Genomic DNA, 115,343 nt, shown 5'->3' on the forward strand with positions numbered 1-115,343 from the left:
TCATTATATATATCCTCCGTCTATGGGACAGTAAACGGACAAAATTTAGATTTCTATTAATAGTTTCTCAAACTCTTGGGCGTTTATTGTCCGTGTTGTTTAAAATTTTTCCGTTTCGTTTTTACATAACACCGCTATTATATTGAGAAGTTTTGCGATGTAAACTTAGCCACGAATTTTTTTCGATTCTTATTTAAGAATCACCCCAAATGTATTACAATACATAAAATGGAATGAATTAGGAGTTAAATTAAAAATGAAAAGACAAAATGTTCATTCAGCAATAGGAGCACTGACGACTCTATTTTATGTACATCAAGACACAGAAATGGGGAGAAATACGAATGAAAAAGAAAAAACCACCATTGAAAAATATATACAAAAAAACGCTCGCTATGGAGTTGATAAAAATGGGACACGATTTACATCATACAATGCGTAGATTCCAAGTATATGCTCTAGTAGAAACACCTGAATTGATAAGAGACATGATTGCCATAGTTGAGCGTGATGAAAGATTGTATCAAGAAAGACACGGAAAATGAAAGAACATCGGATTCAACGAGAAGAATGGTTAAAGGATATGAAGTGAAAAGGTAGTCGGTAAGCACTACTTCCTTTTTTTATTTTCTTGGAGGAATTTATAACCATTTGTCGAATAGAGGTAGGGTTGGAGGTGATAAAATGATTGAGAATGAGATCAAAAGTTTTCTTCATATAGAAACAGTAGAACAAACTAGTAGTATGGTTGTCACATACTATTGGGAAATAAAATTAGCATACGTTGATAAAGTAGGTTTTTATGGGTATGCTTACACAACATTCAATAGAGCAGAAATAAAATGGAGTCACCTTGATACATTTTCGGAAGATTCGGCTATTGAATTGATGGTAAATAAATGTAAAAAAGAATCTAAATAAAACGTCCTTCGTGGCGTTTTTTATTTTATTTGAAGGAGTTTACCATTATTTGTCGAAATCAAGAATGTAATCATATGGAGTTCAAAAAAGATATTATTAATGATGATTAGTCTCATGGGCGAATGAGACTAAATGAGGTGAAAATGATGACGGAAAATGAGATATTAATACATTTAATACGACAAACAGGATATTTGACGAAATATTACATTCCCTATCTTTATTTAGGAAGACAACCAGAGCTTGCAAAAAAATTAAGAGAATTAAATTACACATATGATGATGATGGGAATGAAGAATTTACTGACAAAGGAAAAGAATTGTTGGGGAGCTTTTATCAAGATAATGAAGAGCGAATCATTGAAAAGTTAAGATCATTTAAGAGTCGATATACAGGGTATTTTTCATTTAGTTATTTTTGTGAATCACTCGGTTACCAATCCGATTGTGAAGTTGAATATTTGCTAGAAAAGTTGAAAGAAAGGAAGAAACTTAACTATCGTTGGAGGGAAAATATCGAAGATATAGATGAAGAAGAAATGATTAAGATTTTAACAATTGTATAATACGTTTCAAACTGTTTCTATAATGAAAAATATTAGTATAAAGGACTTGACAATATGAAACGAAATATGGAACTTGTACGTGATATATTGATTCAAATTGAAGAAGATAAATCAAAAGGTGGATTCAGTTTTGTCGCTGAAGAAGGTGGAAAATTTTCAAATGATGAAATCGAATACCATTTGGAATTAATGATTAACGCAGGTTTGATTGATGGGAACGTAATTCATACATTTGATGGAGCCATTATTGATATAACGAGTTTAACATGGCAAGGACATGATTTTTTAGATGCTGCTAGAAGTGATAAAGTATGGGAAAAAGCGGAAGAAACAGCAGAATCTAAGGGACTGGATTTAAGTAGTTTACCATTAGAAATTGTAAAAGATTTGTTAGTTGAATCAGCAAAAGCGCTAATCGGATTTTAAGAACACTCCTACGGGGGTGTTTTTTCATTTCCATAAAATGTATTGAATATTAATATTCAAAAAGATAGGTATCTAGTTCAACGCTAGATACCTATTTTTCTTATACATATGAAGAAACTCGTTTCAAAAAAGTTTTTTAAAAAAAATTTCATTTTTTGGTTTACATCAGAAAACTTTACACTACAATAGCCGTGTAAAGAAAAACGAACGCTAAACGATACATTACTATGAAAGAAAAAATAAAAATGAGAAAAGTCTATTTGGCTGCCTTACATTTTTTACTACATCAATATAATAGTTGTGTGATAGACGAAATCACAAAAAATAAAACAAAAAATGAAATGGAGATAGGTTAATATGAAAAACTTAGAAGTGATGGAAGCAAAATTGGAAAGAAAATATGAAGGACAAATGAAAGCATTTAAGGAAATGGCATTTTTCTTAGAACTTGAAAAAATGGACTATCTGGTGAGCGCTTATCGCAATACTTCTTTATATGTCGATACAAATGATGATATTACATTCAACATTTGGGTTGAAAATGGGCAATATGTTCTTGAAACAGAATTTTACAGAAGTGGATTGCGTGACGAAAATGGGCGACATATCGGTTTGGTCTTCCTCGATAAAATTAAGCGTGTGGGAGCAAAAACAATCGTGAATAACATGATTCGTATTTGCAATAACATTGATGAATTGGTGCTTGCAAAGTTGGAACAGAAAGAAATGTGGAAGCGTGAACGTGAACAAAGTGCTGAACGATACAGACAAAAAATTCGTGAAGAAGTGATTGCGGAATTACAAAAAGAAGCCAAAGAACCTGCTAAAAAGCGTACACGAAAACCCATTAAAAAGACTGAAAAAAAAGAAAAGTTACCTATGATTCCTGAAGCACCACCAATACCAATGATTGATATTGCACATGAAGATGCACCTGATTTCTAAAATACATGACCACCGACCTTAGCGGGTTGGTAGATACTATGAAAATAAAATTATATGAAACCAAAAGGAGAAATAACAATGGAAAAATTAACAAAGAAAACACAAAAATTAACACAAAAACGAGTGGACGAGCTTTCAGATGTGCTTGATGTATTAATGGGGCGTGAAGGTTTAAATTTTGAAGGTGTTGCGTTCGGAAAAGGATTGCAGTTAATCATGCACAAAAAGTTTGGGAGAATCAACGTATTATTACTTGCAAAAAACAATGGACTTTATGATATGGACGTATTATTTTCTATGGATGCGGTTGAAGAGCATGTTCCTTTAGTACATGAGCATGACAGTTCGGATATTGAATCAATTGTTGCAAAAATCAAACAGGTAATTCAAACGGTAGAAGATATAGAAAAATCAGTTGCTTAATATAAATCATGACCGTTGACTCCATGGGTTGACGGTCAATAAAAAACAAATTATAAAATGAAATGGAGAAGATCGAAATGGAAAAATTATCACCAATCGTTGAAACATATAAAACCCCAGAACATTGGATTTTAGAAAAAAAAGAAGAAATGGTGCTACACATCCCAAATGTAAAATACGCTAAACAAAATGATTTGTTGGAAACATCAAGCAAAATGTCGATTGAAATAATGATTAACAATATGAATTTGTGTGGTTTTGAAATTGTTTCTACAGGAGCAATTTTAGGTGTACGGTCTAAAATTACAACAAAATGTTGTAACGTTGACTGCAATGATACATGCGAAAAAACATATCATGTGTATATTACAAATGAAACGTTGCCATTGTGCCAATCGTGCGCCCGATTCAAAAGGAGTATAAACCAAAGTAAAGACAGCAAACGATTGATTGTAGCCATTAGGGGCTCTAAAAAAATTGAATTTCATTCTATTGCTGATGTTGGAAGAAAATTTAATATGACAGATCAAAATGTTTACAATTATTTAAGAAAATGTAATACACATAGCTCTGGATATCATTTTAAATACGTTGATTGATTTAAATATATCAAACGGACGAGTATTGGATTTTAATGTATTCATGATAAATAACATTAAAATGAATTTAAAATACGATACAGCCGAATCTGAACGGTCAAATTTCGGAGGAATAGAAATGAATAAAAAGAAACATCCATTATATCAAACATGGAAGAATATGAAGGATAGATGTTATTGCAAAACAAACGGAAATTACAAATATTATGGTGCTAAAGGTGTTACGGTTAATAAACCTTGGCATGATTTTGATAACTTCGTTTATGACATTGATAACCGAATGCTCAATGGGCATTTATTATATAGCTCTGATTATCATTTAGATAAAGATTTAAAAGGCGGAAAAATGTATTCACTTCAAAATTGTGTTGTTATTTCCAAAGATGAAAATTGGAAAATGGCATATCGAAAACAACAAAAACGGATTGTTGCAATGAATGAACATAAAGAAATCATGTTCCAATCCATCTCCGAGGCAAGTCGACACTTGAGCATTCCACGGAATACGATCCAATATTATTTAAAAAACAGTAAGCGACACCCTGCTGGTTATCAATTTAAATATTGTTGTTAAAATCCCTTGTAGGGTGTCAATCAAATATGTATAATTGTGTTAATAGAGTTATCGGAAAAGTAGAGTTATCAACAATTATACATATAATGATACCCCACATTCACTGTCACACCTTGACAGGGTGGAGGTCGCTGGTTCGAGGCCAGTCGGGATCATATGCCCCCTTGATAGTCAAGGGGGGGTCTGTTGCGCTTACTTTTCGGCATTTCTTCATTATAAATAAAAATTGAATAGATAAAACAGAGCAATATCGATATACAAATACTGTAATTATAATAAATCCATCTTCACCTGTATACAAAAGCACACTTTTCTTTGCAGCTATTACAGTCTATTTATTATTTATAAAGCCAATATAATAGAAGTTGTTTTTATTTCTAGATTAAAAAAGCACGATTTAGCGAAAATTTAACAATAAATATGAATTATTATATACATTACTTTGTTTCAAGATAAATAATTCTTAATAAAGCTCAATTAAATCTGTTCCACCTTCAAATAAGTATGAAAAGTGCGATTAATCTAATACCTTTTTAATTTATCTGTTCTGATTGATAATTTATCAGCTAGCTTATCAATATAATTTGATTGAAGCATTTCCAACTGTAATACTCGAACCATCCCTCTATAAATTACCTCTTTTTTTAAAACTTATATTTGGCTGTTTTAATTCATTAAACTGTATACTCATATTCCATGGTTTATATGTTTTAAACCCCTTTTTAAATCGTTTCCTTTCAGTTTTTATGTAAGGGTTTTCTTCCATGAGTAAATTAAAATTCTTATCTGTTAGTCCATTCTCCTCGTATACCACAAACTCTTTTATAGTCGAATATGATCTCAACTGATTTCCAGAAGTTTCGAAAACTTTAGGGTAAACTTGTTTAAAAAAGTTCCTCATTAGAATACCTTCAGTAACGTTAATTTCGTTTCTATTGATTGTTTCACCTAAAAAAGGCGAAATTACAATGATTCTCTTAATTTGGTCTATGTCACTTACATTCAAGTTTAAATATTTACACAAATCCAAGAGATTGTCTGCTTGTGTATAAAAATCAGAAATACGTTCCATTTGATTGAGTGCTTCATCAATTTTAAATCTCAGTTTATAGTATTCATACGAATTAATTATATGGGAGAAATTTTTTATTTCACACAGATACAAGGTTTTTCCCATATGAAATACTCCATCAAGTTCGTATTTATCATCAGTATCCTTAATGTTAGTAAGAAATCTTAAATTAGTATTTTTCTCTACTAGATTCCTCAATTTTTTTTCATAACCATAACCCTTTTCACTTAAGATAGATTTTTTAGACATTAGTCTCATTATTGAGCTAGTTATATTTAATGTAAACGTTATTTGAGGAATTATAGCATATCTATTTTCATCTATTTGAATAAGAGGAGTTTCAAAAATGCTCTCAGATTCCTTAGAGAACGTAATTAATCTAATTAATTCACTAATTTTCCCCCTAGATATTCCTTTTGAATCTAAAAGATTATAGATTTCATTATAATGACACACTTTTATATTACGTTCAAATGAGTCATTTCTTAATTCCATGTTTCTCTCAAAAGACACTTTATGCTGGAATGCTAGTTCTTTTAAACTAAAATAAGTCTGACATAAATCTTCTAAACTTATCCCGATAGTATTATCCACAATTTGTGTAGGATTTTCTATGTTTAAAAAATGTTTAATAAATTCAAGATCATTATCATAGTTCAAGTATAGATCTTTTAAAAGCGCTCTTGTTGTAGAAAACCCTTTTGAGTAACTTTCTATGGCTTGCCTGGACATCTTAGCTTCTAATGTGGTTAAGTATCTGTTTTTTGCAATATCAACTTTCATTTTATCATCTGATATTCTAATTTTTATTTTTTTCTTATCTCTAAAAATCTTCGTGCCAGCAAATTGCCAATCGTCTATCAAATTACCAAGTTGAAAATCGATAGCAGCATTAGCAAGTATTGTCTCCATATGATTATCTATACTTTCATAGTAATCAAAATTACTGGTTATCCTCGATTTCTTTTTAAAAAGAACATACCATAATACCTTCGAATAAGCCTCTATCCCTATTTCATATACGCCTGAAGTAAAGACCGAACTCTGGGATATTACGCTATTGGCCATTCTTTGCCCCATAACAAGTAGATTGGCAAGTAAATGTTTACTCTGAAAAAAAGAATAGTTCATCACATCATTCATTGACTGAATATTTTTGTCAATCAACTCTTGAAATAACTTGATTTCATTTTCTAAGTTTAATATCTTTTCAATCTCAGAATCACTTAATAGTCCTTTCAATTCATCCAATATCTCTTCTAGATATTTCCTATACTTATTTTTTCCGTACTTATTCAAACAAATTCCCGATACTTTTATGTAATCAATTGTATTGTCTAACCCTTCATTTTGAAACATGAATAGCACATCACATTTGAATTTTTTGTTATTTATAGACTTATGTATTTCATCTAAATTATAATATTTTCTCATACACTCCACCTTATTTAAATGCTAATTTTTTGCTACTACATATTTGAATTATAAAACACCTCATCAGCTTCTGAATGTTTCTCCAATTTTCATTTTATTCACTTCAATTAATTAGCCCTTATTCTCACCGATACACTCACTTTATGAATTATGGTATAGAATTTAGCAACCCTATTTCAAAAAGATTCAATATAAATACCAAAATAAAAACCAACACCTTCAAGATTGCTGGCCTATCTCTTATTCATATTCGAAACACTAATAACAATTGCTCCAAGCACATAATGCCCCGCTACCATCCACATACTCCGATCAAAAATCATAAGCGATAACCAAAGCGATATATTAATAGCAGCAAATAATACATATAAAATGAAGTCTCTCTTTTGTAGTGCTTCTCTATTCCTCAAAATATAAATAGCGCCGATTGGTGGAAGGATGAAGCAAAGGAAAAAAACAAACATTTTTCTTAATGACCATGGATATGAAGTTACTGTTTGCATATAGATCTCCTTTTTATTTTATAGTACCTTTAACATCGGTCTTACTACTCTATACTCGTCACTATAAAGCTCCTTTATGATTAAGGGTGAGTGAGGATTCCCCTCTTCTTCTATCATTGTGAATACTTCTGTTTTTTCGCTTAATACGTTGGATTCACTATTTTTAATAGGTTTTTCACTTGTTTCAATTTTCTTTGTTATTTCTCCTAGCCTTTGTCCCACTTCTTCTGCTTTAGCCGGTTCATTTGTTATGTAGTATTCTTGCCCCTCCCATACTAACATAGGTGGCACTTGTTCTCGTTTGTTACATATTATATAAGTAATACTAGCTATAAGTAGTAGGCATGTTAATAAAAAGAAGATAGTTTTTTTATTCATATACTCTTCTCCCTATCTATCATTTTATTAAATTATATAATATCCATTATATACAGTAAATGGATTTAGTAGGAATTTTCGGATTTTACAAAAAAAGAGAAAAACCTTACTGCTGTAAGGTTCCATTTTTATATTCTATAGTGACCGATTTATTAAAACGATCATGACGATAATCGCTATAAACATAACAACTAAACAGCCGATCATTTTATAAAAGCCTCGTTTCGTTAACGTCCCACCTTGCACGTCTTTCCGAATAAATAAGAATACGGCTAAAAATAATACAAGCCCAATGCCAAAAGCATACATCATTTGCATATGTTAATCTTCCTTTCTCTCTTCCATCTTAATATCTTTTTGCCAAAACAACAAACGAGATAAAGACGGTACTCATCGTGAGTGCCATAAGTATGTTCAGTAGTTCAACTGCAGATAGTGTAATAACATTTAAGTTTAAGCCAATAGAGAAAAAAAGATAATACGCTGTTAATGCAAAAAAGCTGAAGAACATGCCTTTATAACGAATTAATTTCATCCGCTCGTCTTTTTCTTTAAATTGCGGATGTAAGTAGCTTAAGCAAAAGCACATGATCATCATCGCAAGCACTGTATAAGTTGGAGTTGGTGGTGCAGAATGCGTCATTATTCCTGTTAGGATCATAAATCCACTCATAAATAGAAAGATAATCCCCATAATTACGAAGTACTTTTGTGAATAGTTCATCTTTATTCCTCCCCTTCTTTTCCTTCATAAATAAATACATGTTCTATCGTCGTCTGAAATGTTTTCGCGATTTCAAATGCTAACGGAAGTGACGGATCGTATTTTCCTTTTTCAATTGAAATGATGGTTTGTCTGGAAACGCCAAGTTTCTCAGCCAATTTTTCTTGAGATAGTCCAAATTTTTTTCGGTATTCGACCATTTTATTTTCCAAGGAAATTTCTCCCTCCTCCCTTATACCAAGTATATACGTAAAGGAAACTTTACGTCAAGTTTCCTTTACATTCATTTTAATTATTATTCACGCTATTTATATAGAAGAAACTTTTTCAATTTCAGCACGTCTATTTTGTAATGAAACATGGAACAATGTAAATAATTGTTACTATATCTCCACCTCTCTTTTTTAAAAATTTAATATCTCCATATTTGTTTTATCCTTTTAAAATATTTCATTTATCCCTTTATTCCACGAAATACGTTATTGGTTTTACGCTGTTTTTCGTCATATTTATAGAAACTAACTGTTTATGAAGCATTTTTTATGTTTAGCAACTTTTTTTGTAGAAATCCTTCACTTTCCTTTCAATATTTAACACTATCTAAATAAAGTTTACGATAAATTCATAATTTTTTATTTTTTATACTATATTCCGTTATATTGTTGTATAATATCAATGAAAGCGCTTATTATTTCAATATACATAATTCGAACTTATTTTTATCGAAACATTCTAACTATTATACTTATATTTACATGCAACAATTTTAGTTATTTGTATAGGTATACCAAATATATCCACCCTATTTTTCTGTAAAATTACTTTATAACATGAAAGATTAACTTGGGTGATAAGTTATTGTGAATGTTTTTTTACAAAACAGATAAGTAATAGTGTTTGGTATTATGTAAATTATTGTAATAACATAAGAGTAAAGAAAAACATTTACATTGATTATTGGTTCATCAATTATTGAAAAGAGCAAAATGCACCTTTTTGTATGGAAAAAGGATTATATGCATTGGGAGGTTTAAACAAATGACGAGGAAGAATACAACGACAAACCCTTGGGCCAAGTTCCACGGTCCGAACCTTGGTTATGTTATTGAACAGTATGATCTTTACGTAACTGGAGCAGGTTCTGTTGATCCGGAATTACAAGAGCTTTTTGAAATTTTTGGAGCTCCTTCGTTTCAAGATGATGTCGTAACAGGGGACAACACAGCAACACATTTTTCTCCTCAAAACACAGGTAACATTGAAAAAATTCTTAAAGTCGTTCAACTTGTTGAACAGATTCGTTCTTTCGGGCATACGTTGGCTCACATCAATCCGATGGAAGATGCTGCAAATGGACAATCTCTTCTTGAGAAAGCAATGAACGAACTGAGCGATGCTGATTTGAAAGCGATTCCAGCAAAAACAGTATGGCAAGATGCACCAGAAGGTATTCACACTGCACTTGATGTAATTCATAGATTAAAAGAAGTGTATACACAAACTTTAGCTTATGAATTTTCTCATATACAAGATAGTGAAGAACGCGCGTGGTTGCATCAAATGGTGGAATCAAATTTATTGCGTCAACCACTATCAAATCAAAAACGAACTGCTCTTTTAAAACGTTTAACAGCTGTTGAAGGTTTCGAGCAATTCTTGCATAAAACATTCGTTGGGCAAAAGCGTTTCTCTATCGAGGGCGTTGATATGCTTGTACCCGTTCTAGATGAAATTGTGCTAGAAGGTGCTAAAAACGGCGTAGAAGATGTCATGATTGGTATGGCTCACCGCGGTCGTCTAAGCGTACTTGCACACGTATTAGAAAAACCATATAGTCACATGTTTGCTGAGTTCAAACATGCAAAAATAGAAGGCGCAGTAGCAAATTCTGGCTGGACTGGCGACGTAAAATACCATTTAGGTAGAGAACAAGTCGTTAGTAACGAGGAAGTTAGCACTCGCGTTACATTAGCAAATAACCCAAGTCACCTTGAGTTCGTTAATCCCGTTGTAGAAGGTTTCGCACGTGCGGCTCAAGAAAATCGTAAAAAATCTGGTCTTCCAGAACAAGATACTTCAAAATCATTCGTAATTTTAGTTCACGGTGATGCTGCATTCCCTGGTCAAGGAATTGTATCTGAGACACTAAACTTAAGCAGATTGAACGCGTATCAAACAGGCGGAACAATTCATGTTATTGCAAACAATGCAGTTGGTTTTACGACTGATAGCTATGATTCTCGTTCTACGAAATATTCAAGTGACCTTGCAAAAGGTTTCGATATCCCGATTGTTCACGTCAATGCTGATGATCCAGAAGCTTGTCTTGCTGCTGCTAATCTTGCAATTCAATATCGCATGTTGTTCAAAAAAGATTTCTTAATCGATTTAATTGGTTACCGCCGCTACGGTCATAACGAAATGGATGACCCAGCAGTTACACAACCACAAGTGTACAAAAAGATTAAAAATCACCCAACTGTAAGAGCAATTTATGCAGATCAATTACAAGCTGCTGGTGTTCTAAATGCAGATGAAATTGAAACAATTACACAGTTTACGCAAGAGCAATTAAAATCTGACTATGCACAAGTACCGCCAGCTGATACGAGCGATGCAACAATTCACGTTAAAGTGCCTGATGTTGTTGCAAAGGGCATTCAGTCAATTGATACTGGTGTTGAGCTTGATTCACTTCGTGCAATTAATGAAGGTCTACTATCTTGGCCAGAAGGCTTTAACGTATATCCGAAAGTGAAGAAAATTCTTGAGCGCCGTAAAGACGCTCTTGAAGAGAACGGTAAAATTGAATGGGCACTTGCTGAGTCATTAGCATTCGCTTCTATTTTACAAGAAGGTACGCCAATTCGTTTAACTGGTCAAGATTCACAACGTGGTACATTCGCGCATCGTCACATCGTATTACACGATACGGATACAAATGAAACATATTCACCATTACATCGCTTACCAAACATCAACGCTTCATTCTCTGTTCATAACAGTCCGTTATCAGAAGCTGCTGTTGTTGGTTACGAGTATGGTTATAACGTATTCGCTCCAGAAACGCTTGTTATGTGGGAAGCGCAATATGGTGACTTCTCAAATACTGCGCAAGCATTATTTGATCAATATGTTTCAGCTGGAAGAGCAAAATGGGGTCAAAAATCTGGTTTAGTTCTTCTATTACCACACGGTTATGAAGGTCAAGGGCCAGAGCACTCTAGTGCACGTCCAGAGCGATTTTTACAGTTAGCTGCTGAGAACAACTGGACAGTTGCAAACTTAACGAGTGCGGCACAATACTTCCATATTTTACGTCGTCAAGCATCTATCTTAGGAACAGAAGCTGTTCGACCATTAGTATTGATGACGCCGAAGAGTTTATTACGTCACCCACTTACGCTTTCAACTGCTAATCAGTTAAGCGAAGGACGTTTCCAACCTGCTTTAGAACAAGAAAACCTTGGTACAAAACCAAACAAAGTAAAACGTCTTGTTTTAAGTACAGGTAAAATGGCGATTGACTTAGCTGCAGAAATTGAGTCTGGTAAACACGAGTACAACTTAGATGAAGTTCATATCGTTCGTATTGAGCAACTGTACCCATTCCCTGCTGAGAAAGTTCAATCTATTATTAAACGCTTTAAAAACTTAGAAGAAATTATTTGGGTTCAAGAAGAACCTCGTAATATGGGCGCATGGCATTACATGGCTCCAATTCTGTTCGAACTAGCTGGAGATAAAGTGAAAACAGGTTACATCGGACGCCCAGATCGCTCTAGCCCATCTGGCGGCGATCCATTCGCTCACAAAGCTGAGCAAGAACTAATTGTTGCACACGCTTTAGATGTGAAGTATAACTTCCGTCAAGATAAACAAGAAATTGAAGTTTACAGCAACTAAAAAGTAACAATGAAGGTTTCTAGCCCGCCCTGGGCAGAATATCTGCCCAAGGCGAGCTAACAAATGGAGATTACCGAAGACAAAAGAAGAAAAAACACACCGTTAGGCAAATAAGGGGAGGACATTTAAAATGATCGAAATTAAAGTACCTGAGCTTGCAGAATCTATTACTGAAGGAACTATCTCACAATGGCTTATCAACGTAGGCGACAAAGTTGAGAAAGGTGGCAGCGTTGTTGAGCTTGAAACTGATAAAGTCAATGTAGAAATCATTGCAGAAGATTCAGGTATTGTATCGAAGTTACTAGGCGAACCTGGGGATACAGTTGAAGTTGGCGCAACTATCGCAATTTTAGATGCAAACGGAGCACCAGTTGCAGTAAGTACGCCTGCACCGGCTGCTGAGCAACCGAAACAAGAAACAACTGAAGCACCAAAAGCTGCGGCACCAAGTGCTGAACAAACTGCAGCTTTACAAGGTTTACCAAATACAAACCGTCCTATCGCATCACCAGCTGCTAGAAAAATGGCTCGTGAATTAGGAATCGACTTAAACGACGTACGTAGCACAGATCCACTTGGACGTGTGAGACCACACGATGTACAAGCTCATGCTGCAGCACCAAAAGAAGCACCAGCTGCTCCAAAAAGTCCAGCTCCTGCTCCAGTTGCAAAAACTGAATTTGAAAAACCAGTTGAGCGCGTGAAAATGTCCCGCCGCCGTCAAACAATTGCAAAACGCCTTGTAGAAGTTCAACAAACATCTGCAATGTTAACAACATTTAACGAAGTTGATATGACTGCAATCATGGAATTACGTAAAGAGCGTAAAGACGCTTTTGAGAAAAAACATGATGTACGTCTTGGTTTCATGTCATTCTTCACAAAAGCAGTTGTTGCAGCATTAAAACAATTCCCATTATTAAATGCTGAAATTCAAGGTGACGAGCTTATCATTAAAAAATTCTATGATATCGGTATTGCAGTAGCAGCTCCAGATGGATTAGTTGTTCCAGTTGTACGCGATGCGAACCAATTAAACTTCGCTGAAATCGAAAGCGAAATTCGTGAATTAGGTAAAAAAGCACGTGACAACAAACTTTCATTAAAAGAACTACAAGGTGGTACATTCACAATTACAAACGGTGGTGTGTTCGGTTCTCTAATGTCAACACCGATCCTAAACAGTCCACAAGTTGGTATTTTAGGAATGCACAAAATCCAAGTACGTCCTGTTGCTATTGATGCAGAACGTATGGAAAACCGTCCAATGATGTACATCGCTTTATCTTACGATCACCGTATCGTTGATGGTAAAGAAGCAGTTAGCTTCCTTGTTGCTGTTAAAGATATGCTTGAAGATCCAAAATCATTATTATTAGAAGGTTGATAGATTAATAATCTATTATATAAAGGCTGTAGAATACATCATTCTACAGCCTTTTTTTCGTTCATACGGGACAAATCGCATGACATAAGCTAATAATGTATGCCTATAACGTAAGGAGGATTAAAATGAGTAACCTTCCAATTCATGCAAAATTGAAAGCAAATAAAGATACCTTCTTCCTTCCCGACTCAAACGGGGGTGTCTATTTTCGAAATAACGCCAGTTCATTTCGTATGGACGGTGATGGAATTTATAATTGGATTGAAAAATTAATGCCGATGTTTAACGGTAATTATTCTTTAGCAGAAATAACGGATGGTCTCCCTCTTCCCTATCAAAATCGTGTACTTGAAATTGGAGAGATTTTATATACAAATGGCTTTGTCCGTGATGTAAGTCAAGACGCACCTCACGAATTAAACAGCGCATTACTTGATAGATACGCTTCGCAAATTGAATTTCTAGAAGCAGATTCTCATTCAGGCGCATTAAAATTCGAAATGTACCGCAAAGCGAATGTCCTTATAATTGGTTCTGGAGATATGCTTACTTCCTTAGTTTCTTCTTTATTAGAATCCGGATTACCTACCTTTCATTACCTTGTGACAGATTATGAAGAAACGAATTACGACCGCATTCATGAGCTAATAGAAATTGCACATGAAGTGGATGATACTGTACTTGTTCAAGAAATAGATACGACAATTGATCGTCCTCTGCATGAAGTGTTCGAGCCTTTCGACTGGATTTTGTACGTTTCTCAAAATGGAGATATTGATGGCCTAAGAGCAGCTCACACGATTTGCAAGGAAGTAGGAAAGAACTTTATACCAGCCGTCTGTTTATCAACACTTGGTATAGCTGGTCCTGTCGTAATGGCTAATCGTGAAGAATGCTGGGAATCCGCATGGCATCGGCTACATGAAACGACTTTACAAAATGAAAATTCATCAGCCGCCTTCTCTCCTATTACATCTGCAATGCTAGCAAATATAATCGTTTTTGAATTATTTAAGCACGTTGCTGATGATTCACATCGAGAAAAGGATCCACAATTCTTTTTATTAAATTATGAAACACTCGAAGGAGCATGGCATCCTTTTATAAAACACCCTCTCGCAACTGATGAAAGTTTTACAATTGATACGATAGAAGACCTTTCTGAACAACTTGAGCATCGGTCTAGCCAACATACTTCAACTGAATTATTCCGTTTTTTCGATTCATTAACTTCTAAAGAAGCTGGTATATTCCATGTATGGGATGAACAAGATTTATATCAATTGCCATTATCACAATGCAATATTCAAGTAGCTACACCGCTATCAGATGGTCCAACTTCCCTCCTGCCTCTTATGACTTGCGCTGGTTTGACTCATAACGAAGCGCGCCGAGAAGCTGGTTTAGTAGGAATTGAAACATACGTAGCAGAAATTATGCACCGCCTTATCCCTGAACATACCGATATCGGTATTGGCGCTGGAGAAACGATGACAGAGGGGGTATACCGAGCACTACAACAACATTTAAATCACAAATTGTATGAACGACAATCACATATGCTAGAAGAAATTACGACGGTCGACTTAACCGAAATTCATGATAAACATTGTAGATTTTATTACGATGCCCTCGCTACAATTCACGAAACACCTAAAATCGCAATGGGTGAAGATATTCTCAGCTTTCCAGTCGTTTGGGTTGGTATACATGATCGATGGTATGGTGCATCTAATATTAATATGACGTTAGCGTTACGAAACGCACTACAACTATCGCTTCTTCATATTCAAAATGAAGAGGCTCCTTACAGAACTAATATTTTGCCTGAATCATCTATTATTTTATATGACACGGATTCTTTTAGAGTGGAAATACAAGCGGAAAAAGAAATTCCAGGTGTGCAATCATTACAGCTTGCCTTGCAACATTTAGAAGAACATCATTTTTATCCATTCGTGTTTGATTTAGCGATTGAATCATTTTTGAAAGAAAACTTAGATGGTGTGTACGGGGTATTAATTGCAAAGGAGGATAGTCTATGACTCAAAATATATTACTTATAGGAGATGGCCTTCTTGCAGACTATGTACATGATCAATTATGCAAACAATATTCCATCATTCGCCAACACACAATTGCAGACGAAATCCCTGAAAATATCGACCTCGCTCTCGTATTACACGACGGCTCTCCTTCTACGATTCATCATGACGCTGAGCTAACTTTCCGGTCAAATCATATTCCGTGGCTACGTGGTTTTACTTCATTTGGTGAAGGGGTTATCGGTCCTTATATTCATCCTCTTGCAGCGGGATGTACTCATTGTGCCGATGGACGACGCTTTATCGCTGGATTTGATCAAAAAGAAATGTGGGAGCTACAACGAAAATATGCGGTAAAAGAAGAAAACGTAACGAGGCGTGATGTACGTGCCACCCAAAATGGCATTCTGCAAATGTGCCATCTTATTTGCGCAGAAACAGAGAAAATATTAACTCATACTCATTCTTCTTTAGAAAATGAACTCATTTTACTAAACTTACAAACACTGCAATGTACGCGGCATTCTTTTCTTCCAGATCCGCTCTGCCCTGTATGTAGCAATTTACCTGATGACACGGCAGATGCAGCAGCGATTTCATTACAACCGAGCTTAAAAACAAATGATGCAACATATCGCTGTCGTTCCATTCATGAACTAAACACATTTTTAACGAGAGATTATTTAGATTACCGCGTCGGTATGTTGAACGGAAAAATGCAACATTCTTTACTACCATTTGCTGACGTTATTATAAACATGCCATTAATGTTTGGAAATGAAGGGGTTGCAGGCCGAACTCTTTCATTTGCAATAAGTGAAGCAACTGCCATTTTAGAAGGTTTAGAACGCTATTGTGGTATGTCACCTCGAGGAAAAAAGACAAATGTGCATGGTAGTTTTCATGATTTAGAGGATTATGCACTAAATCCCCTTACGCTCGGTGTACATACAAATGAACATTATAATCGTGATGGTTTTCCATTTAAACCGTTTGATCCTGACTATGAACAAAACTGGGTATGGGGATATTCATTGTCACAAAACCGGACGATTTTAGTTCCTGAATCAATCGCTTATTATAGCCTCGGTCATCGAGATGCTTACGTATATGAAACATCAAATGGCTGTGCCATTGGTGGTAGCTTAGAAGAAGCAATTTTTCACGGCATTTTAGAAGTTGTAGAGCGTGACGCCTTTTTGCTCACTTGGTATGCTGAATTACCTCTTCCCCGCCTTGATCTTAGTTCAGCAAATGATACAGAATTACAATTAATGATTCAGCGGCTGTACACGATTACCGGTTATGAATTGCATGCTTTTAACGCAACGATGGAACACGGTATCCCGAGCTTATGGGTAATTGCGAAAAATACGCGTGAACATGGAATGAACGTTGTTTGTGCTGGAGGCTCTCATTTGGATCCCGTCCGTGCTTTAAAGAGTGCCATTCACGAAATAGCAGGCATGTTACTCATAACAGACGATGAGCTCGAACAAAAAAGAGAGCACTACGAAAACTGCTTACAAGACCCTTATCTCGTTAGCCAAATGGGAGACCATAGTATGTTGTACGGATTAAAAAAAGCAGAAGAACGTCTTCACTTCCTTTTACGTGACGATGCTCCGGTGCAATCGTTCCAAGAAATGAATGTATTACAATCAGTTGATCTAGATTTAACATCCGATCTTCATCAACTTTTAAACCGTCTAGAGCAAACTGGACTTGAAGTAATCGTTGTAAATCAAACAGTACCTCTTATAGAAAAAAACGGATTACATTGTGTAAAAGTCATTATTCCAGGTATGCTACCGATGACGTTCGGTCACCATCTCACTCGGGTTACAGGACTGGATAGAGTGTATACTGTACCGATGACACTTGGGTATACAAATGAACCTTTAACGAATGAACAATTAAATCCACATCCGCATCCGTTTCCATAGTAAAGGAGGGGATTTTATGCAGCTAGATACTTTTTTACATCATCTCCATTTTTCTATCGATAAAATTATGCCGAATCAGGAAGTGGACTGGGAAGATGCACCGCTTCCTTATAAACTATATCGAAATGTACCTATTATTCCTCTCTCTTTAGAAATCCCATTATCTTTACCTAACTCTTCTACTACACCTACTTTGAATGAGATTGGTCATTACCTTTGGTGCTCATTTGGTTTAACACAGTTATGTCAGCTAAATAGCGAGAAAATTTTATTTCGAAGATCTATCCCTTCAGGCGGCGCTTTATATCCAAATGAATTGTATATATATTTAAAAATTGACGATTATCCAGACGGCATTTACCATTACGACGCCGCGCATCACCGACTTATCTTACTACGCGAAGGAAATTTCGATTCTTACCTTACAGAAGCACTCGGCAATCGTTGTAACTTACAATCTTGTTTTGGTGCTGCATTCGTATCCACCATGTTTTGGAAAAACTTCTTTAAATACAATAACTTTTCATATCGACTTCAAGGATTAGACAGTGGCGTTCTCATCGGACAATTACTTGAATGTGCCAAACAATTCGGTTACACAAATGGCGTATACTTTCAGTTTCTAGACCGGGCAATCAACCATTTACTCGGACTGTCAGAAAGCGAAGAAAGCGTGTATGCTGTCCTTCCTTTCAGTACAGAACCGCAAACAAATTGGTTTCACAATGATTACCGTGAAATTAAAACAGTTACTTCTCATGAGCTATTACAACAAATTCCGCCTTTAGCACATGAACATTTCGTTCGCTCAAAGCATGTAAATGAGTATCCGATGATAACAAAAATAAATGAAGCTTCTATGATCGAATCGACAGCACAGTTCCAAACACTAGCTCATGAAGAGCACTTTCAACATCATGCGCACGCTGTACAACTGCCGAAAGTAGAGCGTTTATCTTATGATTTCTTACAACTTTGCAGAAAACGGTATTCCCCTGATGCTGACTTTATTTTAACGAAATGGGATGCAGCCGAGCTCGCTACTTTACTACAAGAAGCGAGCCTCTCCTTCCCTTACTACAACGACCTTGATGGGCAGTATGTAAATGAAAATGCGCGCGTTTCCTTATATGGATGTTTTTATAACGTAAAAGATATAGAAAACGGCGCTTATTCTTATAATAGTAAAACGCATTCCATACAGCCACTTCGATATGGAGACCTTCGTTATCCCCTACAATCTAGTATGACGATGGATAATGTAAACCTTTTTCAAGTACCGCTTTGCCTACATGTAGTCGGAAAGAAAGATTACTATACAAATGCATTAGGCTACAGAGGATACCGTATTCACCAAATGGAAGCGGGTATACTCGTTCATAAACTCGTTTTCGCCGCGACCGCAATGGGGATGGCTGGGCATCCTTTACTTAGTTTTGATACAAATTCATGTGATCAGTTGTACGGGATAGAGGCTGGGAATGAAACGTCACTTATTCAAATTCCTGTTGGAGCTTATCGGGCGCGGAATTGGTTAAAAGGGGATTTGCGTAATTAGAAGCACGCCGGCTATCGGCGTGCTCTTTTAAAGGACTTAATTTATAAAACGCGAAATAAGTATATATTCTTACATAAAAGGAGAGTTTAACTTGAGCATTTTACAACGATTAATCCAGCAAGCAAAAAATCCGCGCGGGGCAATTGGTTCTTCCATGCTTTGTTTTATGAATGCCGCACATACGAGACTAACAAATTGGTCTTTACAAAAAATACATATACGTGAAGATGCAATTACTTTAGATATTGGTTGTGGCGGTGGTAAAACAATACATACTCTTTCAAAACGAATTCCGTTTGGGAAAATATACGGAATTGACTATTCGGAACAAGCTGTTGAAAACTCAAAAAAAGCCAATATACAGGACGTAAAAACAGGGAAAGTAATCATTCATCAAGCAAGTGTCTCCTCTATTCCTTACAATACAAACTTCTTCAACCTCATTACCGCTTTTCAAACACACTACTTCTGGCCTGATGTGGAACAAGATATAAAAGAAGTATTTCGCGTCCTACAGCCGAACGGATCCTTTTTATTAGTAGCTGAAACTTTCAAAATTCAATATCATATGGAGAAATATAAAACGACTGAAGAATTAATAAACTTATTTTATAAAACAGGATTTAAAAGTGTGAAGTGCTATGAAGAAAAAGGATGCCTTTGTGTAATAGGAACCACGTAAAAAAAGCAGGCCCTTTGAGGTCTGCTTTTTTTACTAGATTAATTTGAAAATGCTCTTTATTTGTCTCGCAAATAACCAGTTTTTCGTACCGTAGTTATCATTTAAACTATCTAAATTGATAGTTTGTCCGTTAGCAAACTTTAATTCTAGCGTTGTATTTTTATCGTTTGTTTTTAAGTTACTATGTGTAATGGCATCATACTTTAATTTTTCAATTTCAACATATTCGTCTTTTTCTTGTCCGATCACGACATGGTCTTGGAAGAAGAAAAAGACTTCTACTTTCTTACCGAAACAAAATACATTTTTCGTATAAATTAATGTCGCATTATCAAGTCCGACGCATACTTCTTTCATCTCTTCAATAACGTGTCCAAAGTCTTCTTCATGTCTTGTGTTTGATTCAGCAATCCATTCTTCGATTGTTTTCATATTAATTGCCATACTGTACCCCCTGGTTCGTTCATTGCTTTGTTTTAAAGTAAATACTATATGACAATATAAGCGATACATACTATGTTTTCAAGGGTGAAAGATATATTCAAAATAAAGTTAAATTTCAAAGTAATATACTAAAAGAATCCATTTCATTATATTTCAAACGTTTGAACGAGACATTCTTCATCATCGATTAACTGTATTTTCTCATCAAATTCAATGTTTAGCTCCCTATATACTTTCTTCCAAAAAGAAACAGCTGGTACATTTTTCACAAGTTCGATAACGAAATATTGTCCTCGTTTCTCTTTTAGCAAACTCTCAATAACTTGTTTACCGATTCCTTTTCCTTTGTACTGATTCAATATGAAAATGTCATTTATACCAAAATCGTTTTCCTTCTTCAAAAATGGACGTTCCAGTAGTAATAAAAATCCTACAATCTCATTATCACTTTTAATAAAATACGGAGTGATTCCATCATTTACCCAAAACATATGTAAATCTTCGTATTCAAAAAATCCATTTGCCCCAATCGTTATATTAGAAGTGAATGTAGAAAGGTCATGAAGATATAGTGCATACAAATTACGTAATATTTCTTTTTCTGATTCTTGAACGGTTTGAAGTGTTACAAACATTTTTAATAATCCCCTTCCCCATATGTAACTATTTCCCAACCCTCTTCATTCGACAAAAATGATGATTACCCTTTAACGAAAAAAATAGCACTAGAAAAAGTGCTATTCCGCTCGTCTTGCCGCTTGCTGAATTGGATCCCAAACGCTGTTATATGGTGGTGCGTAACTTAAGTCGACATCTTCTAAATCGTGAATGCTCATTTTATTGAAAAGTGCCATCGCGATTACATCAATACGTTTATCTACACCTTCTTCTCCAATTACTTGTCCACCTAATAATTGTTTCGTGTCAGAACGATATAGTAATTTTAAGTAAAGTGGTTTCGCATTTGGATAATAGCCCGCCATATTGGTCGAATCTACTTTGACTGTTTTATACGGGATATGTAGTCCTTTTGCTTCTTTTTCATTTAAGCCTGTTCTTGCGAGCGTCAAATTCATAAATTTAATAATGCCTGTACCTAACGTTCCTTTAAAAGCTCTTCGTTTATCTAGCATATTCAGTCCAGCAAGTCGCCCTTGTTTATTTGCAGTTGTTCCAATTGGAATATGATCATGGATTTCTTTTATCACGTGATAATGTGTCGCACAATCACCAGCTGCATATACGTCTTGCACATTCGTTTGCATATATGCATTTACCTCGATTGCCCCTTTATGATTTGTACGTATATTCGTTCCTTCAAGAAAATCAGTATTTGGTTTCACTCCGACAGATACTAAAACAAGATCTGCTTTATACGTTCCTTTATCCGTTTCAATCGCTTCTACTCGTTCATTCCCTTTAAATGCTTTTACATTTTCATTCGTTAAAATTTCAATATGATGTTTATCTGCTTCTTTATGTATATATTCTGCCATATCTGCATCGTAAATTGTACCGATATGATCATTTCTCTCAATCATTCTTACTTTCTTACCTAGTTCGACGAATGTTTCTGCCATTTCCAGCCCAATTGCACCGCCGCCAATAATGGTTACATCTTCAACTTTATTCGTTTCTAGCGTTTTTAATATGCGCTCAGCATCCGGAATTGTTTTTAAAAGGTGAACACCTTGTAAATCTCGGCCTTCCCATTCTGGCATAACAGGACGTACTCCGGTCGCAATTAATAAACGGTCATACGAAAATTCAAAAACATCTTTCGTCTTCGTATGCTCTGCGTATACTATTTTCTTTTCCGTATCTACTTTCGTTACTTCATGTCGTACTTTCGCATCAATTCCGTATTTATCACGAAACGTCTTTACATTACGCGCGATTAACTTTTCCGTTGAAGCGATAGCACCACTAATGACATACGGTAATCCACACTGCGCGTACGAATAAATTTCACCTTTTTCTAACGTCACAACATTTGCATTTTCATCGTTTCTAACAATTTGCATAGCTGCACTCATACCAGCTGCATCTCCGCCAATAATGACATAGTTCACTTTACCACTCCTTCTTTTTTACATACTCTTTACGTTTTCCATATTTTATAGAAATAACACCTACTTCCATTGTAAAGAAAGAGAATTTCATCTTCAAATTTTGTGCACAAACCTATGCCTGAATAGGTAGCCGTCGTGTCTTATAAACACTATGTTTAATATGCTATTACAGTAACAATTGAAAGTAGGTGAAACATACATGTGCGCCGGCCTTCTCGTCCAGCTCCCAGAAGAACCAAGAGAACCAAAACCCGCCCTCCCGCTTGAACAAGAGTTTACCATTAGTACAACTTTATACAGCGCTCGCGCTTGGTTATCTGACAATGACACTTTCCCACAAACTATTTGGAAATCCTCTCGTTTCTCTTCTGCATCACACGCTAATAAGTCCATCTTTCCAGTCGGTACAGTTAAAATTATAAATTTTTCTGATGATACAATAACAGTTACTATATCCTCAGAATCAGATGATACTCTAAAAATAATCGTTCCTCCTCATTCTGAAGCTGCTTTAACGTCTAGTTCTTTATCTGATGTGCAAGCAAGTACATCAGGAGGAGCAAGCAAAGTCACATTCCTCTTTCACATCTTTTTCTCAAGGGATCCTGGTCCAGCTAAATAACTATAGAAAAGGTACAGCTGTGCACTGTACCTTTTTCATATGTTCTATTCTCTTGATTTATTCAGTTCAACATTATAAGATTCAATCTTCAAACTGAGTCCCACACTTTGTACATACATTCATCCACCTTTTCTTTAGAGGCCAGTTATTCCCTGTGTAAAGGTTTGAATTATCGTGCTAATGTAAGACCACAGCACAATGAATGTTGCAATTCCGATTAAAACATTTGCGATAAGAAGTGTATAAATAAGGTCTAATCCGCCGTTATCTAGCTTTACTATAGCGACAATTATACTAATTGACATATACGTTGTGGCCAGCCCTAATAAGATTGGTAAGAAAAAGATTAATAAAAAGCTAAACAGAAAAGAAAGAACTAATATAGCAATAGCTGGCGTCGCTATCGTTCCCCATATACCGAATACTTCAAGAAACGAAAAAGATGATTTCATCATCTTCCCACTGACAAAAATAATAAATCCGACAAATAAAATTAAAATGAGTAAAAATAAAAAGACTGTTATAGAGTCTCCAAAGAAAGAAGGAGTAGATAAATCTGGCGCTAACGTTCTCGTAAGTGCTGCCCCAGCACTCATCATTCTATAAAAAATACATGCCCCTAAAAAACAAATAAGAACAAGACTTACAATTCCATTTTGTACTTCAACCTTGCCACTTTACATAATAGCTGTCGGTGCTTGTAATGCGTGTTTAAAAAACTGAAAATAGCCACTTGCAAACTGCTTCGCTTGCTCTACCGTTTCATTTGGTCGAGTTTCCTTTGCTTTTGCTACACGTGCCTGTTGCTCACCTTCTTCCTGTGCACTACTCGCTACTGCTCCCTCCGTTAACGAATGTCCACAATTCCCGCAAAATTTTGCCTCTGTTGCATTTTCTGTGTGACACGCCGGACATTTCATTCTCTCATCCCTCCTTAACCATATACCGTATAGGGTGTTACAAATTCAATATATGACTTTGGACATAAAACATGACTACAAGAAAAAGATTATGAAATCCTTCTTTCAAAAGAAATATATGTGCTAGCAATCTTGAAAAATAATGCTATTATGAAACAGAACAAATAACATTTTTAACAGATTGGATGAAAGACGATGGAATTGGTAAACTCAATTTTTCAAATACTCCTTACAAGCGTAATCCAATTATTTTCTTTAATTGGCGTTATCATTGTAATTGGATTTCTATTAGGCTATTTAGAATCTCTCACACGAATGTATTGGTCGAGAGCTTTCGGAAGAAAAGGATTCCTTTTAACGGCGTGGATTGGCGTTCCTATTCACGAACTTGGACATGCCATTATGTGTGTACTATTTCGTCATAAAATTGTAGCAACGCAGTTTTTCCCAACAGATACAAGTCAAGGCGCTTTAGGCTACGTACAACATCAATACAATCATAAAAGTGTATATCAACGAATTGGGAACTTCTTTATCGGCATCGGGCCTATTATTTCTGGTATTACCGCACTAATCCTTTTAATGCGCTATTTCGTACCAGATTCATATTTTTTATTTCATACAACTCTCGAAAAAACAATCACTTCTACTTCTATTAATGTAGAAATGGTTCAAAACATGCTCTTGTCGACATTCGTATTATTGAAAAGTTTATTTACAATAAATAATGTATTGAATCCTTCCTTTTGGCTATTTTTATTTATCGCCATTTGTATTTCTGCACATATCGCTTTAAGCAAACCAGATATTAAAGGATCAATAGACGGCATTATCGTCATGTTTATCGTGTTATTTTTATTCAATATAATAGCAGGGCTGTTTCAGTACGATAGTAACCAACTAATTGGCAAAGTGATGAAGTATAATATGTACCTCATTGCGTTTTCTAGCGTGGCACTATTGTTCTCTTGTCTTTCTACACTTGTTAGTTTTGGTTTTTATAAAATAAGAGGAGGGCGTTCTATTTGAACGCCCTCCTCTTATTAGTTATTTCTCTTATAATCACAATGCTCAACCGGCACACGAGCATGTCCCTCTTCATCCGTACACCATGACTGCGATTGGAAGGCAAGAAAAATACCGACCCATTCTTCTTCCTTTTCAAATTGAATAAGTATTCCTCCGTCTTGCCATATACCATTATCACCTTTCCATTTCTCTACATTCCCTTGATTCATGTGAATATCATGTATCCCGTTTCCTGGTTCGAAATGAAAGTAAGAATCAGGTGTATTTTCTTCTGGTCCCCATCTTTCACCAAACGCGTAAATAATTGCTTTTTCTTCTATTGCTCGTTTTATATAACGTTCTATTTTTTCATTTAAATCATTATCCACTCCTGCTTTTTCAGCAGGTAAAGGAATCATTTGTTTCGAATCAAATACATTACCTCTTACGTAGTCTAAAGCTACTTTCGGTTCATTGTTTTTTATTTCTGTAAAACCGAATGGTAATGTCGGTAAAATATGAATCGCCTCTGACTTAATATTGTTACTCGCAAAATATAAAACTTCTGACGGATAACTTTGCGATTTTACGTTAATTGCAATACGATAATCTACTCCTGTCTCGCCCTGTAAATGAACTTGATAATGAGGTGTTTTCCCTTTTCCAATCTTTGATTGTATAACTGTACCTTTTAACACACCGTAGTTTTTTAGGGGCATACATTTCATCTCCTATTCATCTAAAATCGGCAAGGATACCCCCTACTTCAATCGTGTGAAGGGCGATAGCCCAACGATAAGTGGGGGAGGATTTGCCGGCAGATACGGTATGGTACGTTAAAAATCGTAAGATTCTGTACCACATCAAGTATCTGAAACTTCCACCTTGCCTCCTACTTTCTCTACTTAAGTTGTTTGCTTTCACTAAAAATCTGTTACAATTTAATTAGTGAAAGGCGGTGAAAATAATGCCTACAATTACTGCAAAAATACAAATCCATGTTTCCGATAATCAAGCTGAAAGTCTAAAGATAACAACGAACGCTTACCGCAAGGCTTGTAATTGGTTATCAAAACACATATTTGAAACAAAGAACCTTAATCAAGTAAATCTCAATAACTTATATTATTCTGATTTGCGAAATCAATTTAGGTTAAAAAGTCAAATGGCTCAATCTGTGATGAAAACTGTAATTGCTCGTTACAAGTCGGCTAAATCAAATGGACATGAATGGTCTTTGATTGACTTCAAACTTGCAGAATATGATTTAGTCTGGAATCGGGATTATTCACTAACCAAAAACCAATTTAGTGTAAACACGCTTGAAGGTCGCCTAAAACTAAATTATGAGCGTAAGGCTATGAAGAAATACTTCAACAGCACTTGGAAATTTGGTACTGCTAAATTAGTGCATAAGTACAACAAGTGGTTCTTACATATCCCGATGACAAAAGAGTACCAAACATTAGATTTCGCAGATGTAAACAACATCGTTGGTGTTGATTTAGGAATCAACTTCCTTGCAACCACTTATGATAGTCAGGGCAAAACAACCTTCTACAACGGAAATATTGTTAAACATAAGCGTGGTAAATTTAAAGCTACTCGTAAGCAATTACAAACACGACAAACACCATCTTCTCGTAAGAAAATAAAACAAATTGGCTCAAGAGAAAACCGTTATGTAACTGATGTAAACCATCAAATTACAAAGGCACTCGTTGAGGCATACCCTAGAGGTACTATGTTTGTTTTAGAAGACTTAACAGGGGTTCGTTCTGCGACAGAGAAAGTACGAGTGAAAAACCGCTATGTTTCTGTATCTTGGGCTTTCTATCAGTTCCGTCAAATGCTTGAGTATAAAGCTGAATTGAATGGACAAAAGGTAATTGTGGTAGACCCCAAATATACTTCCCAAACTTGCCCTAAGTGCGGAAACATTGAAAAAGCGAATCGTAATAAAAAGCTACACACTTTTAAGTGTAAAAATTGCCAATACCAATCAAATGATGACCGTATTGGTGCGATGAATCTACACCGTAAGGGAATTAAGCATATCAGTGTAGTTACCACAGGAGTATAGCTCTTGTGGTAGGGGCGAAGTCAACCGTCCTTATGCTCCACCATACTAAGGTAGGAGAGCATTGCTCGTTCGTACTACTGGGTAGGAATAAGCGTAGTTGCTCTCTATGAGGGTAGAAGCACTGTCGAACTCCGACAGACGCAAGCCCCCACTTCAAACGACCCGTAAGGGTGTTAAGTGGCGGGTTGTTGACTTAGTAGAAGCTTTTCATGTTTAAAACATTATCCAATTATAAAAAAAATCCTCCTATGTTAGGAGGATTTTTAATTTCTCAACATATACCAGAAAATAACTTCCACTACTATAAGTAATACCGCACCAAAAATCATTAACGTCGTCTTCTTTAATAGTTCATTTTCACGATATGGTATGTTACATAAATACGCCCCTAGCGTAATCCGTGACGGGCAAGCGATCGTCGCTACTGATGATGCGGTGTTTTGAAGTGTTGTGACATATTGCCACGGGAGTGCTACGTTTTGTGCGGTTTGCATTTGTAGTTTTATAAACATTGCATTTGATCCTGCGTTACTACCTGTTAAAAATCCACCAATAGCGCCAATAAACGGCGCAACGAAAACGAAAAAGGTTCCAAATGTATCACCAGCTGTCTTTGCGAGTAATGCATGCATACCAGATGCACCCATTAGTTCTGAAATGGCGATAAACATTGTCGTCGTAATCGCAAAGGGAATCCATTGTTTTATCGTTTGCGAGAGTGATTGTTTAATAATATTTGATGGAATTCGGAAGAAAATGATTGTAAATAAACAAGTCATACCTAGCCAAAAACCTGGCGAATATAGTAGCTCTAGTTTGTAAGAGTATGATTTTAAATCAAGAACCGCATATGATCTAAATACATCATGCAATGCTGGTACGAGACGAGAAAGTAAAATACAAACGGTTAAGAATATATAAGGGCTAATAATTTTTATAATAGATACTTCTCTTTCTGTTGCCGCAGCATGTTCTGACATTAGATTTTGCTCACTTTTTCCTTTTAATTTAATGATAAGAAAGCCAAATGTAATGGTAACGATAGAACTTAATATACCTGCGAGTTCAACACTTACGTATGCGTTAGAAAGATAGATTCCGAGAGAAAATAATAGAAAGAAGCCGATTCCTTCCTTCCACTTTTCAATAACCGCCTGCCAGCCACCAACAACATGTAAAGAAAGAATGACAAAATAAGCAAACATCGGGATACTTAATAGCGCTGTATTTGTACCGAGTGTTGTAAGCGGCATATTGATAAGTTGCGAACCGATAATCGTACCAGTTGCCATTGCCCCCCATGAACTAGCTAGTAAGCCGATAAACGAGAGCAGTACAGCTTGAAACGGTTTATAGCCTAAGGAAAGAAAAATAGGTGCTGCAACCATAAAGCCAATTCCAAATCCACTTACTGATTCAATTAGTGGGCAAATACCAAAACACATAAGAAGCATTTGTAATAAACGATCGTGCGTCACTTCTTCTAGAAAACGTGCTACTTGATCGATGTACCCCATTTTGTTCATGAGGTGAAATAAAAAAATACCGAAAAACAAAACGTACCCAACAATAAAACAAATTAACCATCCTTTAATCGTTGCGTGCACAGTTTCACTTATCCCTAGTTGAAACGTTGGAGAGAGTAAAACGATTCCAACAGACACCACGTAAGCAATTAAAGAAGACCTTAATGACGTTTGTTTAAATAAAAATAAACAAATGAAAATCATCATAATTGGGATAAGTGCCAACAATATGGCCATGTTATCATCTCATTTCGTTTAAAATACAATTTTTAACTATTATATAACAGATGCTATAATTTTCAATTGTTTTTAAAACAGATTCAAAAAAGGAACCAAACGGCTCCTTTTTTAATCACTCCCATTTTCTATTATCCTGAAAAACTGTCTGCTGTCCGACCATTTTATCTAACAGAACAAACACAATATAAGCACATATGACTTGCAATACAACATTTCCAAATTTCATGAATTCAAATGAATGGATCCATCGGAATACTTCATTTAATAATACAATCGAAACGATACTAAATAGTTCTATACTAATCGAAAATATACATATTTCTAAAATAGATTGCTCTTGAATGCGATTTAAGTTAGAAAAGATGAATACATATCCTAAAAATAGAGCCATCAACTCTATTTTCGTCATGCTAATGAGCCAAGCGTATAGTGGTACAGTTAAGAGAAGATATAGTAGTTTACGTCTTAGCATGCTTTCTCCCCCTCTAAATTATATGTATTTTCTGTATATTTTAACATTTATTACACAAAACAAAAAGAAGAGACTTATGCCTCTTCTTTTTGTTTTGTTGCCTGTATGAATTCACATATTTCTTCTCGTTTTTCATTTTCTAACAGCTCAATCACTTTACTTCCAACGACAACTCCGTCACATATTGTAATCATGTCTTCTACATGTTCCTTCGTTGAAATACCGAACCCTGCCACTACCGGTAAATGCGTATGTGATTTTACTTTTTCTAAATAACTATGAATCTCCTCTTTAAAATTTTGACGTACGCCTGTTACGCCCGCTACTGTAACGGCGTAGACGAACCCTTCTGATTCACTCGTAATTTTCTCGATTCGCTCAATTGGGCTTGTAACGGTAACGAGTGGGATTAAAGCGATATTTGCAGTTCGGAGAAGCGGTGCAATAATGTCTTGTTCTTCATACGGTAAATCTGGAACGATAATACCATCCACCCCTGCTTCTATACAATTTTCGATGAATTGTTCTTTTCCGAATGCGAGTACTGGATTTAAATATGTCATAAGTACAAACGGAATTTGTACTTCTTTCCTTACCTCTATTAATGCTTGAAAAATGCCTTTTACTGTTACACCGCTATCTAGTGCTCGTTTCCCTGCCCTTTGAATTGTTGGGCCATCTGCAACTGGATCTGAAAATGGGATACCAATTTCAACGATGCTTGCTCCTGCTTCATCTAGAAAACGAATTCTTTCTTTTAACTTTTCAAGGCCACCATCTCCGCCCATTACGTACGGAATAAATGCTTTCTTACCATTTTCAAATGCTGCTTTAATTTTTTCTACTCCCATCTTTTACACCTCTTCCATATAACGTTTTATACTCTCTACATCTTTATCACCACGGCCAGATAAACAAATGACAAGCCCTTCGTCTTTCTTCATTTGCGGCGCTAATTTTAATGCGTATGCGACAGCATGTGAACTTTCTAACGCCGGGATAATTCCTTCTTTTTTCGTTAATAATTGAAACGCTTCTAACGCTTCATCATCTGTAATGGAATGATAAGAAACGCGGCCAATATCTTTTAGTAAACTATGTTCTGGACCAACCCCCGGGTAATCAAGTCCAGCTGAAATGGAGTGAGCTTCTTGAATTTGTCCTTCTTCATTTTGCAGAAGGTACATCATCGATCCGTGGAGAACGCCAACGCTTCCTTTCGTTAAAGTAGCTGCATGCTGTTCTGTATGAACTCCTTTTCCAGCTGCTTCTACGCCGTAAAGAGCAACTTCTTCATCATGCACGAACGGATAAAACATGCCCATCGCATTACTACCACCACCAATACAAGCAACAACAGCTTCTGGTAACTTTCCTTCTAACGCTTCATATTGTTTTTTCGTTTCTTTCCCAATTACACTTTGGAAATCACGAACAATTTGCGGGAATGGATGCGGTCCAAGAACGGATCCCATAATGTAGTGCGTATCATGCACGTGTGAAACCCAGTAACGAAGCGCCTCGTTTACCGCATCTTTTAATGTACCGCTACCTGCCGCCACACTTTCTACTTTCGCTCCGAGTAATTCCATTCGGAACACATTTAATTTTTGACGTCTTACATCTTCTTCTCCCATAAAAATGACGCATTCTAATCCGAGAAGGGCACATACAGTAGCTGTTGCAACACCGTGTTGTCCAGCCCCTGTTTCAGCGACAACTTTTTTCTTACCCATTCTTACTGCAAGAAGTGCCTGACCAATTGTATTGTTAATTTTATGAGCTCCTGTATGGTTCAAATCTTCACGTTTTAAATAAATTTTTGCACCGCCGCAATACTTCGTCATATTTTCAGCATAATATAGCGGTGTTTCTCTTCCGACGTACGTTTTTAAATAATGATTTAATTCCTTTTGAAATGCTTCATCTTCCATCGCCTCTTTATATGCTTCTTCTAGTTCTAATACAGATTGCATTAACGTTTCTGGAACGTATCGTCCTCCGTATATACCGTAGTGACCTTTTTCATCTGGATATGCGTAATTCATTTGGAACACTCCTTCGTTTTTATAATAAATTGTTTTATTTTCTCTACATCTTTCTTTCCTTCTGTCTCTACTCCGCTGCTCACATCGACCATATATGGCCGAACAGTTCGAATTGCTTCTTCTATATTAAGAGCGTTTAATCCACCAGCTAATATCGTTTTCTCTCGCAACTCTTTTGACATATGCGCGAGTAGTTCCCATGAAAATTTCTTTCCATTTCCTCCATGAAACTTTTCTTTCGGGCTATCAAATAATATATAATCTGTTTCATACTCTTGAGCGTTTTTCATATCACTCTCTGAAGTTACTCCTAGTGACTTTATAGACGGAATATTCAATCTTCTGATTTGATAATTGTCTTCATCCCCATGTAGTTGTACATGCGTTAACCCGCATTCATCTGCAATTTTCTGGATCATTTCTACTGATTCATTTACGAAAACACCGATTTTTAACACGTTGGCTGGAAGCTCCTGAATGATTTCTTTCGCTAGCCCTGGAGTAATTTTTCGCTTACTTTCTGCAAAAACAAATCCGAGTGCATCTGCTCCGTATTCGCAAGCACGTTTTGCTGTTTCCATATCAGTGATGCCGCAAATTTTCACTTTCATATGTTCACCTTACAATCTTCAAAAAAGGTACGAATAGAAGATGATGTCATAAGTGCTTCTCCAACTAATACACCTTTTGCTCCGGCTCGCTTGACGCGGATCATATCTTCTTTTGAATGAATTCCGCTCTCACTAATCCAAAGTAATTTCTCCTCATTTAATCGTTTTCCAAGCTTTTCTGTTTGGCCTAAATCGACTTCGAATGTTTTTAAATTACGGTTGTTAATACCGATAACGTGCGGATTTAATTCGATTGCAATTTCTAGTTCCTCTTCATCATGAATTTCAACAATTGCTTCTAACCCTTTTTCTAGTACGTAACTATACAGCTCTTTTAACTTCTCTTTCGGTAACGCTGCTACAATTAATAAAATAATATCTGCGCCAGCCTCATACGCTCTATCAATTTGAATCTTATCAATTATGAAATCTTTACATAAAAGCGGAATGTTACTTTCTTCTCTCGCCGTTTGTAAATCATAAAACGACCCTTTAAAAAATTGACCGTCTGTTAAAACAGAAACAGCACCCGCGCCGCATTCTTCATATGTTTTCACTTGTTTTCTTACATCAACGTGTAAATTGATATCTCCTTTTGATGGTGATGCTCGCTTTACTTCTGCAATAACAGTAAACTGCTGTAATGATTCTACGAGTGAATGTGTCTTTCTACTTTCTTTTATTGGTGTATATGTTTCATATAATTCCGCAACTTCCTTTTTCTTCTGTTCTACAATTTTATCTAAAATCGTCCCCATTTTAATTCACCCTTTCTAATTTTTCGTTACTTGCTGCAATTAATAAATTTAGTTTCGCTAATGCTTTTCCAGAGTCAATGCTATATGCCGCGAGTTTAATTCCTTCTTCAATCGTTTCCGTTTTTCCATTTGCGAAAAGAGCTAGACCTGCATTGAATAAAACTGTATCGCGATAAACACTCTTTTCTCCGCTCAATACGCCGAGCGTAATCTTTGCATTTTCTTTTGAATTCCCCCCTCTAATTTCTTCATTTTTCACTCTTGAAAAACCATACTTTTCTGGATCAATACTCATTTCTACTATTTCATTATCTTTTAAAAGGACTACGTGATTTTCCCCTTGTAATGACGCTTCATCTAAAAAACCACTTCCGTTTACGACAAGCGCTTGTTTCCGGCCTAACTTTTGTAATACTTGCGCAACTGGTAGTAACATATCTCTTTTATAAATGCCGACAAATTGTGTTTCTAAATTCACCGGATTTGTTAAAGGGCCAATTAAGTTAAAGATTGTCGGCACGTTTAATTCTTTTCTTATTTTCATAATGCGTCTTAATGCTGGGTGCATCGCTGGTGCGAATAAAAATGCGATTCCGACATGCTCTAATAAATAATCAATTTCGTTTGGCGTACTGCTAATATTTACACCGAGTTCTTCTAATAAATCTGCACTTCCTGTTTTACTAGAAACAGCACGGTTACCATGTTTTGCAACCTTTACACCAGCTCCTGCCAGTACAAATGCCGATGTTGTACTAATATTAAACGTTTGGGCACCGTCACCACCTGTCCCGCAATTGTCCATTGCTCCTTGTATATGATTCGAAAACGGTAATGCCTTTTCACGAAGAGCTCGGACGAGACCGTATATTTCTTCTGCAGTTTCACCTTTCGCTTTCAGTAAGACTAAGAAAGCTGCAATTTCACTTTCCAATATGTTTTCATTTAATAAAAGAAGTCCTGCTTTATACATTTCCTCTTCTGTTAAATGTTGCCCCTCCACTAATTTACGAAGATAGTTATTCATACTCTTTCCTCCTCTTTCACTTCGCCTAAAAAGGCACGTATTAACTTTCCGCCTTCTTCTGTCGCAATTGATTCCGGATGAAACTGTAATCCAAAGAGTGGATAATAATTGTGACGAACTGCCATAATTTCTCCATCGTCCATCGCTGTCGCTAGTATGTCAAAACACTGCGGCAAGCTTGTTTGTGCTGCAACAAGAGAATGGTAGCGCATCGCTGTTAGCGGTTGTGTCACATACGAAAAAATTGACGCTCCGTTATGTTTCACACGTGATGTTTTTCCGTGTTTAATGCGCTCTGCTCTTACAATATCTCCTCCAAATGCTGATATAATTGCTTGATGACCAAGACAAATACCTAATATGGGAACGTTCTTATAAAAATGACGAATCACTTCCATACAAATTCCAGCATCCTCTGGTTTTCCTGGTCCTGGTGAAAGCACAATTCCTTTCGGCTTCATTTCTTCTAATTGTTCTATCGTTATTTGATCATTTCTTACGACAACAATTTCTTCTTCGTATTCGCCTAGTAGTTGATACAAGTTATATGTGAATGAATCATAATTATCGATAAGTACAATCATTTCATTACCTCCAAGAGCGCTCTCGCTTTATTTAATGTTTCTTCATATTCAGCTACTGGATCTGAATCGTAAACGATGCCCGCTCCTGCCTGAACGTATGCTTTTTCATCCTTTACGACCATCGTTCGAATGGCAAGCGCCATATCAAGATTCCCTGAAAAACTAACGTATCCAACTGCACCGGCGTACACATTTCTTTTTTCATTCTCTAGCTCATTTATAATTTCCATCGCTCTAATTTTCGGAGCACCTGATACCGTCCCCGCCGGTAAGCAATGCGCTAATGCATCAAATCCGCTCATTTGTTTTCGCAATGTTCCGTAAACTTCAGATACAATGTGCATAACGTGAGAATATTTTTCTACTTTCATATATTTATCTATCGTAACTGAGCCGATTTCACTCACTCTACCAATATCATTTCGCCCAAGATCTACAAGCATCATATGCTCTGCTCGCTCTTTCTCATTTTCTAACAGCTCTTTTTCAATTTCCGTATCTTCCTGCTTTGTCTTTCCTCTCGGCCTCGTACCAGCAATTGGATTTGTCATCACTTTATCCTCTCTTACCGATAGCAAACTTTCTGGCGAAGAACCGAGTACAACATAATCTTGAAAATCGATATAAAACATATATGGTGATGGATTGGCAATTCGTAGTTTTCGGTATAACGCGAATGGATCACCAATACATTCACTTTGTAAACGCTGGGATAATACGACTTGGAATATGTCCCCGGCTCGAATGTGTTCTTTCGCCGTTTCTACCATTACGCAAAATTCTTTTTCCGTTATAGAAGAAGTGAATGATAATGTTGATCTTATTTCAGTTACTTCCGCTTCTTCTCCCTGTAGCACTTCCTCTTTGTATACTCGCAGCCTTTCGTATACTTCTTCATAATCTGCTGCATCATCTTCCCTGCATACATATACAAACGACAACTTTTGGCGTAAGTGGTCATACACGATAAACTCACGGTACAGTAAAAGGTGTACCTCTGGAATATTCAATGGATCGTGTAAATTTGCTCCAATGTTTTCATATTGCCGAATAACGTCATAGCCAATATAACCAACTGCTCCTCCGCAAAACGGAAATGGACTGTCTACTTGAGCTGACGCGATTTCTTCTTCTAACACTTCTAGTACGTTACCTTGCAACTTTTCTGCCCGGCCGTAAATCGTTCGTTCCACTTCCGTACCGATACTTTTCACTTCCCCATACGGATTACACCCTAAGTAGGAATAGCGTCCTTTATCTTGATGAAGCTGTGAACTTTCTAATAAGAATTTCTTCTTCCCTTTCATACGTCTATATAAAGAAATTGGCGTAATGCTATCTCCTTCTTCTTCAGTGATTACTAAAAATGTCTTTCTCTCTCTTTTTTGTTTTATAAATTCTTCTTTCGTCATCATGTCCTTCACCTCGTCCTGAAAAATAAAAAAGTCCCCTACATATCGAAAATATGTAGAGGACGATAAATATACCGCGGTACCACCTCGTATTGGATGCAAAAGCATCCCGCTTTGTTCAGGTACAAAATATATACCTTATCCTTGTAACGGCGGAACCCGGGTTGCCTACTGAAAATAATTGTTCAGCATACCTCTCGTAAGCCCATTCCGTATATGGCACCGCACCGGGCTCCCACCTATTCCCGGCTCTCTGTAACGTCTCCAATATACGTACTCTTCTTACTTAAACGATTTCATTTATTTAATTTTTTATACACAAAAAGGGAGTACTCATCCTATAGAAAGGACGGGTACTCCCGTGGTGCCACCTTAATTCGTTACGAATGTAACGCACTTTACCGTATCAAAAACAATACGTGTCTCTTGTATCGATGAGATCATGTCGCCAAAGCCTACTTCTTTCGTTTCGGTTTGGAAGCTCCGAAGCCCATTCCACATCAATTCCATACTGATTCGCACCAACCATCAGCTCTCTGACATGTTCATCATGTGTACTCTTCTTCATCAACGCTTGCATTTTTTTAAGTTGCACTCATTATAGACCTTACTTTTTTCATAAGTCAATACTTTTTAAAAAATTTTATTTTTCTCTCCTTTCAATATTATATTGACAAAACAACCTCTTTTTATGTAAATATAATAAATACTCTATTAAAAATAAGGTTTTTTGTATGAATATTATATATTAAAAAAGTAAAATGATGTCAAAAAACGCTTACATTTCTGAAAATTCATATTTCTGTATGGATTTTTCAGAATAATCATGATAGATTATAAATATGCATAACGCATCAAAAGATATGACAAAAGGAAGGGGAACTACATGAGTACGCAGATGTTAACTTTAACTTCTATCTCTATTTACATGCTCGGGATGTTAGTCATTGGCTATTTCGCCTATAAACGAACGTCCAACTTAACAGATTATATGCTTGGCGGGCGTACACTAGGCCCCGCAGTAACAGCATTAAGTGCTGGAGCATCCGATATGAGTGGTTGGCTTTTAATGGGATTACCCGGTGCAATGTTTAGCGTTGGATTAAGTAGTAGTTGGATTGCGATCGGCCTGACATTAGGCGCATACGCAAACTGGCTATATGTCGCTCCTCGCTTACGTACCTACTCTGAAATTGCAAACAACTCTATTACTATCCCAGAATTTTTGGAACACCGTTTCCACGACAAATCCCATATGCTACGCTTAGTATCTGGACTTGTTATTATGATTTTCTTTACTTTTTATGTAGCTTCAGGACTCGTTTCAGGTGCTGTATTATTTGAAAATTCATTTGGTATGAACTACCACGTTGGATTATTCATTGTAGCTGGCGTTGTTGTTGCTTACACATTATTTGGTGGTTTCTTAGCAGTAAGTTGGACAGACTTCGTGCAAGGAATCATTATGGTAATTGCTCTTATTCTTGTTCCTACTGTTACAATTATGAATGTAAATGGACTTGGTCCAGCATTTAGCACAATTAAATCAATTGATCCAACATTATTAGATATTTTTAAAGGTACTTCTGTATTAGGTATTATTTCATTATTCGCATGGGGCCTTGGTTATGTTGGACAACCTCATATTATCGTACGCTTTATGGCAATTTCTTCTGTAAAAGAAATTAAAAGTGCGCGACGAATTGGTATGAGCTGGATGATTTTCTCTGTTGTTGGAGCTATGTTTACTGGTCTTATCGGTATTGCATACTACTCAGACAAAGGATTAAAGCTATCCAATCCAGAGACAATTTTCCTTGAACTGGGGAAAATTTTATTCCACCCGCTTATTACTGGATTTTTATTAGCAGCTATTTTAGCAGCGATTATGAGTACAATTTCATCTCAGTTACTCGTTACTTCTAGTGCTGTAACGGAAGACTTATATCGTACTTTCTTTAAACGTTCTGCTTCTGATAAAGAGCTTGTATTTGTCGGCCGTATGGCTGTTCTTGTTATTGCACTAGTTGGGTGTGCATTAGCGTTTAAACAAAATGATACGATTTTAGCTCTTGTTGGATACGCTTGGGCTGGATTTGGCTCTTCATTCGGACCTGCTATTTTATTAAGCTTATATTGGAAACGTATGACGAAGTGGGGCGCACTTGCTGGTATGATTTCTGGTGCCGCTACTGTTATTATTTGGACGCAATTCAAATTCTTAAAAGAATTCTTATATGAAATGATTCCTGGTTTTACTATTAGTTTACTAGTAATCGTAATTGTTAGTTTACTAACACAATCTTCAAAAGAAGTTGAAGAGCACTTTGAGACTTTTGAAAAGCAACATAGTCATAATCTATAAAGAAAAAGCTCTGCTGTTATCGTATCAGCAGAGTTTTCTTTTTCTCAAAGTTCGACAATCTTCTGCTCGAATTTAACAATTTCTTTATGTTTCATTAAATTAAACGTAACACTACTCCTTTATAGTAGTACTATCAGCACTTATACAGAAAGGGGACTCCAACATGTTAGCAGCTTTCCAGCAACAACAAACACGAAAATTTTCACCTATCACAAATACTTCTGCGTCTTGTTTGAACATACAACCTAATCCACCCAAAATTTCAATTGCTCCTTCTGTTATTCCAGTCATTGGTGTTCATATGGAAAAAAATAAGTTAAAAGTAAGAACGGGACAAAGCACTGGGTTATCAGCTTCTGTTTTGCCCGTGCAAGCAACGAATCAAGAACTTATTTGGACAAATATGAATGCTGATGTTATCACACTGTATCCAAAAGGTGATACAGTAACGATTACTGGAAAAAGTGCAGGTAGAGCAGTCGTAATTGTTACAACTGCTGAAGGAAAATTCAGGGACCTATGTATCATTCATGTACAACCTTATATGACAAACCCAAAGTAAAAGAGTGGCTATGAAGCCACTCTTTTACTTTATTTCAATGTGTAGATTTTTACTTGTAACAAGATTGATAAATTGCTCTTTATCTTTAGGAGAAATAATTTCTGTTTGATGTGTATCGTAAACAATTTCAAGTCGATCAAGTGACAATGCATAGGCTGCTACTGGATTTTTCGTATTTGAAATTTGTTTTATATCTCGTATCAATATGCGCTTTTTCACGAAACCGGATCTAATAGTAATTGTTTCTTCTCCAACAATATATTTTGTTGAAAACCAACTCCACATCAATAAGATAGCTAATGGGATTGTGAAAAACAAAAGAAAATATTCTCTTCCTGCAAATATTGGAGCAAAACACGCTCCAATGACAACGAAAAAAATTGGATATAACCATGCATCTTTTTTTGATAGAAACTCCATTTCCCTCCCCCTTCTACGCCCGTATTTCTATAAAACAAAAAGAGAAGTATCACAACTTCTCTTTTCTCTCTTAACATTATAATTCCTGTGTATAAACAGGCTCGTTTACGACATTTTTTGCTGTTCGTTTTTGTTGCTGCAATAAGAAAACAGATACACCAAACAATACGAGTATGCTACCGATTATTTGCATAGCATTTAATCTTTCCCCAAGTAAGAAGAACGCTAGTATTGACGCTCCAACTGGTTCACCTAAAATACTCATTGAAATTGTTGTTGCATTTACGTAGTTTAATAGCCAGTTATTAATGACGTGCGACACTGTCGGCACGACCGCAAGTAAAAGAAAAATGGTCCAATCCCACTTTGTATAACCTGTAAAAGGCACTTGCAATGTTATATTATAAATCCCCATAAAAATACCTGCGAATGCAAAAACTGTAAAGCTGTAAATCCAGTGTGATACTTTCTTTACTGTCGTTTGGCCGATAAATAAATAACCGACAACTGCTATTACACTTAAAAAAGATAATATATCGCCATAAATTGCTTGTTCACTTAGTCCTAAATCTCCCCAACCAATACACACTACACCTAATATCGCAATTGCCATTGTCGCAATGGCTGAGTATGTTGTTCTTTCTTTAAATAAGAAAAAACCTCCAACTAAAGATACGATCGGCTGAAGTGCTAATATAATCGTCGAACTCGCAACTGTTGTATGCTTTAAAGATTCAAACCATAAAAGAAAATGAAGTGCTAAAAAGAATCCAGACCCAATTAAAAATCCCCAATCTTTTATTTGAATCTTACTAAACTCTTCCCGTTTTTTCAAAACAATAGGCAGCATAAGAAGTACGATAATCCATAATCGATACATACTTAATATGGAAGATGGTGCCGAGGACATCTTTACAAAAACTGCTGCGAATGAAATGGCTATAATGGAAATAGCTAATGGTAGCGCGATTGACCTTTCTTGTTTCAAATTCCGTCTCCCCTCTCACCTGTCAAAAATCCCACTTCATTATATCCGTTTTCTTCCCTAACTTAAATACTAATTTTTTAGATTCTTCGTACCATTATGGTAAAATAGAAACGAAAGCACCTATTAGTGAATATTTCTTTCTTTTTCACTACAAGCGTCGCTCTTACAATCATTACAGTAAATTTTTATTTAGGGGGATCTACATGAATCAAACAATTGGGAGAATTGAAGAGATTTCATTTTATAGTGCATCACTTCAAGAAGATGTTACACTTCTCGTTTACTTACCGGTAAATTACACACCGCTGCACAAACATACAGTGGTCATTGCACAAGATGGAAGAGATTATTTTCAGCTTGGTAAAGCACACCGTGTAATTGAGCGCCTTCGTGAAACTGAAGAAATTGACCGTACAATTATTGTCGGTATTCCATATAAAAATGTACACGATCGTAAAGAAAAATATTTCCCAAACGAAGTAAAAAACGCTGCGTATATTCGTTTCCTTGCTCATGAACTTGCACCATATATCGATGAAAATTATCCAACGTACCAAATGGGAAAAGGTCGTGTGCTAATTGGTGATTCTCTTGGCGGAACAGTTTCCTTTATGACCGCACTTATGTATCCGCATACATTCGGTAAAGTTGTTATGCAATCACCATTTGTGGATGAAACAGTGATGAATTTAGCAAAAGAATTCAAAAATCCGGAGGCGCTAGAACTTTATCACGTCATTGGAACAGAAGAAACAGCTGTAAAGCGCACGGATGGACAAGTATCTGATTTCGTAGGGCCGAACCGTGAGCTTAATACGCTTCTGACAGATAGAAATTTCATTACACATTACGAGGAATTTGAAGGTAATCATACGTGGAAATATTGGCAAACTGATTTACCGAAAGCTTTCTCTCATATGCTATCAATGAAATAATAGAGAGCAGTATTCAGAATAATTTGATATAATAGAGTAAGAGAGGTATTTTCTCAAAATCTAACTAGACTTACAAAGGGAGGAATTGGAACATGAAATTAGGCATTGTAATTTTTCCATCTAAAATGATTCAAGATAAAGCGAACGGATTGCGTAAACGTTATGATCCGCACTACGCATTAGTTCCGCCACATATTACATTGAAAACACCCTTTGAGACGCAAGATGAACAATTAGAATCGATTGTAAACGAGTTACATACAATCGCAAGTAAAACGAACCCTTTCACCCTTCATGTTGGAAAAGTTGGTTCATTCGCACCTGTTAATAATGTTATTTATTTTAAAGTAGAAAAAACACCTGAACTTACTTTCTTAAATGAGGAAATGCATAGCGGATTCTTTACACAAGAACGCGAATACGCTTTTGTACCTCATTTAACAATTGGACAAGGCTTATCAGATGCAGAGCATGCTGATGTACTAGGACGATTACGTATGAAAGATTTCTATTACGAACAACCAATTGACCGCTTCCACCTTCTATATCAATTAGAAAACGGAACATGGACTGTACACGAAACATTCCGCCTTGGAAAGGGGAACAACTAATTTGCATGCACAGATCGTACAAACGGACGAACAACTAAGAGATGCATTCTCTGTACGTAAGCAAGTATTTGTGAAGGAACAGCAAGTTTCTGCCGAAGAAGAGTATGATGAGTTTGAAGAAACTTCCATACACGTTGTTATATATGATAATGATGTTCCCGTTGGTGCTGGACGTTTTCGCACCATTGATGGAATAGGAAAAATGGAACGCATTTGCGTACTAGCTTCCCATCGGAAAAAAGGCATTGGAAAAATTGTTATGGATGCACTTGAAGCATATGCGAAGGAAAACTCGCTACCAAAATTGAAGCTGCATGCTCAAACACATGCCGAAGATTTCTATAAGAAACTTGGATATGTAACGAATTCTGATGTATTTATGGAAGCAAATATTCCTCACATCGTTATGATAAAAGAATTGTAATTTGAAAACAGGAGGTATCCCCTCCTGTTTTTTACATTGCTATTTTCTTTTTCTTCCGCTAAAGTTAAATGTTGATGCTATAGTTTTGAAGGTGAATATATGACACAAGAAAAATTTTCACAAAAATCATTAACGCACGCTGATATTCCACGTGCAACATATCATATTCCAAAAACATCTACCCATTTAATTATGGAAGAAGATGCAGATGCAGCGTATTTTCGCGCTCTCGAACAGCAAAATGTATTTTTAAACGAAAAACAATTAGAAGCCGTACGAACGACAGAAGGACCTGTTCTTACACTGGCTGGTGCCGGAAGCGGGAAAACATCTGTTTTAACGACTCGCGTCGGCTATTTAGTAAATGTAAAACAAGTTCATCCGCGAAATATTTTATTGCTTACATTTACACAAAAAGCGGCTGAAGAAATTCGAAATCGTGTAGCGAATTTACCAGGCATGAATCATGCCGCAAGTAGCTATGTTGTTGCTGGTACGTTCCACTCTGTCTTTTTAAAATTACTTCGTAGTCAAGGATATAATCAGCAAATTTTAGCAAACGAAAAACATAAACAAATTATGATAAAGAAAATTTTAAAAGAATTGCGTTTAAAAGACGATTATGATGCTGAAACGATGCTCGCGATGATTTCACTTGAGAAAAACAAATTAAATCGTCCGAAAGATGTAAAAGCAAAAACACCCGTTGAACAAGAATTTAAAGAAGTATACGAGCGTTTTGAAGAAGTGAAACAACGATATAATTATATTGATTTCGATGACATCTTATTAGAAACATATTATATGTTAGAAAATAACGCTCCTTTGCTTACCCAATTACAACAACGTTTCCACTATATTGAAGTAGATGAGTTCCAAGATACATCGTATGCTCAATATGAAATTGTAAAATTGTTAGCTTCGCCAAGAAATAATTTATTTATCGCAGGTGATGACGATCAAGCTATATACGGTTGGCGAGGGGCAAGTCACCAAATTATTTTATCTTTTCCAAAAGAATTTGATAACACTACGATTATTGCCCTTAATACGAATTATCGATCCAATCCTTTTATCGTCGGACTTGGAAATGAAGTTATCAAACTAAATCAAGAACGGTTTGATAAAGAGCTATATTCTGTTCGTGAAGAAGGTGTACAACCTTTTTATGCAAGACCGGCTACGACTCTTGATGAAGCAAATCAAATTTTGCAGCTCATTCAAGGAAAAGTAGATAGTGGTGAACGAAATTATAAAGATTTTTGTTTGCTGTATCGCACACATTCTGTAAGCCGTTCGTTACTGGATCAGCTTACCATTCATAAAATCCCGTTTATTAAGCACGGTGCGAGTCAGTCATTTTATGAACATTCGTTAATTAAGCCTGTATTGGATCATTTACGACTCGTAATTGAACCGTTTCGATTAGAATCACTTTCAAACATATTGCCAACGATGTATATCGGGCGTGATGATTGTATTTCATTTATTGAACGTGAACAATGGAAATATGGCGAAGGTCGTTTCCCTTCTCTTCTTCATTTCTTATTATTAAATCCGAACTTAAAACCTTTTCAAGTGAAAAAGGTAAATGAGCGTATCGATTTTATTAAATTTATAAAAGAATTAGAACCGAAAAAAGCATTAAAAGAAATTATTCATGGTAAAGGAAAGTATTTAGAGTACTTACAAAGTAACGATCGTTCTTCCTTTACGATGCATAAAGATATACAAGAAGAAATGTTAGAAGAATTAATGGAGTCGGCAAATCGCTTCACCGACATTCCAGCTTATTTACAATTTATTGATGAAGCCATTCAAGGTCAAAAAGAAATGGAAGCATTAAAAACAATGCCGCAAAAAGATGCTGTTTCACTTATGTCTATTCATAACGCAAAAGGCCTTGAATTTCCATGTGTCTTTTTACTCGGAGCGAGCGATGGTATTCTGCCCCATACTTCTTCTTTAAAAGATGCAAATGATCGTGTTACAGAGACTTCTGAAGCTTTAGAAGAAGAACGCCGACTACTTTATGTCGCAATTACACGTGCGAAAGAAGAATTGTACATTTCCTCTCCGCAATTTTTTAGAGGAAAAAAATTAGATATATCTCGCTTTTTGTATACTGTGCGAAAAGATTTACCTGAAAAGACATCCACGAAATAAGGATGTCTTTTTTTATATTGCAATATGTACATCCCTCCTATATAAATTCCCTCTTTTTATCATAAGAATTAACGTAATATCAACCATATCCCACTCATATTGTAATAGTGTATGTCAGAACTCACGAGAAGGAGTGAACATAATGAGCTGCAATTGTAACGAAGATCATCAACATGATTTTGATTTCAACTGTGTATCTAATGTCGTTCGTTTTATACATGAACTACAAGAATGTGCAACGACAACATGCGGATCTGGTTGTGAAGTACCCTTTTTAGGAGCACATAATAGCGCATCAGTAGCAAATACACGTCCTTTTATTTTATACACAAAAGCCGGAACACCATTTGAAGCATTCGCGCCATCTGCAAGCCTTTCTAGCTGCCAATCTCCAATTTTCCGTGTCGAGAGTATAGATGATGATGATTGCGCTGTATTGCGTGTATTAACTGTAGTATTAGGTGATACTTCTCCTGTGCCACCTGGTGACGATCCAATCTGTACGTTTTTGGCTGTACCAAATGCAAGATTAATATCGACCAACACTTGTCTTACTGTTGATTTAAGTTGCTTCTGCGCTATTCAATGCTTACGTGATGTTACGATTTAAAACTAAATAATGAGTTAAGCATGGATTGGGTGGCAGAATTATCTGCCACCCAATCCATGCTTAACGAGTATTATTATGTAAATTTCTTAAAATTGGGAACTTGTCTAGAACATAGAACCTGTCCTTTTCATTAACTGAAAGTAGAAACAGATAAAGGAGTGAAAAACATGTTCTCTTCTGATTGCGAATTTACGAAAATCGATTGTGAGGCGAAACCAGCTAGTACACTACCTGCCTTCGGTTTTGCTTTCAACGCGTCTGCACCTCAGTTCGCTTCATTATTTACACCACTACTATTACCTAGCGTAAGTCCAAACCCAAATATTCCTGTTCCTGTAATAAATGATACAGTAAGTGTCGGAGATGGCATTCGAATTCTACGAGCTGGTATTTATCAAATCAGTTATACATTAACAATTAGTCTTGATAATGTACCTACTGCACCAGAAGCTGGTCGTTTCTTCTTATCATTAGGTACACCGGCTAACATTATTCCTGGATCAGGTACAGCGGTTCGTTCTAACGTTATTGGTACTGGTGAAGTAGACGTATCCAGTGGTGTTATTCTTATTAACTTAAACCCTGGTGACTTAATTCAAATTGTACCAGTCCAGTTAATTGGAACGGTAGACATCCGTGCTGCAGCATTAACAGTTGCACAAATTAGCTAGTAAAAAGCGGTATTTCACCTTTGAAATACCGCTTTTTATGTCTAATAAAAAACACTCACAGTAGCATGAGTGAAGTGACCCCCGAAAACGGGACACCAATCAAAACACCTAAACCACTTGTTCCCTAAATTTTTTAGGGGATAGGTGGTTTAATTTTTCTTGAATTCGCACACAATTGTAGTAATGAATGTATTCTAGCACAATCTTTCGCACAGTTGCGTTGGATACTTTTGTTATCTTTTGTGAATAGAAAGCTTCACTTTTTAAATGACCAAAGAAGCTTTCCATGACGGCATTATCATGGCAATTTCCTCTCCGGGACATGCTGGTGATAATGCCGTTTTCTTTGGCATACGCTTGAAATTCTTTTGCTGTATAAATACTTCCTTGATCTGAGTGAAGAAGGACATCTTTTACTTTTCGCCCTCTCATTGCTTGTTTTAATGTCTTCATCGCTAATGTCAGTGTTTGTGATTCGCTGATGACACAACTAATAATTTCACGATTAAAGGCATCCATAATCGTTGATAAATACAAAGTACGCTCTCCAAATAAGAGATACGTCACATCCGTAAACCATTTTTCATTTGGTCTGGATGCATCGAATTGGCGCTCCAATCGATGAGGGGCTACCATTGGCTCCGCACCATTGATATATTTCTTTTTCTTTCGACGTACTTTTGAAAGAATGTGATTTTGTCTCATGATTCGTAATACTTTTTTATGATTGACACACAGTCCCATTTTACGAAGAGTAGCGGTCACTCTTCGATATCCATACCGGAATTTATGCCTAAGACAAACGTCCTTTATTTTCTCTTCTATACCATCTTTCAAATCTTCCGTTCGTTGTAACCAACGATAAAATGTGGAACGGGGTAATTCTAATACGTTACACAATTCTTTTACCGTTATTTTTGTTTTTACATTTTCCCATAAAGTAACTACAGTTTCTGGTTTCAGCCCCTTTCGATTTCCAGATACTTTCCCCATACAAGTAATTTTGTTTTTAGATGTTTATTTTCTAAACGTAGCTGTTCTAATTCACTGAGCTCTTTTGGTCCTTTTCCATAAGAATATTGTTTTCCTACAGGTTGTTGAAAACGATACGTTTGATCTGTACGATACCATTTCATCCATGTCTTAATTTGGGAAACATTTTTAATTCCGAGTTTCTCCATAATTGTACGATTTGAATAGCCGTCTTTCTTCATTTCAATCACTTTCCACTTTGTTTCTTCTGGGTAATGAACTCTTGTCTTCAAACGAAAAACACCTCCATTGAATTTGCATACTTAGTATGCGAATTCAGGAGGTGTTTTTTTCATGTACCACTATTCGGGTTCACTTCATGAGTGTTTCATTCTTCATAGTGTTTTATTGTATTCTTCTTTTTCCCACAATTGCATCCTTTTTTCTTCACAAATCCTTGTTGTTGCAATTGTTCTTGATATGCCTGTTGTTGTGCATGGTGCTGTTGCTGTATGTTATACCATTGCTGCAGGTCATATGAATTTTGCCTTGGATTATTGCTCACAGCAAACATCTCCTCTACTGTCAATTCTGTCTATTTACTATATGAACAACTCTTTATTTCCGTTCCCTCATTCTTTTAAACTCCGCTTTTTCTCGTATTATGAAAATATATTATTCTCCCATAAAGTATCCTGTAATCGTTTCAATGATTGCTGCTGCTCCTGCAATAGCTAATAACGCAAGTAACGGTTCTGCAACGATAGGGATCCAATTATATAACACTAATAAAAAAGCACTAACCCATACACCTGTACACCAATAACAGCTTAATAATTCGCCAATCCACTTTCTTAATCCTTTACCTTTTACTTTTGTAAAAGTTGATACACTTCCATCCGGCTCCGTAATCTCTAATTCGTCAATAAACGGTCTTCGCAAAAAAGCTGTAATTTTATCATAAACAATTAAACGGGTGAGCCTAAATGCCGCTAACGCGAAAATAAAAAATAAAAGCCAACTTGTAAACAGCATGATTCCACCTTCCCTTATCTTCTTTCGCCTATTTAAAAAAAAAGGTCTTGAGATTGTGACCAAATCTCCTCGACTCCAATATCTTATTAATGTAAATACAAACAAGAAGATAAGGAGTGACATTAATGAGTTGTAACGAAAATAAACACCATAGCTCTTCTCATTGTGTAGTTGACGTTGTAAAATTCATCAATGAACTACAAGATTGTTCTACTACAACGTGTGGGTCTGGTTGTGAAATCCCATTTTTAGGTGCTCACAACACTGCATCAGTAGCAAATACACGCCCTTTTATTTTATACACAAAAGCTGGAACACCATTTGAAGCATTTGCACCATCTGCAAGCCTTTCTAGCTGCCAATCTCCAATTTTCCGTGTGGAAAGTGTAGATGATGATAGCTGTGCTGTACTACGTGTATTAACTGTTGTATTAGGTGACGGTTCTCCTGTACCACCTGGTGATGATCCGATTTGTACGTTTTTAGCTGTACCAAATGCAAGATTAGTATCGACATCTACTTGCATTACTGTTGATTTAAGCTGTTTCTGTGCTATCCAATGCTTACGCGACGTTTCTATCTAATAAGTGAAGTAAACTAAAAAACTATTGGGGTGGTAGAAGATTTCTACCACCTTTACATATTTAAAAGCCGGCCATACTAATCGACTGGATATCATCTATAGACAACTTAATATCTCGCATACTATTTGGCGGCATAATCGCTACAATTCCATTACGATACGATACGATATGATTGATCCAACATATGAGACTGTAGCTGTTTTTATTCTGCACCTTACTTTCGGAATGTAATGAGGGCGATTTAATAAAAAATGAATTTTCTCTTCATTATTCATATCCTTAAATGATTTATTATACGGGACAGTTCTCACTGGTTCTTTCTGTTCTTGTTCCTCTTCTTCTATTTTCTCTTCTACTTGTTGCTCTTCTTGTTCTTCTATTACCTCTTCCACCGCACTACTTACAACATTTTCGTTTCTATTACTTTCCTCTTTTTGATCCTCATTTTCAAAGTTTGTTAAAATAATTCTTTTTATTTTCGGTGCAGCAAGTTCCAAACTTACTTGCGCAATATATAACAACGGTTTTCCAACTGTTGAACTTTTATTTTTATTCTTCACACTCGTCCCTCCCACTTCCATACGTAGCTGAATAAATTGTGTACTATTATAGTTATATTCATCACATGGTAAGAACTTTCGTTAAAAATCGTTCTTTCCAAGAACAAATAAAAAGGACAATCTCAACATGTAGAGATTGTCCTTTAACAGTTCATATTATAATTATCCTAAGATATGATACCCTGAATCAACGTGAATGTTTTCTCCTGTTACGCCGCGTGCTAAATCACTGAATAAGAATACTGCTGTATCCCCAACTTCTTCTGGAGTTGTTGTACGACGAAGTGGTGCGCGCTCCTCAATTTCTCTTAAGATTGAGTTAAAGTCGCCTACACCTTTTGCAGATAACGTACGAATTGGACCTGCAGAAATAGCGTTAACGCGAATGCCATGTTGACCTAAATCGTTCGCTAAATATTTCACGCTCGCTTCTAATGAAGCTTTTGCAACGCCCATAACGTTATAGTTTTTCACAACGCGCTCGCCGCCAAGATATGTTAACGTTAAAATATTTCCGCCTTCTGTCATTACTTTCTTCGCTTCTCTTGCTACAGCTGTTAAGGAGAATGCACTAATATTTTGTGCAAGTAAAAATCCGTCGCGAGAAGTATCTACAAATTCACCTTTTAAGTCGTCACGATTTGCAAAAGCAATACAGTGGGCAACACCGTGAATTATACCAACTTCTTGCTTGATTGTTTCAAAACAAGCGGTAAGCTCTTCATCATTTGTTACATCACAAGGTAATACAAGTGATTCTTGTCCTTCTAATGTATCCGCTAATTCACGAACGTTTCTCTCTAAACGTTCTCCTGCATATGTGAAGATTAATTTTGCACCTGCATTATGCAAAGAGCGAGCAATTCCCCATGCAATACTTCTTTGGTTCGCAACGCCCATAACAACAAATGTTTTCCCTTGTAATAGTTCCATGATATATCCTCCCAGAAATACTTATACTTGTTATTAGTACCTGATACTATAATTATAGTAACATAAAACCTCTTAAAGGCAAACAAAAAAGTCATTAACTTAAAATTGTTAATGACTTTTTGTTTCTATAAAAAAACGCTCTAATCCTTCTTCCCAAGAAGGCATTTGTAAAAAACCATTTAATCGTAGCATGTTATGTTGGAAAATAGAATATTTTGGTCTCGCTGCCGCCGCTCCAAATTCTTCAGTTGAAACCGGTAATACATCCACTTTCATATTTGCATACGAAAATATTTTCTTTGCAAATTCAAACCAAGAACATGATCCTCTATTGGATACGTGATACGTACCGTATAAAGAAGTATGAATGAGCTTATTAATCATTACATTTAAATCCGCCACATACGTAGGAGAACCGATTTGATCCGCTACAACAGATACTTCTTCCCTTTCTTTCCCTAATCGCATCATCGTTTTCACAAAGTTATTTCCATACTTACCATATAACCACGATGTACGAACGATAAAGTATTTATTATGTAACTCTTTGACGAACTGCTCTCCCGCATATTTAGAAGCCCCGTATATATTTATCGGCGCCGGATTATGAAATTCATCGTACCCTTCCGGTCTATCACCTTGAAATACATAATCCGTACTAATATAAACTAACTTCGCCCCCACTAATTGTGAGGCAACTGCTACATTTCGAGCCCCTATTGCATTTATTCTATAAGCAAGATCTCGTTCTTTCTCAGCTTGATCAACCTTCGTATACGCTGCACAATGAATAATGATATGTGGCCTTATTTCTTGTACTACTTGCTGCACTTTGGATATATTTGTGATATCTAGTAACTTTTTATCAAATGGATATATGTCATATTCTTCAGGATTTAACTCTTCTTGTAGTTGCTTTCCCAATTGACCATTTGCTCCTGTTATGATAATCCGTTCTCTCATTTATATGCCCCTTACTTTTTTAATGGTTTCCACCATTCCTCATTCTTCTCATACCATTGCACCGTTTCTTGTAACCCTTGCTCAAACGTATACTTCGGTTCCCAATCAAATTCATTCTTCATTTTCTCTGCATCAATCGCATAACGGCGGTCGTGTCCTAAACGATCTGTCACATATTCAATATCCTTTTCCGTTTTTCCTAAGAGAGTAATAATTTGTTCCACAACATCTATATTTGTTTTTTCATTATTTCCACCTATATTATATACTTCTCCTATACATCCCTTATGCAAAACAACGTCAATCGCACGACAATGATCCGTTACATGTAGCCAATCCCTTACATTTAATCCATCGCCATATAACGGTAATTTTTTTCCTTCGAGCGCATTCGTAACCATTAACGGAATTAATTTTTCAGGATATTGATACGGCCCATAGTTATTGGAACAACGTGTTACGATAACTGGTAATTGATATGTTTTATAATAAGATAAAGCTATCATATCGGCGCTCGCTTTGCTTGAAGAATATGGACTATTTGGAGCTAACGGGGTTTCCTCGGTAAATCGCCCTGTTTTTCCTAAAGAGCCATACACCTCATCCGTTGATACTTGCACGAGTTTAATATGCGGATATTTTTTTACTAATTCTAATAAAGTGACTGTCCCAATTACATTTGTATCATAAAAAGGGATCGGATTTTCAATACTACGGTCCACATGTGATTCAGCTGCGAAATTGACAATGACTTGCACATCACGTTCCTGAATAACATGCTCCAGTAGCTCTCCATTTTGAATTTCCCCTTTTACAAAATAGTAATTCGGGTGATCTTGAATAGACTTTACATTATTTAGGTTTCCACTATATGTTAATGCATCGAAATTAATAATTTTATATGTTTCATAGCTTTGTAACATATAATGCACAAAATTACTTCCAATAAATCCTGCTCCACCTGTTACTAATATATTCATAAACAACTCTCCTACTCAAAAACTATCTTCACATTCCTGAAGTGATGGTAATATTCGATCTTTGTCAGACAAAATAGGACTTGTTACCGGCCACGGAATTGCTAATTCTTTATCACTCCAAAGTACCCCTGAATCATGATCAGCACTATAATACTCATCTACTTTATACATAACAATCGTATGCGGAACAAGTGTACAAAAACCGTGCGCAAATCCTTTTGGTACTAATAATTGCCGATGATTATCTGCACTTAAAATATATCCTCTCCACTGCCTAAATGTTGGGGAATCTTTTCGCAAATCGACGATAACGTCATAGATTGCTCCTTGCATAACTTGAATAAGTTTCGTTTGTGCTTTCGGATTTTTTTGAAAGTGTAATCCCCGAATCGTTCCCGCTTCCGCTGAATATGAAACATTATCCTGTACAAATGAATACGTAATCCCTAATGTTTCTAGCACCTTCTTATTATAACTTTCAGTAAAAAAGCCACGCCCATCTCCAAATAACCTCGGTTCTAACAATTTTGCGTCAGTAAAGTTTGTTTCTATAACTTTCATATTCTCACCTATTCTCCGTTAAACTGTTTACCAAAGTTTATATCCCGCGCTAACGTATTCGCCCTTTGAAGAGAAATGTGAGTTCCTGCATCAGTCCACCAACCGCTCATTTCATTATAAGTAAGTACCCCTCGTTTTAAATACCAATTATTAATATCTGTAATTTCAAGTTCTCCCCTTGCGGAAGGTTTTAATTCTTTTATATAAGAAAAGACTTTCGAATCATACAAATAAATTCCTGTGACTGCATAGGAACTTTTCGGCTCTTTCGGCTTTTCTTCAATTTCAATTATTTTGTCGTTTTGAATATGTGCTACGCCAAATCTCTCCGGATCATCTACAGATTGCAGCAGTACTTTCGCACCCTCTTTTTGATTTGCAAACTCTTCAACATACGGACGAATATCATCAGAAAAGATATTATCTCCTAATATAACTACCATACGATCTTTCCCGACGAAATCTTCACAAAGCCCTAATGCTTGCGCAATTCCGCCAGCCTTATCTTGTACACGATACGTAAAAGACACGCCAAACTCTTGACCACTTCCTAAAAAACTAACAACATCTCCCATATGCTCTTTACCTGTAATAATCATAATATCTGTAATCTCGCACTGTTTTAGCTTATATACCGCATGATAAATCATTGGATAACGTCCAACAGGAAGCAAATGTTTATTCGTTACTTTCGTTATTGGATATAATCTCGACCCAGTTCCACCTGCTAAAATAATTCCTTTCACCCTGCATCTCTCCCTTATAATGGAGATAATATATCTTTGTAATGTTCTACAAACACTTTCCGCTCCTTCTCATATGTATCCGCATCAAACTCATCCCCGTTGTAGTGAATACACCATACATTTGCTTGATTAGGGATACCAATTAAATAACCTGCCTTTTGAAACTCTAAAGACTGCGACACATCATAAAAGTGGAATCCTTGAAATAAGTCTTCACGCCACGGAATATCATATTGCGTGGCCATCAATAAACCATCGATTGCCTGAACTGACAAAAATGGTTGATTCCCATAAAAAACTTGATCTAAATTTAATAATTGATAATTCTGTCTCCTGTACTCAATCACTTTCCCTACTAAATTTTTTCCTTCCCACCATATCCCGTTGCTCGGTAAAAACTGAGCACCAGCTACTCCAATTAAACCTAGTTTTTCGTTATCTTTAAAAAGAGAAATGAGTGTATAAAGCATCTCTCGATTAATAAGATAAGTATCTTGATGTATATAAACCTTATACTTCGCGGGATATGAAAGTGCTCGGTTATATGCACTCGCCATACTTTTCGCATCTCGTATCGGAAAAATTTGTACGACATAACCCGGGGGAACAAAAAGGTTTCTTATTTGTCTTTCGCATTGTTCAAATAGCTCTTCATTATTTATACAAACAACGACTAATATTGTATGATCTTTCATTTTGTAGCCCCTCTATTCGTCTTGATTTACATCTGACATATAGTGCTCTACAAATATCTTTCTATACTTTTCATAGTTGGTCATATCCACATCGATATGATAGTGAATGCACCACGCATCACGCTGTACAGGAACCCCAACTGTATAGCCCGCTTTTCTAAATTCAAACGATTGAGACACATCATAATAGTCAAACCCATCAAACAAGTCTTCCCGCCATGGAATATCGTATTGTGTTGCCATTAATAAACCGTCAATACATTCTACAGGCATAAATGTTTTTGAGTCATGATACGGCTTTTCTTGACTTGCCATATAAAATAAATCATTCATATAACCAATGACTTTTCCAACAACTCCTCTGCCTACATTCCATATTCCATTTGGAGGAACATATTGGGCTCCAACCATACCAATCATTCCAAGATGTTCATGTTCTTGAAACAATTGAAGTAATCCGTATAAAAACCCTACATTTACAATGAAAACATCTTGATGTATATACACTTTATATTTTGCCGGATGCGAAATTGCTTGATTATATCCGCTCGTCATACTTTTCGCATTCCGAATCGGCATAAACTGTATCGTGTATCCTGGAGGAACTGGCAATTGTAATATATGTCGTGCACATTGTGCATACATTTTCCGATCATTTATACACGTAACAAATAATATTGTTTTATCTGCTGCACTCATAATTGTGATTTTTCTGCTTCAATAATGTATTGAAATACAACCGTCTCAGCCATGAAGCCACTTCCAAGACGATATTTTTTACAAATACCATATAATTCCTCAATAAGCGGTTCATACATTTTATGATCAACATATACACGATCTACTTTACTAATTGAATAGCCTGCTTTTAAAAACATTCGTAGCATTTCATTAAATGTAAAGAAACGAATATGTGTTTTATCTAATAAACCATATTCTGTATACGTCCAATTTCCAGCAAGTAAGGGAGCTAATACTGAAATGTGTGAAACATTCGGTATACTAGCCAAAATCACACCATTTTGCTTTATATACGGTTTTACTTTTTCTATTACCGCCCACGGATCAAATAAATGCTCTAATACGTCACCAAATATAACGCAATCAAATTGCTCCTCCTCATACGGCATATCCATTGTTTCTATATCGCCTAAAACAACATGATCTAGTTTTTCTTTTGCTTGTTCTGCCGCCTCTGGGAATGCCTCAATTCCAGATACACGTGTGCCATTTTCTTTTATGGCAGCTCCAAGTGCACCACTCGAACAACCGATATCAAGAACTTCTTTCCATTCCTTTTTTATATGTTTTAATACATTCGGATTCACTGCATTATAATAATGCCCAGACTTTTCTTCATATAAAGAATTTTTTGGAGAATTCATTTTACACACTCCTTATGCAAATTGAATTTGAAATATAAATCTCGTCTAACGTCTATAGATGTAACCAATACTTTACTATATAGCCAATCTATTAGAGTTAGAATACCAATAAGCCATTTCTAAAAAAAGCAACCTATAACGATTTATATTGTTTATCAAAAACACTCCGAAAATATTTGCGGTTATATTCAATTGCAGCATTATTCGGAACATAAGAAGCTGCTAATTCATTGTAATAATAAGCTTTATCTTGCTCACCTAACTTGCTATAACAAATACACATTTGTAAATAAGGAAGCCATGTGTAGCTCGCCGGACTATGAAACGGACTCTCCGTCGCCATTGGTACTTCCGTTGCAAGTTTAAACCAAAATATCGCTTCGTTATACTTTTGTTGTTCCATATATATATATCCTATTCTTGTACAATTCTCTCCTCTTGGAACATCATATCGAAACGACTTCACGCAAGATTCAATTGCCTTTTCCCATGATCCAAGCTTTGCATAGCAATCTCCTAATTTACCACATGCATAAATTTTCTCTTCATACCAACCCTCTTCTTGATTAAGAAATGTTTCATATAGTAAAACTGCATCATCATATTTTTGATTATCCATAGATTCATTCGCATAATAAAACAAATCTCTCGGACTCAATTCTTCCCCAGCTACTACAGCATCTTGAAAAATTTTCAAATTACGATTCGTTACTTTCTTTTCTTTTTTATGCGTAATCGCAACATTACTATTAAAAATCTCACCAAAAATAGCTAAATACTCATGCACCTTTCCAAACCATTGAAATTGTTTTTCACGCTTTACAAGTCGATATCTTCTTGTACAATATAAAGGTTTCCCGTTAGAATCCATTACAAGATGATATGGCATCGAAACGGCATCCACATTAGGATCTAATTCTCTTTTTAATAAGTTCAATGCCTCTTGCGCATCTTCTAATAACACATCATCAGCATCTAACCAGAATATATATTCTTGCGTTGCTTTCGAAAAAGAAAAATTTCTAGCTGCCGCAAAATCATTAATCCATGGAAAGTCATATATGTTAGAAGTATATTGAGCTACAATTTCTTTCGTCCGATCAATGGAACCTGTATCCACTATAATAATTTCATCAACAATTTTTTCTACTGCGTCTAAACATCGACCGATTGTATCTTCCTCATCTCGAACAATCATACATAAACTAATTGTAATTCCTTGCTTGGTCAACATAATCACCCTCTTCCAAATCATTCATATGTTATACATACAATAAACTTTCCACTTTTTTAACTTGCACAAGCAGTTTAAGATTTCTTTTCAATAATTCAAATGTCCGTGTCATTTTCTTCCGGTTTTGCATCTACTATATAATGAACGCTTTATGGAGGTGAATTTATGTCAAATAATAATTATTCAGATGGATTAAATCCCGATGAATCTTTATCAGCTAGTGCATTTGACCCTAATCTTGTAGGACCAACATTACCACCGATACCGCCGTTTACCCTTCCGACTGGGCCGACTGGACCGACTGGACCGACTGGGCCAACTGCACCAACTGGGCCGACTGCACCAACTGGACCGACTGGACCAACTGGACCGACTGGACCAACTGGACCGACTGGGCCGACTGGACCAACTGGACCAACTGGACCAACTGGACCGACTGGGCCGACTGGGCCGACTGGTGCTACTGGTGCTACCGGCGCTACTGGGCCAACTGGTGCTACTGGTGCTACTGGTGCTACTGGTGCTACTGGACCGACTGGGCCAACTGGTGCTACTGGCGCGACTGGACCAACTGGTGCTACTGGTGCTACTGGGCCAACTGGGCCAACTGGACCTTCTGGGTTAGGACTGCCAGCAGGATTGTATGCCTTTAACTCAGCTGCAATTTCTGTAGCTCTTGGAATTAATGATCCAGTACCATTTAATACCGTTGGATCTCAATTTGGTACGGCAATTTCTCAAATGGATGCCGATACTTTCGTAATTAGTGAAACTGGTTTTTATAAAATTACGGTTATTGCTTATACAGCGGCAGTAAGTGTATTAGGAAGTCTTGCAATTCAAGTTAATGGGGTTACTGTGCCGGGAGCGGGCACAAGTTTAATTTCACTTGGAGCTCCTATCGTTATCCAAGCCATTACACAAATTACGACAACACCATCACTCGTTGAAGCAGTTGTTACAGGAATTGGATTATCACTAGCTCTTGGTACAAGTGCATCAATTATTATTGAGAAAATTGCTTAATTTTGTACTTAGCAGTAAGACTGGTATTAGTCTTACTGCTTTTTCATTTGTAAATTCAATCATTAAATCTTTCTTTTCTACATAGTCATAATGTTGTATGACATTCCGCAGGAGGCACTTATATGGAAAATAAATCAGCTGTTCAGCTTTATCTTGAATTATTAAAGAAAACAATTTTATTTGAAATATGGTTAGAATACGAACCATACTTACCTGCTTCGTTACATATATCTAAAGAGCTATCATATGAACCAGTTACTGTTCCGCTTCCTTTATTTCTTAAGCAGTACGTAGAAAATCACAATTTAAAAATCGTTGACCCTAACGTTTCAAAAAGTGAGCGGCAAGGCGGCAAAGATTGGCCAAGAGCAGCACATAGTATGATTGGCCGAAAACGTATGAATCAATTACACGAAGCTATGGAAACTGTTGTCCGTGAAAATATAGAAGGTGATTTTATTGAAACTGGTGTATGGCGCGGAGGATCATGCATTTTTATGAATGGTTTTTTACAAGCAAACAACATTACGGATCGTACTGTGTGGGTTGCCGATTCGTTTGAAGGTCTACCAGCACCTAACTTAGAACAATACCCAAAAGATTACGGTGATTACTTGCACACATTCGATTACTTACGGGTTTCTTTAGAAACAGTGCAAGAGAACTTTAGAAAATATGATTTATTAAATGATCAGGTAAAATTTTTAAAGGGTTGGTTTAAAGATACATTGCCTTCAGCACCGGTAGAAAAAATTGCAATTGCTCGTCTTGATGGTGATATGTATGAATCAACGATGGATAGTCTTGTAAACTTATACGATAAAGTGTCAACAGGTGGCTTTATTATTATTGATGACTACGGATTAGTAACATGCGCAGAAGCTGTAACAGATTTCAGAAATGAAAGAAACTTACAAGCTCCTATTACTAAAATTGATGATTTCGGTATTTATTGGCGGAAAGAATAGAATACAAGTTTATTTTTTTGAGAGGAACTTTATACTACTTATTCATAAGAACCACTCGTGTAAAGTTCCCCTCACTATAACTGATGAACTTATACACAATAGAAATCCCCTACTTTACTATAAGGACGGAGTGAATGTATGAACGAAAACGAGAAAAAATCCACATTAATTCCACCTCCAGAACTCGTTCAATATGTAGGTGGTGACTTTGAAGAAGTTGGAAAAGAGTTTATGCAGTATTTTATTGAAATTGGCAATGTAAAACCAAATGAAACAGTGTTAGATATAGGTTGCGGTATCGGCCGGATGGCGGTTCCATTAATGGATTATTTAAACGATGATGGTACTTATTATGGATTTGACTTATTCACTAAGGGAATTACATGGTGCAAAAATAACATTTCAACACGCCGTAACAATTTCCATTTTGAACATGTCGATATATATAATCAATTCTATAATCCTGATGGAAAAGAAGATGCTTCCCAATACAAGTTTCCATATGAAGATGAATCATTTGATTTTATTTTTTTAACGTCTATATTTACCCACCTCCTTCCGAAAGAATTGGAACATTACTTAAGTGAAATTTCTCGAGTTTTGAAAAAGGATGGGAGATGTTTCATCACTTTCTTTTTAATTAACCCTGAATCTTCCTATTATTTAAATGCAGGTCTAAGTACGTTAGGTTTTTATCATCAAATTGACAATTGTTATGTTCTAAATAAAGAAATTCCGAATTTCGCAGTTGCCTATCTTGAGAAAGATATTCTTACCCTATTAAATAAGTATGGACTAGAAATGCAGACTCCTCCCCATTATGGCTCATGGTGTGGCAGAACTGAGCATACAAGTTATCAAGATATTATTCTTACACAAAAAAATTCTGAAAGGTAGTTGTATATGAATAATATAAAAAATCTGCCGCTCGTTTCCATCCTTATTCCCACCTATAATCGACCACATTATTTTAAAATTGCTCTAGAAAGTGCATTAGCACAAACGTATTCCAATATTGAAATCATTGTAGGAGACGATAGTACAAATAATGAAACAGAAAAATTAATATACCGACATTATTTACATAAGCATAAAAATATAACATACATTCGAAATACCACTACTCTAGGGCAATTTCATAACGCACTTATGCTCTTAAAACAGTCAAATGGAGAGTACATAAATTTCTTAATGGATGATGATATATTTTATAGTGGTAAAATTGAAAAAATGATGTTTTATTTCCAAAAAGACTTAGATCAAAATCTCGCACTTATTACATCTTATCGTACTTGGATTAATGATGATGGAGAAATAATTGAACAACATCCCTCCATGAAAAGGTTATATGATGAAGATACTCTACTAAACGGGAAAGATTTTGGAAACCATATGCTTATATTGGGACAAAACATTATTGGTGAACCTACGACTGTACTCTTTCGAAAACATCTATTAGCAGAACCTTTCGGCACTTTAAATGGTAGAAAATATGGTTGTAGTGTTGATATGGCCTCTTGGATCAGTTTACTGTCAAGAGGTGATGCGATGTATATAACGGAGCCCTTAAGTTCATTCCGCCTTCATACGGGACAGCAAGTACATCACAAATTCCTTGAAGGCTGTGAAGATTTTTCACATCTCGTTTTAACCTCCAAAAAATATGGTTTCTTACAAGATAGCACCCATTATAAATCGAGTCTGTTAAAAGCTTGCGAATGGCACGATGATGCCACGAATTTTTACCGATTATTCCCAGATCTCATTCCAACTTCCGATACACATGCCCGTCTCTCCCATTGTTTAAATATCATTACAAAAGAACTCCGTGCCATATAGTCCATCACACGGTAGGCACTACTCCTTCCGTGTGATGTATGACTTCCCACAAATAGTGGAATAAATGTATGCATAGTCTGCTTGTATATTATTTTTATCATGACATGATCCATATACTTACTAGGCGATAGAAAGGAATACACACATTGAAAGATTCAAATTCTCAATATCAAATAGACTACGTATTGCTATTCATTTTATTTGCCATTGGGATTGTTAGTTGTTTTGCAATTGCAAGTGCACAAGCCTCTTTACCACCATTTTTACAACATGTAAATTTTGTATTAAAGCAAATCCAGTGGTACTTCATTGGATTCATAGCCATTGGTATGATTATGATTATCGATTTCGATCGTTATCAAAAAATTGCTTGGTATTTATATAGCTTTGCATTGGTACTACTTATTGGACTAGAATTTCAAGTACCAGGTGCCGTTACAATTAAAGGTGCGACTGCTTGGTACAGGCTCCCAGGCATCGGAAATTTCCAGCCTTCCGAAATTATGAAATTGTTTTTAATTATTGTCATCGGACGAATTATAGCTAATCATAATGACAAATATTTTTACCGAACAATACACGACGATTTTCTATTACTCGGAAAAATATGCGCAACAAGTTTGCCGCCACTACTACTGATTGCAAAGGAACCTGATTTAGGAAACACGATGGTAATTTCAGCTATGCTCGCAGCAATGATATTAGTTTCTGGTATACGTTGGCGTTTTATTTTCGGGTTAGTTTCCGGTATCTTTGTAGCTGGCTTTACATTAACGTATATTTTTTTCACTCATACAAAATTCTTTAAAGCACACATTTTACAAGAATATCAATTAAATCGCTTCTACGGCTGGTTAGCGCCATACAAATATGATGCGCAAGGCTATCAATTAAGACAAGCTTTCTTAGCTACCGGATCAGGAGAAATGCAAGGAAAAGGTTGGGAAAATGGACAAGTATACTTTCCAGAACCACATACAGATTTTATTTTCACGAATGTCGCTGAGCAATTCGGATTTTTAGGCGCAAGCGTCATTATTGCACTTTTTTTCCTACTTATTTTCCGCATGATTCATATCGCTATAGAAAGTAATGACCCTTTCGGTAGTTACATCTGCGCTGGTACAATCGGCATGTTTACTTTTCAAGTATTTCAAAATATCGGGATGACAATCGGATTACTACCTATTACAGGCATCACACTACCCCTTATGAGCTACGGAGGAAGCTCCTTACTCACATACATGATAGCGATTGGATTTGTTTTGAACGTCCGCTCAAGAACGAAAATCTTTATGTTCAACTGAAGCACAAAAACGGTATATTTTTATCTCTATCCTTTTTTAGATATACTAATGAAAAATATGATGGAGGTTTACATATGAAATATGACATTATAGGGGATATTCATGGATGCTTCCAAGAGTTTCAAGATTTAACGAAAAAACTCGGATATAACTGGAATAGTGACTTGCCGATTCACCCTGATCAACGCAAGCTTGCTTTTGTTGGCGATATCACAGATCGCGGTCCTCATTCATTACGTATGATTGAAATTGTATGGGAGCTTGTCATAAATAAAAAAGTAGCGTATTACGCTCCGGGAAATCACTGCAATAAACTATACCGATTTTTCCTTGGACGTAATGTGACAATCGCTCATGGACTCGAAACAACTGTTGCCGAATATGAAGCACTGCCTTCTCATCAACAAAACATGATAAAAGAAAAATTCATCACACTTTACGAGCAATCCCCTTTATATCATGTACTCGATGAAAAAAGGTTAATTGTGTGTCACGCCGGCATTCGGCAAGATTACATAGGAAGACAAGATAAAAAAGTACAAACCTTTGTATTATACGGCGATATTACAGGAGAAAAACATGCTGACGGCTCTCCTGTCCGTCGCGACTGGGCGAAGGAGTATAAAGGAACAGCTTGGGTTGTATATGGACATACACCCGTAAAAGAACCTCGCTTTGTAAATCATACAGTCAATATTGACACTGGTGCTGTATTTGGTGGCAAACTAACTGGACTACGTTATCCTGAAATGGAGACTGTTTCCGTTCCTTCCTCCCTGCCTTTTGTCCCTGAGAAATTCCGCCCAATTTCATAACCCATATGTAAGGATTACCGTATCATTTAGGCGTCTCTCATATAAAAACTGGGTAAAGTCATTAAAAAAAGATGCAATAAAGTGCATCTTTTTTTAATGACACGGCATATACTGTCGCAGGAGGTGACAGAATGAAGAAAAAATCTTCTAAACAAAAAAGAAAATGCCCGCCTTTTTATCTGCCCATGTACGGAATTAACAACTGGTGCAGCATTCGAGCTGCAGCTGTAGAAGAACTGGAAGAACAAGAGGCTTCCACAAAAAACAAAGATAGACCAAAATATGTCTCATTACAGAATGCTGTAATGAGCCGCATAATTGATAATAGAAAAGCAAAGATGCAGCAAAAAAATAAACCTCTCTCTACTCATATTGAACAGATTGTGCCTTCTGAGCAAGTAGAGAAGAATACAGAAGAAAACAGCCCTGTAGCAATAAATAAAAAAGCGGAAGCAGAAATTCCAGCTGCTATTATAAATCAAGTGAAAAAAATTAAAGAAGCATTAGTACCATCAAGTGATATACAAACAGAAAAAACGATTATCATTCAGACCCCTACATCTGAAAATACAAAAGTAAAAAAAGATGGGCGGTATGCATATGCAGAGGGTCTTCACTCTCATGCAGAGGGTACAGCTTCACATGCAGAAGGACTTCTGACACATGCAAAAGGTTCTTTCTCACATGCAGAAGGATCAAAAACGAAAGCAACTGGACATAGTTCCCATAGTGAAGGAAGTGAAACGACAGCATGTGGCTCCTATTCTCATGCAGAAGGTAAACATACAATCGCTTTAGGCGAAGCAGCTCATGCAGAAGGAACCGCGACTATCGCTAACGGATTTTCTTCTCATGCGGAAGGTAATCATACATCAACAGCTCATTTTGCAGGTAGCCATATTATGGGACGATTCGGTACAGCAGATGAATCCTATTCTTGGTTTATTGCAAACGGCACAAATGAAACCGATCATAATATCGGTGCAAAGTGGCTTGCTCATAATGGAGAAATGTACATTGATGGCGCTTCTTACAATGCAAGCGGAACAGATTTTGCACAAATGTTTGAAACAGTAGACAATACTTTTATTGATGTAGGTTATTTCGTTACATTTAGTAGCGAAGAAAAAATTCGAATCGCTACTTCAAACGATTCATTCATCTTAGGAATATCTAGCGCCACCCCCGCTCTTATAGGAAATAGCGGTGCTTTAAGTTGGCAAAAACGCTATAAAACAGATAGCTTCGGAAAACGTCAATATGTACGTACGGAATCGCAAGACATACAACCTCTTTTAAATACAGAATGGGATCCAGCTTGCAAATATATAGCAAGAAAAGACCGTAACGAGTGGCTTCCTGTTGGATTAATTGGACAAATGTTAGTACGTGATGACGGCACTTGCGAAACGCATGGATATTGTCGTCCAAATAATGATGGCATTGCTACAAAATCTGAAAGTGGCTTTTTCGTTATAAAGCGCACGGGTGAAAACCAAATTTTAATATTATTCCGCTAAGAAAAAAGGGAACAAAATTCTTCGTGACATAAGAATTTTGTTCCCTTTTTAAGTATGTCTTAATACCGCTTGCATATCGCTTGGAATCGGTGTAGTGAAAGACATTTCTTTCTCTAAAATAGGATGATAAAACGTCAAGGATATACTGTGAAGCGCTTGTCGCTTCATTTCATCTCTTTTTCCACCATATAAATTATCGCCAAGTAGCGGATGTCCTATGTGCGCCATATGTACACGAATTTGATGCGTTCTCCCTGTATCGAGCTCAAGCGATACGTGCGTCTTATGATTGACGCTATCGATCACTCTAAAATGAGTAACGGCTCTTTGCCCATCCTCACAAACGGTTCGCTCAATAATGCTATCCGATTTTCGTCCAATCGGTGCGTCAATCGTTCCTTCTCTTTCTACCATCTCACCGTGAACGATCGCTTCATACGTTCTTTTCACAGCTTTTTGTTGATGCTGTTTCGATAAAAGATGATGTACGAAACGATTTTTTGCAATAAGCATAAGCCCTGAAGTATCACGATCTAACCTCGTTACGATGTGCACCGTACTTGCAAGATATTGCTTATCATAATGAGATAAAAGTGCATTTGCAACACTTCCAGCCGGATGTTCTCTAGACGGAATCGTTGACATGTTCGCCTCTTTGTTTATGACAAGAACTGCATCATCTTCGTATACAATACATAAAGGGATATCTTCTGCAATCATCCCTTCACTTCTTTCCTCCACTGGAAAAAAGACACGTAATTCTTCACCAGCTTGCAACTGATGGCGAACGCTCGCATGTTGACCATTTACTTCAATAGCTCCGCCGTGAAACTTTATATCCGTTAATGCGGCTTTGGAGATCCCTTTTGTTTTTAAAAATTCTCTAACCAAAGTTCCTTCCTCAGCCGAGTCTATATCCCATTTCAATGTAAATCTGTTCAAATATATAAACCCTTTCTATTTATCTGCAACAAACGAGTCACGAACTCGTTTCCAGAACGGAAATGGTCGGAAACGAACAAATCGTACTTTCTCGTTTGCCACGCGATACTGAATTGATTTCACATCTTGATGAACCATCGTTAAATGGTCCACCGTAATTTGTAAGTTCATTCCTGCAGTCGGCTTCAGCACGCATGTATGATGTTTCGGCAATACGAGCGGCGAACCTACCGTACGAAACACACGGTTATTAATAGATGCCATTTCCGCAATTTGAATCGCTTCAATAGAAGGGTGAATAATTGCTCCGCCAAGCGCCTTATTATACGCAGTACTTCCCGAAGGAGTAGAAATACAAAGGCCATCCCCGCGGAACGTTTCAAAGTACTCTCCGCGTATTTCCACTTCTGTTACTAATGTACCTTCTGCACTTTTCACAGTCGCTTCATTCATCGCTAAATACTGTGACTCTTTACTCCCATTCACATAGCGAATAATCACTTCTAAAAGCGGATATTCCACCACTTGGAATGGTGTTTTAGCAATTGCAATTACTAATTTCTCTACTTCTGTCGGTAACCAATCTGCATAGAAACCTAAATGCCCTGTATGTACACCAACAAATGCTGTTTCATCCAATCGATTATAATAACGATGAAACGCATATAAAAGCGTTCCATCTCCCCCAACAGAAATTACAATATCGGGTTCCTGTTCATCCATTATAAATCCAAAATCTAGCAAGTATTCTTTCATCGTGCTTGCCAGTGCATCTGATGATTGATCTCCCTTTGACATAATTGTAAATTTCATCGCCCAACACCCTTTAGTTTATGATTCGGAATCTTTCGTTTCTTGCTTTCTTGAAAAAGCTTTCTGCGCTTCTTGAATTTCAAGACGGATAGAAGACATTTCTTCATCTAATAAAAATGCTGCTTCCGCTGCACGTTGCAAGCGTATTTTAATATCTTCAGGAAAACGCCCACTATATTTATAATTTAAAGAATGCTCAATTGTTGCCCAAAAGTTCATTGCTAGCGTACGTATTTGGATTTCTACCAATACTTTTTGTTCACCTTGAATCGTTTGAACGGGGTAACTAATGACAACATGATAAGAACGATAACCGCTATCTTTCTTCTGCGTGACGTAATCACGTTCTTCCACGATTTCAAAGTCATTTCGTTTTCTAAGATATTCTACAACAGGCTTAATCTCATCAACAAATTGACACATCATTCGAAGGCCCGCGATGTCTTGCATATCTTCTCTTAGCCTGTCTAACGGTACATTTCTCTTCTCCGCTTTATCAATAATACTTGCAACCGACTTTACCCTTCCTGTTACAAACTCAATTGGAGAATGCTCTGTTAACATTGCAAATTGAGTACGCATTCCTTTTAGTTTCACTTTCAGCTCTGCCACCGCTTGGTGGTAAGGTGCTAAAAACTCTTCCCAATTTCGATTCATTTCAACCACCACCAAAATCAATCCATTTGCTTATAGAAATACTTTTTCTACAGCAGTTACTAGTTCTTCTCCGTAATTTGCATTACCTTCAATATTTTCAACTAAATATTCTACTTCTTCTTTTAAACCTTCTAATTCCATTTCAATGTCATTCACGCGAACAAACATAACCACGTCGTTATTCATCGCTTCATGCATTGCTTCCCAGCATGTATGCGGAATGCTTACATAAATGAAAGATGATTCGTTTTCTAAGATATATAAAAATGATAAATTATCTGAGTCTACAAGTACGTGATTACGCGCACTTAACTCCTTTACCTCTATTTCACTATTTTCCGCACAAAAAATAAGAGCATTCTCTCTCTTTTCTACGCTCTTAACTTGGATTTTATTTTGCATGCTCTAACTCCTCCATCTCAACTTCCTGTCTTACTTAACAGTATTATTGTATCATAACATGGACGCAAACAAATAAAACATTGAACCAAATTTGTGAAAAAGCGATAATGTGTAAAGAATTATTTTTCAAAAGGAGCGCGCATACAATGACACAAGAAATTGAAATTGAATTTAAAAATATTGTTACAGAAGAAGAATTCAATACATTATGTAAATCATTCTCTATTGAAGGATTTACGAAACAGGTGAATCACTACTTTGAAACACCGAGCTTCTCATTAAAAGAAGCTGGCTCTGCACTTCGTATTCGTCATAAAGGAGCAACTTATACATTAACATTGAAACAACCTGCAGAGGTTGGTTTATTAGAAACACATCAAGTCGTAACAGAAGAAGAAGCAAGAATGATGATGGCGACAAACGTAATCATTCCAGGGGCTGTAACGGATCAACTACACAAATTACAAATCCCTGTTTCTGCTTTAACTTATATGGGTAGTTTAACAACTGAAAGAGCCGAAACACTATTTGAAGGCGGAACGCTTGTCTTTGATCATAGTTTCTATTACAATCACGATGATTATGAAATTGAATTTGAAGTGCAAGATGAAGAAGCAGGCAAAGCTTCATTTATTCATTTGTTAAAGCAACACGACATACCAATCCGTCATACAAATAATAAAGTAAAACGCTTTTTCCTTGCCAAACAAAACAAAGCACGCTAAAGTGAAAATTCCACTAGTGAATACGTTCTACTAGTGGATACATCTCACTTTTTGAAAAAGAAAAGATTCTTTTACATCTGTAGAATAAGCAAAGAACGTTATGAAGGCTGTTTATTTGCCCTCCCTAACATTCCATTGCTACAATAGATATACATTTCATGGAAAAAGGAGTTTAAAAGGATGAGCAAGCAACCGATGACACCATTTGAAGCAATTGGCGGTGAACAATGCATTGCAATATTAGTAGACACATTTTATTCCTATGTCAGTAAACACCCTGACCTATCTCCCATCTTCCCGGATGATTTAACAGAAACAGCTAGGAAGCAGAAACAATTTTTAACACAATATTTAGGTGGTCCTAATTTGTACACTGAAGAACATGGTCATCCTATGTTAAGAGCACGCCATCTCCCGTTTGAGATTACTCCAAAACGAGCAGAGGCTTGGCTATCGTGCATGGAGCAAGCAATGGATGACACAGGAGTGCACGGTCATATAAGAGAGTTCGTTTTTGAACGTTTAGCATTAACTGCTCAGCATATGGTTAATACTCCAAACGAAACAGGTGAAATATAATGGATAAACAGGAAGCAAAGCATATCAATATGCCATCTCCTTCCGCATGTGAGCATAAGTCTGTAGAAGCATATTTATTTATTGATCCACTTTGTAAAGATTGCTGGGAAATTGAGCCCTTTATTATTAAACTATGGCTTGAGTACGGGAAATACTTCTCTATTCGTCATATCGTAACAGGAAAAGTGGACGGAACGAACGCTTCCTCACACAAATGGAATAAACCTGCTAATATTCGATTTGTGTGGGAAAAGACAACAAGTTTACAAGGTTTTTCATGTGATGGAAAGGTACATATGCAAGAAGCATCGTCAACACCATATTTAGTTTCGATGGCAATTAAAGCAGCGGAGTTGCAGGGCCGAAAAGCAGGTTCGAAGTTTTTGCGAAAACTCCAAGAATACATTTTCCTTGAAAATGTATCAAATCCTGACTGCGAATTATTACTTGCATGCGCAAAAGATAGCAATATTGATGTAGAAGAATTTAAAAAAGACCTATATTCCGCTAGCGCAAAAAAGGCTTTCCAATGTGACTTAAAATTCACAAATGAAATGCATATTACAGAAATACCTTCTCTCGTATTCTTTCATGCAAATTCAGATGAAGAAGGTATTAAAATCGCTGGAACGTATTCCTACGACGTCTACGTACAATTATTGAAAGAACTTGTAAAATGTGAAATCGAGCCAGAGCCATTACCACCTTTAGAAGTATTACTGGAAGCGACACAATTTATCTCTTCAAAAGAAGTAGCATTTATATATGACTGCTCGAAGCAAGAAATTGAACGTGAACTAAAAAAATTACAACTGAAACGAAAAGTACAAATGATTGACGTAAAATGTGAGCGTTATTGGAAATGGATAGCAAAAGAAAAAGACCTGATGTAAACACCAGGTCTTTTTCTTTACGGCTTATAAAAATATTAAAGGGGATGGGAGAAATTTTCACGTTCAAACAAAGGGGTATATGTTTGTATGTGAATTCGTTCACGCTTATTATATTACAAGATTCGACGTCAGATGACAACCCCTTTTGTCGAATTTCACACTTTTGTCACATTCTAAACGTTTTCATTTTTGAATAAGCTATAAAAAAGCTATTTTGGAGGTGTTTTGTATGAAAAAAACGTATATTTTACTTATCCTTCTAGCTATCATTGTTTCTTTTTTCTTGTACATCCTCTCCCTACTACAAGCTTTTCCTAAAATGATTGCCTTTCCTCTTTTATTCGGAGTCATTGTCATCGCTCTCTCTTATTTCAACCATAAAAAACGATTTAAAGGGTTTTAATGAACTGTAAAACTGCCTTCTAGTTTAGAAAAGAGAAGACAATTCGATTTATTTTCTCGACAAATATCGACAAAATGACATCAAGAAAAAGACGAGGCAAATTCCTCGTCTTTTCTATTACTTCTCTTCAAATAATAATGCTTCTAATTCATTTAATTTCTCTTCAAATACTTGCAATGCTTCTTTTACCGGTTCTGGAGATGCCATATCTACTCCAGCTTTTTTCAGCACTTCAATTGGATAATCTGAGCTTCCTGCTTTTAAGAACTCATTAATGTAACGTTCTACTGCTGGTTGCCCTTCTTCTAAAATTTGTTTAGATAGAGCCGTTGCTGCACTAAATCCTGTTGCGTATTGGTATACGTAATAGTTGTAGTAGAAGTGCGGAATACGAGACCACTCTAAACCAATTTCTTCATCAATTACTAAAGCATCACCGAAATATTTCTTATTTAAATCATAGTAGATCTCCGTTAGCATGTCTGGTGTTACCGCATGTCCCTCTTGTACTTTCTTATGAATAATATGCTCAAACTCTGCGAACATCGTTTGACGGAATACAGTACCACGGAATCCTTCTAAATAATGATTTAATAAGTATAGACGCTCTTTCTTATCTTCTGTCGTTTTTAATAAATAATCGTTTAGAAGCGCTTCATTACAAGTTGATGCTACTTCCGCAACGAAGATTGAATAATCCCCGTATACGTGCGGCTGCGTTTTTCTTGTGTAGTAACTATGGACAGAATGGCCAAATTCATGAGCAAGTGTAAATAAATTATTTACATTATCATGCCAGTTCATTAAAATATAAGGATTTGTTCCATATGCACCAGATGAATATGCTCCGCTTCGTTTTCCTTTATTCTCATACACATCTACCCAGCGATTTTCATATGCTTCTTTCAAAATATCAACATACTCATCACCCAGTACATGTAAAGACTTTAATAACATGTCTTGCGCTTCTTCATACTTCACATTCATTTTCACTTCTGGTACAAGTGGTGTATATAAATCATACATATGAAGCTCATCAAGCCCTAGTGCACGCTTACGAATATCAATGTAACGATGTAGCAAGTGTAAATTATCATTTACAGATTGAACAAGTTGATCATACACCGCTTCAGGAATATTATTATTACTTAATGCTGCTTGACGTGCAGAGTCATATTTACGAACACGTGCATTGAAATTATTACGCTTTACAGCTCCGCTTAACGTACTTGCAAATGTGTTCTTATATTTTCCGTACGTTTCATATACAGCTTTGAATGCATCTTCACGCACACGACGATCATCACTTTCTAAAAACTGAATGTAACGGCCATGTGTAATTTCTACTTCTTCTCCATCCTCACCTTTAATAGATGGGAATTTCAAATCCGCATTATTCAACATACCAAATGTATTACTTGATGCACTCATTACTTCAGATGCTTCTGCTAATAAAGCCTCTTCCGCTTCAGATAATACGTGAGGGCGTTGACGCGTAATTTCTTCTAACGCATGTTCATATACACTTAATTCTCTATTTTCTTTCAAGAATGTTTGCAATGTATCTTCTGAAATCGATAAAATTTCAGGCACAATATATGCTGTGCTACTAGATACTTGTGAATATAAATTTGTTGCACGGTCATTTAACGCTTGATACACAGAGTTTGTTGTATCTTGATCGTAACGCATATGTGCATATGTATATAGCTTACCTAATCGCATTGAAATTTCATCTTCATATTGCAATGCTTCAAGTAAATTGTTCGCAGAGTCACCAAGTTTCCCTTTAAATTCAGTTAACTTCGGTAATAGCTCTTTAATAGCTTGGAATTCTTGTTCCCATTCTGCATCTGTTTGGAAAATATCTTCTAATCGCCACGTACTTGATTCTTCAATCTCGTTACGATCCGGTAATGTTTTTGCTGTGTTTTGTTCAGACATGCTTTAAGCCCTCCTTTAAATATCTCTACTTACATACAATTCGATTTTTCTTATGTAATTCCTTCACGATCAGTCTTTATTATATCCGCTTTTCCTTCTCTCATGTTGTACTTTGCCTCAAATAAAGATAAGGCATACGCTAAACTACTTTCATCATATTTCATAACTTCCTCCTCTGTTTTTACCATAACTATCCCCCGTATTTTCTGGTACTTATAAGTCCCTACTTTACGTAATACACCTGTATAGCATAAAAATGTCATATACTCAGTAACTGCTACTTTCCATATATGCTGTGAAAAGTACGGGAGCATACGCCTTTTCGTATACTTTTTTATATAACTCCACACGTATGGAAGGGAAATATAATCCCCTACCGCAAGCTCGCCTATACACTTCATATATAAAAAAGCTTGCCATATAAATGGATTTGTTTGAAAAGCAAATGAGGACGGAAGCGGCACACCAATTTCAGAAGGGAAATTTGCTGGGGTACATTTACAGTGATATAAGAGGCGTAATAGTGATTTATGATTATAATTCCAAATAGGCAAAGCATTTTTTCGAAAATAGTCCTTTCGCTTCTTCCATTCTCGTTCTAATATCTCCTTTTGAAAAGGAACAGAAGAAAAGAGCATTTCAAAAGTAGTCGTTTCAATTGGTAAGTATATAATATGTGAGAAAGAGACGCTTGTAGAAAACGAAGTGAGAAACGCGCATTTCATAAATGATTTTTGTTTCGAACAGAAGAAAATAAGAAGTGGTTGAGGATAAGATTGTAAGGAGAAAGCCATAAGGGAGGAAAATTTCACCCAATAGGCAGAGTGCTTTTTCAATTGATTTCCACCAATAATCCAAATGACCTGTATACCAGCTCGCCAATACGAATAGGTTCGTTTGTACAGCTGTTCTATAGAGAGATTCGCGCACTGGTATTCAATCGAAACTTTTCTCCCTGCTCTCTCTATGAAAATATCTGGTCGCTGCTGAATCTCTGGTAAATAATGCTCTATATCTACATGAAAGTTTTGACGTTTGAACCATTTATATAACAATTCTTTACCGTGCCTATGATACATAGATTCTGCTTCATAAAAGGCTAAACATGAATCTTCTTTCTTATGAGCAAAATGCCACTTTTTTTGTTTTCCTAATCTCATTAGTACTTTTTTCCCACAAGCTATGCAAAAGAAGCTTTCCCTTTTCCGCATACGATGTAAAATCTCTTCATCATGATGATAGAGTAGATGAATTTTCTCTCCGTTTTCTCTTTTGGCAATAAACATCGGAATCACACCCTTTCAGCTCCTTATATTCTACAATTTATTACAAATTCCTTTTAAAAAAGAGATGTCCCAATTTCGGACATCTCTTTTTATAATAATGGCGATAATAACCGATACGTTGATTCAACAATTCTTCTATGCAGACGCCTTTTATGAAAACGATCGACGTGAATTTCACTGGATTCTTCTAAATCGTCTTTAAAATCTTGAACAAGTTTTCGAATGCTATCTGTATCATATAAAAAGGCATTTACTTCAAAGTTCAAATGAAAACTTCTCATATCCATATTTGCTGTCCCAATTGAAGCTAAATCAGAATCGACAATGACAACTTTACTATGAAGAAAACCTTTTTCGTATTCATATATCTTTACCCCTGCATCTAAAAGCTCTGGGAAGTATGACCTTGATGCATAAAAGACAGTGCGCTTATCAGGCTTACTCGGCATTAACAAACGAACATCGATACCAGCAAGTGCCGCTACTTTTAATGCGGACAAAATATCATCATCCGGGATGAAATACGGCGTTGCAATCCAAATGGATTTCCGCGCAGAAGCAATCATGGCAAAATATAAATGTTTAATTGTTTCCCATTTATTATCCGGTCCACCTGCAACGAGCTGCACGCCTCCCCAATGCTCCCCCTCAACTGCTTTCGCTTGTAAATATTCAGGGGCTAGCACAGCCTCACCAGTCATATAAAACCAATCTTGAAGGAAAATAAGCTGCAAACTTTGCACAGCTTCACCACGTAAATATAAATGTGTGTCTCGCCAAAAGCCGAAGTACTTATCCTTCCCTAAATATTCATCACCAATATTTAATCCACCTACAAATCCTTCATTTCCATCAATAATAACGATTTTTCGGTGGTTTCGATAATTAATCTTATCGTTTAAAATCGGAAAGCGTACAGGGAAGAACGGAATCATTTCGACACCTGCGTCGTTTAATTCTTCAATATATGATTTTGATAATTTAAAACTTCCAACCGCATCATATAAAAAACGAACGACTACGCCTTCTTTTGATTTTTGTATTAAAATATCTTTAATTTCTGTTCCAAGCTTATCATCACGCACAATGTAATATTCCATATGAATGTGATGTTTCGCTCGTTTTAATCCATCTAAAATAGCCTGAAACGTTTCATCTCCATTTGTTAATGTTCTCGTTTCAGTTTGAAATGAAATATTTAAAGCGCCTAAGCGATCCGCTAAACGAAATAACAGCTCTTGATGCTTATGATTGCGCAAAATCCGTTCTTCGTAATCTTCATGCCCCTTATATTGTAAAAACGCTTGTTCATCGAGCAACGCCTTCTTTTGGAACATTCTCTTCCTCCGAAAGTTCTGTCCGAATAATAAATAAGCGAAAAATCCAAATACCGGAAAAATCCCTAACACAATGAGCCATGTAAGTGTTTTTGACGGATGACGGTTCTCTAAGAAAATAACGCAGCCAATTAAAAATGCAGATACCGTAAATAAAATACTAATAATACCTAAAATCGAAACATCTTTTATCCCAATTACATCCGAATAAAACGCTACATCAATAAACATACGTAATGACACAAATAATGCAAACAATAGTAACACAAAAAAAATCAACTTTAACGTATTTTTCATCTCTTACCTCCTTACTAAGAAAGCTTTCCTATTCTTCATATAAAAAGCCGATTTCATACTACAGAAATCGGCCTACGTTTTAGCAGGAAAATTATTGCGAATTGTTTCAAGCGCATGCTCTTTCACAATTTGTTTCCCATACTCACTTACACGATGAATTGTTAAAGTTGATTCTTCCCCGTATTCTAAAACAATGCTTAAAATGCGATCAATTTCTTCTTCATCATGTAGCACTTCATCGAATTCCACATATACATAATAGCGGTCCTCAAATGAATACAGCTCATCTTTTATATCTTCAAAGATAAGACGGTGGCTTAATGAAATGACATCTTCAAAATCATTAAACTTAATTAAAAAGCCAAACGTACCATCTTCGTTAAAGTTTGTACCTGCTTGTTCTTCTACCTCTTCCACTACTTCTTGCTGGAATAATGATTCAATACCTTCATCTAGAGGAATGTCTATAATTTTATCTACACCTATTGGTAGTTCTAGCTTTTGTCCATCCTTTGAAAGTTCTGCTTTCGTTACAAGTACTTCAATCCCTTTATCGACTGCTTGCACTTGAATCCATAACGGCCCATCAATAAAGAAATCGTCATGATCACGAGCTTCGTCCATCATTTCCCAAAAGAGCTCTTCGCTTCTTTCGCGGTCATACCAAATTTCCTCACGATTAAAGCCTCTGTCCTCTATATCAATGTACGTAATAAAAAATTTCATCGTATGATCATTAATTCTTTCAATATCCAAAATACAACTCTCCCTTCCTGCTTAGAATTGTTATGAAGGGATTCCCCACTCATATGACAAATCAATAGATTCTTGTACTCTCATTTTATGATAAGATTCTCCAGAATGGAAATAAAATCGATTTATTTTACAAAAATAGTTATATACCTATCTTCATTCAATGGTATACACAAATATATCATTGTGGCGATTACTCACTTATAAAAAATTTGGACATACATTTCCATCTTCCCCCGTACACTGTAATAAAGTGAAACTTTTATTAGAGAAGATGCTTTAGTCCTTTTCACCACATACATATAGTTCGCTTATTAAAACATCATAAATGGAGGCAGACGAATGGACTTAGAGTTTTTAACATCTGTACTAATGATTGTCGGTATCGATGTTGTATTAGGTGGTGACAACGCAATTGTCATCGCACTAGCTAGCCGAAATTTACCTGAATCGAAACGAAATAAAGCTATTTTGATCGGTACTCTTTTAGCAATCGTACTAAGAATTATCCTTACTATACTAGCTGTCTATTTGCTCGACATTCCATTTCTGCAACTTATCGGGGGCATTTTACTTACATTCATTGCAGTAAATTTACTAACTGATAATAGCAACGATCTTTCTTCTATTCAAGGAAAAACAACTTTATTTCAAGCTGTGCGTACAATTGTATTCGCGGACCTTGTTATGGGATTTGACAACGTTATCGCCATTGCAGGGGCAGCTCACGGAAGATTTTTACTCGTAATAATCGGTTTACTCATTTCTATCCCGATTATTATTTGGGGCAGCAAACTCATTTTAATACTTATGGAACGCTTTCCATTCCTCATTTATTGCGGGGCAGCAATTCTCGCTTATACAGCAGGAAAAATGGTCACACATGAAGACAGACTGGCAACCTTTTTTCATAACAACCCAAGTTTCACTGCAGGCATTCCTTACTTATTTATTTTCACCATCTTATGCATCGGTTTTATCGTTCAACGAGTTCGATTACGAAATGTGAAACATTAAAAAAAACCTTCTACTATATAATAGGTAGAAGGTTTTCATATTATTATAATTAATTTACAAGACGCTGTGCTTCACGTAATTGGAACGTTCTTACTGTACGTGGTAAGAAACGGCGGATTTCGTCTTCATTGTAACCTACTTGAAGGCGTTTCTCGTCAATCATAATTGGACGACGTAAAATCCCTGGATAGTCACGAATCATCTTATATAAATCTTGAAGTGGTAAAGACTCTAAGTTTACATTTAATTCTTGGAAAACTTTCGAACGAGTAGAAATAATCTCATCCGTTCCGCTTTCTGTCATGCGTAAAATCTCTTTAATTTCCTCAATCGTTAACGGATCTGAGAAAATATTACGTTCTGTATAAGGAATATGATTTTCCTCTAGCCATAATTTCGCCTTTCTACAAGACGTACAGCTTGGAGAACTATATAATGTTACCATACAAAGCTCACTCTCCTTAAAGAGTACAAATTCTGTACTAATTACAGTTTAAATTTCTTAATTCAGCAATTTTTCGCGATACCTTGTCTTAAAACAAAGTGCAAAAATTGCTTTTCATGTAAGCAACAACTTTTAGTAAACAACAATTACTTTTAATAAGTAACTTCTATAATCATTATACAATAGATTTTGCAAGAAATATACAGTAAATTTCCTTCTAATTGAGAAAACTCTTCCGTGTATTTCACTGCTATGTAACATAATTACACTTACTTCATCTGTTCTTTAACAATAATCTTCAACCCTCTTAACGCTTGCTTTTCATAGATTTTTCATATGATTTATAGTTATTTCCTCATAATCTTTTCTATAAAAAGGAGAACGTTTTCTTACCTTTTTTTGATAAATCAATTAAGAAATGTAAGACTATATAAGTGAGAATTAAAGGAACGTTTGTTCTTATTTTAACAAACATTCTCGTTCATGTCTATACGATTTCTAAAATAAATCAAATATTTTTCTGACATTTCTTTCTTTTTCATCTTTTATCTCATACAATAAAAATACAGACAGGCAAAGGGGGAATTTGCAAATGATTGCTTTTTTTATTGATTTTGTCACTGTTGCTGCCCTCATCATCGGAATAACAGCATTGATTGGTGTCATTACAAATAGCATTGGTGAAAAACTCTTTGGCGGAAAAGAAAAGATGAAGTTTGTTAATAAAAGTTTGGATGTACAATCCGGCTGGAACGAGGTTGGCGGGAAAGGTATTTATAAGAAACGTACGTATTAAAAAAAGCAGGCAATTACCTGCTTTTTTCTTATTTCTCTACTGACGCCCATTTAAAGCTTAAATCGCCGCCATATTTATGGTTGTACATATTTTTAATGGAATCTCTTTGTAAGTATGCTCTACCACGTTGATATACCGGTACAATCGCAGCGTCATCAAGTAACATTTTCTCTGCTTCTAGTAAGCTTTTCCAACGAGCATTTACATCGCTTCCATCTTTTTTCGCTTTCATGATGATCTCATCATATTTCGGATTAGAATATTTCATTTTATTTTGTGATCCATCAGTTACAAACATATCAAGATATGTAATTGGATCTGGGAAGTCTGCACTCCATCCAGAGAATGACATGACGAAATCGCCCGCATCTTCCAATTTTAGTTTTTGCGCGAATGGTTGTTGTTTAATTTTCACTGTTAAACCTGGTAAATTCTTTTCTAACTCACCTTTTAAATATTCCCCTGTTTTCTTCGATAATTCAACATCTTCGTTTAATAACTCTAATTCGATTTCATTTTTACCAAGCTCTTTTTTACCAGCTTCCCAATATTTCTTCGCTTCTTTCACGTTTGGTTTTACAATATCTCCATTTACAGCACGGAAGTCCTTTTTATCCGGTCCTTTAATGAAGTTATCAGGAATTAATCCTGTTGCTGGCTTAGAACCGTTATTTAATAATGTATCAACGAACGGTTTACGTTCAAAAGCAAGTGAAATTGCTTTACGAATATTTTTATTTGCTAACGCTGGATCTTTTTGATTTAAACGAAGGAAGAATACAGATGTATCTTCTACTGTTTGGAAATCTGGTTTTCCTTTATATTTATCGATGAACTCCGCTAATAACGTCGCTCGATCGACTGCGTTTGTTTCATATAAATTAATTGGTGTAGACGTATCTTTAACAATATTAAAGTTTACTTCCTCAATCTTCACTTCTTTATTATCCCAATATGACGCGCTCTTTGTCATTTTAAAGCTACGTTCATGTTGCCAATCACTTAATGTAAATGGTCCGTTATAAAGTGTTGTATTCGCTTCTAAACCAAACTTCGTACCTTGCTCTTTCACAAACTTTTCATTCACAGGATAGAAGATTGGATATACCATTAAATCTACAAGATATGGAATGGAATTATCTAATTCCACTTCTAATGTATAATCATCAATCGCCTTTACCCCTAATTGGTCTGGACTCATCTCTTTTTTATTAATTTTCTCTGCATTTTTTATATCATACATAATGTACGCTGATTTCGCAGCTGTATCTGGATTAATCGCTCTTTGCCATGCGTATACGAAATCTTTCGCTGTCACAGGCTCACCATTTGACCATTTTGCGTCTTCACGTAATGTAAATGTATATTTTTTACCGTCTTCTGACTTTTTGAATTCCTTCGCTACACCAGGAACTAGCTTATCATCTTTTCCTAAACTGTATAAGCCTTCCATCGTATTAGTCATTACTCTTGAAGAAACTGCATCAGCTGATAACGCTGGATCCATCGTTGGAATCTCTTGTGTTTCAATTAAGTTAATAACTTGCTTCGCACCGCTTTTCCCGCTATCTCCTTTTGCGTTCGCTTGCGGTTCATCTTTTTGGTAGCTACATGCCCCTAACATCATGCTCATCGCTACTGTTGATACTACAAAAACTGGCATCTTTTTTTTCATATTTCCACCCTCCACAAAAATGTTAGCCCTTTCATTTTCAAACAAATAGAAATATATATATGTTCCAATAATTCATATTATACACACAAATATATTTTTTGTATATTTATATTTCTATTTTATTAAAATTTTCTGTTAAAAAATAAACCTTTGTAAACGTTTCATATTGCTGATTTTCCTTACTGAAATGTCAGAAATAATTATTTTTATATTTTTTCTAAATTATTAGATAAAAATAAATTTTATATTCTATAATACTTTCTGCATAATTATCCTTCTGTTTTTATCATAAAATAGCGCTCCCTTCATAATAAAGATATGTAGGTTAAAATGAGTGCAAAGGTTAAGAAAGTATGTTACGATACACTTTGCTAAAAATAGATATCGGTAAAGAGGGGACGGACATGACAGCAATTCAGGCAAAAAACGGGCCCACTGAGAAATTAAGTTTATTCTTATTAACATGGCCTATTTTTCTAGAAGTTTTTCTATTTATGTTAATGGGGATCGCTGATACTTTCATGTTAAGTGCATTATCAGACGATGCTGTATCTGGGGTTGGTGCAGCGAATCAATATCTCCATATCGCTATTTTGGTACTAGAAGTCATCGGGAACGGCGCAGCTATCGTCGTATCTCAATACCTCGGTTCCAAACGTTTTATGGAAGCATCTAAAATATCAGCTTTAGCCGTCACATTAAATTTAGTGGTCGGACTCGTTATAAGTGCTGGTTTTCTTTTATTTTCAAAACATATGATGATGGCGATGAACTTACAAGGCGATGTACTTATGTATGCACAGAGCTATTTATCTATCGTCGGAGGAGCTATTTTCCTTCAAGCTATTATTAATTCATTAGCCGCAATTATCCGCGTACATGGCTTCACAAAGCAAGCGATGTTTATTTCACTTGGAATGAATATTATTCATATCGCTGGAAACTACGTACTCATTTTCGGGAAATTTGGTTTTCCAGAGCTTGGTGTACAAGGGGCTGCCATTTCTTCTGCTGCCAGCAGGCTAATCGCGCTTATCGTTTTCTTCTGGTTACTGTACCGCGTTATGGAGTACCGTGTGAAATTACAATACTACTTCACCTTATCAAAAGAATACATCGGAAAAATTTTAAAGATTGGGATTCCATCTGCATTTGAGCAGGTTATGTATCAAGCTTGCCAAATTGTCTTCTTATACTATGCAACATATTTAGGAACGGAATCGTTAGCGGCTAGACAATACGCTACGAACATTTCTATGTTCACTTATTTATTCGCTATTGCAATCGGTATGGGAACTGCAATTATTATTGGGCGCCTCGTTGGCGGTGGTGAAAAAGATGAAGCGTATGAACGTGTATGGAAAAGTGTAAAGTGGGCGATTGGTGTCACTTTATGTATGGTTGCTCTCGTTATTACATTCCGCACACAATTAATGGGACTATTTACAGATAATCCGCACATTATTTCGTTAGGTGCAAGCGTTCTTTTACTAAGTGTACTACTTGAAACAGGACGTACGATGAACATCGTCATCATCAATTCACTTCGTGCAGCTGGTGACGCAAAGTACCCAGTTTTAATCGGCGCATTTTCTATGGTGTTAATGAGTTTACCACTCGGCTACTTTTTTGCCTTCCATTTAGATATGGGGCTCGTTGGTATTTGGCTAGCAATTGCTATTGATGAATGGACACGTGCCATTATTATGTTCTTCCGCTGGAAAAGTAGAGCGTGGGAGCGTTATGCACTTGTTAAACCTGAAGAACAAGAGGAGATTGTTTCTGTTCAGGCGCAGTAGCACTCCTTTAATCGAGATGCAGTCATTTATAAATGAAATTCGCATTGGAGAAAAGCTGTTCCAACAAATTGTTGGAACAGCTTTTTTTAATTATACTTTTCAATTTCTATCTTCAATTCGTCAATATTCTTATTAGAAATCGTATCCGATATTGTATGATCCACTTGATTTTTTAAAATATATGTTTGGTTATCTTGTTTCTTTTTAACACTTAATCTCTCTTCGTCTACATGTAATAAGTTTGACTGTAAATACGCTATATCATTTTCATCAAACATTATAGAAAATGGTTCAATTGCACCAAAGTAATGATTCATATTTTCATCTTTTTTCAAAAATAACATGTATTTCTTCCCAATCTCCGGCTTTATATAAAGAGGGTCTTCATTTACAACCTTACTATTCGAATCATCGATTTCAATTTGTTCTGCGTATCGATAATTAATTTTCATTCTACCTTGTAAAGGGTCTCCTTTTAAAACTTCTTTTACGTTAAAATTGTATAAATGCCCCTCTACATAATTCTCCTGATCTTCTTGACTAATGTCTTGTGGATTACGCGCCATATTCCAAGTTGAATCAAAGCCATCATAATTGCCTATTGCAACTACATCGGCTTCCTTAACCATGTCTTCTAATCTACTTGTGGATGGAAAATCTTTAGTTATTAAAATTATTTTATCTTCGACTTCTTCAAAATAAATACTATATCCCCCTATACCTAAGAAAATTGCGAAAGGGACTGTCAACAAAATGAATTTCAATTTTTTATTCATTATATATCCCCCCTTACTTTCACTTATAAATTGCATTTACACCATTCACATCATCTTTTTGAGGAACATGCATTTTGGTACGATCTCTATCACTATTCATAATAGATGTCCCTGTATTATGATCGAGTCCTAATGCATGTCCTAATTCATGAACAGCCGTACTTTTAGCAACATTTGATTTCGTGATATTTGTATTACCTGCATTAATGTCTCCAGAAAACTTCGTAACAATTTTATTATTTAATTGAACACTCATTCTTCCATAATATGTGGACGAGGATTCATACCACGAATTTAATGTGTGTACCGAAGATCCGTGATAAAAAAATTTGGCATTAGCCGCACTATTTTGCCAAGATGAAATAGCATCCTGCCAACCACTCTTTATTACACTGCTTCCCAATAAACGGTCACCCCATTTAAAACTCTGATTTTTTGTCGATAATTTGTATCCTGTCTTTTCATACGCATGTGACACATTAAAACTACTACCTACTATGAATACTATCCCAATAGCGACGAACATCGAAATAATTTTCTTCAGCAAATTGCTTCCTCCCCATTATTTTTAATAGATACTCGTTCTCTTTCATGATTGTATAAATCTTTTCGTTTACTTTACAAAAACGCTTTTATTTCAAAAACACATCATGATGTATATCTACATATTAGTACTATCTCTTTCACCAATCAAAATAATAAAATCAGCTTTTCCTACTAAAAAACACTTATTTTTTAGTCTCGAAATAGAAATAAACTTATGGAAAATTCTTTTTTATAAGTTTAAATTAAGTAACAACAATTGAGATAAACTAATTTTAAAACCAATCTATCCTGTCATCCCTTCCATCAATAAAAAAGCCATTCTTCTGAACTGCACCTCCAATTGTTAGACACAGTCTAACAATTGGAGGTGCAGTTTTTTGTATGACAAAATTTACGAAGGATTCAAAGGTAACGCTCGTTCAAGGATTTAATCCAAAAATAATTTCTCAAACCGAATATGTAAAACAGATGCATGTTACAAAGGCACAATTTCAATACTGGTTGCGGCTATATTCACGATTCCTTCTTTTACAACGGTTTATCAATGGAAGAAGCAATTTGAAGTAGGTGGCTTAGATGCCCTTGAACCAAAGAAAAAGGGGCGTCCATCCATGAAAAATAAAAACACAAAACGGATAAAGGCAAAATTAAAAGTGAGCCCGGTACAATACCGGGCTCACTTTTATCAAGCTGCCTAATGAAATAACCGTGTCTAACTTTTAGGGGTCACTTCAGGAGAATGGATTTTTTATTATTGATAAATCTCTTTATATTTCTTATACTCCGCTTCAGAACATAATACGAAATGTCCTGGGCGAATTTCACGCATTATCGGTTCTTCACTACCATAATTGTGCTGAGATGGATCGTATACGATACGTTTACGATTGCGCTCATAATCTGGATCTGGAAGTGGAATTGCTGATAATAGTGATTTTGTATATGGATGAATTGGATTTGCATATAACTCATCACTTGTTGTTAATTCAACGATTTGACCACGATACATTACGCCAATGCGGTCACTAATGTATTTTACCATTGATAAATCATGGGCAATGAATAAGTATGTTAATCCTTTTTCTTTTTGTAACTTTTTCAGTAAGTTTACAACTTGTGCCTGAATTGATACGTCAAGTGCTGAGATTGGCTCATCGGCAATGATAAATTCAGGTTCTACAGCAAGTGCACGAGCGATACCGATACGTTGACGTTGTCCACCTGAGAATTCATGCGGGAAACGGTTTGCGTGCTCTTTATTTAAACCAACTGTGTTTAATAATTCATGAACACGGTCCATACGATCTTTTTTGTTTTTCGCTAATCCGTGAATATCAATACCTTCTGCAATAATATCCCCTACTGTCATACGCGGGTTTAATGATGCATATGGATCTTGGAAAATCATTTGCATTTTACGGTTGAATTTCTTCAGTTCTGCGCGTGATTTTTTACCATGTACATTCTCACCATCAAACAATACTTCACCAGCAGTTGCATCATATAAACGAATGATCGTTCTTCCAGTTGTTGATTTACCACAACCTGATTCTCCTACAAGACCAAATGTTTCTCCGCGGTAAATATCAAATGAAATATCATTAACCGCTTTGACAACACCACCACTCACGTCGAAGTGCTGCTTTACATTTTTTACTTCAATTAATTTCTCACGTTGTTTAGTCATGTTGTTCACCTGCTTTCATTTGAAGAATACGTTTTTCAACGACTGCCGGCGGTTTTACTTCTGGAGCTTGCTCATGAAGTAACCAAGTTGCCGCATAGTGTGTATCACTTACTTTAAATAAAGGTGGGTCCATTTCAAAATCAATTTTTAATGCCTGTGGGTTACGTGGTGCAAAAGCATCTCCCTTTGGCGGCTTCAATAAATCTGGAGGCGTTCCAGGGATTGCATATAACTCTTCTTCTGAACCATCTAAACTTGGCATAGATGCGATTAAGCCCCAAGTATATGGATGTTTTGGGTTGTAGAAAATTTCATCTACAGTTCCGATTTCAACAACTTTACCAGCGTACATAACTGCTACGCGGTCCGCAACATTTGCCACTACACCTAAGTCATGCGTAATGAAAATGATTGCTGCTTCTGTTTTTTGCTGAATGTCCTTCATAAGCTCTAAAATTTGCGCCTGAATTGTAACGTCTAGCGCTGTTGTCGGCTCATCCGCAATCAATAATTTCGGGTTACAAGCTAACGCCATCGCAATAACTACACGCTGCCTCATACCACCAGAGAATTGGTGCGGATATTGTTTTAAACGAGCTTCTGGATTTGGAATACCTACAAGGTCGATTAATTCCAACGCAACTTTACGTGCGTCTGCTTTACTCATCCCTTGGTGTTTAATAAGGCCTTCCATAATTTGATTTCCAATTGTCATCGTTGGGTTTAATGATGTCATTGGATCTTGGAAAATCATCGCGATATCTTTACCACGTACTTGCTGCATTTCTTTTTCTGTTAATTTCGTTAAGTCACGACCTTCAAATACGATTTCACCATTTTTAATGCGTCCAGGAGGATTCGGAATTAAACCCATTAACGCTTTAGAAGTAACTGATTTCCCAGAACCAGATTCTCCTACAATCGCTAATGTTTCCCCTTTTTTCAAATCAAAAGTAACGCCGCGTACAGCTTGTACTTCACCTGCATGTGTATCAAAGGAGACTTGTAAATCTTTTACCTCTAACAATGTTTTCATCTTTGCCTCTCCCCTCTTTTACTTACGCATTTTTGGATCTAACGCATCGCGTAATCCGTCTGCCATTAAGTTAAATGCTAAAATTAATATACTGATGACAACCGCAGGAATGAACATCATATGCGGATACGTTTGAATTGATTTATAACCGTCATTTACAAGAGAACCTAGTGATGCGAATGGTGGCTGAATACCTAAACCGATGAAGCTTAAGAACGCCTCACCAAACACCGCTGTTGGAATTGTAAACATTGTCATTACGATAATTGGTCCCATTACGTTCGGGATTAAGTGTTTTACAATTAATTGTGTATTTGTTGCACCTAATGTACGAGATGCTAATACGTATTCTTGGTTTTTTAATTTTAAGATTTGTCCACGAACGATACGCGACATCCCTATCCAACCTGTAATTGCCATTGCGAGTGTAATTGACCATATACCAGATCCCATAATGATTACCATTAAAATAACGATGATTAAGTATGGAATACCGTTAATAATCTCCATAATACGTTGCATAATGTTATCTACTCTACCGCCATAGAATGCTGAAATACCTCCATATGCAACCCCAATTATTAAGTCAATTGCTGCTGCTAAAAGAGCGATATATAATGATACGCGTGTACCTTCCCATGTTCTTGTCCATAAATCGCGTCCAAGATCATCTGTACCAAACCAGAAATACTCTTTAATATCACGTTTTTCATATTGGTCAACACCATATTGATCTGTACCGTCAAATGGTAACCAATGAACATTTTCAATAACTGGAATTTTCGGTGGCAATTTTGCACGTCCTAAATCTTGCTCTTTATACGAGTGCTTACTTACCATCGGTCCGAAGATTGCTAGTAAGATAATAAGCGTTAATAAAACTAAACCGAACATTGCTCCTTTATGTTGGAACAAACGTCTTCTTACATCTTGCCAAAACGTTAAGCTTGGACGGGCAATGACTTCATTATCCACATTATTTTGATTAGCTTGTTGAAATAAGTCTGGAGATAATTTTTGTACATCTTTCATCATTTTTTCCCTCCCGCTAAACGAATACGAGGATCAATAATTCCGTATAAAATATCAACAATGAAAATAACTAAGATGAAGATCGCACTATAGAAAATTGTAGTTCCCATAATAACTGTATAGTCATTCACTGTAATAGATTTAACGAACTGTTCCCCTAGTCCTGGTACAGCATAAATTTGCTCAATAACTAATGTACCTGTAATTAACCCTGCAACCATTGGTCCTAAAATTGTTACAACTGGAATTAACGCGTTACGAAGGGCGTGTTTGATAATGATAACGCCTTGGCTAATTCCTTTCGCTTTCGCTGTTAAAATGTAGTCAGCTTGCATAACTTCAATTAACTCTGCACGAGCGAAACGTGCGATTGTTGCGATAACTGCCATCGATAAAGCGATTGTAGGCATTACTGTAAACTCTGGTCCTTTCCAGAATGCTACTGGGAACCATCCAAGTTTTACCCCTACGAAATATTGTAGTAATGCGGCAAATACGAACGATGGTACCGACATCCCGAGTACGGAAATAATTGTCGCTCCATAATCGACCCACGTATTGTTACGAAGTGCCGCAACGATTCCTAAAATTAAACCGATAAATGTTCCTAATATAATCGCTTGTAAACCAAGTTGTGCTGATGGTCCAATGCGATCCACAATCATGTCTGTTACTGGACGGTTATCATATTGGAATGATACCCCTAAATCACCTTTTGCTAAGTTACCTAAGTAACGTGCGTATTGAACTGGTACTGGATCATTTAAGCCATATTTTTCAAGAATGATTTCTTTTTGTGCCGGTGATAACTTCTCCTGGTTTTTAAGCGGAGAACCCGGAAGTAATTTCATTAAAAAGAAAGTCAGTGTAGTAATTAAAAATAATGTCAAAGCCATGTACACGAAACGTTTTAATACATAACGTCCCATAGTCAAGCACCTCCCCGTTTTTCTCAAAAGCAATAAGATAGTTTTAAATATTCTTACTTTTATTTTTTTAAAATAAGAGTACATGCCCATCATAGGCATATACCCTTATTCATGATGGAAACCATTTTTAGTTTTTGAGTTCAACCCACTTATAGCTAAATTCCCCGCCATATTTATGTTCTAATAGGCCAGTAATAGATTGGCGTTGTAAATATGCTTTTCCAGGTTGATATACTGGAGCAATTGCTGCATCTTCAAGCAGTTGTTTTTCTGCTTGTAATAATGCATCCCAACGAGCTTGTACATCAACTTCTGTTTTTGCTTTTTTAATTAAATCATCATACGCTGGGTTTGCGTAATGTACTTTGTTTTGCGCATTACCTGTCGTATACATTTCAAGGAATGACATTGGATCCATATAATCTGGACTCCATCCCGCATATGACATTGCATAATCTCCACTTGCTTCAAGTTTTAATTTTTGTGCAAATGGTTGCATTTTTGTTGGAACTGTTAAACCTGGTAAGTTCTTTTCAAATTGTCCCTTTAAATACTCTCCGATTTTTTTAGCATCATCAGTATCAAAGTTTAATAGCTCTAACTCTACTTTGTCTACACCAAGTTCTTTTTTACCAGCTTCCCAGTATTTTTGTGCTTCTTTCATATCCTCTTTTATAAGCTTTCCGTTTTCTTCACGGAAGTCTTTTCCATTCGGACCTTTTGCTAAGCCTTTCGGAACAAAACCATATATACCCTCTGAACCATCGTTTAAGATTACTTTTCCGATGTTTTCACGTTCAAAGGACATTGCAATTGCTTTTCGGATATTTTTATTTGCTAAAAATTTATTCTTTTCATTTAAGCGAATAAATTGTGTAGATGGTCTCTTAATCGTTTTAAAGTCAGCATCTGATTTGTATTTATCTACAAACTCTGATGTTAAGACTACACGATCAATTGCTTTCGTTTCATATAAATTTATAGCAGTTGAACGATCCTTAACAATATTGAAGTTTATTTCCTCAAGTTTTACTTCTTTATTTTCCCAATACGTTGGATTCTTCTTAAGCTTGAAACTTTGTTCATGCTTCCATTCATTTAATACGAATGGACCATTATAAAGTGTCGTATTGGATTCTAATCCAAATTTTGCTCCTTGTTCTGTTACAAACTTCTCATTCAAAGGATACAATGTTGGATAGACTGTTAAACTTACAAAATAAGGAACAGGGTTATCTAATTCCACTTCAAGTGTATGATCATCAATTGCCTTTACACCAAGTTCTTCAACTGGTAACTCTTTTTTGTTAACTTTCTCCGCATTTTTAACATCAAATAGTATGTAAGCAAACTTGGCACCCGTGTTTGAATCTACAGCTCTTCGCCAAGAATAAACGAAGTCCTTCGCTGTTACAGGTTCACCATTAGACCATTTCGCATCTTCACGTAACTTAAACACATACTTTTTGCCATCCTCTGATTTCTCATAAGATTTAGCGACACCTGGAACAAGTTTATCATCTTTCCCCAGACGATATAACCCTTCCATTGTGTTATTCATGATGTTAGAAGATGTTGCATCTGTTGATAACGTCGTATCCATAGTTGGGATTTCAGCTGTCTCAGTTAGATTTAACACTTGCTTGTTTGAGGATTTTTCTTTCGCGCCTGCTTTATTATCCTCTTTTTGGTAACTACAAGCTCCTAACATACTGACAGTCAACGTCGATGCAAGTAATAACGGTATCTTTTTCTTCATGTTGTGTTGCCTCCCCTAATTGCACTTCCTGTACCCTCACTTGTAAAAAAGTAGAATTGAAAGAATAATCTCCAAGTTTCTACAATTTTCATTATACATATAATATAACAATTGTGAATATAGTTTTTTGTTTTTTTGTTAAAATTTTTAATAAAATGTTTATATTTTTATTTTTTTGTAAAGGGATACGTTAACATTGCTACCATCATCTTGCAATCAGACCTTTAATTGCGTATAATTTTCAAAAAATTAGTTCTAGTACATATTATAGCTTTTATAGTATAATAATTCTAGTAATATTTTGACGGAGGGGAACATTTTGAATAAAGTTTTTTTTCATACTTGTATACTAATTTTCATAGCGATAATCGCTTCTAGTATTGGTGCATTCCTCGTTTCATCGCATTTTTTGTTGAATTTTGTCAACATCTCGTTTTATATTGCACTATTTTTTATTCTTATAGGCGGTTTTTTATTCATATTTCAAAATGGATTTTTTAATGTAACAATTTACGCCTTCCAAAGAGTATTTGGTACGAACAAAAAAATTGACTCTTTAATTGAAGAAGTAGAGGAACCTGTCGATAAGAAAGAACGTATTTATAAAACATATTCATTCAAATGGACGTATCCAATTTGCATTACCGGTATCATTCTTGGGTTGTTCTCGACCTTCATTAGCTTTACTATTTTGATGTAGTTTGCAAACACTATCCCATATGATATAATAATCAGCAAAACATTTTGTTATAAAACTTTAGTTCTTTCATATTTAAAGAGCTCAGGTAACAATAAATAAATTTATATGTATGCGATGATAAAGAAGAGTACATATTGAGGCAATTTCAGAGAGCTTGTGGCTGGTGTGAACAAGTAATTGTACAGTATGGAATGGGCTTTTGAGCTCCAAACCGAACCGAAAGTAGTAGGCTTTGGCGTTATATCCAAACGTTATTATGGATTAGAGAGATTTCACAGTAGTGAAATAATTAGGGTGGTACCGCGGTCCATTCGTCCCTATAGTTTTTTGGGATGAATGGGCTTTTTTTGTTTGCCTTCTCTTCCCCATTACGCATTCAAATTTAGGAGGAATTAATTATGTCAGTTATCTTTTCTGGTATTCAGCCAAGTGGAACGATTACACTTGGAAACTATTTAGGAGCTATGAAGCAATTTACAGAGCTTCAAAATGAACACGACTGTTATTTCTGTATTGTAAACCAACATGCGATTACAGTACCTCAAGATCCTGTCGGGCTTCGTAAAAACATCCGCAGTCTTGCTGCACTTTATGTAGCATGCGGTATCGACCCTGAAAAAGCTACGTTATTTGTACAATCAGAAGTACCGGCACACGCTCAACTAGGATGGATTATGCAATCAGTTGCTTACGTTGGAGAATTAGAGCGTATGACGCAATATAAAGATAAAGCGTCAGGTAGAGATTCAGTACCAGCTGGATTACTAACGTATCCACCATTAATGGCTGCTGATATTTTACTTTACAACACTGAGATCGTGCCTGTTGGTGATGATCAAAAGCAACATATGGAATTAACACGTGACCTAGCAGAGCGTTTCAACAAACGCTTCCGTGAAGTATTCACAATTCCTGAAATCCGCATTCCAAAAGTAGGAGCTCGCGTTATGTCACTAACAGAGCCTACGAAAAAAATGAGTAAATCTGATCCGAATCCAAAATCAATGATTAGCATGCTTGATGAACCAAAAACAATTGAAAAGAAAATTAAGAGTGCTGTAACTGACTCTGAAGGTATCGTGAAATTCGATAAAGAAAACAAACCTGGCATCTCTAACTTATTAACAATCTACTCTTCATTCTCTGGAAAAACAGTTGAAGAAATCGAAGCAATGTACGAAGGAAAAGGATATGGCGACTTCAAAGGCGACCTAGCACAAGTAGTCGTAGAAGCGATTCGCCCAATCCAAGACAAATATAACGAACTAATTAACTCACCAGAACTAGACGAAATTCTAGACAAAGGTGCCGAAAAAGCAAATCGCGTCGCATTCAAACAACTACGCAAAGTAGAAAACGCAATGGGACTAAGCAGAAAACGTAGGTAACATATAAAGCGAAGGGCTAGGAGCCAGAGCTGGATTTCATATAAAAGCGGAGGCAGCTCGTTCAGTTCTTAGACACGAAGAGCTTGCTGCTGAAGATAAGTTACACCAAATTAAAAAAACCGCCAATCGGCGGTTTTTTTAATTTACCTTTTGCTCGTTTTCCATTTCCCATAACTTTTCAAAAAATGGTTGCCCTTTTACGAGACGCTCGCATAATTGTTCGTGCTTCTCAGACCAACCTGTTTTCGCTTCCTCATACAGCTTAGCCCAAATATCTTCAAATTCCATATGTTGAACCATTCCGTATGCTGATGGATCCCACTCTGTGAACCAATAGCGAATTTCTGCTGTGTTTTTCGTTGTATGTAATTGATCTAACGCCATAAATAATAATTGTTTAAGCTGTCTTTCTTTACGAGTCAAGCCATTCATAATGAATGGTGATGGTGATAAAATATGATGTTCTTTTTCTATTTCTTCTACTTGGAACTCATACTTTTCTGCTTGTACGTTTTCTACCATCTCATATACCATCTGCTCTTGGCGCGGTATAAGTCTACTTTTTCGAATCGGTACATTGTAACCAATTGTGTCAATCGCAATAATTCCTTTTCCATCTGTAACTACAAAGCAATACTCTTGCTGCAAACGTTCATGATTTTTACGAATATAAGCCTTATGATGTACGTCTTCCAACATTTTTTGCGGAAGCTCTAACAATTCGTTCTCGATGTAATGATATAATGTGGCATCTACTTTTAATAATGGCACTTGATCTAATAGCTCAATCGTATCATCTTTCCGCCATTCGTAAAAATGACAAACGTTATACCCATTTTCTTCACCTTCAAACCAATTTACCCATACATCATGTAGATATAACATTCACTACCCCTCACTTCACTACTGTTTGTATCCATCATTATGTTCAATTTTTCTTAACTTTATTCCACCTAAGGAAATATATTCTAATTATTATTTTTTCTTCTATTAATACTAAAAAAACAGGAAAGAGAGCTCCTGTTTTTTTATATATGAAATGTATTTGCTTTATTCAATATTTCTTTCGCATCTATAGGCAATAAAGAAAGTGTATCTTCTCCTTCCAAAGTTACACAATCTTTGACAATATGAAATCCAAGCGCATAGCCAAGCATCTTCGGATAAGAATGAAATCCATTTAATAAGATGTCGTGCTCCCTTGTTCCTCGCTTTATACTTATTCTTTCATGCACAACATTTTTCCAATAATATATAGCCTCTTCTTTTGAAAGATACGTCGTCCACGGTGCATTGTTTTTTTCTGAATATCTTTCCGTTACCGCTTGCTCAGCCAAACCTTCCATAATCATCGTATCAAGTAATGTATATTCCGTTTCTTTCGTCTCAATTTGATGTAACCTGCATATGTGATGATATTCATGCGCTAGTAACACTTTTAATTCTTCCACCGAATTCCGTCCACATACAAATAAGAAAATAACGTGACGCATAGATAATCCAGCCCTGCCGTTATACTCTTCTTGTACCGTTCGATTATAGGAATCTGATAATAAAATAAAGACAGGGACATCTGGACCTTTTAGCCAATCTTTCAGCTTCTCATATTCTGCACGTAACTCTTTCCAAACTTCCTTTTTCTCTAACTCTTTAATTTCTCGTTCTCCTCGCATAACGGGGCGATACATACCTTTAGAAATTAAAAAGCGATACAATCTTTCTTTTGGTAGCGGGATATACTTCGTAAACTTCTCACACAGCTTTTCTGGCCGTCCGTAATATAGATGTAACCACTCAGCAGTTTCAACAACCCCCATCTTTATCCCTCCTTTTTCTTATGTATATGCAAAAGGAGAAAAAGGCGTAAAAATAAATAAGGAGTTTTTTCGCAATATGTTACGAAAAAACTCCTTATTTCATCTATTATTTATACGCTTTAAATACTAATACTGCGTTATGACCACCGAATCCTAATGAATTACTTAACACTGCGTTTACTTCTTGATGTCTCGCTTGATTCGGTACGTAATCTAAGTCACATTCTGGATCTGGTGTCTCATAGTTAATTGTTGGAGGAATTACTCCATCTGTAATTGATTTAATAGAGAAAATCGCTTCAACAGCACCAGCTGCCCCTAATAAGTGACCTGTCATTGATTTCGTTGAGCTAATCGCTACTTTATACGCATGCTCACCGAACGTTTCTTTAATTGCCATCGTTTCATACTTTTCATTCGCATCCGTACTTGTACCATGCGCATTAATGTAATCAATATCTTCTGGCTGTAGACCTGCATCTGCTAAAGCTTGACGCATTGCGCGCACGCCACCTTCACCGCCAGGAGCCGGCATTGTAATATGGAATGCATCACCAGTTGCACCGTAACCAGCGATTTCTGCATAAATGTGAGCACCACGAGCTAATGCGTGCTCTAATTCTTCAAGAATTAAAATACCCGAACCTTCACCCATTACGAAACCGCTACGGTTTTTATCGAATGGACGGCAAGCTGTTGCTGGATCTTCATTGAATGTTAATGCTTTCGCTGAGCTAAATCCTGCGAATGCCATACTTGTTAACGGCGCCTCTGCTCCGCCTGTAATCATTGCATCAGCATCACCTCGCTGAATCGCTTTAAACGCATCACCAATTGAGTTTGCACCAGATGCACAAGCCGTTACAGAACAAGTGTTAATTCCTTTTGCTCCTGTTGCGATTGATACTTGGCCTGCTGCCATATCTGGAATCATCATCGGTACGAAGAATGGGCTCACGCGGCGCGGACCTTTCTCAGTAAAAATCTTAAATTGTTCTTCGTATGTTTCCATACCGCCAATACCAGAACCAATCCATACACCAATTCGAGGTCCGTTTTCTTCTGTAATCTCAAGCTTTGCATCTGCAACTGCCATTTTCGCTGCCGCTACTGCATATTGTGTAAAGCGATCCATACGACGCGCTTCTTTTTTATCAATATATTTCTCGACTTCAAAGTCGTTAATTTCTGCTGCTACTTTTGCTGGAAATAGTTCCGGATCAATTCTTGTAAGTCGTCCGATTCCAGATACACCTTTTTTAATGTTTTCCCACGCTGTTTCAACATCTGTACCGACCGGTGTAACAGCTCCTAATCCTGTAATTACGACCCTCTTTTTTTCCATACAAAATACACTCCTTTTTTTCTCTCAGTCCTTATTTACCCCAACGAAGAGCGACTGCTCCCCACGTTAATCCGCCGCCAAAACCAACAAGTATAATTAAATCACCATCTTGAATACGTCCGTTTTGCAATTCCTCTACCATCGCAATCGGAATGGAAGAAGCTGATGTATTACCGAACTTCTCAATTGTCATACTCATTTTTTCTTGTGGTAAATTTAATCTCTCTCTTGCAGATTCCATAATACGAATGTTCGCTTGATGCGGTACTAAGAAATCCACATCTTCTTTCGTAAGACCAGCTTTATCTAAAACGCGAAGACAAGAATCCCCAAGTTGACGAACGGCAAATTTAAAGACTTCTCTGCCATTCATCATAACATACTCGTCTTGATAAAGATGCTTACCGCCACTTCCGTCCGCTCCTAATTCGAAAGATAGAACACCTTTACCTTCTGAAACAGCTCCCATTACGATCGCACCAGCTCCGTCTCCAAATAGTACTGCTGTATTTCGATCGTTCCAGTCTACAATTTTAGATAGTTTATCACTACCAACTACTAGTATATTTTTATAAGTTCCCGTTTGAATAAATTGCTGCGCTGTAATCATTCCGTACATAAAACCAGCACACGCTGCACTTAAATCCATTGCAGCTGCATGTTTTGCGCCAATCGCTTCTTGAATAACACAAGCTACTGCTGGAAAAGCACGATCTGGCGTTACTGTTGCTACTAAAATAAGATCGATATCCTCTCCGCTAATCCCTGCATCTTCAAGTGCTTTTTTAGAAGCCTCTACGGCCATATATGAAGTATCTATTGTATCATCGGCAATGCGTCTTTCCGCAATCCCTGTTCTCGTACGAATCCATTCATCGGATGTATCCATTATTTTCTCTAAATCGTGATTTGTGACTACTTTTTCCGGCACATATCTTCCGATCCCTAAAATGCCCACGTTCACATCGCAGCCCTCCGTTTTATATCAATTATTATGACTTGGTACTAATTTTAAAACATAAATGTATTTTTGTCTAGAATATATTTCAGCTAAAACATAAAGCTAACGCATTATTCACCTTATTGTTCATGAAAAGAAACGGAAACATACCTTTCTCTGTTCTTTCGAAATATAAAAAGGCCCGAACCGCTTCTACTTACGGTTCGGGCCTCTCTTCCGTCTAAAAAAATGCTTTTATTCTTTATCTGCTTTCCCGAGCTCATATGCTTCGTTCATAACTTTCATCAATAACTCTAATACTGGTTGAGCTTTCTCCATATCAAGCGCAATTCCATTATCATCTAAAATGGCCTTAGCTTCTGGTAAATGCTTCATTGCGATTTGTAAAAATTGCATGCTTTTCTCATTCATATTACGTTCTTCCTCTCCATTAAAACTTTCACATACATAGTGTAACATGCTCTCTATCCTTCGTATAACTCTTTATATTTTTTCATATGTGCCAATTGTTTATTTAAACCGTATTCTAACGGAGTATTTCTTTTTATTAAAATATCCTCGGCCGCTCCATCTCTTTCTTCCGCATTCTCTTTATTCACTTTATCCTCTGCACGTAAAAGGTTCATACCTTTTTTCCATAATGATTTTTTGCCACTAAGTAAATTATATATACCGAGATGCTCCTCGTTCATTCCATTTTCCCATAAGTATTCACATACATCTTCAACGTACAGTAGATCACTTCCGTTTTCCTCACCCGCATAATGGCACTCTTTCTCACCCAGTTCTGATAACATGAGCTGATGATACATCATAAAAGGTGGTTGCCATGGACCATATAATGTAGGAACTCGAAATACACTATATTGTACCTCTCCTTTTTTCAATCCTTCTTCCACTTTCGAAAATAAACGTTTATTTTCGGACTCATCTGCGTTTCCTACTTCAATAGAAGAAATTAGATTTAACTTCACTTTATGTTCTTCACACAGTCTTATCATTCGCTTTAAATACTGTAATATAACTCTTTCATTTCGAAAGCCCCTTTGTTGATTTGGTTCATACAGACAAAAGTAAACGGCATCAAATTTCTCTTCCTCTACGGATCTCCATCCGTCTTCATCTCTTATCGAATAATACGTAAATAACGCATTTCGCCCAATTAACAATAACTTCTCTTCATTAATTTTTGTCATACTATCAAATTCATCAAAATCAAGACCATATACTTCTACTTCTTCTGCAATCATTTTATTCACAAGGTGATAACCTACAAACGTAAGTGCACCTATAATTAGCACGCGTTCCATACCACCAACCCTTTCCCCTTGAAACAAATAGCTCCTCATTTATGTATATGGGAGCTTCACAATTCTTCTTCATATTTTTTAAAGAAATCAGTCGTTTGCCTAACCATTTTATATTTCACATCTTGCAGATGGAATAAGACAGAAGTATCGCATTGGTTCAATTGCCTCATTTTCTCGTATTTACGTAGCAGCTGTTTTCTTCCTCTTTTTTCTTGTGTTGATACAAAAATTTTAACAGGTACACAAGACGGAAGAAGCGTAAATGACTTCTTATTTATTTTCGCTTCTAATTCTTCTTCTTTAGCATCATACGCCAAACTTAATTCCTTCAAGAGTCTCTTGTAAAAAAATTTATGCTCTTTCTCAAACTCCACATATTCTGGTAAATCTAAACACGGATTTAACATAATGACAGAACGTATACATTCAGGGTATTTGTTCATCATTTCAAGCGCAACAAGTGCCCCCATACCATCTGCCATAATGTGCATTTTTGCATTTAATGTCTCTTTTCTCAACACAACGTCATATAGACGTTTCGCTAGACGAACAGATTGGTCGTTTCCCCAATGTCTTCCGTATAAATTAGAAGAAAAGACCGTATAGCCTTCCTCAATAAGGCCATGTAAAAAATAAGATCTACCTGTATGCTGTGTCCATAAACTTGTACCATTCTCAATAAAGTAGTTGTAATCACCAAGAAGCATGACAGAAAATCCATTTGGCTTCTCTGGTAAATAAATAACGCATGGTTCTTTTTCTAAGTAAAAAAAACGTTCCGTAATACTCATTTTTCCCCCGCCTTATTTTCTAAACGTATAAAAGTACTCTTTTATAATGTATGAACGGAATGCAAATTTGCGTTGAAAAATCTACAAATATTTTTTCTATATTCTTTTTTCAATTGTGTTACAATAAGGACAGATTGAACGAATAGAGGTGTAAAATATGCGTTTCATTTGGGCATTAATTTGGTCGTTCTTGCTTGTACATATGATGAGCTACGTAATCGGCTCTATGACTGGCGGTACATACGATTTTAACCAAGCGTCTATTTTCTCAGTTGTTCTTGCGGTATTCGTACTAGCAATTTCAGCTGCAATTCCAAACGAGCCAGTAGAACAACACTAAAAAAAGAGTCCGGATTTTATCCGAACTCTTTTTTACATGGATAAAAATCCTTTATTATCCTTTAACGGTTAAATAACTAATATAAGGACAAAAAGCACTATTCTCTTATTAAAAAAGATTATATCGTAATATAAAGGAGTAATGTTATGGATTTCAAAGATTATAAGATTTGCAATATTTACGGCCAGCAAATGTGGCATGATCAAGCTATAATTATCGGTAACAAAAAAGGATTAGAACAATTAAGGGATATGATTGATGTAGCATTAACTGAAAATCAAAGTGAAGATATTTTCTATCCAACCGATTTTGAAGGATACGAATTGAAAATTATTTGTCTAGAAGATGAAAAAACATTGGAGCACTTAGCTTTGCCCTACCACGATGAAAATTACTACACTAAAACCGATAATGAAGTTGCACCAGAGTCTATAAACAATAAAAAAAGCACTTAAGAGTGCTTTTTTTAATAGACTGTGGAGAAATCCTCCTCCACAACCTATTTTCATTTCACATGAACAACTAACTCGTTATTTTCTACATCAACCACTACATGACTATTGTCAATAATCGTACCTGCAATTAATTCTCTCGCTAATTTCGTCTCAACTTGACGCTGTACATATCTTTTTAATGGACGGGCTCCGTACATCGGATCGAAGCCAGCTTCGACAACAAACTCTTTCGCTGCGTCTGTTAATTCTACCGTAATGTGACGGTCAGCTAAACGACCTTGTAATTCTTTTACAATTTTATCAACAATACCTTTAATTTCATTCGTTGTAAGAGGTTTGAATAAAATAATTTCGTCGACACGGTTTAAAAACTCTGGTCGGAAATGTCCTCTTAATTGTCCCATAACAAGCTCTCTTGATTCCTCTTTAATGGAGCCATCATCTTCTAATCCATCTAATAAATGAGCAGATCCAATATTTGAAGTCATAATAATAACTGTGTTTTTAAAGTCTACTGTACGTCCTTGCGAATCTGTAATGCGACCGTCATCTAACATTTGTAATAAAATGTTGAATACTTCTGGATGTGCTTTTTCGATTTCGTCTAATAAAATAACCGAATACGGTTTACGTCTTACCGCTTCTGTTAATTGACCGCCCTCTTCATATCCAACATATCCAGGAGGCGCACCAATTAAGCGTGACACAGCGTGTTTCTCCATATACTCAGACATATCAATACGAATCATTTGTTCTTCACTATCGAATAATGACTGCGCTAACGTTTTTGCAAGTTCTGTTTTACCAACACCAGTAGGTCCTAAGAAAATGAAGGAACCAATCGGACGGTTCGGGTCTTTAATACCTGCGCGCGCACGAAGAACTGCGTCTGATACTAAGCTTACCGCTTCCTCTTGTCCAATGACACGCTCTGATAAAATTTGCTCTAAACGTAGTAATTTCTCGCGTTCACCTTCAACGAGTTTTGCAACAGGAATGCCAGTCCAACGTGAAACAATATCAGCAATTTCTTCTTCACTTACTTCCTCACGTAATAAACGATTTTCTTGTTTATTATGCGCGCCCATTTCTTCTGCTTCTTTTAACTCTTTTTCAATTGCAGGAATTTTTCCGTGGCGAAGTTCCGCTGCTTTATTTAGATCGTAATTCCCTTCTGCTTCTTCTAATTCACGGCGCAGACGCTCTAAATGTTCACGTAAGTCACGAACTTTGTGAATATCTTCTTTTTCTTTCTCCCATTTGGCTCTCATACCACTTGCAACTTCTTTTAAATCCGATAATTCACGTTGCAACGTTTTTAGACGTTCTTGGCTACCAAAGTCCTTTTCTTTTCCAAGAGCCGCTTCTTCAATTTCTAGCTGCATAATGCGGCGCGTTACTTCATCTAATTCTGTCGGCATAGAATCGATTTCTGTACGAATTGTTGCACACGCTTCATCGACAAGGTCAATTGCTTTATCTGGTAAGAAACGGTCCGAAATATATCGATCTGATAAAACTGATGCTGCTACAATCGCGCGGTCATGAATATTTACACCGTGATAAATTTCAAAGCGCTCTTTTAAACCACGTAAAATGGAAATTGTATCTTCAACAGTTGGTTCTTCTGCTAATACTTGTTGGAAACGTCTTTCTAGCGCTGGATCTTTCTCAATATATTTACGATATTCATCTAACGTCGTCGCCCCGATACAATGCAATTCACCACGCGCAAGCATCGGTTTTAACATATTCCCTGCATCCATTGCGCCTTCTGTTTTACCAGCGCCGACGATTGTGTGAAGTTCATCAATGAATAGTAAAATACGACCTTCACTCTTTTTAATTTCATTTAATACAGCTTGGAGACGCTCTTCAAATTCACCGCGGAATTTCGCTCCAGCTACAAGCGCACTCATATCTAATGCAAAGATTGTTCTATCTTTTAATCCTTCAGGTACATCCTTTTTCACAATACGCTGTGCTAACCCTTCAACAATTGCTGTTTTACCAACACCTGGTTCACCAATTAAAACTGGGTTGTTTTTCGTTTTACGTGAAAGAATGCGGATTACGCGGCGAATTTCACTATCGCGGCCGATAACAGGGTCAATTTTCCCCGCTCTTACTTCCGCCACTAAATCACGACCATATTTTTCTAACGCTTCATAAGTTGCTTCTGGATTTTGACTAGTCACTCTTTGATTCCCCCGAACTGTCATTAAAGACTGTAATAAGTTATCTTTCGTAATATGAAATCTTGTAAATAATTGGTTTATATCGCCTTTTTCTTCAGTAAAAGCAAGTAATACATGTTCAACTGAAATGTAATCATCTTGCAATTTTTCTGCTTCTTTTCCTGCTCTTACAAGCAGTTGTTGCAAAGCACCTGTTATATATAATTTACCTGCTTCTGCACCGCTTCCCGTTACAGAGGGCTTTTTCTTAATTAAACCTTCAGCACCTTGTTTTAACGCTTCTATATCGACATTCATTTTTTGAAAAATACGTACTGCTAGCCCATCTTGCTCTTCTAATAATGTAAACAAGAGATGAACAGTATCTACTTCTTGATGATGATGAGATACCGCTAAAGATTGAGCACTCATAATCGCCTCTTGTGTTTTTGTTGTCATTTGATTTAAGTCCATCTTTACAGTCCTCCAAATGTTTGACTTTCTTTGACCTTTGATTTGATTATACGCCAACTGACTTTTTTATACAATAATTTTGATTATGTATTTTCAAACTTATTATTAGAAAAAGAAAAAGGGAGCATGCATGATACGACTGAAAAATATACGGTAAATGAAATTATAATGTGTAACGACAAAAAAGCCGCAATAATAATTGCGGCTTCTATTACGGTTTTCTTTTATATGTCCACTGGCGGTTATGATTTGTGTTATCTGGAAACTTTTCACCAGCAGTTAGTTTTACCATTTGCGGATCTTTCACCATACTTCCCGTTTCACCAATTTCTACGTAAATGCCATCATTTGGCGCTTTTTGTCCAGAACGAAACCTACGATTTTGTCCCATTTCCATTCTCCTTCCATGACGTCTTTGCCTCATTAGTATATCCATTTTAAAAGAAAGCTTGTCTGTCATGTTTAGGAAACAAGTACTACATTTCATTCTTGCACATATACATGAATGACACAAGCTTAAAGCAGGGATTTCTTCCCTATTTGTAGAAAAAAAAGAAACCAACCTACTATAGGCCAGTTTCAAAGGAGAGTCAAACATATACGAGAAGATTACATGTTCATTATAAGCCTCATCCTACGAACAATGTAACCCTTTTCACAATTTGTCCATAATGAAAGAAACATTGTTTGAACTTTCTAAAAAGATGTTGACTTTTCTTAATTTCCAGCGAGAAATAGTAGACACCGCAACACTTTGCGACGTAAGATGGATATATAGTGAAGTTTCCATCTTTGGTGGTCTCACCCAGCTTAACCTCTTATTTCTGCATATTAAAACGGAAATACAGATAGAAACAAAAATAAATTATTATAAGAGGTGAAATTATGAACAAACAGCATTTAATCGCACTAGACTTAGACGGCACTTTATTAACAGACAACAAAATAATTTCCACTCGAACGAAACATACAATTGCAAAAGCAAAGGAACAAGGACATATTGTCGTTATTTCAACAGGACGTCCATTCCGCGCTAGTTATGATTACTATAAAGAACTTGGTCTGAATACACCAATCGTAAACTTTAATGGCGCTTACGTACATCACCCTCTTGATTCAAAGTGGGGCACACATCACTCTCCTCTTGAGCTAGCAACAGCACAAGAAATTGTCCGAGCTTGCTTTGATTTTGGCGTGAAAAATATATACGCTGAAGTAATGGACGATGTGTATGTTCGTGAAATTGATGAAGATAAAAAACATATTTTTGAATTCGGTTCTCCAAACATTTTTACAGGAGACTTATTAAATATTTTAAACGATCATCCAACTTGCTTATTAATTGACGCACATGACGAGCATTCCAGTGCAATTCGTCAACATTTAACTGATATGCATGCTGAAGTAATTGACCATAGAAAATGGGGCGCACCTTGGCCAATTATTGAAATTGTAAAAAGCGGATTAAATAAAGCTGTCGGACTACAAAAAATTTCTAGTCATTACAACATTCCACAAGAGCGAATTATCGCTTTCGGTGATGAAGATAACGACTTTGAAATGATTGAATTTGCTGGTCACGGCATCGCAATGGGAAATGCCATCCCTGAATTAAAATCACTCGCAAACCATACGACGCTAACGAACGAAGAAGATGGCATTGCACTATATTTAGAAGAGGTTCTTGGGTTGTAATCTAAAAATTCCCTGCTTATAGTTTCTCGCCAAACGCTCATACTATCATTAGACGCAAAAGTTAGCGCGTCGATTGTTTTCAGCTAAATAAAGGGGGTTTTTCGAATGGGTAAAAAGAATAAATCAAAACGTTTTATCCAACAAGGAGCCGATGCTGTTATGAAGCATGATGCAAGATTCCCGTACCGAGGTACATTAGCTGAGGCAGAAAAAGCGAGAAGTAACTCTTCTTTTGGAGGGGTCTAAATGGGGAACTTACTATTTCAACAAGCTAGAGATGCTGTTGCAAATGCCGTATCTTGTTCAAGCGGTGCCGAGCAACAAGATCTCGTATATAGAGCAAAAAACGCTTTGCACTCTGCATACGCAAACTCTTCAACAGCTGAAAAAGTTCAGCTACGTGAAATGCAAGAGCAGTTGCAAAACATTACGAATGCACATTAAAAAAGAGGACCAGCTTTGGTCCTCTTTAATCTTTTCGAAACAATCCGAATACCCCAACCGTTTGCAGTACGTTTGTAAATGCACCTGGGTCCACTTGTTTAATAACCCTCTCTAATTCGTACAGTTCGTAACGAGTAATAACAATCATTAACATTTCCTTATTTTCATTCGTATAAGCACCAGTTGCTGGTATAGTTGTAATCCCCCTCACTAAGCGTGAGTGAATCGCCTTTCGTACATCCGCCCCATTCTTCGTAACGATTAACGCCGTAATCTTCACATGACGCGTATGAATTGCATCGATGATTCGCGTTGACACATACAAAGTCACTAAAGTATATAATGCTTTTTCCCATCCATACACATAGCCGGCAGCGATAATGATCAGTGCATTAAAGAAGAAAAAATACGTACCGACAGGCTTGTCTTTAATCTTTGATAAAATCATGGCGATTATATCTAAACCACCTGTAGAAGCCCCCCACTTCAACGCAATCCCTACCCCGATTGCTGAAATAAGCCCACCAAAAATCGCATTTAATATGATGTCGTTTGAAACTGCTCTAACTGGGATAATTTCTAAAAACATAGTCATAAAGATAACGCAAAGAAAACTAAAGAAAGTAAAGGCCTTTCCAACCTTTTTCCAGGCTAAAATAACGACTGGAATGTTAAACAAGCTAAATAATACCCCGGTTGATATGTGAATAGATAAAAAATCACCTAATATTTGTGATAGCAATTGAGACAATCCAGCAAAGCCACTTGCATACACTTTCGCTGGCGTTAAAAATAAATTCATTCCAATCGCATTTAACAAACCTGCGACCATTACAACGATTAACTTCTTTATAAGTTCGGTATAATTCAACTTCAAATCCATTTCCAATCCACCTTCATTATTCATGAGTACACTGCTATACATAGTCTTTACGAAAAAGGAAATGATAAACGTACAACGTTTAGAAATGGAGTTGATACATATGCCACATACGAGTGATAACGACAAAAAAGCACGCGATAATAATGCAAAACGCGCGCAAAAAAATGAGCAAGAACAAAAGAATATAGAACAAGGTAAGCGTGCCTATTCTAAAAAGACTGATCACCTTTGATTCCATCGTACACCGACAATATTGTTGGTGTACTTTTTTTACAGTTTACAGGGAAAAAACATTAAAAATTCACTTCATGTTCACTTCTATATTCTACAATAGCGATAACATATTCGGATGAGGTGTTAGCATGAGAGGGAAACACATTTTCATTATTACTGCACTACTAAGTATATTAATGCTATCTGCTTGTGGACAAAAAAACGACTCAGATACAGTCGCTACAGCAACAGACTCAACCATTACGAAGAGCGACTTCGAAAAACAGTTGAAAGATCGTTACGGAAAAGACATGCTGTACGAAATGATGGCGCAAGACGTTATCACGAAAAAATATAAAGTATCTGACGATGATGTAGATAAAGAATTACAAAAAGCGAAAAATCAATACGGAGACCAATTTAAAAACGTATTGAAAAACAATGGTTTAAAAGATGAAGCTGATTTCAAAAATCAAATTAAGTTCAAACTTGCTATGAATGAAGCGATTAAGAAAAGTATTACAGAAAAAGACGTGAAAGACCACTATAAACCTGAAATTAAAGCAAGCCATATTTTAGTAAGTGACGAAAATGAAGCAAAAGAAATAAAGAAAAAATTAGATGCTGGTGCTTCATTTGAAGAACTAGCAAAACAAGAATCGCAAGACCTACTATCAAAAGAGAAAGGCGGAGACCTTGGATACTTCAATTCAGGTAGAATGGCACCTGAATTTGAAACTGCTGCCTATAAACTAAAGGTCGGACAAATTAGCAATCCCGTTGCATCACCAAACGGTTATCATATTATTAAATTAACTGATAAAAAAGCTTTAAAGCCTTATGATGAAGTGAAAGACTCTATTCGCAAAAACTTAGAAGAAGAACGTATCTCTGACCCTATATTCGGCAAAAAACTATTGCAAAATGAATTAAAAAAAGCAAATATTAAAATAAACGATAGTGAGTTGAAAGATACGTTCACTCTTGTACATGAGCAAGGGAATTAAAAAAGCACCACCTTATAGGTAAAATATAAGGTGGTGCTTTTTATTTCCTTTATTTCTTAAAGTACGTCCAACCTTCTTCTTGGTAAACCTTTTCTTCTTTCATCAACTTACCAAGTGCACGCTTAAATGCAGCTTTACTCATATTGAAACGCTCTTTAATGTCTTCTGGATAGCTCTTATCCCAAAACGGCATTGCTCCGCCTCGTTCTTCCATATATGCATAAATCACTGCAGCATCATCTTCCATTCCTTCTTCTTTACGAGGAAGAAGGGAGATGTTAATTGTACCGTCATCTTTTACATCAATAATTCGTCCCGTTACACGTTGACCGATGCGAACTTGCTCTTTTCTTTCTGTGTGATGTAAAAATGCACGGAAATGCTCATCTGTTAATACAAACGAACCAACTTGAAGTGAACGATACACACGTCCGTTTACGTTTTTATTACGCATAGATGGTGTCGCATCTACAACGATTTCTTGCATATCACTATCTCTTGCTGGAAGAGCAATTAAACGATCACGATTCGTTAATTTTAACGTACAATATAATTCGTCTCCAACTTCTGGCCATACTGGCATATAAATTGGGAATTCATCAGCTGGAATTAGTATATCTTTTGATACACCAATATCAACAAACACACCTAGACTAGGAATAACTTCTACAACCTTTACCCAGTTCCAATCATACGTTGTAATAATTGGTTCCTTCATTGTTGCCGAAATACGATTTTGGTGATCAAGATATAAGAATACATCAATCGTATCGCCTTCTTCAATTTCTCCAGCTACTTCATTTTTATGTAGGAAAATTTCTTCTTCTTCATTCCCAACCATATATCCGATTTCCGTTTCGCGTAAAACAGTTACCTGTTCAATCGATCCTATTTGTAAATACATATTTTTTTAATTCCCTTCTCTATATATAAAATGAACTTTTTTAACTTTTTATATTTTTATCATTCCAAACAAAAGTTAATTATAACACGATTTTCTCTTTATTTGTCCAACTGCCCAAAATTCACTATAATAAAATGAGGTTACATCATTATAAGCATGAAAACACTTAAGTCTAAGCTCGTTTTCAGCTATACTTTAGTATGTACAGTACATAAAAAGATTAGAAATTTATTTGGAGGTGCTAACTATGGCAAAAGATAGTTCTTTTGACATCGTTTCGAAAGTAGAATTACCTGAAGTAACAAACGCAATTAATACTGCATTAAAAGAAATCCAAAACCGATATGACTTTAAAGGAAGTAAAAGTGATATTAAACTTGAGAAAGAAGTACTTGTTTTAACTTCTGACGATGAGTTCAAATTAGAGCAAGTAAAAGACGTTCTTATTTCTAAACTCGTAAAACGTAACGTTCCAATTAAGAACTTAGATTACGGAAAAGTTGAAGCGGCGGCTGGTAACACTGTTCGCCAACGCGCAACACTTCAACAAGGTATCGATAAAGATAACGCAAAAAGAATTAACAATATCATTAAAGAAATGAAATTAAAAGTAAAAACACAAGTACAAGATGATCAAGTACGTGTTACAGCGAAAAGCCGTGATGACTTACAAGCAGTTATCGCAGCAGTTCGTAGCGCTGATTTACCAATTGACGTACAATTTATTAACTACCGCTAAAAAGAAAAACATCCTCTGCCTAGAGGATGTTTTTCTTTTTAGCGGGTAGAAACAATATGACGAGGACAAGAAGGTATTTGCGGTGAAAATTGCTGAGCGAACAGTGTTTATTCATGCGAATATCTTACAGGTGACCGCGTCGTTAGACTAGGTCTCATTGTAGAATTTTTTTATACATGGGATTGAGGATGATCTTTTAAAAATAAGGAAAAGACACCTTAGAACATTTCCCTTCAACTTGAAGCACTTTCTTTATCAATTGAATCCCAAACCAAAATCCCTCTCCTACTCAAGCGTAACAATTTATGAGTATAAGAATATTTTCCACCCTTCAATGTAATGTAAAATTAACAAGGAATCTTATTCCGTAAAAAAAGTTAATTATAAAAGAGTTAGAAGTGGTTATTTGAAGAAGTTAATATTATGTTTTTTATTGGCTATACTCTCTCTACATATGACAGGATGTTCTAATAATGTAACTACACTAAATGATAAATCTAATTGCATTCACAAAGCTTGGTACAAAAAAACTACGTTATGTAATAATTTAAAGAAACACTAAATAGTTGATGATAAAGCTCATAAAAAAACACTTTAAGTTGCCTTCCTCTTACTTGAACCATCTTAATTTTAATATGGAAGGAAAAGAAGTATAAAGTGTTAATAAGGATGCAGATTTCAAAATAGAAAGTACGTTAAGTAAACTTTCATTAAAAAATTCATATTAAGTAATACTATTTTAGAATCAAGTTTATAAAAAATATTAAGAGGTTTTATTGTACTATAAGTAGTTATTTAGCAATTATGTTTTTCGAAATATCCTTCTTTAATTATTTGTAATTTTTTTTCGTTTTTTGTTAATTCAAATATAAATAACGCTGTTTTCATGTTATCAGCAACTTCTTCTTTATTAGATTGTTCAAGCTTTAATAAATTCGAACCTTTTTCATAGTATAGTTCACCCAATAAGTATAAAGTATTTAGATTAATAGCTAATTTGATACCCTTATCAATGTATTTTTTTGCTTCTTCGTATTGATATGTGTAATTTAAACATTTTGCTAAATTATAAATAATTTTTAATTTAATTTCTTTATCTCTAGGAAAATCTAACTTATCAAAATTATTTAAACATCTTTTTAATATATTAATACTCTCTTTATATTCTTTATTTTCTGCATGAAATATAGCCATTGTCTGCATAATATCTATTTCTCTCTCTGTTAAAAAATCAATATTCGTTACAGTTATTTTTAATGCATTATTCAAAAGAGTTAAAGCTGTTTTTATTGAGTTATTCACACGATATATAGCAATTGCTTCATGCCATATTAGAAATTGTTTATCTTCTTTCATTCGAAAATTATTTAAGTTTTTTTCTTTTGTTACTATTTCATAAAGCTCTTTATATTGATGTTGTCTTATGCAGTCTTTCATTACACATTTTACATTTTCTATATATTTTAATTTTTTGTTTTGAGTTAGTGCAAATATATTATTCGGATCAATACCAAGCCTTTCTGATAATTGATATAACAATATGCTAGATGGATAAATCACACCTTTTTCAATCTTGCTAATTTGACTTTGTGAACATATTCCATGACACAATTCGGATTGTGATATATTTTTTTTAATTCTAAGTTCTTTAATGGTAATACCCAAATCGTAAAATTCCATTTTCGCTCCTCAAATATAACCCTTAATGAGTATAAAATTATTTTTCATCTTTTAATGTAATGTAAAATTAGTATAGTTGCAATTATTGTTTCTTCTATTGTTCTTTTCACTTCTTTGCTCAGATGCATTTCGAGGCGCGAGTCTTACTTCGCAGAAAAACAGGTTAAGGAGAAAGTCTTCTCTTTAACCTGATCCCCTATACTTATTAAGAGCAACGCCTTACCTTAAACTGAAGACGAGATACTAAAGAAAATCGTTACTCATTTCCGTCTCTTTTTAACCGCAATTAAAAAAGCAATAAACAATACGTTCACACCAACTATTAAGGAGATAAATAACCAATTCACACCTGTTTCTCTATTAACTTTATACACATTTGATTCTTCACGCTTTAAAACGAGATAAAACTTTCCATTTTCTTCTCTTATAATTTCATCTTCTAACAATCCTCTTAACTCTTGTTTTTCACCAATCGTACTTGCAGGTAAAGCAACTTTTTGCGTCTCTTTCGTATTATTAATCGCTACTAATGTGACTTCATCTTTATACTTTCTCTTTAGTACACTCATTCCATCTTTATCGTATAGAAGCTCAAACGTACCGCGGCGTAAAGATGGTCTCGCTTGTCTAAGCTCACCAAGTTTCGTTATGTGTTGCATAAACTTTTCATCTGATTTGAAGTCCATTAATCGTCTATTATCTGGCGTACCTCCTCCATCCAATGCAATTTCAGTTCCGTAATAAAAATTCGGAATACCTGGTGTTGTTAATAAATATGTAAGAGCTAGTTTCAAACGAGATGGTGGATAATTCATATTCTCTTTTGCAATACGAGCAAATCTTTTTGTATCTTGATTATCTAAAAATGTAGCGGCTGCTCCGTCTTTTTTACTCACATCATATAAAGGTTTCACCGATACGTCCGCTTTGGAAAACGCATCTACTATTTTTTCGTTGTATTCACTATCTTCTTTTGTCATAACTCGAAAATCTTTCTTTATCACTTGCATATCTTTTTGCACATCATCCCAAAAAGCAGGCGACTTTTTTTCACTATGTATTACATAACTTGCATCTAAATCAACTTCTTTGATCCACCATTTCATCGAGTCAATTACTTGTTGTTCGTTTTCTCCAAGTGGAAATTGAAATACAACTTTCATTCCTTTTGCATGAGCTTCTTGCACAAGTTCTTTCACATCATTTTCTGTTCCGAAATGTTCATTTACCTTCTGAAAATTGCGCACGTCTAACCCATCGTATTTTACACTTTCAAAAAGCGGCGAAAGCATAACAGTAGTAAATCCCATTTCTTTTATGTAATCCAGCCTTTTTATAATACCTCTTATATCTCCACCCTGATATCCTTCTAAATTGCCAACTTCTAACTGTTTGTCATTTTTCGGTTCCCCATTATTAAAACGATCAATCATAATGGAATATATAACTTCGTCTCGCCACTCTCTTTTTTCGTCTGCAAATGTATGTATTGGTACAAATAAAACGACAGCTAAACAAAAACAAATGAATAGTTTCCTAGTATGTATTTTCCCCACACGCATCCCCCATGTATTTTAATTGTAAGAATATTATACCAATTATCCGAACGAATCGCATACGTTGATTTCATTCTTATTAAATTACTCCATGTTAGATTTTCTAACATTACATATAAAGTTTTCTGAATTTTTAGTTGATTCTTCTCTTTATTTCGAATATGATATGAAACATAACAAATTGATGTTATTTTTTCTAACATTATAGGAGGAGAGAGAATGAATACAGGAGATACGGTTTTTATGTTTGTAGCGACAGTAATGGTCATGTTAATGACACCAGGATTAGCACTTTTTTATGGAGGTATGGTTCGCAGTAAAAACGTACTCAGTACGACAATGCATAGTTATAGCGCAATGGCTATCGTTTCGATTCAATGGATTGTAATTGGTTATTCTTTATCATTCGGACCCGATTGGCACGGACTTATCGGCACATTCAATTGGTTCGGTTTAAACGGAGTTACCTACGCACCAAATCCAGACTACTCATCTACTATTCCTCACAATTTATTTATGATGTTTCAACTCATGTTTGCTATTCTAACCCCCGCTCTAATTTCAGGAGCATTTGCCGAAAGAATGCGATTTTCAGCTTTCCTTATTTTCATCCTTCTATGGACAACAATCGTTTACAATCCTGTCGCTCATTGGGTATGGGGCGTTGGCGGATGGCTAAGAGAACTTGGCGCATTAGACTTCGCTGGCGGTAATGTCGTTCATATTACATCTGGCGTGGCTGGCCTCGTATTAGCTATTTTCCTTGGAAAACGAAAAAACATAAACGGTTCGTCTCCTCATCATTTACCATTTACGATGTTAGGCGCTGGGCTGCTATGGTTCGGCTGGTTCGGTTTTAACGTCGGAAGCGCATTATCTTTAAATGATGTAGCTTTAACTGCATTTATTAATACAAATATAGCTGCCGCTGCCTCCGCATTAACTTGGATGCTTTCAGAGTGGTTCTTCCAATCAAAACCGACCGCGATGGGAGCTGCTTGTGGCGCCGTTTCCGGTCTAGTCGCTATTACACCAGCTTGCGGGTTCGTTACACCTTTCTCAGCTCTTCTTATCGGAGCAATTGGCGGCGTATTATGCTTCGGAGCGGTCTTTTTCTTAAAAACAAAATTCGGATACGACGATACACTCGATGCATTTGGATGTCACGGCATCGGCGGAACTTGGGGCGGCATTGCGACAGGACTATTTGCAACTACTACCGTAAACAGCGATGGCGCTAACGGATTATTTTACGGAAACGCCGCGTTGCTGTTTAAACAACTTGTAGCAATCGGTGCAACATATGCGTTCACAATTATAATGACGTACGCGATTATTAAAGCAATTAACTTCTTCCTCCCTGTCCGGGTAGATGAGCACGAGGAACATATGGGACTTGATATTTCAATGCATGGGGAGAAAGCTTATGAGTATGTAGAAAAATCGGCTAATTAAAACGAAAAAGGTGTACTCCGTTCTAACACGGGGTACACCTTTTTCGTATATTCATAACGATACAATTATCCCAAACTATTGGTATATAAATATCTTTATCTATCTATTCATATAAACATCTTATCTTTTCATTAGTGCATTTAAAACGAGTTGTACCGCAACCGCATCATCTAAATAGCCGATTGGAAATATATAATCTGGGATTACATCGACCGATAATATAAAGTAAATGAGCGCACTTCCCATTAAAGCAAGTTCTGCAGTCGTTCCTTTCTTCTTCGAAAATCTCTCGTACAATTCTTTCAAATCATTAATAAATGGGCCGATACTGCTTACCTTTTGAATCTTTTCAAGAAACCCCTTTTCAATTGTTTCTTTCCCTTCTTCTGTTTGCGAATATTGTTCATAATTCGCTAACTGCTGCTCTACATTTGATATACTAAACTTTTGATCATATAGCTGAGCAGATTCAAGTAAGTGTTCAATATTATTAATGGAAACGTGAATATCAGATTGCTCCTCCTGTTTCGTGTCAATAGAATAACCTGCCGCTACAAACAAATCACCTACCGGAACATCAAGGCTCTCTGCGAACTTTTGCAAATGCTTCGGATTCGCCTTTCGCTTACCATTTACAATCATTGAAATTGTAGCGGTATCAATATTAGTGAGCGCACTAAGTTTTCGCATCGATAAAGACTTTTCCTTAAGTAATTTTTTCAACAACAATCCAAGATTACTTTTTTCATTATCTTGAGACATATCTCATTCCCCTTTATTCACGAGAATAACCATAGTTATTATATAAAAAATAACTACATCACTATACATTTTATATTAACAAATTTTTCTGACCATTTACAAGATAGAAGTCCCTTTATATGTTTACATTTTACAAACAAAAAAGCTATCTTCTATTCAAGATAGCTTTTTAAAATCATTTTAACCATTTCCGCAATAATACAAATACACTACCGCAAATTATATAAGAACTCACGAATATGACGATGGCCATAAAAAATGAATGATGTAGAGAAAAGGTTAGTATCATCAATAAGAAAGATACAAAGAATAAATCTAATAAAATAAAGTACCCTGAAGTTAAAACACTTTCTACTAACTGCAACTCCGACTCTAACTCCGAGTACTTTAGCCTTTTATACAGTAATCTCAATTTCACTCACCTTCTATGAATTAATCAAAAAATGCAGCAAACGCAATAACTAATAATAATGTTCCACTAATCAATGTACCAAACTGACCTAAAGTGAACTTACCGATACGAACGTGAGCAATCTTTCTCCCTAACGCAACTCCGCCCCATACTGTAATAAAACTACCCACTGCAGCGGCAATACAAATGGCAATTGGATTCAAACCGAACAACCCTGCTCCTAAACCATTCGTTAGTGCATTCGCAGACAAACCAATTCCAAGAAAAATAGACTCTACAAAACCGATTTCACCACATTTACCGATATTTTTCGTTAAACCATTTATTTCTGTACTTGCCACTTCTCCCTCAGTCTCTTGCACCGGAACTTTACGAGGAATTGCTAGTAAAATAATTCGGAGACCAATTATCACTAATAAGAACGAACCGATTACAACAGGCATAATCCCAGGTAAAATTTTTGACAGCCATAAGCCAAAATATATTCCTACTACACTAAATAAAAAACAAATTATCGAAATAATAAAGTTTGATAGATGACTAATTTTTATATTTCGAATGCCGTAAGAAATTCCTACTCCTAAGTTATCGATACTTGATGAAAATGTTAATGCCAATACCATTATCCACGCTGCCATTTCGTTCACCCCTTCATATTGTTGAACATTCCGGAAACTAACGTGACATACATAGTACGGAATATGGATAAGGGAGACAAAACTCCCTATATCCCTTCCAATTAACGGCCCTGTTTACAAACGTGGTAGCGTGAACCACTTCATTATATTCATGCGATTCACCTTTCCTTTTTCACGAACAGATCGAAAAATTTCTCCTGTAAAAGACCCCATTTTAGTAGCAATCTCTTTTTGCATCTCTTTATTTTCTGATGCTACCTTTACACTCAAGTCTAACGCCTGTTCAAAATGCTCTAACGCTTTTTCTAAATGGTAATCTACATTTTGTTCAACAACTTTATGCGTCATTTCTTACTTCCTCCTTTTCCTCAACCTTTGCAGCCGCTTCTATTACCTCTTGCTCTTCAGCATAATCATCTTCAACATAAGAAAGTTCTTTCTCAAATTGTTTTTGCATTCTATCCATTTTCGCTTCTACAATAATATCTTCTACTTCTTCTTTAATTGTTTCAAAAGTAGATTTCACAACTTTTGTACCTGATTCAGCAAGTGGACGAAGTGTATTTCTTACAACAGGTAATAAAGCGGCACTCGCTAACGCTAAAGTAGACCCAATAACAATTTTTCGTATCATCTTCATTACTCCTTTACACTGTTTTTAATAATGCTAGTTCATTAACTGCCAATTTTTTCGTATCATCATTCTTATATGAAACTAAATTAATAATAGGTTTTGAAATTTGAGATACTGTGCCCGCTACAAGAAGAACAGGTACCCATTGCATAAATGTCAATGGAACAGTATGGAATATACGAGCAAACGGCGGAACATATATAGCTGATAATAATACAAGCCAAGACGTTCCTAATGCTGTTACAAAGAAACGATCTTTTGACCAATCACGCATCGTTTCATCTGACCCTTCTTGTCTCCAAGAAAATGTTTGAATAAGTTGACCTGCAACTAATGCAGCAAATGCTGATGTTTGCGCTACCGCAAGAGGCACGCCAGCCGCTAAGCTCATACCGAATAAAGCAAGTGAACCTGCTCCAAGCAGTATGCCTCGCGTTACAACCTTTTTGTATAGCTCTTTATCAACAATATCTTGACGTTTCGTTTGCTTCGTTTTGTTTCCAGGATTTACAGCTAAAATCATCGCTGGTAAAGCATCTGTAATAAGATTCATTAATAAAATTTGAATTGGCACTAACGGAATGGGCATTCCTGCAATAACTGCTGCACTTGTCACTAATACTTCAGCTAAATTTCCCGTTAATAAACACCCAACCGCTTTTCGAATATTACCAATGATCGTTCTACCTTCTTTTACCCCTTCCACAATGGAACCGAAATGATCTTTTTTCAATATAAGATCGGCAGCCTCTTTCGTTACTTCTGTTCCCGTTTGCCCCATTGCAATACCGATGTTCGCTTTCTTTATAGCAGGCGTATCATTCACACCATCTCCAGTCATCGCAACAATTTGACCGTCAGCTTGATATGCAGTTACTATGCGTAATTTATGGGCTGGTGTTACTCGCGCAAACACAGACGTGTTTTTCACGATATTTTCCAACTCTTCATCTGTTAAATTATCAATTTCTATCCCTGTTAAAACACGATCATCACGATTCCAAATGCCAGTCTGCTTCGCAATAGAGATCGCCGTAGTCGGATGATCCCCAGTAATCATGACTGGTTTTACACCAAGTTCAATCGCTTCACGAATACTCTCTTCCACTTCAGGTTTCGGCGGATCAATCATACCAACTAATCCAACAAAAATAAGGTCATCATTTTCACCATTACTATACGCAAACGCTAATACTCGCAGCGCCTGTTCTGCAAAACCTTCATTTTGTTGTAAAATCACTTCTTTTTCCTCATCACATAACGGATAGATTTCGCCATTATGTTGATACCATTTACATCTAGTAAGAATCGCCTCTACAGACCCTTTCGAAAACTTATAGATTGATTCATTTTCCTTACAAACGACACTCATAATTTTCGTCTCAGAGTCAAACGGTTCTTCATGATGTCGTTCAAATGATTTCATATCTTCATGTGACACCCCCACTTTAGAGGCCAAACTTAACAAAGCTCCTTCAGTCGGGTCACCTTTCACAATCCACTGATCCTCCTCTTGTTCTAATTTACTATTATTACAAAGAACACTAATTTGCAGAACGCGAACTAAATCCGGATGTTCTAATGGTGTATTTTCACTTTCATGATAAGTCACTTCTTCTACTTCCATCTCTACAGCAGCAGCGACTTTAGATGACGTTACATCCGAAATCTTACCAACTGGTTCATATCCGTCACCAGATACACTCCATACACGATTTGGCGTAGCGATCACTTTAACCGTCATTTCGTTCTTCGTAAGAGTACCTGTTTTATCAGAGCAAATAACCGTTGTTCTACCCAACGTTTCTAAACTGGAAAGCTTCCGAACGAGCGCATTTTGCTTCTGCATACGGAATATCCCTGCGCTTAAAGCGATTGTAATCATAATCGGCAAACCTTCTGGAACAGCTGATGCTGTAAGGGCAACCGATGTTGTAATCATTTGCGTAATTGGTAAACCACGTAGTAACCCCGCTACAAGTACAATACCACCAGCTACAAAAGCCCCTTTAATAAACGTTTTACTAATAGACGTCACCTTTTGCTGGAGTGGTGTAGGTTCTGTTTCTTCTCCTTTCATCAAGGAAATCATATAGCCCATTTCTGTATTCATCCCTGTTTCCACTACTATAGCTTTCGCCTTACCGCGCGTTACAGACGTACCCATAAAGAGCATATTATTCCGCTCCGCTAACGAACATTCTTCTCCTATAGCATCCACTTTCTTCTCAACAGGTAGAG

121 protein-coding genes, 3 pseudogenes and 3 other annotated features (2 of these 127 only partly in view) are annotated in these 115,343 nt (G+C 36.1%); of the genes and pseudogenes, 52 read left to right on the forward strand and 72 right to left on the reverse strand.

All coding sequences use genetic code 11. The features are described 5' to 3' along the window. Positions 1 to 4, reverse strand: the start of a protein-coding gene (locus tag LMD38_RS20035; RefSeq protein ID WP_228919950.1) for a DEAD/DEAH box helicase family protein. It extends 1,745 nt beyond the left edge of the window; only the first 4 of its 1,749 coding nucleotides appear in the window; the start codon lies at positions 2 to 4; its stop codon lies off the left edge, out of view. A gap of 340 nt (positions 5 to 344) precedes the next feature. On the opposite strand from LMD38_RS20035, the gene LMD38_RS20040 reads away from it, so the two are divergent. The 8 genes from LMD38_RS20040 (at position 345) to LMD38_RS20075 (ending at position 4,454) form a co-directional block, all read left to right on the forward strand. Next, a complete protein-coding gene (locus LMD38_RS20040) occupies positions 345 to 545 on the forward strand; it encodes a hypothetical protein (RefSeq protein WP_228919952.1) in 201 nt (66 codons plus the stop codon). A 139-nt stretch (positions 546 to 684) separates the two neighbouring features. Continuing rightward, positions 685 to 921 (forward strand): hypothetical protein, encoded by a 237-nt coding sequence (locus LMD38_RS20045; RefSeq protein WP_144660138.1) that lies wholly within the window; start codon positions 685 to 687, stop codon positions 919 to 921. A 143-nt stretch (positions 922 to 1,064) separates the two neighbouring features. Continuing rightward, entirely contained in the window at positions 1,065 to 1,487 is a 423-nt protein-coding gene (locus LMD38_RS20050; RefSeq protein WP_228919954.1) for a hypothetical protein, read from the forward strand. Positions 1,488 to 1,541: 54 nt separating this feature from the next. Then, entirely contained in the window at positions 1,542 to 1,913 is a 372-nt protein-coding gene (locus LMD38_RS20055; protein ID WP_144660135.1) for a DUF2513 domain-containing protein, read from the forward strand. A gap of 357 nt (positions 1,914 to 2,270) precedes the next feature. Further along, the gene (locus LMD38_RS20060) at positions 2,271 to 2,858 is read left to right on the forward strand and encodes a hypothetical protein (RefSeq protein WP_228919955.1); all 588 of its coding nucleotides are present in this window, start codon (positions 2,271 to 2,273) and stop codon (positions 2,856 to 2,858) included. 78 nt (positions 2,859 to 2,936) lie between these two features. After that, positions 2,937 to 3,281: a hypothetical protein gene (locus tag LMD38_RS20065; RefSeq protein ID WP_228919956.1), complete on the forward strand. Its 345-nt coding sequence runs from the start codon at positions 2,937 to 2,939 to the stop codon at positions 3,279 to 3,281. Between the two features lie 77 nt (positions 3,282 to 3,358). Beyond that, a complete protein-coding gene (locus LMD38_RS20070) occupies positions 3,359 to 3,880 on the forward strand; it encodes a hypothetical protein (RefSeq protein ID WP_228919957.1) in 522 nt (173 codons plus the stop codon). A 118-nt stretch (positions 3,881 to 3,998) separates the two neighbouring features. Then, positions 3,999 to 4,454, forward strand: a complete 456-nt coding sequence (locus LMD38_RS20075; protein WP_228919958.1) for a hypothetical protein — start codon at positions 3,999 to 4,001, stop codon at positions 4,452 to 4,454. A gap of 625 nt (positions 4,455 to 5,079) precedes the next feature. Here the strand turns inward: LMD38_RS20075 and LMD38_RS20080 are convergent. From LMD38_RS20080 to LMD38_RS20105, 6 genes are all read right to left on the reverse strand, one after another. Further along, positions 5,080 to 6,960 (reverse strand): hypothetical protein, encoded by a 1,881-nt coding sequence (locus tag LMD38_RS20080; protein ID WP_073530311.1) that lies wholly within the window; start codon positions 6,958 to 6,960, stop codon positions 5,080 to 5,082. A gap of 233 nt (positions 6,961 to 7,193) precedes the next feature. Continuing rightward, a complete protein-coding gene (locus tag LMD38_RS20085; protein WP_061183650.1) occupies positions 7,194 to 7,463 on the reverse strand; it encodes a hypothetical protein in 270 nt (89 codons plus the stop codon). Positions 7,464 to 7,481: 18 nt separating this feature from the next. Further along, entirely contained in the window at positions 7,482 to 7,841 is a 360-nt protein-coding gene (locus LMD38_RS20090) for a hypothetical protein (protein WP_061183651.1), read from the reverse strand. A gap of 135 nt (positions 7,842 to 7,976) precedes the next feature. Next, the gene (locus LMD38_RS20095) at positions 7,977 to 8,159 is read right to left on the reverse strand and encodes a DUF3976 domain-containing protein (RefSeq protein ID WP_001178301.1); all 183 of its coding nucleotides are present in this window, start codon (positions 8,157 to 8,159) and stop codon (positions 7,977 to 7,979) included. Between the two features lie 28 nt (positions 8,160 to 8,187). Then, positions 8,188 to 8,565: a hypothetical protein gene (locus tag LMD38_RS20100; protein WP_062821890.1), complete on the reverse strand. Its 378-nt coding sequence runs from the start codon at positions 8,563 to 8,565 to the stop codon at positions 8,188 to 8,190. Between the two features lie 2 nt (positions 8,566 to 8,567). Next, positions 8,568 to 8,777 carry a helix-turn-helix transcriptional regulator gene (locus LMD38_RS20105; RefSeq protein ID WP_000428510.1) on the reverse strand — a complete coding sequence of 70 codons (210 nt, stop codon included), beginning with the start codon at positions 8,775 to 8,777 and terminating at the stop codon, positions 8,568 to 8,570. An 826-nt stretch (positions 8,778 to 9,603) separates the two neighbouring features. Here LMD38_RS20105 and odhA point away from each other — a divergent pair. The 6 genes from odhA to LMD38_RS20135 all read left to right on the forward strand — a co-directional run bounded on the left by odhA (position 9,604) and on the right by LMD38_RS20135 (position 20,092). Further along, on the forward strand, positions 9,604 to 12,471 hold the full coding sequence (gene odhA, locus LMD38_RS20110) for a 2-oxoglutarate dehydrogenase E1 component (RefSeq protein ID WP_061183171.1): 2,868 nt from the start codon (positions 9,604 to 9,606) through the stop codon (positions 12,469 to 12,471). 130 nt (positions 12,472 to 12,601) lie between these two features. Beyond that, the gene (gene odhB / locus LMD38_RS20115) at positions 12,602 to 13,861 is read left to right on the forward strand and encodes a 2-oxoglutarate dehydrogenase complex dihydrolipoyllysine-residue succinyltransferase (protein ID WP_016716916.1); all 1,260 of its coding nucleotides are present in this window, start codon (positions 12,602 to 12,604) and stop codon (positions 13,859 to 13,861) included. Between the two features lie 125 nt (positions 13,862 to 13,986). Further along, positions 13,987 to 15,906: a putative thiazole-containing bacteriocin maturation protein gene (locus LMD38_RS20120; protein WP_061183172.1), complete on the forward strand. Its 1,920-nt coding sequence runs from the start codon at positions 13,987 to 13,989 to the stop codon at positions 15,904 to 15,906. Continuing rightward, positions 15,903 to 17,852, forward strand: coding sequence for a TOMM precursor leader peptide-binding protein (locus LMD38_RS20125; protein WP_062821891.1), 1,950 nt, complete (start codon positions 15,903 to 15,905; stop codon positions 17,850 to 17,852). Before LMD38_RS20120 ends, LMD38_RS20125 begins: the two co-directional genes overlap by 4 nt. A gap of 16 nt (positions 17,853 to 17,868) precedes the next feature. After that, a complete protein-coding gene (locus tag LMD38_RS20130) occupies positions 17,869 to 19,410 on the forward strand; it encodes a SagB family peptide dehydrogenase (protein ID WP_062821892.1) in 1,542 nt (513 codons plus the stop codon). 91 nt (positions 19,411 to 19,501) lie between these two features. Further along, entirely contained in the window at positions 19,502 to 20,092 is a 591-nt protein-coding gene (locus LMD38_RS20135; protein WP_227585281.1) for a class I SAM-dependent methyltransferase, read from the forward strand. Between the two features lie 33 nt (positions 20,093 to 20,125). Here LMD38_RS20135 and LMD38_RS20140 read toward each other — a convergent pair whose 3' ends face one another. The 3 genes from LMD38_RS20140 to LMD38_RS20150 form a co-directional block, all read right to left on the reverse strand. Then, a complete protein-coding gene (locus LMD38_RS20140; RefSeq protein ID WP_000996804.1) occupies positions 20,126 to 20,536 on the reverse strand; it encodes a DUF3908 family protein in 411 nt (136 codons plus the stop codon). 146 nt (positions 20,537 to 20,682) lie between these two features. Next, positions 20,683 to 21,171, reverse strand: coding sequence for a GNAT family N-acetyltransferase (locus LMD38_RS20145; RefSeq protein WP_000498241.1), 489 nt, complete (start codon positions 21,169 to 21,171; stop codon positions 20,683 to 20,685). A gap of 102 nt (positions 21,172 to 21,273) precedes the next feature. Then, positions 21,274 to 22,608, reverse strand: coding sequence for an FAD-dependent oxidoreductase (locus LMD38_RS20150; protein WP_062822669.1), 1,335 nt, complete (start codon positions 22,606 to 22,608; stop codon positions 21,274 to 21,276). Between the two features lie 199 nt (positions 22,609 to 22,807). Here LMD38_RS20150 and LMD38_RS20155 point away from each other — a divergent pair, with 199 nt between their 5' ends. Then, positions 22,808 to 23,230 (forward strand): hypothetical protein, encoded by a 423-nt coding sequence (locus tag LMD38_RS20155; RefSeq protein WP_000332424.1) that lies wholly within the window; start codon positions 22,808 to 22,810, stop codon positions 23,228 to 23,230. A gap of 134 nt (positions 23,231 to 23,364) precedes the next feature. Here LMD38_RS20155 and LMD38_RS20160 read toward each other — a convergent pair. Next, positions 23,365 to 24,150: pseudogene (locus LMD38_RS20160) on the reverse strand (zinc-ribbon domain-containing protein). A 195-nt stretch (positions 24,151 to 24,345) separates the two neighbouring features. Here LMD38_RS20160 and LMD38_RS20165 point away from each other — a divergent pair. Then, positions 24,346 to 25,179, forward strand: a complete 834-nt coding sequence (locus tag LMD38_RS20165; RefSeq protein WP_046646797.1) for a hypothetical protein — start codon at positions 24,346 to 24,348, stop codon at positions 25,177 to 25,179. A gap of 14 nt (positions 25,180 to 25,193) precedes the next feature. Here the strand turns inward: LMD38_RS20165 and LMD38_RS20170 are convergent, their stop codons facing one another. Next, positions 25,194 to 25,877 (reverse strand): DUF2278 family protein, encoded by a 684-nt coding sequence (locus LMD38_RS20170; protein WP_001128607.1) that lies wholly within the window; start codon positions 25,875 to 25,877, stop codon positions 25,194 to 25,196. Between the two features lie 248 nt (positions 25,878 to 26,125). Between LMD38_RS20170 and LMD38_RS20175 the strand changes: the two genes are divergently transcribed. Further along, complete coding sequence (locus tag LMD38_RS20175) at positions 26,126 to 27,241, forward strand: RNA-guided endonuclease InsQ/TnpB family protein (protein ID WP_061183179.1); 1,116 nt, start codon at positions 26,126 to 26,128, stop codon at positions 27,239 to 27,241. Between the two features lie 263 nt (positions 27,242 to 27,504). On the opposite strand, the gene LMD38_RS20180 is transcribed toward LMD38_RS20175, so the two are convergent. From LMD38_RS20180 to trpE, 9 genes are all read right to left on the reverse strand, one after another. Beyond that, the gene (locus LMD38_RS20180) at positions 27,505 to 29,004 is read right to left on the reverse strand and encodes an L-lactate permease (RefSeq protein WP_062822670.1); all 1,500 of its coding nucleotides are present in this window, start codon (positions 29,002 to 29,004) and stop codon (positions 27,505 to 27,507) included. 115 nt (positions 29,005 to 29,119) lie between these two features. Beyond that, a complete protein-coding gene (locus tag LMD38_RS20185) occupies positions 29,120 to 29,479 on the reverse strand; it encodes a DUF4029 domain-containing protein (protein WP_014893209.1) in 360 nt (119 codons plus the stop codon). Between the two features lie 74 nt (positions 29,480 to 29,553). Further along, positions 29,554 to 30,330, reverse strand: coding sequence for a tryptophan synthase subunit alpha (gene trpA, locus LMD38_RS20190; RefSeq protein WP_062822671.1), 777 nt, complete (start codon positions 30,328 to 30,330; stop codon positions 29,554 to 29,556). Positions 30,331 to 30,333: 3 nt separating this feature from the next. Further along, positions 30,334 to 31,527, reverse strand: coding sequence for a tryptophan synthase subunit beta (gene trpB / locus LMD38_RS20195; protein ID WP_062822672.1), 1,194 nt, complete (start codon positions 31,525 to 31,527; stop codon positions 30,334 to 30,336). After that, positions 31,524 to 32,138: an N-(5'phosphoribosyl)anthranilate isomerase gene (gene trpF, locus LMD38_RS20200; RefSeq protein WP_062822673.1), complete on the reverse strand. Its 615-nt coding sequence runs from the start codon at positions 32,136 to 32,138 to the stop codon at positions 31,524 to 31,526. Before trpF ends, trpB begins: the two co-directional genes overlap by 4 nt. Further along, positions 32,135 to 32,896 carry an indole-3-glycerol phosphate synthase TrpC gene (trpC, locus tag LMD38_RS20205; RefSeq protein WP_061183184.1) on the reverse strand — a complete coding sequence of 254 codons (762 nt, stop codon included), beginning with the start codon at positions 32,894 to 32,896 and terminating at the stop codon, positions 32,135 to 32,137. The genes trpF and trpC overlap by 4 nt, the downstream gene beginning before the upstream one ends. 1 nt (position 32,897) lies before the next feature. After that, positions 32,898 to 33,923, reverse strand: coding sequence for an anthranilate phosphoribosyltransferase (trpD, locus tag LMD38_RS20210; protein WP_061183185.1), 1,026 nt, complete (start codon positions 33,921 to 33,923; stop codon positions 32,898 to 32,900). Next, complete coding sequence (locus LMD38_RS20215; protein WP_062822675.1) at positions 33,920 to 34,507, reverse strand: aminodeoxychorismate/anthranilate synthase component II; 588 nt, start codon at positions 34,505 to 34,507, stop codon at positions 33,920 to 33,922. The genes trpD and LMD38_RS20215 overlap by 4 nt, the downstream gene beginning before the upstream one ends. Further along, entirely contained in the window at positions 34,504 to 35,922 is a 1,419-nt protein-coding gene (gene trpE / locus LMD38_RS20220; protein ID WP_062822676.1) for an anthranilate synthase component I, read from the reverse strand. Before trpE ends, LMD38_RS20215 begins: the two co-directional genes overlap by 4 nt. Positions 35,923 to 35,974: 52 nt before the next feature. Continuing rightward, positions 35,975 to 36,219 (reverse strand) — a binding site (T-box leader). A gap of 42 nt (positions 36,220 to 36,261) precedes the next feature. After that, positions 36,262 to 36,499, reverse strand: a binding site (T-box leader). Between the two features lie 306 nt (positions 36,500 to 36,805). Between trpE and putP the strand changes: the two genes are divergently transcribed. Together putP and LMD38_RS20230 are read left to right on the forward strand one after the other, a co-directional pair. Beyond that, entirely contained in the window at positions 36,806 to 38,284 is a 1,479-nt protein-coding gene (putP, locus tag LMD38_RS20225) for a sodium/proline symporter PutP (protein ID WP_061183188.1), read from the forward strand. Between the two features lie 163 nt (positions 38,285 to 38,447). Then, on the forward strand, positions 38,448 to 38,846 hold the full coding sequence (locus tag LMD38_RS20230; RefSeq protein WP_062822677.1) for an Ig-like domain-containing protein: 399 nt from the start codon (positions 38,448 to 38,450) through the stop codon (positions 38,844 to 38,846). Between the two features lie 24 nt (positions 38,847 to 38,870). Here the strand turns inward: LMD38_RS20230 and LMD38_RS20235 are convergent, their stop codons facing one another. Then, entirely contained in the window at positions 38,871 to 39,266 is a 396-nt protein-coding gene (locus tag LMD38_RS20235; protein ID WP_061183190.1) for a PH domain-containing protein, read from the reverse strand. 76 nt (positions 39,267 to 39,342) lie between these two features. Beyond that, positions 39,343 to 40,254, reverse strand: a complete 912-nt coding sequence (locus tag LMD38_RS20240; protein WP_062822678.1) for a DMT family transporter — start codon at positions 40,252 to 40,254, stop codon at positions 39,343 to 39,345. A 203-nt stretch (positions 40,255 to 40,457) separates the two neighbouring features. Here LMD38_RS20240 and LMD38_RS20245 point away from each other — a divergent pair, with 203 nt between their 5' ends. The 6 genes from LMD38_RS20245 to exsF all read left to right on the forward strand — a co-directional run bounded on the left by LMD38_RS20245 (position 40,458) and on the right by exsF (position 45,671). Next, on the forward strand, positions 40,458 to 41,189 hold the full coding sequence (locus LMD38_RS20245) for an alpha/beta hydrolase (protein ID WP_016716887.1): 732 nt from the start codon (positions 40,458 to 40,460) through the stop codon (positions 41,187 to 41,189). Positions 41,190 to 41,281: 92 nt separating this feature from the next. Continuing rightward, positions 41,282 to 41,800, forward strand: coding sequence for a YjcG family protein (locus LMD38_RS20250; protein WP_000765876.1), 519 nt, complete (start codon positions 41,282 to 41,284; stop codon positions 41,798 to 41,800). A gap of 1 nt (position 41,801) precedes the next feature. Continuing rightward, a complete protein-coding gene (locus LMD38_RS20255; RefSeq protein WP_000543274.1) occupies positions 41,802 to 42,224 on the forward strand; it encodes a GNAT family N-acetyltransferase in 423 nt (140 codons plus the stop codon). Positions 42,225 to 42,323: 99 nt separating this feature from the next. Further along, the gene (locus LMD38_RS20260) at positions 42,324 to 44,390 is read left to right on the forward strand and encodes an ATP-dependent helicase (RefSeq protein ID WP_062822679.1); all 2,067 of its coding nucleotides are present in this window, start codon (positions 42,324 to 42,326) and stop codon (positions 44,388 to 44,390) included. 142 nt (positions 44,391 to 44,532) lie between these two features. Further along, a complete protein-coding gene (cotY, locus tag LMD38_RS20265) occupies positions 44,533 to 45,000 on the forward strand; it encodes a spore coat protein CotY (RefSeq protein WP_001277715.1) in 468 nt (155 codons plus the stop codon). A 167-nt stretch (positions 45,001 to 45,167) separates the two neighbouring features. Then, positions 45,168 to 45,671, forward strand: coding sequence for an exosporium protein ExsF (gene exsF / locus LMD38_RS20270; RefSeq protein ID WP_061183192.1), 504 nt, complete (start codon positions 45,168 to 45,170; stop codon positions 45,669 to 45,671). A 108-nt stretch (positions 45,672 to 45,779) separates the two neighbouring features. Here exsF and LMD38_RS20275 read toward each other — a convergent pair. From LMD38_RS20275 to LMD38_RS20285, 3 genes are all read right to left on the reverse strand, one after another. Further along, positions 45,780 to 46,936, reverse strand: a protein-coding gene (locus LMD38_RS20275; protein ID WP_153019356.1) for an IS3 family transposase whose coding sequence is annotated in 2 segments (ribosomal slippage) — positions 45,780 to 46,684 and positions 46,684 to 46,936 — 1,158 coding nt in all. Because the reading frame shifts where the segments join, the coding sequence is not laid out codon by codon here. Positions 46,937 to 47,031: 95 nt separating this feature from the next. Next, the gene (locus LMD38_RS20280) at positions 47,032 to 47,217 is read right to left on the reverse strand and encodes a hypothetical protein (protein WP_003266501.1); all 186 of its coding nucleotides are present in this window, start codon (positions 47,215 to 47,217) and stop codon (positions 47,032 to 47,034) included. Between the two features lie 101 nt (positions 47,218 to 47,318). After that, positions 47,319 to 47,678, reverse strand: coding sequence for a DUF1360 domain-containing protein (locus tag LMD38_RS20285; protein ID WP_000899662.1), 360 nt, complete (start codon positions 47,676 to 47,678; stop codon positions 47,319 to 47,321). A 125-nt stretch (positions 47,679 to 47,803) separates the two neighbouring features. On the opposite strand from LMD38_RS20285, the gene exsY reads away from it, so the two are divergent. Then, on the forward strand, positions 47,804 to 48,262 hold the full coding sequence (gene exsY / locus LMD38_RS20290) for an exosporium assembly protein ExsY (RefSeq protein ID WP_016716885.1): 459 nt from the start codon (positions 47,804 to 47,806) through the stop codon (positions 48,260 to 48,262). A gap of 60 nt (positions 48,263 to 48,322) precedes the next feature. On the opposite strand, the pseudogene LMD38_RS20295 reads toward exsY, so the two are convergent. The 10 genes and pseudogenes from LMD38_RS20295 to LMD38_RS20340 form a co-directional block, all read right to left on the reverse strand. Beyond that, a pseudogene (locus LMD38_RS20295) lies at positions 48,323 to 48,843 on the reverse strand (spore coat CotO family protein). 141 nt (positions 48,844 to 48,984) lie between these two features. Beyond that, entirely contained in the window at positions 48,985 to 49,755 is a 771-nt protein-coding gene (gene fabI / locus LMD38_RS20300) for an enoyl-ACP reductase FabI (RefSeq protein WP_061183194.1), read from the reverse strand. Between the two features lie 108 nt (positions 49,756 to 49,863). After that, complete coding sequence (gene rfbD / locus LMD38_RS20305) at positions 49,864 to 50,718, reverse strand: dTDP-4-dehydrorhamnose reductase (protein ID WP_061183195.1); 855 nt, start codon at positions 50,716 to 50,718, stop codon at positions 49,864 to 49,866. Between the two features lie 11 nt (positions 50,719 to 50,729). Continuing rightward, the gene (gene rfbB / locus LMD38_RS20310; protein WP_016716882.1) at positions 50,730 to 51,698 is read right to left on the reverse strand and encodes a dTDP-glucose 4,6-dehydratase; all 969 of its coding nucleotides are present in this window, start codon (positions 51,696 to 51,698) and stop codon (positions 50,730 to 50,732) included. A gap of 15 nt (positions 51,699 to 51,713) precedes the next feature. After that, entirely contained in the window at positions 51,714 to 52,259 is a 546-nt protein-coding gene (gene rfbC, locus LMD38_RS20315) for a dTDP-4-dehydrorhamnose 3,5-epimerase (RefSeq protein WP_061183197.1), read from the reverse strand. An 8-nt stretch (positions 52,260 to 52,267) separates the two neighbouring features. Continuing rightward, positions 52,268 to 53,005 (reverse strand): sugar phosphate nucleotidyltransferase, encoded by a 738-nt coding sequence (locus LMD38_RS20320; RefSeq protein WP_016716880.1) that lies wholly within the window; start codon positions 53,003 to 53,005, stop codon positions 52,268 to 52,270. A gap of 14 nt (positions 53,006 to 53,019) precedes the next feature. Continuing rightward, positions 53,020 to 53,700 carry a glycosyltransferase family protein gene (locus tag LMD38_RS20325; RefSeq protein ID WP_061183198.1) on the reverse strand — a complete coding sequence of 227 codons (681 nt, stop codon included), beginning with the start codon at positions 53,698 to 53,700 and terminating at the stop codon, positions 53,020 to 53,022. 12 nt (positions 53,701 to 53,712) lie between these two features. Beyond that, positions 53,713 to 54,399 carry a glycosyltransferase family protein gene (locus tag LMD38_RS20330; protein WP_001271197.1) on the reverse strand — a complete coding sequence of 229 codons (687 nt, stop codon included), beginning with the start codon at positions 54,397 to 54,399 and terminating at the stop codon, positions 53,713 to 53,715. Next, entirely contained in the window at positions 54,396 to 55,085 is a 690-nt protein-coding gene (locus tag LMD38_RS20335) for a class I SAM-dependent methyltransferase (protein WP_016716878.1), read from the reverse strand. The genes LMD38_RS20330 and LMD38_RS20335 overlap by 4 nt, the downstream gene beginning before the upstream one ends. A gap of 133 nt (positions 55,086 to 55,218) precedes the next feature. Further along, positions 55,219 to 56,319, reverse strand: a complete 1,101-nt coding sequence (locus tag LMD38_RS20340; protein ID WP_061183199.1) for a glycosyltransferase — start codon at positions 56,317 to 56,319, stop codon at positions 55,219 to 55,221. Between the two features lie 165 nt (positions 56,320 to 56,484). On the opposite strand from LMD38_RS20340, the gene LMD38_RS20345 reads away from it, so the two are divergent. The 7 genes from LMD38_RS20345 to LMD38_RS20375 all read left to right on the forward strand — a co-directional run bounded on the left by LMD38_RS20345 (position 56,485) and on the right by LMD38_RS20375 (position 63,794). After that, on the forward strand, positions 56,485 to 57,345 hold the full coding sequence (locus LMD38_RS20345; protein WP_228919959.1) for a BclA C-terminal domain-containing protein: 861 nt from the start codon (positions 56,485 to 56,487) through the stop codon (positions 57,343 to 57,345). A gap of 122 nt (positions 57,346 to 57,467) precedes the next feature. Beyond that, entirely contained in the window at positions 57,468 to 58,313 is an 846-nt protein-coding gene (locus LMD38_RS20350) for a TylF/MycF family methyltransferase (RefSeq protein ID WP_061183201.1), read from the forward strand. Positions 58,314 to 58,451: 138 nt separating this feature from the next. Continuing rightward, positions 58,452 to 59,210: a class I SAM-dependent methyltransferase gene (locus tag LMD38_RS20355; protein WP_016716874.1), complete on the forward strand. Its 759-nt coding sequence runs from the start codon at positions 58,452 to 58,454 to the stop codon at positions 59,208 to 59,210. 6 nt (positions 59,211 to 59,216) lie between these two features. After that, entirely contained in the window at positions 59,217 to 60,152 is a 936-nt protein-coding gene (locus LMD38_RS20360) for a glycosyltransferase family 2 protein (RefSeq protein ID WP_016716873.1), read from the forward strand. Positions 60,153 to 60,298: 146 nt separating this feature from the next. Continuing rightward, positions 60,299 to 61,459 carry an FtsW/RodA/SpoVE family cell cycle protein gene (locus tag LMD38_RS20365; protein WP_228919961.1) on the forward strand — a complete coding sequence of 387 codons (1,161 nt, stop codon included), beginning with the start codon at positions 60,299 to 60,301 and terminating at the stop codon, positions 61,457 to 61,459. A 74-nt stretch (positions 61,460 to 61,533) separates the two neighbouring features. Continuing rightward, a complete protein-coding gene (gene prpE, locus LMD38_RS20370; protein ID WP_000872682.1) occupies positions 61,534 to 62,274 on the forward strand; it encodes a bis(5'-nucleosyl)-tetraphosphatase PrpE in 741 nt (246 codons plus the stop codon). A gap of 131 nt (positions 62,275 to 62,405) precedes the next feature. Further along, the gene (locus LMD38_RS20375) at positions 62,406 to 63,794 is read left to right on the forward strand and encodes a peptidase G2 autoproteolytic cleavage domain-containing protein (protein WP_062822682.1); all 1,389 of its coding nucleotides are present in this window, start codon (positions 62,406 to 62,408) and stop codon (positions 63,792 to 63,794) included. 48 nt (positions 63,795 to 63,842) lie between these two features. Here the strand turns inward: LMD38_RS20375 and LMD38_RS20380 are convergent, their stop codons facing one another. The 4 genes from LMD38_RS20380 to LMD38_RS20395 are packed head-to-tail and all read right to left on the reverse strand — an operon-like array spanning position 63,843 to position 66,608. Then, positions 63,843 to 64,736, reverse strand: a complete 894-nt coding sequence (locus LMD38_RS20380; RefSeq protein WP_061183096.1) for an RluA family pseudouridine synthase — start codon at positions 64,734 to 64,736, stop codon at positions 63,843 to 63,845. A 15-nt stretch (positions 64,737 to 64,751) separates the two neighbouring features. Then, the gene (locus tag LMD38_RS20385) at positions 64,752 to 65,549 is read right to left on the reverse strand and encodes an NAD kinase (protein WP_000673185.1); all 798 of its coding nucleotides are present in this window, start codon (positions 65,547 to 65,549) and stop codon (positions 64,752 to 64,754) included. Between the two features lie 18 nt (positions 65,550 to 65,567). Next, positions 65,568 to 66,206 carry a GTP diphosphokinase gene (locus LMD38_RS20390; protein ID WP_001081482.1) on the reverse strand — a complete coding sequence of 213 codons (639 nt, stop codon included), beginning with the start codon at positions 66,204 to 66,206 and terminating at the stop codon, positions 65,568 to 65,570. A 30-nt stretch (positions 66,207 to 66,236) separates the two neighbouring features. Continuing rightward, positions 66,237 to 66,608, reverse strand: a complete 372-nt coding sequence (locus LMD38_RS20395; RefSeq protein ID WP_001180003.1) for a UPF0738 family protein — start codon at positions 66,606 to 66,608, stop codon at positions 66,237 to 66,239. Positions 66,609 to 66,754: 146 nt separating this feature from the next. Between LMD38_RS20395 and LMD38_RS20400 the strand changes: the two genes are divergently transcribed. From LMD38_RS20400 to LMD38_RS20415, 4 genes are all read left to right on the forward strand, one after another. Next, entirely contained in the window at positions 66,755 to 67,333 is a 579-nt protein-coding gene (locus LMD38_RS20400) for a CYTH domain-containing protein (RefSeq protein ID WP_016716870.1), read from the forward strand. Positions 67,334 to 67,513: 180 nt separating this feature from the next. Further along, the gene (locus LMD38_RS20405) at positions 67,514 to 67,912 is read left to right on the forward strand and encodes a globin domain-containing protein (protein ID WP_000043381.1); all 399 of its coding nucleotides are present in this window, start codon (positions 67,514 to 67,516) and stop codon (positions 67,910 to 67,912) included. Next, a complete protein-coding gene (locus LMD38_RS20410; protein ID WP_062822683.1) occupies positions 67,912 to 68,805 on the forward strand; it encodes a ClpXP adapter SpxH family protein in 894 nt (297 codons plus the stop codon). Before LMD38_RS20405 ends, LMD38_RS20410 begins: the two co-directional genes overlap by 1 nt. Before the next feature lie 229 nt (positions 68,806 to 69,034). Next, a complete protein-coding gene (locus LMD38_RS20415; RefSeq protein WP_061183094.1) occupies positions 69,035 to 69,208 on the forward strand; it encodes a hypothetical protein in 174 nt (57 codons plus the stop codon). A gap of 117 nt (positions 69,209 to 69,325) precedes the next feature. Here LMD38_RS20415 and pepF read toward each other — a convergent pair whose 3' ends face one another. The 4 genes from pepF to mecA form a co-directional block, all read right to left on the reverse strand. Further along, positions 69,326 to 71,152 carry an oligoendopeptidase F gene (pepF, locus tag LMD38_RS20420; protein WP_000003391.1) on the reverse strand — a complete coding sequence of 609 codons (1,827 nt, stop codon included), beginning with the start codon at positions 71,150 to 71,152 and terminating at the stop codon, positions 69,326 to 69,328. A gap of 50 nt (positions 71,153 to 71,202) precedes the next feature. Beyond that, positions 71,203 to 72,447, reverse strand: coding sequence for a competence protein CoiA (locus LMD38_RS20425; protein WP_062822684.1), 1,245 nt, complete (start codon positions 72,445 to 72,447; stop codon positions 71,203 to 71,205). Positions 72,448 to 72,527: 80 nt separating this feature from the next. Next, positions 72,528 to 74,072, reverse strand: a complete 1,545-nt coding sequence (locus LMD38_RS20430; RefSeq protein WP_000799204.1) for a cardiolipin synthase — start codon at positions 74,070 to 74,072, stop codon at positions 72,528 to 72,530. Positions 74,073 to 74,144: 72 nt separating this feature from the next. After that, positions 74,145 to 74,828: an adaptor protein MecA gene (mecA, locus tag LMD38_RS20435; protein WP_000350722.1), complete on the reverse strand. Its 684-nt coding sequence runs from the start codon at positions 74,826 to 74,828 to the stop codon at positions 74,145 to 74,147. 339 nt (positions 74,829 to 75,167) lie between these two features. On the opposite strand from mecA, the gene LMD38_RS20440 reads away from it, so the two are divergent. Continuing rightward, a complete protein-coding gene (locus LMD38_RS20440) occupies positions 75,168 to 75,842 on the forward strand; it encodes a TerC family protein (protein ID WP_000362602.1) in 675 nt (224 codons plus the stop codon). Positions 75,843 to 75,891: 49 nt separating this feature from the next. Here LMD38_RS20440 and spx read toward each other — a convergent pair whose 3' ends face one another. Further along, positions 75,892 to 76,287, reverse strand: a complete 396-nt coding sequence (gene spx / locus LMD38_RS20445) for a transcriptional regulator Spx (protein WP_000258267.1) — start codon at positions 76,285 to 76,287, stop codon at positions 75,892 to 75,894. 592 nt (positions 76,288 to 76,879) lie between these two features. On the opposite strand from spx, the gene LMD38_RS20450 reads away from it, so the two are divergent. Further along, positions 76,880 to 77,083 (forward strand): hypothetical protein, encoded by a 204-nt coding sequence (locus LMD38_RS20450; RefSeq protein WP_000559976.1) that lies wholly within the window; start codon positions 76,880 to 76,882, stop codon positions 77,081 to 77,083. Between the two features lie 28 nt (positions 77,084 to 77,111). Here the strand turns inward: LMD38_RS20450 and LMD38_RS20455 are convergent, their stop codons facing one another. After that, positions 77,112 to 78,758 carry a peptide ABC transporter substrate-binding protein gene (locus LMD38_RS20455; RefSeq protein ID WP_000728614.1) on the reverse strand — a complete coding sequence of 549 codons (1,647 nt, stop codon included), beginning with the start codon at positions 78,756 to 78,758 and terminating at the stop codon, positions 77,112 to 77,114. Positions 78,759 to 79,111: 353 nt separating this feature from the next. On the opposite strand from LMD38_RS20455, the gene LMD38_RS20460 reads away from it, so the two are divergent. Continuing rightward, on the forward strand, positions 79,112 to 80,557 hold the full coding sequence (locus tag LMD38_RS20460; protein WP_062822685.1) for an MATE family efflux transporter: 1,446 nt from the start codon (positions 79,112 to 79,114) through the stop codon (positions 80,555 to 80,557). Positions 80,558 to 80,643: 86 nt separating this feature from the next. On the opposite strand, the gene LMD38_RS20465 is transcribed toward LMD38_RS20460, so the two are convergent. Together LMD38_RS20465 and LMD38_RS20470 are read right to left on the reverse strand one after the other, a co-directional pair. Then, on the reverse strand, positions 80,644 to 81,333 hold the full coding sequence (locus LMD38_RS20465) for a hypothetical protein (protein ID WP_016716867.1): 690 nt from the start codon (positions 81,331 to 81,333) through the stop codon (positions 80,644 to 80,646). Positions 81,334 to 81,352: 19 nt separating this feature from the next. Further along, the gene (locus LMD38_RS20470) at positions 81,353 to 81,859 is read right to left on the reverse strand and encodes a matrixin family metalloprotease (protein ID WP_029141081.1); all 507 of its coding nucleotides are present in this window, start codon (positions 81,857 to 81,859) and stop codon (positions 81,353 to 81,355) included. A gap of 401 nt (positions 81,860 to 82,260) precedes the next feature. On the opposite strand from LMD38_RS20470, the pseudogene LMD38_RS20475 reads away from it, so the two are divergent. Continuing rightward, a pseudogene (locus LMD38_RS20475) lies at positions 82,261 to 82,529 on the forward strand (helix-turn-helix domain-containing protein); the annotation flags it as partial. Positions 82,530 to 82,630: 101 nt separating this feature from the next. Here LMD38_RS20475 and LMD38_RS20480 read toward each other — a convergent pair. From LMD38_RS20480 to LMD38_RS20500, 5 genes are all read right to left on the reverse strand, one after another. Beyond that, a complete protein-coding gene (locus LMD38_RS20480) occupies positions 82,631 to 83,566 on the reverse strand; it encodes an ABC transporter ATP-binding protein (protein WP_062822686.1) in 936 nt (311 codons plus the stop codon). After that, complete coding sequence (locus LMD38_RS20485; protein WP_000854346.1) at positions 83,559 to 84,602, reverse strand: ABC transporter ATP-binding protein; 1,044 nt, start codon at positions 84,600 to 84,602, stop codon at positions 83,559 to 83,561. Before LMD38_RS20485 ends, LMD38_RS20480 begins: the two co-directional genes overlap by 8 nt. 18 nt (positions 84,603 to 84,620) lie before the next feature. Then, positions 84,621 to 85,637: an oligopeptide ABC transporter permease gene (gene opp3C / locus LMD38_RS20490; protein ID WP_000974100.1), complete on the reverse strand. Its 1,017-nt coding sequence runs from the start codon at positions 85,635 to 85,637 to the stop codon at positions 84,621 to 84,623. Next, positions 85,634 to 86,563, reverse strand: a complete 930-nt coding sequence (opp3b, locus tag LMD38_RS20495) for an oligopeptide ABC transporter permease (RefSeq protein ID WP_000534165.1) — start codon at positions 86,561 to 86,563, stop codon at positions 85,634 to 85,636. The genes opp3C and opp3b overlap by 4 nt, the downstream gene beginning before the upstream one ends. 127 nt (positions 86,564 to 86,690) lie before the next feature. Continuing rightward, positions 86,691 to 88,322 carry a peptide ABC transporter substrate-binding protein gene (locus tag LMD38_RS20500; protein WP_000727229.1) on the reverse strand — a complete coding sequence of 544 codons (1,632 nt, stop codon included), beginning with the start codon at positions 88,320 to 88,322 and terminating at the stop codon, positions 86,691 to 86,693. 319 nt (positions 88,323 to 88,641) lie between these two features. On the opposite strand from LMD38_RS20500, the gene LMD38_RS20505 reads away from it, so the two are divergent. Together LMD38_RS20505 and trpS are read left to right on the forward strand one after the other, a co-directional pair. Further along, positions 88,642 to 89,022 (forward strand): DUF3899 domain-containing protein, encoded by a 381-nt coding sequence (locus LMD38_RS20505; protein ID WP_001044987.1) that lies wholly within the window; start codon positions 88,642 to 88,644, stop codon positions 89,020 to 89,022. Positions 89,023 to 89,127: 105 nt separating this feature from the next. Then, positions 89,128 to 89,344: a binding site (T-box leader), on the forward strand. A 76-nt stretch (positions 89,345 to 89,420) separates the two neighbouring features. Then, positions 89,421 to 90,410 (forward strand): tryptophan--tRNA ligase, encoded by a 990-nt coding sequence (trpS, locus tag LMD38_RS20510; RefSeq protein ID WP_000110985.1) that lies wholly within the window; start codon positions 89,421 to 89,423, stop codon positions 90,408 to 90,410. Between the two features lie 138 nt (positions 90,411 to 90,548). Here the strand turns inward: trpS and LMD38_RS20515 are convergent, their stop codons facing one another. From LMD38_RS20515 to LMD38_RS20545, 7 genes are all read right to left on the reverse strand, one after another. After that, complete coding sequence (locus LMD38_RS20515) at positions 90,549 to 91,295, reverse strand: YjbA family protein (RefSeq protein ID WP_000966125.1); 747 nt, start codon at positions 91,293 to 91,295, stop codon at positions 90,549 to 90,551. A gap of 143 nt (positions 91,296 to 91,438) precedes the next feature. After that, positions 91,439 to 92,227, reverse strand: a complete 789-nt coding sequence (locus LMD38_RS20520) for a DUF2268 domain-containing putative Zn-dependent protease (protein WP_000539320.1) — start codon at positions 92,225 to 92,227, stop codon at positions 91,439 to 91,441. Between the two features lie 106 nt (positions 92,228 to 92,333). Beyond that, on the reverse strand, positions 92,334 to 93,572 hold the full coding sequence (gene fabF / locus LMD38_RS20525; RefSeq protein WP_000412655.1) for a beta-ketoacyl-ACP synthase II: 1,239 nt from the start codon (positions 93,570 to 93,572) through the stop codon (positions 92,334 to 92,336). Between the two features lie 31 nt (positions 93,573 to 93,603). After that, positions 93,604 to 94,536 carry a beta-ketoacyl-ACP synthase III gene (fabH, locus tag LMD38_RS20530; RefSeq protein WP_001100536.1) on the reverse strand — a complete coding sequence of 311 codons (933 nt, stop codon included), beginning with the start codon at positions 94,534 to 94,536 and terminating at the stop codon, positions 93,604 to 93,606. Between the two features lie 231 nt (positions 94,537 to 94,767). Then, positions 94,768 to 94,944, reverse strand: a complete 177-nt coding sequence (locus LMD38_RS20535; protein WP_001986215.1) for a ComZ family protein — start codon at positions 94,942 to 94,944, stop codon at positions 94,768 to 94,770. Between the two features lie 53 nt (positions 94,945 to 94,997). Further along, positions 94,998 to 95,870: an NAD-dependent epimerase/dehydratase family protein gene (locus tag LMD38_RS20540; protein ID WP_062822688.1), complete on the reverse strand. Its 873-nt coding sequence runs from the start codon at positions 95,868 to 95,870 to the stop codon at positions 94,998 to 95,000. A 29-nt stretch (positions 95,871 to 95,899) separates the two neighbouring features. Beyond that, positions 95,900 to 96,634: a lipase family protein gene (locus LMD38_RS20545; RefSeq protein WP_000028715.1), complete on the reverse strand. Its 735-nt coding sequence runs from the start codon at positions 96,632 to 96,634 to the stop codon at positions 95,900 to 95,902. Positions 96,635 to 96,791: 157 nt separating this feature from the next. Here LMD38_RS20545 and LMD38_RS20550 point away from each other — a divergent pair, with 157 nt between their 5' ends. Together LMD38_RS20550 and LMD38_RS20555 are read left to right on the forward strand one after the other, a co-directional pair. After that, a complete protein-coding gene (locus LMD38_RS20550; RefSeq protein WP_001211115.1) occupies positions 96,792 to 96,974 on the forward strand; it encodes a YjzD family protein in 183 nt (60 codons plus the stop codon). A gap of 146 nt (positions 96,975 to 97,120) precedes the next feature. Beyond that, positions 97,121 to 97,429: a hypothetical protein gene (locus tag LMD38_RS20555; RefSeq protein WP_061183088.1), complete on the forward strand. Its 309-nt coding sequence runs from the start codon at positions 97,121 to 97,123 to the stop codon at positions 97,427 to 97,429. Between the two features lie 50 nt (positions 97,430 to 97,479). Here LMD38_RS20555 and clpB read toward each other — a convergent pair whose 3' ends face one another. Both clpB and LMD38_RS20565 read right to left on the reverse strand, forming a co-directional pair. After that, positions 97,480 to 100,080 (reverse strand): ATP-dependent chaperone ClpB, encoded by a 2,601-nt coding sequence (clpB, locus tag LMD38_RS20560; protein ID WP_016716861.1) that lies wholly within the window; start codon positions 100,078 to 100,080, stop codon positions 97,480 to 97,482. Between the two features lie 211 nt (positions 100,081 to 100,291). Then, positions 100,292 to 100,471: a YjzC family protein gene (locus tag LMD38_RS20565; protein WP_000531421.1), complete on the reverse strand. Its 180-nt coding sequence runs from the start codon at positions 100,469 to 100,471 to the stop codon at positions 100,292 to 100,294. A gap of 494 nt (positions 100,472 to 100,965) precedes the next feature. Between LMD38_RS20565 and LMD38_RS20570 the strand changes: the two genes are divergently transcribed. From LMD38_RS20570 to LMD38_RS20580, 3 genes are all read left to right on the forward strand, one after another. Beyond that, entirely contained in the window at positions 100,966 to 101,775 is an 810-nt protein-coding gene (locus tag LMD38_RS20570; protein WP_001041235.1) for a Cof-type HAD-IIB family hydrolase, read from the forward strand. 105 nt (positions 101,776 to 101,880) lie between these two features. Beyond that, on the forward strand, positions 101,881 to 102,021 hold the full coding sequence (locus tag LMD38_RS20575) for a hypothetical protein (protein WP_000516816.1): 141 nt from the start codon (positions 101,881 to 101,883) through the stop codon (positions 102,019 to 102,021). After that, positions 102,022 to 102,219, forward strand: coding sequence for a DUF3813 domain-containing protein (locus tag LMD38_RS20580; RefSeq protein WP_000527392.1), 198 nt, complete (start codon positions 102,022 to 102,024; stop codon positions 102,217 to 102,219). A gap of 25 nt (positions 102,220 to 102,244) precedes the next feature. On the opposite strand, the gene LMD38_RS20585 is transcribed toward LMD38_RS20580, so the two are convergent. Beyond that, positions 102,245 to 103,102, reverse strand: coding sequence for a YitT family protein (locus LMD38_RS20585; protein ID WP_000364456.1), 858 nt, complete (start codon positions 103,100 to 103,102; stop codon positions 102,245 to 102,247). Between the two features lie 100 nt (positions 103,103 to 103,202). On the opposite strand from LMD38_RS20585, the gene LMD38_RS20590 reads away from it, so the two are divergent. After that, positions 103,203 to 103,334, forward strand: a complete 132-nt coding sequence (locus LMD38_RS20590) for a DUF3941 domain-containing protein (RefSeq protein WP_001120845.1) — start codon at positions 103,203 to 103,205, stop codon at positions 103,332 to 103,334. A 130-nt stretch (positions 103,335 to 103,464) separates the two neighbouring features. Continuing rightward, entirely contained in the window at positions 103,465 to 104,322 is an 858-nt protein-coding gene (prsA, locus tag LMD38_RS20595) for a peptidylprolyl isomerase PrsA (RefSeq protein ID WP_001214227.1), read from the forward strand. Between the two features lie 49 nt (positions 104,323 to 104,371). Here prsA and LMD38_RS20600 read toward each other — a convergent pair whose 3' ends face one another. After that, on the reverse strand, positions 104,372 to 105,226 hold the full coding sequence (locus LMD38_RS20600; protein WP_000281266.1) for a CvfB family protein: 855 nt from the start codon (positions 105,224 to 105,226) through the stop codon (positions 104,372 to 104,374). 247 nt (positions 105,227 to 105,473) lie between these two features. Between LMD38_RS20600 and LMD38_RS20605 the strand changes: the two genes are divergently transcribed. Continuing rightward, positions 105,474 to 105,965, forward strand: coding sequence for a YajQ family cyclic di-GMP-binding protein (locus LMD38_RS20605; protein ID WP_016716858.1), 492 nt, complete (start codon positions 105,474 to 105,476; stop codon positions 105,963 to 105,965). A gap of 795 nt (positions 105,966 to 106,760) precedes the next feature. On the opposite strand, the gene LMD38_RS20610 is transcribed toward LMD38_RS20605, so the two are convergent. Together LMD38_RS20610 and LMD38_RS20615 are read right to left on the reverse strand one after the other, a co-directional pair. Continuing rightward, positions 106,761 to 107,645, reverse strand: a complete 885-nt coding sequence (locus tag LMD38_RS20610; protein WP_000397884.1) for a helix-turn-helix domain-containing protein — start codon at positions 107,643 to 107,645, stop codon at positions 106,761 to 106,763. 260 nt (positions 107,646 to 107,905) lie between these two features. Beyond that, the gene (locus LMD38_RS20615; RefSeq protein WP_049112534.1) at positions 107,906 to 109,207 is read right to left on the reverse strand and encodes an alpha-amylase family glycosyl hydrolase; all 1,302 of its coding nucleotides are present in this window, start codon (positions 109,205 to 109,207) and stop codon (positions 107,906 to 107,908) included. Between the two features lie 213 nt (positions 109,208 to 109,420). Between LMD38_RS20615 and LMD38_RS20620 the strand changes: the two genes are divergently transcribed. Continuing rightward, positions 109,421 to 110,656 (forward strand): ammonium transporter, encoded by a 1,236-nt coding sequence (locus LMD38_RS20620; RefSeq protein WP_001091649.1) that lies wholly within the window; start codon positions 109,421 to 109,423, stop codon positions 110,654 to 110,656. A 120-nt stretch (positions 110,657 to 110,776) separates the two neighbouring features. On the opposite strand, the gene LMD38_RS20625 is transcribed toward LMD38_RS20620, so the two are convergent. The 6 genes from LMD38_RS20625 to LMD38_RS20645 form a co-directional block, all read right to left on the reverse strand. Next, entirely contained in the window at positions 110,777 to 111,418 is a 642-nt protein-coding gene (locus LMD38_RS20625; protein WP_049112533.1) for a helix-turn-helix domain-containing protein, read from the reverse strand. 175 nt (positions 111,419 to 111,593) lie between these two features. Continuing rightward, positions 111,594 to 111,830 carry a hypothetical protein gene (locus LMD38_RS28745; protein WP_071713437.1) on the reverse strand — a complete coding sequence of 79 codons (237 nt, stop codon included), beginning with the start codon at positions 111,828 to 111,830 and terminating at the stop codon, positions 111,594 to 111,596. 20 nt (positions 111,831 to 111,850) lie between these two features. Beyond that, the gene (gene ytaF / locus LMD38_RS20630; RefSeq protein WP_228920378.1) at positions 111,851 to 112,531 is read right to left on the reverse strand and encodes a sporulation membrane protein YtaF; all 681 of its coding nucleotides are present in this window, start codon (positions 112,529 to 112,531) and stop codon (positions 111,851 to 111,853) included. 51 nt (positions 112,532 to 112,582) lie between these two features. Further along, positions 112,583 to 112,816, reverse strand: a complete 234-nt coding sequence (locus LMD38_RS20635; RefSeq protein WP_000149057.1) for a hypothetical protein — start codon at positions 112,814 to 112,816, stop codon at positions 112,583 to 112,585. After that, entirely contained in the window at positions 112,806 to 113,102 is a 297-nt protein-coding gene (locus LMD38_RS20640) for a hypothetical protein (protein ID WP_000619722.1), read from the reverse strand. The genes LMD38_RS20635 and LMD38_RS20640 overlap by 11 nt, the downstream gene beginning before the upstream one ends. 13 nt (positions 113,103 to 113,115) lie before the next feature. After that, positions 113,116 to 115,343: the final stretch of a cation-translocating P-type ATPase gene (locus tag LMD38_RS20645; RefSeq protein WP_062822690.1), read on the reverse strand. 2,311 nt of this gene lie beyond the right edge of the window; 2,228 of the gene's 4,539 nt are visible here — the last part of the coding sequence; its start codon lies beyond the right edge, outside the window; its stop codon occupies positions 113,116 to 113,118.

It is taken from the genome of Bacillus pacificus, assembly GCF_020861345.1.
Lineage (GTDB): Bacteria > Bacillota > Bacilli > Bacillales > Bacillaceae_G > Bacillus_A > Bacillus_A pacificus.

Excerpts from the sequence above, each read along its gene's own strand:
- LMD38_RS20040 (WP_228919952.1), top strand. The coding sequence starts at position 345 with ATGAAAAAGAAAAAACCACCATTGAAAAATATATACAAAAAAACGCTC.
- LMD38_RS20045 (WP_144660138.1), top strand. The coding sequence starts at position 685 with ATGATTGAGAATGAGATCAAAAGTTTTCTTCATATAGAAACAGTAGAA.
- LMD38_RS20050 (WP_228919954.1), top strand. The coding sequence starts at position 1,065 with ATGATGACGGAAAATGAGATATTAATACATTTAATACGACAAACAGGA.
- LMD38_RS20055 (WP_144660135.1), top strand. The coding sequence starts at position 1,542 with ATGAAACGAAATATGGAACTTGTACGTGATATATTGATTCAAATTGAA.
- LMD38_RS20060 (WP_228919955.1), top strand. The coding sequence starts at position 2,271 with ATGAAAAACTTAGAAGTGATGGAAGCAAAATTGGAAAGAAAATATGAA.
- LMD38_RS20065 (WP_228919956.1), top strand. The coding sequence starts at position 2,937 with ATGGAAAAATTAACAAAGAAAACACAAAAATTAACACAAAAACGAGTG.
- LMD38_RS20070 (WP_228919957.1), top strand. The coding sequence starts at position 3,359 with ATGGAAAAATTATCACCAATCGTTGAAACATATAAAACCCCAGAACAT.
- LMD38_RS20075 (WP_228919958.1), top strand. The coding sequence starts at position 3,999 with ATGAATAAAAAGAAACATCCATTATATCAAACATGGAAGAATATGAAG.
- LMD38_RS20080 (WP_073530311.1), bottom strand. The coding sequence starts at position 6,960 with ATGAGAAAATATTATAATTTAGATGAAATACATAAGTCTATAAATAAC.
- LMD38_RS20085 (WP_061183650.1), bottom strand. The coding sequence starts at position 7,463 with ATGCAAACAGTAACTTCATATCCATGGTCATTAAGAAAAATGTTTGTT.
- LMD38_RS20090 (WP_061183651.1), bottom strand. The coding sequence starts at position 7,841 with ATGAATAAAAAAACTATCTTCTTTTTATTAACATGCCTACTACTTATA.
- LMD38_RS20095 (WP_001178301.1), bottom strand. The coding sequence starts at position 8,159 with ATGCAAATGATGTATGCTTTTGGCATTGGGCTTGTATTATTTTTAGCC.
- LMD38_RS20100 (WP_062821890.1), bottom strand. The coding sequence starts at position 8,565 with ATGAACTATTCACAAAAGTACTTCGTAATTATGGGGATTATCTTTCTA.
- odhA (WP_061183171.1), top strand. The coding sequence starts at position 9,604 with ATGACGAGGAAGAATACAACGACAAACCCTTGGGCCAAGTTCCACGGT.
- odhB (WP_016716916.1), top strand. The coding sequence starts at position 12,602 with ATGATCGAAATTAAAGTACCTGAGCTTGCAGAATCTATTACTGAAGGA.
- LMD38_RS20120 (WP_061183172.1), top strand. The coding sequence starts at position 13,987 with ATGAGTAACCTTCCAATTCATGCAAAATTGAAAGCAAATAAAGATACC.
- LMD38_RS20125 (WP_062821891.1), top strand. The coding sequence starts at position 15,903 with ATGACTCAAAATATATTACTTATAGGAGATGGCCTTCTTGCAGACTAT.
- LMD38_RS20130 (WP_062821892.1), top strand. The coding sequence starts at position 17,869 with ATGCAGCTAGATACTTTTTTACATCATCTCCATTTTTCTATCGATAAA.
- LMD38_RS20140 (WP_000996804.1), bottom strand. The coding sequence starts at position 20,536 with ATGGCAATTAATATGAAAACAATCGAAGAATGGATTGCTGAATCAAAC.
- LMD38_RS20145 (WP_000498241.1), bottom strand. The coding sequence starts at position 21,171 with ATGTTTGTAACACTTCAAACCGTTCAAGAATCAGAAAAAGAAATATTA.
- LMD38_RS20155 (WP_000332424.1), top strand. The coding sequence starts at position 22,808 with ATGTGCGCCGGCCTTCTCGTCCAGCTCCCAGAAGAACCAAGAGAACCA.
- LMD38_RS20165 (WP_046646797.1), top strand. The coding sequence starts at position 24,346 with ATGGAATTGGTAAACTCAATTTTTCAAATACTCCTTACAAGCGTAATC.
- LMD38_RS20170 (WP_001128607.1), bottom strand. The coding sequence starts at position 25,877 with ATGCCCCTAAAAAACTACGGTGTGTTAAAAGGTACAGTTATACAATCA.
- LMD38_RS20175 (WP_061183179.1), top strand. The coding sequence starts at position 26,126 with ATGCCTACAATTACTGCAAAAATACAAATCCATGTTTCCGATAATCAA.
- LMD38_RS20180 (WP_062822670.1), bottom strand. The coding sequence starts at position 29,004 with ATGGCCATATTGTTGGCACTTATCCCAATTATGATGATTTTCATTTGT.
- LMD38_RS20185 (WP_014893209.1), bottom strand. The coding sequence starts at position 29,479 with ATGCTAAGACGTAAACTACTATATCTTCTCTTAACTGTACCACTATAC.
- trpA (WP_062822671.1), bottom strand. The coding sequence starts at position 30,330 with ATGGGAGTAGAAAAAATTAAAGCAGCATTTGAAAATGGTAAGAAAGCA.
- trpB (WP_062822672.1), bottom strand. The coding sequence starts at position 31,527 with ATGAATTACGCATATCCAGATGAAAAAGGTCACTACGGTATATACGGA.
- trpF (WP_062822673.1), bottom strand. The coding sequence starts at position 32,138 with ATGAAAGTGAAAATTTGCGGCATCACTGATATGGAAACAGCAAAACGT.
- trpC (WP_061183184.1), bottom strand. The coding sequence starts at position 32,896 with ATGGGGACGATTTTAGATAAAATTGTAGAACAGAAGAAAAAGGAAGTT.
- trpD (WP_061183185.1), bottom strand. The coding sequence starts at position 33,923 with ATGAATAACTATCTTCGTAAATTAGTGGAGGGGCAACATTTAACAGAA.
- LMD38_RS20215 (WP_062822675.1), bottom strand. The coding sequence starts at position 34,507 with ATGATTGTACTTATCGATAATTATGATTCATTCACATATAACTTGTAT.
- trpE (WP_062822676.1), bottom strand. The coding sequence starts at position 35,922 with ATGATGACGAAAGAAGAATTTATAAAACAAAAAAGAGAGAGAAAGACA.
- putP (WP_061183188.1), top strand. The coding sequence starts at position 36,806 with ATGAGTACGCAGATGTTAACTTTAACTTCTATCTCTATTTACATGCTC.
- LMD38_RS20230 (WP_062822677.1), top strand. The coding sequence starts at position 38,448 with ATGTTAGCAGCTTTCCAGCAACAACAAACACGAAAATTTTCACCTATC.
- LMD38_RS20235 (WP_061183190.1), bottom strand. The coding sequence starts at position 39,266 with ATGGAGTTTCTATCAAAAAAAGATGCATGGTTATATCCAATTTTTTTC.
- LMD38_RS20245 (WP_016716887.1), top strand. The coding sequence starts at position 40,458 with ATGAATCAAACAATTGGGAGAATTGAAGAGATTTCATTTTATAGTGCA.
- LMD38_RS20250 (WP_000765876.1), top strand. The coding sequence starts at position 41,282 with ATGAAATTAGGCATTGTAATTTTTCCATCTAAAATGATTCAAGATAAA.
- LMD38_RS20260 (WP_062822679.1), top strand. The coding sequence starts at position 42,324 with ATGACACAAGAAAAATTTTCACAAAAATCATTAACGCACGCTGATATT.
- cotY (WP_001277715.1), top strand. The coding sequence starts at position 44,533 with ATGAGCTGCAATTGTAACGAAGATCATCAACATGATTTTGATTTCAAC.
- exsF (WP_061183192.1), top strand. The coding sequence starts at position 45,168 with ATGTTCTCTTCTGATTGCGAATTTACGAAAATCGATTGTGAGGCGAAA.
- LMD38_RS20280 (WP_003266501.1), bottom strand. The coding sequence starts at position 47,217 with ATGTTTGCTGTGAGCAATAATCCAAGGCAAAATTCATATGACCTGCAG.
- LMD38_RS20285 (WP_000899662.1), bottom strand. The coding sequence starts at position 47,678 with ATGCTGTTTACAAGTTGGCTTTTATTTTTTATTTTCGCGTTAGCGGCA.
- exsY (WP_016716885.1), top strand. The coding sequence starts at position 47,804 with ATGAGTTGTAACGAAAATAAACACCATAGCTCTTCTCATTGTGTAGTT.
- fabI (WP_061183194.1), bottom strand. The coding sequence starts at position 49,755 with ATGGAACTATTACAAGGGAAAACATTTGTTGTTATGGGCGTTGCGAAC.
- rfbD (WP_061183195.1), bottom strand. The coding sequence starts at position 50,718 with ATGAGAGAACGGATTATCATAACAGGAGCAAATGGTCAATTGGGAAAG.
- rfbB (WP_016716882.1), bottom strand. The coding sequence starts at position 51,698 with ATGAATATATTAGTAACAGGTGGAGCAGGATTTATTGGAAGTAATTTT.
- rfbC (WP_061183197.1), bottom strand. The coding sequence starts at position 52,259 with ATGAAAGTTATAGAAACAAACTTTACTGACGCAAAATTGTTAGAACCG.
- LMD38_RS20325 (WP_061183198.1), bottom strand. The coding sequence starts at position 53,700 with ATGAAAGATCATACAATATTAGTCGTTGTTTGTATAAATAATGAAGAG.
- LMD38_RS20330 (WP_001271197.1), bottom strand. The coding sequence starts at position 54,399 with ATGAGTGCAGCAGATAAAACAATATTATTTGTTACGTGTATAAATGAT.
- LMD38_RS20335 (WP_016716878.1), bottom strand. The coding sequence starts at position 55,085 with ATGAATTCTCCAAAAAATTCTTTATATGAAGAAAAGTCTGGGCATTAT.
- LMD38_RS20340 (WP_061183199.1), bottom strand. The coding sequence starts at position 56,319 with ATGTTGACCAAGCAAGGAATTACAATTAGTTTATGTATGATTGTTCGA.
- LMD38_RS20345 (WP_228919959.1), top strand. The coding sequence starts at position 56,485 with ATGTCAAATAATAATTATTCAGATGGATTAAATCCCGATGAATCTTTA.
- LMD38_RS20350 (WP_061183201.1), top strand. The coding sequence starts at position 57,468 with ATGGAAAATAAATCAGCTGTTCAGCTTTATCTTGAATTATTAAAGAAA.
- LMD38_RS20355 (WP_016716874.1), top strand. The coding sequence starts at position 58,452 with ATGAACGAAAACGAGAAAAAATCCACATTAATTCCACCTCCAGAACTC.
- LMD38_RS20360 (WP_016716873.1), top strand. The coding sequence starts at position 59,217 with ATGAATAATATAAAAAATCTGCCGCTCGTTTCCATCCTTATTCCCACC.
- prpE (WP_000872682.1), top strand. The coding sequence starts at position 61,534 with ATGAAATATGACATTATAGGGGATATTCATGGATGCTTCCAAGAGTTT.
- LMD38_RS20375 (WP_062822682.1), top strand. The coding sequence starts at position 62,406 with ATGAAGAAAAAATCTTCTAAACAAAAAAGAAAATGCCCGCCTTTTTAT.
- LMD38_RS20385 (WP_000673185.1), bottom strand. The coding sequence starts at position 65,549 with ATGAAATTTACAATTATGTCAAAGGGAGATCAATCATCAGATGCACTG.
- LMD38_RS20390 (WP_001081482.1), bottom strand. The coding sequence starts at position 66,206 with ATGAATCGAAATTGGGAAGAGTTTTTAGCACCTTACCACCAAGCGGTG.
- LMD38_RS20395 (WP_001180003.1), bottom strand. The coding sequence starts at position 66,608 with ATGCAAAATAAAATCCAAGTTAAGAGCGTAGAAAAGAGAGAGAATGCT.
- LMD38_RS20400 (WP_016716870.1), top strand. The coding sequence starts at position 66,755 with ATGACACAAGAAATTGAAATTGAATTTAAAAATATTGTTACAGAAGAA.
- LMD38_RS20405 (WP_000043381.1), top strand. The coding sequence starts at position 67,514 with ATGAGCAAGCAACCGATGACACCATTTGAAGCAATTGGCGGTGAACAA.
- LMD38_RS20410 (WP_062822683.1), top strand. The coding sequence starts at position 67,912 with ATGGATAAACAGGAAGCAAAGCATATCAATATGCCATCTCCTTCCGCA.
- LMD38_RS20415 (WP_061183094.1), top strand. The coding sequence starts at position 69,035 with ATGAAAAAAACGTATATTTTACTTATCCTTCTAGCTATCATTGTTTCT.
- pepF (WP_000003391.1), bottom strand. The coding sequence starts at position 71,152 with ATGTCTGAACAAAACACAGCAAAAACATTACCGGATCGTAACGAGATT.
- LMD38_RS20430 (WP_000799204.1), bottom strand. The coding sequence starts at position 74,072 with ATGAAAAATACGTTAAAGTTGATTTTTTTTGTGTTACTATTGTTTGCA.
- LMD38_RS20440 (WP_000362602.1), top strand. The coding sequence starts at position 75,168 with ATGGACTTAGAGTTTTTAACATCTGTACTAATGATTGTCGGTATCGAT.
- spx (WP_000258267.1), bottom strand. The coding sequence starts at position 76,287 with ATGGTAACATTATATAGTTCTCCAAGCTGTACGTCTTGTAGAAAGGCG.
- LMD38_RS20450 (WP_000559976.1), top strand. The coding sequence starts at position 76,880 with ATGATTGCTTTTTTTATTGATTTTGTCACTGTTGCTGCCCTCATCATC.
- LMD38_RS20455 (WP_000728614.1), bottom strand. The coding sequence starts at position 78,758 with ATGAAAAAAAAGATGCCAGTTTTTGTAGTATCAACAGTAGCGATGAGC.
- LMD38_RS20460 (WP_062822685.1), top strand. The coding sequence starts at position 79,112 with ATGTTACGATACACTTTGCTAAAAATAGATATCGGTAAAGAGGGGACG.
- LMD38_RS20465 (WP_016716867.1), bottom strand. The coding sequence starts at position 81,333 with ATGAATAAAAAATTGAAATTCATTTTGTTGACAGTCCCTTTCGCAATT.
- LMD38_RS20470 (WP_029141081.1), bottom strand. The coding sequence starts at position 81,859 with ATGTTCGTCGCTATTGGGATAGTATTCATAGTAGGTAGTAGTTTTAAT.
- LMD38_RS20480 (WP_062822686.1), bottom strand. The coding sequence starts at position 83,566 with ATGACTAAACAACGTGAGAAATTAATTGAAGTAAAAAATGTAAAGCAG.
- LMD38_RS20485 (WP_000854346.1), bottom strand. The coding sequence starts at position 84,602 with ATGAAAACATTGTTAGAGGTAAAAGATTTACAAGTCTCCTTTGATACA.
- opp3C (WP_000974100.1), bottom strand. The coding sequence starts at position 85,637 with ATGATGAAAGATGTACAAAAATTATCTCCAGACTTATTTCAACAAGCT.
- opp3b (WP_000534165.1), bottom strand. The coding sequence starts at position 86,563 with ATGGGACGTTATGTATTAAAACGTTTCGTGTACATGGCTTTGACATTA.
- LMD38_RS20500 (WP_000727229.1), bottom strand. The coding sequence starts at position 88,322 with ATGAAGAAAAAGATACCGTTATTACTTGCATCGACGTTGACTGTCAGT.
- trpS (WP_000110985.1), top strand. The coding sequence starts at position 89,421 with ATGTCAGTTATCTTTTCTGGTATTCAGCCAAGTGGAACGATTACACTT.
- LMD38_RS20515 (WP_000966125.1), bottom strand. The coding sequence starts at position 91,295 with ATGTTATATCTACATGATGTATGGGTAAATTGGTTTGAAGGTGAAGAA.
- LMD38_RS20520 (WP_000539320.1), bottom strand. The coding sequence starts at position 92,227 with ATGGGGGTTGTTGAAACTGCTGAGTGGTTACATCTATATTACGGACGG.
- fabF (WP_000412655.1), bottom strand. The coding sequence starts at position 93,572 with ATGGAAAAAAAGAGGGTCGTAATTACAGGATTAGGAGCTGTTACACCG.
- LMD38_RS20535 (WP_001986215.1), bottom strand. The coding sequence starts at position 94,944 with ATGAATGAGAAAAGCATGCAATTTTTACAAATCGCAATGAAGCATTTA.
- LMD38_RS20545 (WP_000028715.1), bottom strand. The coding sequence starts at position 96,634 with ATGAGTATTACGGAACGTTTTTTTTACTTAGAAAAAGAACCATGCGTT.
- LMD38_RS20550 (WP_001211115.1), top strand. The coding sequence starts at position 96,792 with ATGCGTTTCATTTGGGCATTAATTTGGTCGTTCTTGCTTGTACATATG.
- LMD38_RS20555 (WP_061183088.1), top strand. The coding sequence starts at position 97,121 with ATGGATTTCAAAGATTATAAGATTTGCAATATTTACGGCCAGCAAATG.
- clpB (WP_016716861.1), bottom strand. The coding sequence starts at position 100,080 with ATGGACTTAAATCAAATGACAACAAAAACACAAGAGGCGATTATGAGT.
- LMD38_RS20565 (WP_000531421.1), bottom strand. The coding sequence starts at position 100,471 with ATGGGACAAAATCGTAGGTTTCGTTCTGGACAAAAAGCGCCAAATGAT.
- LMD38_RS20570 (WP_001041235.1), top strand. The coding sequence starts at position 100,966 with ATGAACAAACAGCATTTAATCGCACTAGACTTAGACGGCACTTTATTA.
- LMD38_RS20575 (WP_000516816.1), top strand. The coding sequence starts at position 101,881 with ATGGGTAAAAAGAATAAATCAAAACGTTTTATCCAACAAGGAGCCGAT.
- LMD38_RS20580 (WP_000527392.1), top strand. The coding sequence starts at position 102,022 with ATGGGGAACTTACTATTTCAACAAGCTAGAGATGCTGTTGCAAATGCC.
- LMD38_RS20585 (WP_000364456.1), bottom strand. The coding sequence starts at position 103,102 with ATGGATTTGAAGTTGAATTATACCGAACTTATAAAGAAGTTAATCGTT.
- LMD38_RS20590 (WP_001120845.1), top strand. The coding sequence starts at position 103,203 with ATGCCACATACGAGTGATAACGACAAAAAAGCACGCGATAATAATGCA.
- prsA (WP_001214227.1), top strand. The coding sequence starts at position 103,465 with ATGAGAGGGAAACACATTTTCATTATTACTGCACTACTAAGTATATTA.
- LMD38_RS20600 (WP_000281266.1), bottom strand. The coding sequence starts at position 105,226 with ATGTATTTACAAATAGGATCGATTGAACAGGTAACTGTTTTACGCGAA.
- LMD38_RS20605 (WP_016716858.1), top strand. The coding sequence starts at position 105,474 with ATGGCAAAAGATAGTTCTTTTGACATCGTTTCGAAAGTAGAATTACCT.
- LMD38_RS20610 (WP_000397884.1), bottom strand. The coding sequence starts at position 107,645 with ATGGAATTTTACGATTTGGGTATTACCATTAAAGAACTTAGAATTAAA.
- LMD38_RS20615 (WP_049112534.1), bottom strand. The coding sequence starts at position 109,207 with ATGCGTGTGGGGAAAATACATACTAGGAAACTATTCATTTGTTTTTGT.
- LMD38_RS20620 (WP_001091649.1), top strand. The coding sequence starts at position 109,421 with ATGAATACAGGAGATACGGTTTTTATGTTTGTAGCGACAGTAATGGTC.
- LMD38_RS20625 (WP_049112533.1), bottom strand. The coding sequence starts at position 111,418 with ATGTCTCAAGATAATGAAAAAAGTAATCTTGGATTGTTGTTGAAAAAA.
- LMD38_RS20635 (WP_000149057.1), bottom strand. The coding sequence starts at position 112,816 with ATGACGCATAAAGTTGTTGAACAAAATGTAGATTACCATTTAGAAAAA.
- LMD38_RS20640 (WP_000619722.1), bottom strand. The coding sequence starts at position 113,102 with ATGATACGAAAAATTGTTATTGGGTCTACTTTAGCGTTAGCGAGTGCC.